Source organism: Streptomyces sp. NPDC018947 (assembly GCF_044390505.1).
In the GTDB taxonomy this organism is placed as follows: domain Bacteria; phylum Actinomycetota; class Actinomycetes; order Streptomycetales; family Streptomycetaceae; genus Streptomyces.
The window spans coordinates 436,992-548,977 of the sequence record NZ_JBIRZD010000001.1; the positions used below are offsets into that span (position 1 = coordinate 436,992).

The 111,986-nt window shown below is 73.4% G+C and carries 103 protein-coding genes, 1 other RNA gene and 1 pseudogene (2 of these 105 cut by a window edge); 58 read left to right on the plus strand and 47 right to left on the minus strand.

The genetic code is table 11. The annotated features are described in order from the left end of the window. Both ACH499_RS01980 and ACH499_RS01985 read right to left on the minus strand, forming a co-directional pair. Positions 1-489, minus strand: the 5' portion of a protein-coding gene (locus ACH499_RS01980; RefSeq protein ID WP_399013257.1) for a peptidoglycan recognition protein. 270 nt of this gene lie to the left of the window's left edge; only the first 489 of its 759 coding nucleotides appear in the window; its start codon is at positions 487-489; its stop codon lies beyond the left edge, outside the window. Positions 490-622: 133 nt separating this feature from the next. Then, entirely contained in the window at positions 623-1,120 is a 498-nt protein-coding gene (locus ACH499_RS01985) for a GNAT family N-acetyltransferase (RefSeq protein ID WP_356197382.1), read from the minus strand. 63 nt (positions 1,121-1,183) lie between these two features. Here ACH499_RS01985 and ACH499_RS01990 point away from each other — a divergent pair, with 63 nt between their 5' ends. Then, positions 1,184-2,095 carry a TIGR01777 family oxidoreductase gene (locus ACH499_RS01990; RefSeq protein ID WP_399013259.1) on the plus strand — a complete coding sequence of 304 codons (912 nt, stop codon included), beginning with the start codon at positions 1,184-1,186 and terminating at the stop codon, positions 2,093-2,095. 194 nt (positions 2,096-2,289) lie between these two features. Continuing rightward, complete coding sequence (locus ACH499_RS01995) at positions 2,290-3,702, plus strand: NAD(P)/FAD-dependent oxidoreductase (RefSeq protein ID WP_399013262.1); 1,413 nt, start codon at positions 2,290-2,292, stop codon at positions 3,700-3,702. A 13-nt stretch (positions 3,703-3,715) separates the two neighbouring features. Here the strand turns inward: ACH499_RS01995 and ACH499_RS02000 are convergent, their stop codons facing one another. Next, positions 3,716-5,176, minus strand: coding sequence for a regulator (locus tag ACH499_RS02000; protein ID WP_399013264.1), 1,461 nt, complete (start codon positions 5,174-5,176; stop codon positions 3,716-3,718). 219 nt (positions 5,177-5,395) lie between these two features. On the opposite strand from ACH499_RS02000, the gene lipB reads away from it, so the two are divergent. From lipB to ACH499_RS02020, 4 genes are all read left to right on the plus strand, one after another. Then, entirely contained in the window at positions 5,396-6,229 is an 834-nt protein-coding gene (lipB, locus tag ACH499_RS02005; protein WP_356197469.1) for a lipoyl(octanoyl) transferase LipB, read from the plus strand. 86 nt (positions 6,230-6,315) lie between these two features. Continuing rightward, complete coding sequence (lipA, locus tag ACH499_RS02010; protein ID WP_356197376.1) at positions 6,316-7,281, plus strand: lipoyl synthase; 966 nt, start codon at positions 6,316-6,318, stop codon at positions 7,279-7,281. Between the two features lie 272 nt (positions 7,282-7,553). Beyond that, positions 7,554-7,757, plus strand: coding sequence for a hypothetical protein (locus tag ACH499_RS02015; RefSeq protein ID WP_356197375.1), 204 nt, complete (start codon positions 7,554-7,556; stop codon positions 7,755-7,757). A 68-nt stretch (positions 7,758-7,825) separates the two neighbouring features. Next, complete coding sequence (locus ACH499_RS02020) at positions 7,826-8,527, plus strand: DUF4191 domain-containing protein (RefSeq protein ID WP_356197373.1); 702 nt, start codon at positions 7,826-7,828, stop codon at positions 8,525-8,527. A 96-nt stretch (positions 8,528-8,623) separates the two neighbouring features. Here the strand turns inward: ACH499_RS02020 and ACH499_RS02025 are convergent, their stop codons facing one another. Continuing rightward, positions 8,624-9,091, minus strand: coding sequence for an RDD family protein (locus ACH499_RS02025; RefSeq protein WP_356197370.1), 468 nt, complete (start codon positions 9,089-9,091; stop codon positions 8,624-8,626). A 235-nt stretch (positions 9,092-9,326) separates the two neighbouring features. Here ACH499_RS02025 and glnA (ACH499_RS02030) point away from each other — a divergent pair, with 235 nt between their 5' ends. From glnA (ACH499_RS02030) to ACH499_RS02050, 5 genes are all read left to right on the plus strand, one after another. After that, positions 9,327-10,736 (plus strand): type I glutamate--ammonia ligase, encoded by a 1,410-nt coding sequence (gene glnA, locus ACH499_RS02030; RefSeq protein WP_356197369.1) that lies wholly within the window; start codon positions 9,327-9,329, stop codon positions 10,734-10,736. 148 nt (positions 10,737-10,884) lie between these two features. Then, positions 10,885-11,145 (plus strand): hypothetical protein, encoded by a 261-nt coding sequence (locus tag ACH499_RS02035; RefSeq protein WP_356197367.1) that lies wholly within the window; start codon positions 10,885-10,887, stop codon positions 11,143-11,145. Between the two features lie 81 nt (positions 11,146-11,226). Next, complete coding sequence (htpX, locus tag ACH499_RS02040; RefSeq protein ID WP_399013803.1) at positions 11,227-12,144, plus strand: zinc metalloprotease HtpX; 918 nt, start codon at positions 11,227-11,229, stop codon at positions 12,142-12,144. Between the two features lie 4 nt (positions 12,145-12,148). After that, on the plus strand, positions 12,149-12,727 hold the full coding sequence (locus tag ACH499_RS02045) for a hypothetical protein (RefSeq protein WP_356197365.1): 579 nt from the start codon (positions 12,149-12,151) through the stop codon (positions 12,725-12,727). Between the two features lie 76 nt (positions 12,728-12,803). Then, positions 12,804-13,988, plus strand: a complete 1,185-nt coding sequence (locus ACH499_RS02050) for a winged helix DNA-binding domain-containing protein (RefSeq protein ID WP_399013269.1) — start codon at positions 12,804-12,806, stop codon at positions 13,986-13,988. Between the two features lie 135 nt (positions 13,989-14,123). Here the strand turns inward: ACH499_RS02050 and ACH499_RS02055 are convergent, their stop codons facing one another. After that, positions 14,124-14,438, minus strand: a complete 315-nt coding sequence (locus ACH499_RS02055; protein ID WP_356197360.1) for a hypothetical protein — start codon at positions 14,436-14,438, stop codon at positions 14,124-14,126. A gap of 174 nt (positions 14,439-14,612) precedes the next feature. Between ACH499_RS02055 and ACH499_RS02060 the strand changes: the two genes are divergently transcribed. The 12 genes from ACH499_RS02060 (at position 14,613) to ACH499_RS02115 (ending at position 26,467) form a co-directional block, all read left to right on the plus strand. Further along, positions 14,613-14,972, plus strand: a complete 360-nt coding sequence (locus tag ACH499_RS02060; RefSeq protein WP_399013271.1) for an arsenate reductase family protein — start codon at positions 14,613-14,615, stop codon at positions 14,970-14,972. Between the two features lie 58 nt (positions 14,973-15,030). Further along, positions 15,031-15,867: a hypothetical protein gene (locus ACH499_RS02065; protein WP_399013273.1), complete on the plus strand. Its 837-nt coding sequence runs from the start codon at positions 15,031-15,033 to the stop codon at positions 15,865-15,867. 255 nt (positions 15,868-16,122) lie between these two features. Further along, positions 16,123-17,154 carry a glutamine synthetase gene (gene glnII, locus ACH499_RS02070; RefSeq protein ID WP_356197353.1) on the plus strand — a complete coding sequence of 344 codons (1,032 nt, stop codon included), beginning with the start codon at positions 16,123-16,125 and terminating at the stop codon, positions 17,152-17,154. 402 nt (positions 17,155-17,556) lie between these two features. Then, on the plus strand, positions 17,557-18,144 hold the full coding sequence (locus tag ACH499_RS02075) for a winged helix-turn-helix domain-containing protein (protein WP_356197351.1): 588 nt from the start codon (positions 17,557-17,559) through the stop codon (positions 18,142-18,144). 60 nt (positions 18,145-18,204) lie between these two features. Beyond that, positions 18,205-19,218 (plus strand): SDR family oxidoreductase, encoded by a 1,014-nt coding sequence (locus ACH499_RS02080; protein ID WP_399013275.1) that lies wholly within the window; start codon positions 18,205-18,207, stop codon positions 19,216-19,218. Positions 19,219-19,512: 294 nt separating this feature from the next. Then, positions 19,513-20,778: a sensor histidine kinase gene (locus tag ACH499_RS02085; protein WP_399013277.1), complete on the plus strand. Its 1,266-nt coding sequence runs from the start codon at positions 19,513-19,515 to the stop codon at positions 20,776-20,778. Next, complete coding sequence (locus ACH499_RS02090; protein ID WP_356197345.1) at positions 20,763-21,416, plus strand: response regulator transcription factor; 654 nt, start codon at positions 20,763-20,765, stop codon at positions 21,414-21,416. The genes ACH499_RS02085 and ACH499_RS02090 overlap by 16 nt, the downstream gene beginning before the upstream one ends. 148 nt (positions 21,417-21,564) lie before the next feature. Then, positions 21,565-22,074 carry a tetratricopeptide repeat protein gene (locus ACH499_RS02095; protein WP_399013280.1) on the plus strand — a complete coding sequence of 170 codons (510 nt, stop codon included), beginning with the start codon at positions 21,565-21,567 and terminating at the stop codon, positions 22,072-22,074. Between the two features lie 50 nt (positions 22,075-22,124). Next, positions 22,125-24,044, plus strand: coding sequence for a hypothetical protein (locus tag ACH499_RS02100; RefSeq protein WP_399013282.1), 1,920 nt, complete (start codon positions 22,125-22,127; stop codon positions 24,042-24,044). A 97-nt stretch (positions 24,045-24,141) separates the two neighbouring features. Further along, positions 24,142-25,212, plus strand: a complete 1,071-nt coding sequence (locus ACH499_RS02105; protein ID WP_399013283.1) for a PDR/VanB family oxidoreductase — start codon at positions 24,142-24,144, stop codon at positions 25,210-25,212. A gap of 68 nt (positions 25,213-25,280) precedes the next feature. Beyond that, positions 25,281-26,033 carry a TetR/AcrR family transcriptional regulator gene (locus ACH499_RS02110; RefSeq protein WP_399013285.1) on the plus strand — a complete coding sequence of 251 codons (753 nt, stop codon included), beginning with the start codon at positions 25,281-25,283 and terminating at the stop codon, positions 26,031-26,033. Between the two features lie 11 nt (positions 26,034-26,044). After that, positions 26,045-26,467, plus strand: a complete 423-nt coding sequence (locus tag ACH499_RS02115; RefSeq protein ID WP_356197336.1) for a hypothetical protein — start codon at positions 26,045-26,047, stop codon at positions 26,465-26,467. Between the two features lie 3 nt (positions 26,468-26,470). On the opposite strand, the gene ACH499_RS02120 is transcribed toward ACH499_RS02115, so the two are convergent. The 6 genes from ACH499_RS02120 to ACH499_RS02145 form a co-directional block, all read right to left on the minus strand. Further along, on the minus strand, positions 26,471-26,830 hold the full coding sequence (locus tag ACH499_RS02120; protein WP_399013287.1) for a 5-carboxymethyl-2-hydroxymuconate Delta-isomerase: 360 nt from the start codon (positions 26,828-26,830) through the stop codon (positions 26,471-26,473). A 55-nt stretch (positions 26,831-26,885) separates the two neighbouring features. Beyond that, the gene (gene pulA, locus ACH499_RS02125) at positions 26,886-32,294 is read right to left on the minus strand and encodes a pullulanase-type alpha-1,6-glucosidase (RefSeq protein ID WP_399013289.1); all 5,409 of its coding nucleotides are present in this window, start codon (positions 32,292-32,294) and stop codon (positions 26,886-26,888) included. A gap of 244 nt (positions 32,295-32,538) precedes the next feature. Then, positions 32,539-34,221: a glycoside hydrolase family 13 protein gene (locus ACH499_RS02130; RefSeq protein ID WP_399013290.1), complete on the minus strand. Its 1,683-nt coding sequence runs from the start codon at positions 34,219-34,221 to the stop codon at positions 32,539-32,541. 145 nt (positions 34,222-34,366) lie between these two features. Beyond that, positions 34,367-35,278: a sugar ABC transporter permease gene (locus tag ACH499_RS02135; protein WP_399013292.1), complete on the minus strand. Its 912-nt coding sequence runs from the start codon at positions 35,276-35,278 to the stop codon at positions 34,367-34,369. A 13-nt stretch (positions 35,279-35,291) separates the two neighbouring features. Then, a complete protein-coding gene (locus tag ACH499_RS02140) occupies positions 35,292-36,296 on the minus strand; it encodes a sugar ABC transporter permease (protein ID WP_356197328.1) in 1,005 nt (334 codons plus the stop codon). A gap of 100 nt (positions 36,297-36,396) precedes the next feature. Further along, on the minus strand, positions 36,397-37,668 hold the full coding sequence (locus ACH499_RS02145; protein WP_356197326.1) for an extracellular solute-binding protein: 1,272 nt from the start codon (positions 37,666-37,668) through the stop codon (positions 36,397-36,399). A 379-nt stretch (positions 37,669-38,047) separates the two neighbouring features. Here ACH499_RS02145 and ACH499_RS02150 point away from each other — a divergent pair, with 379 nt between their 5' ends. Both ACH499_RS02150 and ACH499_RS02155 read left to right on the plus strand, forming a co-directional pair. Beyond that, the gene (locus ACH499_RS02150; RefSeq protein WP_356197323.1) at positions 38,048-39,082 is read left to right on the plus strand and encodes a LacI family DNA-binding transcriptional regulator; all 1,035 of its coding nucleotides are present in this window, start codon (positions 38,048-38,050) and stop codon (positions 39,080-39,082) included. A 98-nt stretch (positions 39,083-39,180) separates the two neighbouring features. Further along, positions 39,181-40,041 carry a phosphatase PAP2 family protein gene (locus ACH499_RS02155; protein ID WP_399013294.1) on the plus strand — a complete coding sequence of 287 codons (861 nt, stop codon included), beginning with the start codon at positions 39,181-39,183 and terminating at the stop codon, positions 40,039-40,041. Between the two features lie 30 nt (positions 40,042-40,071). Here ACH499_RS02155 and ACH499_RS02160 read toward each other — a convergent pair whose 3' ends face one another. Both ACH499_RS02160 and ACH499_RS02165 read right to left on the minus strand, forming a co-directional pair. Continuing rightward, positions 40,072-43,077 carry a bifunctional [glutamine synthetase] adenylyltransferase/[glutamine synthetase]-adenylyl-L-tyrosine phosphorylase gene (locus tag ACH499_RS02160; RefSeq protein WP_399013296.1) on the minus strand — a complete coding sequence of 1,002 codons (3,006 nt, stop codon included), beginning with the start codon at positions 43,075-43,077 and terminating at the stop codon, positions 40,072-40,074. A gap of 134 nt (positions 43,078-43,211) precedes the next feature. Then, the gene (locus ACH499_RS02165) at positions 43,212-44,420 is read right to left on the minus strand and encodes a PucR family transcriptional regulator (protein ID WP_399013297.1); all 1,209 of its coding nucleotides are present in this window, start codon (positions 44,418-44,420) and stop codon (positions 43,212-43,214) included. 125 nt (positions 44,421-44,545) lie between these two features. Between ACH499_RS02165 and ACH499_RS02170 the strand changes: the two genes are divergently transcribed. The 5 genes from ACH499_RS02170 (at position 44,546) to ACH499_RS02190 (ending at position 50,440) form a co-directional block, all read left to right on the plus strand. After that, positions 44,546-45,124 (plus strand): urease subunit gamma, encoded by a 579-nt coding sequence (locus ACH499_RS02170; RefSeq protein ID WP_356197313.1) that lies wholly within the window; start codon positions 44,546-44,548, stop codon positions 45,122-45,124. Beyond that, the gene (locus tag ACH499_RS02175; protein WP_399013298.1) at positions 45,121-46,809 is read left to right on the plus strand and encodes an urease subunit alpha; all 1,689 of its coding nucleotides are present in this window, start codon (positions 45,121-45,123) and stop codon (positions 46,807-46,809) included. The genes ACH499_RS02170 and ACH499_RS02175 overlap by 4 nt, the downstream gene beginning before the upstream one ends. A 40-nt stretch (positions 46,810-46,849) precedes the next feature. Next, positions 46,850-48,550 carry an amidohydrolase gene (locus ACH499_RS02180; RefSeq protein WP_399013300.1) on the plus strand — a complete coding sequence of 567 codons (1,701 nt, stop codon included), beginning with the start codon at positions 46,850-46,852 and terminating at the stop codon, positions 48,548-48,550. Next, on the plus strand, positions 48,547-49,878 hold the full coding sequence (locus tag ACH499_RS02185; RefSeq protein ID WP_399013302.1) for an MFS transporter: 1,332 nt from the start codon (positions 48,547-48,549) through the stop codon (positions 49,876-49,878). The genes ACH499_RS02180 and ACH499_RS02185 overlap by 4 nt, the downstream gene beginning before the upstream one ends. Before the next feature lie 112 nt (positions 49,879-49,990). After that, a complete protein-coding gene (locus tag ACH499_RS02190) occupies positions 49,991-50,440 on the plus strand; it encodes a VOC family protein (RefSeq protein ID WP_356197304.1) in 450 nt (149 codons plus the stop codon). Between the two features lie 46 nt (positions 50,441-50,486). Here ACH499_RS02190 and ACH499_RS02195 read toward each other — a convergent pair whose 3' ends face one another. The 3 genes from ACH499_RS02195 to ACH499_RS02205 form a co-directional block, all read right to left on the minus strand. Further along, positions 50,487-52,241, minus strand: coding sequence for an NAD+ synthase (locus ACH499_RS02195; RefSeq protein ID WP_399013304.1), 1,755 nt, complete (start codon positions 52,239-52,241; stop codon positions 50,487-50,489). Between the two features lie 115 nt (positions 52,242-52,356). Then, positions 52,357-52,983: a DUF305 domain-containing protein gene (locus tag ACH499_RS02200; RefSeq protein ID WP_399013305.1), complete on the minus strand. Its 627-nt coding sequence runs from the start codon at positions 52,981-52,983 to the stop codon at positions 52,357-52,359. Next, a complete protein-coding gene (locus tag ACH499_RS02205; RefSeq protein ID WP_399013307.1) occupies positions 52,980-53,648 on the minus strand; it encodes a DUF3105 domain-containing protein in 669 nt (222 codons plus the stop codon). Before ACH499_RS02205 ends, ACH499_RS02200 begins: the two co-directional genes overlap by 4 nt. A gap of 311 nt (positions 53,649-53,959) precedes the next feature. On the opposite strand from ACH499_RS02205, the gene glnA (ACH499_RS02210) reads away from it, so the two are divergent. Next, positions 53,960-55,321, plus strand: coding sequence for a type I glutamate--ammonia ligase (gene glnA / locus ACH499_RS02210; protein ID WP_356197296.1), 1,362 nt, complete (start codon positions 53,960-53,962; stop codon positions 55,319-55,321). A gap of 36 nt (positions 55,322-55,357) precedes the next feature. Here the strand turns inward: glnA (ACH499_RS02210) and ACH499_RS02215 are convergent, their stop codons facing one another. Next, positions 55,358-55,681: a hypothetical protein gene (locus tag ACH499_RS02215; protein WP_399013308.1), complete on the minus strand. Its 324-nt coding sequence runs from the start codon at positions 55,679-55,681 to the stop codon at positions 55,358-55,360. Further along, positions 55,678-56,271, minus strand: a complete 594-nt coding sequence (locus tag ACH499_RS02220; RefSeq protein WP_399013309.1) for an RNA polymerase sigma factor — start codon at positions 56,269-56,271, stop codon at positions 55,678-55,680. The genes ACH499_RS02215 and ACH499_RS02220 overlap by 4 nt, the downstream gene beginning before the upstream one ends. 586 nt (positions 56,272-56,857) lie before the next feature. Here ACH499_RS02220 and ACH499_RS02225 point away from each other — a divergent pair. Further along, positions 56,858-57,091, plus strand: coding sequence for a hypothetical protein (locus ACH499_RS02225; RefSeq protein ID WP_356197285.1), 234 nt, complete (start codon positions 56,858-56,860; stop codon positions 57,089-57,091). Positions 57,092-57,232: 141 nt separating this feature from the next. Here ACH499_RS02225 and ACH499_RS02230 read toward each other — a convergent pair whose 3' ends face one another. The 5 genes from ACH499_RS02230 to ACH499_RS02250 form a co-directional block, all read right to left on the minus strand. Further along, positions 57,233-58,102: an alpha/beta fold hydrolase gene (locus ACH499_RS02230; RefSeq protein WP_399013311.1), complete on the minus strand. Its 870-nt coding sequence runs from the start codon at positions 58,100-58,102 to the stop codon at positions 57,233-57,235. 158 nt (positions 58,103-58,260) lie between these two features. Next, positions 58,261-59,481, minus strand: coding sequence for an MFS transporter (locus tag ACH499_RS02235; RefSeq protein ID WP_399013312.1), 1,221 nt, complete (start codon positions 59,479-59,481; stop codon positions 58,261-58,263). A gap of 104 nt (positions 59,482-59,585) precedes the next feature. Beyond that, positions 59,586-60,638 carry an endonuclease/exonuclease/phosphatase family protein gene (locus ACH499_RS02240; protein ID WP_356197277.1) on the minus strand — a complete coding sequence of 351 codons (1,053 nt, stop codon included), beginning with the start codon at positions 60,636-60,638 and terminating at the stop codon, positions 59,586-59,588. Positions 60,639-60,824: 186 nt separating this feature from the next. Beyond that, on the minus strand, positions 60,825-61,448 hold the full coding sequence (locus ACH499_RS02245; protein ID WP_399013314.1) for a TetR/AcrR family transcriptional regulator: 624 nt from the start codon (positions 61,446-61,448) through the stop codon (positions 60,825-60,827). Between the two features lie 50 nt (positions 61,449-61,498). Further along, on the minus strand, positions 61,499-63,094 hold the full coding sequence (locus ACH499_RS02250) for an MFS transporter (RefSeq protein ID WP_356197274.1): 1,596 nt from the start codon (positions 63,092-63,094) through the stop codon (positions 61,499-61,501). A gap of 202 nt (positions 63,095-63,296) precedes the next feature. On the opposite strand from ACH499_RS02250, the gene panB reads away from it, so the two are divergent. The 3 genes from panB to ACH499_RS02265 all read left to right on the plus strand — a co-directional run bounded on the left by panB (position 63,297) and on the right by ACH499_RS02265 (position 66,206). After that, positions 63,297-64,172, plus strand: coding sequence for a 3-methyl-2-oxobutanoate hydroxymethyltransferase (gene panB / locus ACH499_RS02255; protein ID WP_356197273.1), 876 nt, complete (start codon positions 63,297-63,299; stop codon positions 64,170-64,172). Between the two features lie 196 nt (positions 64,173-64,368). Continuing rightward, complete coding sequence (locus ACH499_RS02260) at positions 64,369-65,397, plus strand: ATP-binding cassette domain-containing protein (RefSeq protein WP_356197270.1); 1,029 nt, start codon at positions 64,369-64,371, stop codon at positions 65,395-65,397. Then, a complete protein-coding gene (locus tag ACH499_RS02265) occupies positions 65,394-66,206 on the plus strand; it encodes an ABC transporter permease (RefSeq protein ID WP_356197268.1) in 813 nt (270 codons plus the stop codon). The genes ACH499_RS02260 and ACH499_RS02265 overlap by 4 nt, the downstream gene beginning before the upstream one ends. Positions 66,207-66,215: 9 nt before the next feature. Here the strand turns inward: ACH499_RS02265 and ACH499_RS02270 are convergent, their stop codons facing one another. Further along, positions 66,216-69,656 carry an AfsR/SARP family transcriptional regulator gene (locus tag ACH499_RS02270; protein ID WP_399013317.1) on the minus strand — a complete coding sequence of 1,147 codons (3,441 nt, stop codon included), beginning with the start codon at positions 69,654-69,656 and terminating at the stop codon, positions 66,216-66,218. Between the two features lie 154 nt (positions 69,657-69,810). Between ACH499_RS02270 and ACH499_RS02275 the strand changes: the two genes are divergently transcribed. Then, positions 69,811-70,608 carry a site-2 protease family protein gene (locus tag ACH499_RS02275; protein WP_399013319.1) on the plus strand — a complete coding sequence of 266 codons (798 nt, stop codon included), beginning with the start codon at positions 69,811-69,813 and terminating at the stop codon, positions 70,606-70,608. Here ACH499_RS02275 and ACH499_RS02280 read toward each other — a convergent pair. Continuing rightward, positions 70,598-70,783 carry a hypothetical protein gene (locus tag ACH499_RS02280; protein ID WP_356197260.1) on the minus strand — a complete coding sequence of 62 codons (186 nt, stop codon included), beginning with the start codon at positions 70,781-70,783 and terminating at the stop codon, positions 70,598-70,600. The two genes, ACH499_RS02275 and ACH499_RS02280, sit on opposite strands and share 11 nt — an antisense overlap. A 91-nt stretch (positions 70,784-70,874) precedes the next feature. Continuing rightward, positions 70,875-71,582 (minus strand): NADPH-dependent F420 reductase, encoded by a 708-nt coding sequence (gene npdG / locus ACH499_RS02285; RefSeq protein WP_356197257.1) that lies wholly within the window; start codon positions 71,580-71,582, stop codon positions 70,875-70,877. 130 nt (positions 71,583-71,712) lie between these two features. On the opposite strand from npdG, the gene ACH499_RS02290 reads away from it, so the two are divergent. Together ACH499_RS02290 and ACH499_RS02295 are read left to right on the plus strand one after the other, a co-directional pair. Beyond that, a complete protein-coding gene (locus tag ACH499_RS02290; RefSeq protein WP_365591687.1) occupies positions 71,713-72,327 on the plus strand; it encodes a hypothetical protein in 615 nt (204 codons plus the stop codon). Between the two features lie 113 nt (positions 72,328-72,440). Further along, positions 72,441-73,742 carry an MFS transporter gene (locus ACH499_RS02295; protein ID WP_356197252.1) on the plus strand — a complete coding sequence of 434 codons (1,302 nt, stop codon included), beginning with the start codon at positions 72,441-72,443 and terminating at the stop codon, positions 73,740-73,742. Here the strand turns inward: ACH499_RS02295 and ACH499_RS02300 are convergent, their stop codons facing one another. Further along, positions 73,743-73,973, minus strand: coding sequence for a hypothetical protein (locus ACH499_RS02300; RefSeq protein ID WP_356197251.1), 231 nt, complete (start codon positions 73,971-73,973; stop codon positions 73,743-73,745). Positions 73,974-74,030: 57 nt separating this feature from the next. Between ACH499_RS02300 and map the strand changes: the two genes are divergently transcribed. Both map and ACH499_RS02310 read left to right on the plus strand, forming a co-directional pair. Next, on the plus strand, positions 74,031-74,888 hold the full coding sequence (gene map, locus ACH499_RS02305) for a type I methionyl aminopeptidase (protein WP_356197249.1): 858 nt from the start codon (positions 74,031-74,033) through the stop codon (positions 74,886-74,888). 162 nt (positions 74,889-75,050) lie between these two features. Next, positions 75,051-75,698 carry a heme oxygenase (biliverdin-producing) gene (locus tag ACH499_RS02310; protein ID WP_399013324.1) on the plus strand — a complete coding sequence of 216 codons (648 nt, stop codon included), beginning with the start codon at positions 75,051-75,053 and terminating at the stop codon, positions 75,696-75,698. Positions 75,699-75,710: 12 nt separating this feature from the next. On the opposite strand, the gene ACH499_RS02315 is transcribed toward ACH499_RS02310, so the two are convergent. Together ACH499_RS02315 and ACH499_RS02320 are read right to left on the minus strand one after the other, a co-directional pair. After that, positions 75,711-76,355 (minus strand): PhzF family phenazine biosynthesis protein, encoded by a 645-nt coding sequence (locus ACH499_RS02315; protein WP_356197244.1) that lies wholly within the window; start codon positions 76,353-76,355, stop codon positions 75,711-75,713. Between the two features lie 8 nt (positions 76,356-76,363). After that, complete coding sequence (locus ACH499_RS02320; protein WP_399013326.1) at positions 76,364-77,221, minus strand: hypothetical protein; 858 nt, start codon at positions 77,219-77,221, stop codon at positions 76,364-76,366. 199 nt (positions 77,222-77,420) lie between these two features. On the opposite strand from ACH499_RS02320, the gene efeO reads away from it, so the two are divergent. The 4 genes from efeO to ACH499_RS02340 are packed head-to-tail and all read left to right on the plus strand — an operon-like array spanning position 77,421 to position 81,671. Then, positions 77,421-78,575, plus strand: coding sequence for an iron uptake system protein EfeO (gene efeO / locus ACH499_RS02325; RefSeq protein WP_399013328.1), 1,155 nt, complete (start codon positions 77,421-77,423; stop codon positions 78,573-78,575). A 15-nt stretch (positions 78,576-78,590) separates the two neighbouring features. Continuing rightward, positions 78,591-79,844: an iron uptake transporter deferrochelatase/peroxidase subunit gene (gene efeB, locus ACH499_RS02330; protein WP_356197237.1), complete on the plus strand. Its 1,254-nt coding sequence runs from the start codon at positions 78,591-78,593 to the stop codon at positions 79,842-79,844. Between the two features lie 2 nt (positions 79,845-79,846). Further along, positions 79,847-80,719, plus strand: coding sequence for an iron uptake transporter permease EfeU (gene efeU / locus ACH499_RS02335; protein WP_356197234.1), 873 nt, complete (start codon positions 79,847-79,849; stop codon positions 80,717-80,719). Beyond that, positions 80,679-81,671: a hypothetical protein gene (locus ACH499_RS02340; protein ID WP_399013331.1), complete on the plus strand. Its 993-nt coding sequence runs from the start codon at positions 80,679-80,681 to the stop codon at positions 81,669-81,671. Before efeU ends, ACH499_RS02340 begins: the two co-directional genes overlap by 41 nt. Positions 81,672-81,693: 22 nt before the next feature. Here the strand turns inward: ACH499_RS02340 and ACH499_RS02345 are convergent, their stop codons facing one another. The 5 genes from ACH499_RS02345 to ACH499_RS02365 all read right to left on the minus strand — a co-directional run bounded on the left by ACH499_RS02345 (position 81,694) and on the right by ACH499_RS02365 (position 86,812). Beyond that, the gene (locus ACH499_RS02345) at positions 81,694-82,425 is read right to left on the minus strand and encodes a bifunctional DNA primase/polymerase (protein WP_356197230.1); all 732 of its coding nucleotides are present in this window, start codon (positions 82,423-82,425) and stop codon (positions 81,694-81,696) included. A gap of 91 nt (positions 82,426-82,516) precedes the next feature. Further along, the gene (locus tag ACH499_RS02350; RefSeq protein WP_399013333.1) at positions 82,517-83,167 is read right to left on the minus strand and encodes a TetR/AcrR family transcriptional regulator; all 651 of its coding nucleotides are present in this window, start codon (positions 83,165-83,167) and stop codon (positions 82,517-82,519) included. A 78-nt stretch (positions 83,168-83,245) separates the two neighbouring features. Beyond that, positions 83,246-84,238: a small ribosomal subunit Rsm22 family protein gene (locus tag ACH499_RS02355; protein WP_399013335.1), complete on the minus strand. Its 993-nt coding sequence runs from the start codon at positions 84,236-84,238 to the stop codon at positions 83,246-83,248. Positions 84,239-84,299: 61 nt separating this feature from the next. Next, positions 84,300-85,487 (minus strand): serine hydrolase domain-containing protein, encoded by a 1,188-nt coding sequence (locus tag ACH499_RS02360; protein ID WP_399013337.1) that lies wholly within the window; start codon positions 85,485-85,487, stop codon positions 84,300-84,302. Next, a complete protein-coding gene (locus ACH499_RS02365) occupies positions 85,439-86,812 on the minus strand; it encodes a multidrug effflux MFS transporter (RefSeq protein WP_399013339.1) in 1,374 nt (457 codons plus the stop codon). Before ACH499_RS02365 ends, ACH499_RS02360 begins: the two co-directional genes overlap by 49 nt. Before the next feature lie 84 nt (positions 86,813-86,896). On the opposite strand from ACH499_RS02365, the gene ACH499_RS02370 reads away from it, so the two are divergent. Continuing rightward, positions 86,897-87,934: a Gfo/Idh/MocA family protein gene (locus ACH499_RS02370; RefSeq protein WP_399013340.1), complete on the plus strand. Its 1,038-nt coding sequence runs from the start codon at positions 86,897-86,899 to the stop codon at positions 87,932-87,934. On the opposite strand, the gene ACH499_RS02375 is transcribed toward ACH499_RS02370, so the two are convergent. Further along, on the minus strand, positions 87,921-89,579 hold the full coding sequence (locus ACH499_RS02375; protein ID WP_399013342.1) for an alkaline phosphatase D family protein: 1,659 nt from the start codon (positions 89,577-89,579) through the stop codon (positions 87,921-87,923). The genes ACH499_RS02370 and ACH499_RS02375 overlap by 14 nt on opposite strands. Positions 89,580-89,752: 173 nt before the next feature. Between ACH499_RS02375 and ACH499_RS02380 the strand changes: the two genes are divergently transcribed. Continuing rightward, positions 89,753-90,517 (plus strand): SDR family oxidoreductase, encoded by a 765-nt coding sequence (locus ACH499_RS02380; RefSeq protein ID WP_399013804.1) that lies wholly within the window; start codon positions 89,753-89,755, stop codon positions 90,515-90,517. A 270-nt stretch (positions 90,518-90,787) separates the two neighbouring features. On the opposite strand, the gene ACH499_RS02385 is transcribed toward ACH499_RS02380, so the two are convergent. Beyond that, positions 90,788-91,114: a nuclear transport factor 2 family protein gene (locus ACH499_RS02385; RefSeq protein WP_356197216.1), complete on the minus strand. Its 327-nt coding sequence runs from the start codon at positions 91,112-91,114 to the stop codon at positions 90,788-90,790. A gap of 132 nt (positions 91,115-91,246) precedes the next feature. Between ACH499_RS02385 and ACH499_RS02390 the strand changes: the two genes are divergently transcribed. After that, the gene (locus tag ACH499_RS02390; protein WP_356197214.1) at positions 91,247-91,789 is read left to right on the plus strand and encodes a DoxX family protein; all 543 of its coding nucleotides are present in this window, start codon (positions 91,247-91,249) and stop codon (positions 91,787-91,789) included. Between the two features lie 16 nt (positions 91,790-91,805). On the opposite strand, the gene ACH499_RS02395 is transcribed toward ACH499_RS02390, so the two are convergent. Beyond that, positions 91,806-93,296, minus strand: a complete 1,491-nt coding sequence (locus ACH499_RS02395; protein WP_399013805.1) for a SulP family inorganic anion transporter — start codon at positions 93,294-93,296, stop codon at positions 91,806-91,808. Between the two features lie 132 nt (positions 93,297-93,428). Between ACH499_RS02395 and ACH499_RS02400 the strand changes: the two genes are divergently transcribed. From ACH499_RS02400 to ACH499_RS02410, 3 genes are all read left to right on the plus strand, one after another. Continuing rightward, the gene (locus ACH499_RS02400; RefSeq protein ID WP_399013346.1) at positions 93,429-93,833 is read left to right on the plus strand and encodes a MerR family transcriptional regulator; all 405 of its coding nucleotides are present in this window, start codon (positions 93,429-93,431) and stop codon (positions 93,831-93,833) included. Between the two features lie 67 nt (positions 93,834-93,900). Next, positions 93,901-94,305 (plus strand): MazG-like family protein, encoded by a 405-nt coding sequence (locus tag ACH499_RS02405; RefSeq protein WP_399013348.1) that lies wholly within the window; start codon positions 93,901-93,903, stop codon positions 94,303-94,305. Between the two features lie 97 nt (positions 94,306-94,402). Continuing rightward, a complete protein-coding gene (locus ACH499_RS02410; RefSeq protein ID WP_399013350.1) occupies positions 94,403-95,455 on the plus strand; it encodes a PASTA domain-containing protein in 1,053 nt (350 codons plus the stop codon). Between the two features lie 422 nt (positions 95,456-95,877). On the opposite strand, the gene ACH499_RS02415 is transcribed toward ACH499_RS02410, so the two are convergent. The 6 genes and pseudogenes from ACH499_RS02415 to ACH499_RS02440 all read right to left on the minus strand — a co-directional run bounded on the left by ACH499_RS02415 (position 95,878) and on the right by ACH499_RS02440 (position 100,910). Next, complete coding sequence (locus ACH499_RS02415; RefSeq protein WP_365591741.1) at positions 95,878-96,609, minus strand: hypothetical protein; 732 nt, start codon at positions 96,607-96,609, stop codon at positions 95,878-95,880. 92 nt (positions 96,610-96,701) lie between these two features. Further along, positions 96,702-98,255 (minus strand): hypothetical protein, encoded by a 1,554-nt coding sequence (locus ACH499_RS02420; RefSeq protein WP_399013352.1) that lies wholly within the window; start codon positions 98,253-98,255, stop codon positions 96,702-96,704. A gap of 114 nt (positions 98,256-98,369) precedes the next feature. Next, positions 98,370-98,771: RNase P RNA component class A (gene rnpB / locus ACH499_RS02425), an RNA gene on the minus strand. A 70-nt stretch (positions 98,772-98,841) separates the two neighbouring features. Further along, positions 98,842-99,669: pseudogene (locus ACH499_RS02430) on the minus strand (DMT family transporter); the annotation flags it as partial. Between the two features lie 21 nt (positions 99,670-99,690). After that, positions 99,691-100,515: an AraC family transcriptional regulator gene (locus tag ACH499_RS02435; RefSeq protein ID WP_399013353.1), complete on the minus strand. Its 825-nt coding sequence runs from the start codon at positions 100,513-100,515 to the stop codon at positions 99,691-99,693. Positions 100,516-100,550: 35 nt separating this feature from the next. Continuing rightward, positions 100,551-100,910: a hypothetical protein gene (locus tag ACH499_RS02440; RefSeq protein ID WP_399013354.1), complete on the minus strand. Its 360-nt coding sequence runs from the start codon at positions 100,908-100,910 to the stop codon at positions 100,551-100,553. 100 nt (positions 100,911-101,010) lie between these two features. Here ACH499_RS02440 and yaaA point away from each other — a divergent pair, with 100 nt between their 5' ends. Together yaaA and eda are read left to right on the plus strand one after the other, a co-directional pair. Continuing rightward, positions 101,011-101,793: a peroxide stress protein YaaA gene (gene yaaA, locus ACH499_RS02445; protein ID WP_399013356.1), complete on the plus strand. Its 783-nt coding sequence runs from the start codon at positions 101,011-101,013 to the stop codon at positions 101,791-101,793. Between the two features lie 61 nt (positions 101,794-101,854). Next, complete coding sequence (eda, locus tag ACH499_RS02450) at positions 101,855-102,514, plus strand: bifunctional 4-hydroxy-2-oxoglutarate aldolase/2-dehydro-3-deoxy-phosphogluconate aldolase (protein WP_356197196.1); 660 nt, start codon at positions 101,855-101,857, stop codon at positions 102,512-102,514. Here the strand turns inward: eda and ACH499_RS02455 are convergent. Genes ACH499_RS02455 through ACH499_RS02465 form a run of 3 tightly spaced genes read right to left on the minus strand, consistent with a single transcriptional unit; the run spans position 102,489 to position 105,514 of the window. Then, positions 102,489-103,898: a bifunctional RNase H/acid phosphatase gene (locus ACH499_RS02455; RefSeq protein ID WP_399013359.1), complete on the minus strand. Its 1,410-nt coding sequence runs from the start codon at positions 103,896-103,898 to the stop codon at positions 102,489-102,491. The two genes, eda and ACH499_RS02455, sit on opposite strands and share 26 nt — an antisense overlap. A gap of 12 nt (positions 103,899-103,910) precedes the next feature. Continuing rightward, positions 103,911-104,654, minus strand: coding sequence for a C4-type zinc ribbon domain-containing protein (locus tag ACH499_RS02460; protein WP_365593054.1), 744 nt, complete (start codon positions 104,652-104,654; stop codon positions 103,911-103,913). Continuing rightward, positions 104,651-105,514, minus strand: a complete 864-nt coding sequence (locus ACH499_RS02465; RefSeq protein ID WP_399013360.1) for a Nif3-like dinuclear metal center hexameric protein — start codon at positions 105,512-105,514, stop codon at positions 104,651-104,653. The genes ACH499_RS02460 and ACH499_RS02465 overlap by 4 nt, the downstream gene beginning before the upstream one ends. 198 nt (positions 105,515-105,712) lie before the next feature. Between ACH499_RS02465 and ACH499_RS02470 the strand changes: the two genes are divergently transcribed. Then, positions 105,713-106,954 carry a hypothetical protein gene (locus ACH499_RS02470; protein WP_399013361.1) on the plus strand — a complete coding sequence of 414 codons (1,242 nt, stop codon included), beginning with the start codon at positions 105,713-105,715 and terminating at the stop codon, positions 106,952-106,954. A gap of 97 nt (positions 106,955-107,051) precedes the next feature. Continuing rightward, positions 107,052-107,216: a hypothetical protein gene (locus ACH499_RS02475; RefSeq protein ID WP_356197185.1), complete on the plus strand. Its 165-nt coding sequence runs from the start codon at positions 107,052-107,054 to the stop codon at positions 107,214-107,216. 104 nt (positions 107,217-107,320) lie between these two features. On the opposite strand, the gene ACH499_RS02480 is transcribed toward ACH499_RS02475, so the two are convergent. Further along, a complete protein-coding gene (locus ACH499_RS02480) occupies positions 107,321-108,193 on the minus strand; it encodes a MaoC/PaaZ C-terminal domain-containing protein (RefSeq protein WP_399013362.1) in 873 nt (290 codons plus the stop codon). A 227-nt stretch (positions 108,194-108,420) separates the two neighbouring features. On the opposite strand from ACH499_RS02480, the gene ACH499_RS02485 reads away from it, so the two are divergent. From ACH499_RS02485 to ACH499_RS02500, 4 genes are all read left to right on the plus strand, one after another. Further along, positions 108,421-110,160: an MFS transporter gene (locus ACH499_RS02485; RefSeq protein ID WP_399013363.1), complete on the plus strand. Its 1,740-nt coding sequence runs from the start codon at positions 108,421-108,423 to the stop codon at positions 110,158-110,160. Positions 110,161-110,249: 89 nt separating this feature from the next. Next, positions 110,250-110,900: a class I SAM-dependent methyltransferase gene (locus tag ACH499_RS02490; protein ID WP_399013365.1), complete on the plus strand. Its 651-nt coding sequence runs from the start codon at positions 110,250-110,252 to the stop codon at positions 110,898-110,900. Between the two features lie 36 nt (positions 110,901-110,936). Continuing rightward, positions 110,937-111,197 (plus strand): hypothetical protein, encoded by a 261-nt coding sequence (locus ACH499_RS02495; RefSeq protein ID WP_356197178.1) that lies wholly within the window; start codon positions 110,937-110,939, stop codon positions 111,195-111,197. 83 nt (positions 111,198-111,280) lie between these two features. Further along, on the plus strand, positions 111,281-111,986 hold the 5' portion of the coding sequence (locus ACH499_RS02500) for an N-acetylmuramoyl-L-alanine amidase (RefSeq protein WP_399013368.1). 290 nt of this gene lie beyond the right edge of the window; 706 of the gene's 996 nt are visible here — the first part of the coding sequence; it begins with the start codon at positions 111,281-111,283; its stop codon lies beyond the right edge, outside the window.

Here is a 111,986-nt window from a genome sequence, read left to right on the forward strand (position 1 = left end):
CCCGGCGGTGTAGGTGCCGAGGGCGGCGATGCCGGTGGTGCGGTGGTTGAAGCCCTGGGTGTGGGCGCCCGTGACGGGGCGGTCGATGCCGCCGGCGCGGCCCTCGTAGATGGTGCCGCAGCGGTCGACGACGAAGTTGTAGCCGATGTCGTCCCAGTCCCGGGCGCCGGTCTGGCCCAGGTAGACCCCGCGCAGGATGGCCGGGACGTCGGCGCAGTCGTAGCCGTTCGGGGTGTCGGTGTGGTGGACGAAGACGGCGGTGACCTCGTCGTCGTAGCGCGGCGCGGGCTGCGGGCGGGCCTCGTCGCCCAGCCAGGCCGTACGGGGCACGATGTCCGGCCGCGGGGCGGTGTACCGGGCGGCTGCGGGGGCGGCCACCCGGGCGTTCGCCTCGACGGCCCGCTCCACGCCGCTCGCGCACAGCGGCAGCGCGGCGACGGCGGCGAGGCCGGGCAGGCAGCCGAGCAGCACCCGGACGCCGCGTGGCATGCGCTCCGCAGGCCGGCCCCGGGCGCCGCGCGTTCCTCGGAAGACACGCATGGACCCACTGTCCGCCGGATCCGGTCCGGCCGCGACGTGTGCGCTGCCGGCCGGTGGAACCGCGCCGGGCCCTTCCCCGCGCTCAGGCCGGCCCGGTCAGCGGCCGTCCCATCATCACGTCGTCGACGTATTGGCCGTCGAGGCAGAACTCCTCCGGCTGCACGCCCTCGACGGTGAAGCCCTCGGACTCGTAGAGCTTGCGGGCGGCCGTGTTGTGGCCGAGCACGCGCAGCGTGATGCGCCGGGCGCCCAGGCGGCGGGCCTCCTCGACGGCGGCGCGGACCAGGGCGCGGCCGGCACCGGCCCCGCGTGCCGCCTCGGCGACGGCGAGGCCGCGGATCTGGCGCACGTGGCGGTTGGAGGCCAGGGGCGTCGGGAAGCCGAGGCGGACGTAGCCGACGACGGCGCCGTCGAGTTCGGCGACGAGGTGGTCCTCGGGGCCCGCGCGCTCGGTGAAGAAGGGGTCGTCCGGGCCCGGGCGGGGCGAAACGGCGTGCTGGTAGGACCAGGTCTCCCGGTCGAGGCGGCGCAGCGGCTCCTCGTCCTCGGGTCCGGCGGGGCGTATGTGCGCGACAGGCATGGCGGTCACTGTACGACGCGACCGCGCGGCGCGAGCAGTGGTTTTTCCCCGGCACCGGGCAGGATGGGGCGCATGGACAGGCAACGTTCCCGCGTGGCGGTGGCCGGCGCGTCCGGGCTGATCGGCGCGGCACTGGTGCGGTCGCTGACCGCGGACGGGCACGAGGTGGTGCGTCTGGTGCGGCACGCGCCGCGGGGCGCGGACGAGATCCGGTGGGATCCGGAGGCCGGGCGCGTGGACGCGGCTGGCCTCGAGGGATGCGACGCCGTGGTCAACCTGGCCGGCGCGGGGGTGGGCGACCACCGCTGGACGGACGCGTACAAGGCCCGGATCCGCGGCAGCCGGGTGCACGGCACGGCGGCGCTCGCCGGGGCCGTCGCCTCGCTGGAGCGCCCGCCGCGGGTCTTCGTCAACGGCAGCGCGATCGGCTTCTACGGCGAGACCGGCACGAGGGCGGTGGACGAGAGCGCGCCCGCGGGCGAGGGATTCCTGCCGTCGGTGTGCGTGGAGTGGGAGGCCGCGGCGGAGCCGGCGCGGGAGGCGGGGGTGCGGACGGTGTTCGCCCGCACCGGGCTGGTCGTCGCGTCGGGCGGCGGTGCCTGGGGGCGGTTGTTCCCGCTGTTCCGGGCGGGTCTCGGCGGACGGCTGGGCGACGGGTCGCAGTACTGGTCGTTCGTGGCGCTGCACGACGAGGTCGCCGCGATCCGGCACCTGATGGAACGCCAGGACCTGTCCGGCCCGTTCAACCTCACCGCCCCGCACCCGGTGACGAACCGTGAGGTCACCGCGGCCATGGGGCGGGTGCTGCGCCGGCCGACGCCGTTCGCGGTGCCGGCGCCGGTGCTGCGGGCCGCGCTGGGCGAGATGGCCGGTGACGTCCTGGGCAGTGCCCGGGTGCTGCCGGCGCGGCTGCTGGAGTCGGGGTTCGCCTTCGCGTTCCCGGAGATCGACGGGGCGATCCGAGCGGCTCTGTGAGACCGGGCCGGCGCCCCGTGTGACCGTTTGACCGCCGTACTCCAGCGAAATGCGACCGCCGTGCGACCGTGCCCTGCCTCCGTGCGACTCCCGTCGACCGTTCCTGGCCCTAACCTCGATGCGAACCCGGGTATCCCTCAAGCGGGTTGGGGGCATGACGTCTCCAGCGGCCGCGCAACCCTGAGGAGGGGCACGTGCTTGAGCCCGCGTACCAGGCGGACGTCGTCGTCGTGGGGGCCGGGGTCGCCGGCCTGGCCGCGGCGCATCGGCTGACCAGCCAAGGAGTGACGACCACGGTCCTGGAGGCCGCCCATGGCGTGGGCGGCCGGATGGCGACCGAGAAGGTCGACGGTTTCCGGCTCGACCGTATCGGGCGGCTTCTGTCCGCGGCGTATCCCGGACCTCACCTCGCCCCGGGGCTGGACGGCCCGGTGCTGCTGCCGTACGCGCCCGGGGTGCTGCTGCACAGCGAGGGGCGCCGCCATCGCGCGGGCGTCCCGGCGGGCACCCGGGGCGCGAGGAGCGCACGGGGCGCACTCCATGCCGTACGCGCCCTGGCGAGCGCCCCCCGCGCGGTTCCCGCGCCCCGGCGTACGGTTCCCGCTCCACTGGCGCCCGGCGGGACCGTGGCCGTCGCCCGGCCCCGGACGGGCGCCCCGCTCGGCACCGCCGTGGACCAGGCCCGGCTCGGCGCGGCGCTGACCCGCCTCGCGCACACGCCCGTGGAGCGGCTGCTGGCCCGCCCGGAGCTGCCCGCCGCCGAGGCGCTGGCGGCCCGCGGGCTGCCGCCGCGCACGATCGACGGCTTCCTGCGCCCGCTGCTGGCCGCGCTGCTGTGCGATCCGGACCTCACGACCTCCAGCCGGTGCGCCGACCTCGCGCTGCGCGCCTTCGCCGGCGGGCGGCCGGTGCTGCCCGCGGGGGGCGCCGAGGCGGTGCCGGAGATGCTGGCCCGGTCGCTGCCCCCGGGCACCGTGCACACCGGCGTCCGGGTCACCTCGGTCGCCACCAACTCCGTGACCACCGCCGAGCACGGCGTGATCCGCTGCCGGGCCGTCCTGGTGGCGACCGACGCCCGCGCCGCCGCCGAGCTGCTGCCCGGCCTGCGGGTGCCCGACTTCCATCCGGTGACGGTCGTGCACCACACGACCGACGATCCGCCGGCGACCGGCGCGTCCCTGCTGCTCGACGCGGACCGCGGCGGTCCGGTCGCCCACACCGCGGTGGTCAGCCGGGTGGACCCGTCGCGCGCGCCGGCCGGGCGGGCCCTGGTCTCGTCGACGGTCCTCGGGCCGGTGCCGTCCGACGTCGACGCGGCCGTACGCATCCACCTGTCCCGCCTCTACGGCACGTCGACCGCCCGCTGGGAGACGCTCGCCGTGCACCACGCGGCCGAGGCGGTGCCCGCGATGCGCCCGCCGCACGATCCCCACCGCCCGGTGCGGCTGCTGGCCGGCCTGTACGTGTGCGGCGACCACCGGGACACCAGCACCGTCCAGGGCGCGCTGCACTCGGCCGAGCGGGCCTCGGCGGCGATCCTGGCGGACCTGGGGGCGGGGCGGCCGATGCACACGGCCGAGCCGCTCCCGGCCGCGAGCGCCGCCTAGGGCCTGCCTGCGCTCAGCCCAGGGCCGCCACCTTGTCCCGGTAGCCGCGCACCGGGGCCGCGTCGCGGTACGGCTCCAGGCGACGCTCGAAGTCGCGGACGTACTCCGCCGCCCGCACCGACCGCATCTCGGCCGCCTGCCCGGCCGCCTCGGCGGCGAGCCGGCACGCCTGGTCGAGCTCGCCGAGCCCGAGGCGGGCGGTGGCGAGCACGACTCGGCAGAACAGGCGGCTGCGGGCGTAGGCGGGGGCGCGCAGTTGCAGCGAGCGTTCGGCGTGCTGGGCGGCGGCGCGGAACTGCTGGAGGTCGCGGTGGCAGTGCCCGAACTCGTCGGCGAGCTGCGCCTCGTCGAAGAAGCGCGCCCAGTGCGGCACCTCGTCGCCCGGCCGGGCGGACTCCAGGCTGCGCTCGGCCCGCACCAGGGCGGCGGTGCAGGCCCGCACCTCGCCGAGCAGGGCGTGCGCCCGCGCCTCGGCGGCGTGCAGCAGCGTCTGCACGACCGGTGGCACGGAGGTACCGGCGCCCTGCTGGGCGACGCGGGCGAGCTGCACGGCCTCGCGCCCGTGCCCGAGGTAGACGGCTTGGCGGCTCATCGTGACCAGCACGTACGCGCCGTAGGCCCGGTCGCCGGCCGCCTGCGCGAGCCGCAGCGCCTGCACGAAGTAGCGCTGGGCGAGGCCGTGCGCGCCGATGTCGTACGACGTCCAGCCGGCGAGCCGGGTGAGGTCGGCCGCGGCGGCGAAGAGCCGGCGGCCGGTCTGCTCGTCGTAGGTGCCGCGCAGCATCGGCTCCAGCTCGTGCTCCAGGTAGCGCACGAGGGCCTGGCGGGCATGGCCGCCGCCGTACCGGTCGTCCAGGCTGCGGAACAGCTCGCCGACCGAGCGGAGCGCGGCGAGGTCGCCGCCGGTGACCTTCTGGCCCGGCCCGCGCTCGGCCGGCACCCGCCGGCGCACGGGGGCGGGCGGCACCGGGCGGGGCGAGGCGGGGCGCCCCTGGGCGGGGATGCGGACGGGCACCTCGGCGCGGGCCACCTTCTCGTCGGCGCGGCCGATCAGCCAGTCCCGGCTGGGCACGACGAGGCCGGCCGGGGTGAAGGCGATCTTGCGCAGCTCGGCGTGGCTGCCGGAGTCCTTGCGCCACAGCCCGCCCACGATGTCGACGGCCTCCTCCGGGGTGGCGGCGAACTCCAGGCCCGCGTAGACCGGCGCGCAGGCGTCCAGGCCGAGGTCCTGGGCGGTGAGGCGGCGGCCCAGGCGCCGGGTGAACACCTCGGCGATCAGGGCGGGGGTGGTGCCGCGGGGCTGCTGGCCGCGCAGCCAGCGGGTGACGGACGTCTTGTCGTATCTCAGGTCGAGGCCGTGTTCGAGTCCGAGCTGGTCGACGCGACGTGCGAGACCCGCGTTGGAGAACCCCGCTTCGGCGATGAGTGCGGCGAGCTGACGGTTGGGGGTGCGCTGCGCGGGTCGTTCCGTCATGGTGCGGTGCGGTCTCCTGCCTTCCGGGCGATCGATGTCCCGGAGCGCCTGTGAGCAGCCCTTATGGCCTCGTGGACGGCGCGAATGTAGCGCTGAGTAAGCAGTCGGTCGCACACTTCGACAGGCATTCATCCGATCGTGTGAGGATTGCTTGTCGAGCTGACGGGAACGGCCCCCCGGCCGCGGTCCCGAGGCCGGTCGTACAGTGGCGTGGGCACGTTGCGTGCCTTACGACGTTCCAGGGAGGCACTTGCCGTGAGTGAGCTGCGGTTCATCCGAATGGGGTTCGGTGCCGAGCGCGTCGAGTACCAGGAGGCGTGGGACGAGCAGCGCCGGGTACACGCCGCTCGGTTCGCCGACGAGGTGCCCGACACCGTGCTGCTCCTCGAGCACCCGCCGGTCTACACCGCGGGCCGGCGCACCGCCGACGACGAGCGGCCCCTCGACGGCACGCCGGTCATCGACGTGGACCGCGGCGGCAAGATCACCTGGCACGGTCCGGGCCAGCTCGTGGGCTACCCGATCCAGAAGCTCCCGCGCCCGGTCGACGTCGTCGCCCATGTGCGCCGCCTGGAGGAGGCCCTGATCCGCACCTGCGCGGAGTTCGGCGTCGAGACCACCCGGGTCGAGGGCCGCAGCGGGGTCTGGGTGCTGGGCGACCCGGTGGAGCGGCGCCCCGCGCTCGGCGGGCTCTCCCTGGACTTCGACCCGCGGCTGACCGACGAGGAGTTCGACCCGCGGCTGAACGGACCCGAGTACGCCCCGTCCAACGCGGGCCAGCGCCGCGAGGACCGCAAGATCGCGGCCATCGGCATCCGCGTCGCCAAGGGCGTCACGATGCACGGCTTCTCCCTGAACGTGAACCCCGACAACAAGTGGTTCGACCGCATCATCCCGTGCGGCATCCGCGACGCGGGCGTCTCCTCCCTCGCGGGCGAACTCGGCCGTGACGTCACCATCGACGAGGTCCTGCCCGTGGTGGAGCGCCATCTGCGGGACGTCCTCGGGAACGCCGAGCCGAAGCCGAGGGTGATCGAGAAGACGCCGGCCTGAGCCCGGCCCGTCCGGCGCTCGCCGGGCATCAAATCCACGGGCGTACCCTGAAGGTCGCCGAAGAATCAATTGCTAGGGAGCCGGTCGTGTCCGCAGTCGCACCCGACGGACGCAAGATGCTGCGCCTGGAGGTCCGCAACAGCCAGACCCCCATCGAGCGCAAGCCCGAGTGGATCAAGACCCGGGCGAAAATGGGCCCCGAGTACACGAAGATGCAGAACCTCGTGAAGAGCGAGGGCCTGCACACCGTCTGCCAGGAAGCCGGCTGCCCGAACATCTACGAGTGCTGGGAGGACCGCGAGGCGACCTTCCTCATCGGCGGCGACCAGTGCACCCGGCGCTGCGACTTCTGCCAGATCGACACGGGCAAGCCCGAGGCGCTGGACCGCGACGAGCCGCGCCGGGTGGGCGAGTCCGTGGTCACCATGGACCTGAACTACGCCACCATCACCGGCGTGGCCCGCGACGACCTGCCCGACGGCGGCGCCTGGCTGTACGCCGAGACGGTGCGACAGATCCACCAGCAGACGGCCGGGCGGGCCGAGGGCCGCACCAAGGTCGAGTTGCTGGCCCCCGACTTCAACGCGGTGCCGGAGCTGCTGCGCGAGGTCTTCGACTCCCGCCCCGAGGTCTTCGCGCACAACGTCGAGACGGTCCCGCGGATCTTCAAGCGGATCCGCCCCGGCTTCCGCTACGAGCGCTCCCTGAAGGTCATCACCGACGCCCGCGACTACGGTCTGGTCACGAAGTCGAACCTGATCCTCGGCATGGGCGAGACCCGTGAGGAGGTCAGCGAGGCGCTGAAGCAGCTCCACGAGGCGGGCTGCGAGCTGATCACCATCACGCAGTACCTGCGCCCGTCCGTGCGCCACCACCCGGTGGAGCGCTGGGTCAAGCCGCAGGAGTTCGTGGAGCTGAAGGAGGAGGCCGAGCAGATCGGCTTCTCCGGCGTGATGTCCGGCCCGCTGGTGCGCTCCTCGTACCGCGCCGGGCGGCTTTACCGGATGGCCGTCGAGAAGCGCGACACGGTCGTCGCCGGCCAGGCCGTCTGACGCTCCGTCCGCCGCCGCGCCCCGGCGGGCGGCGGGCAGCGTGTGAATTCGCGCACAAGACACTACTCGGCAGTAGTGGCCGGTGAACCGCGGCCCCGACCGTCCTCGCAGATGAGGACACCGGTCGGGGCCGCGGTGCTGTTCCGGGCCGCCGCGCCACCGGTTCATGTGCGTTTGACCGGCGGGTCACGCCCTGGTAACACCAATCAGTGACCCTGGAATCACGCCACGTACACCCGTACCCGGCTCCGTACCGAGGGGGGACCTCCACGATGCAGGCCGCGCCCGTCCGCGCCACCGCCATCCCGTCGTTCACCACGGCCCTGCGGGCCGTCGAGTCGCTGCTGATGGGCAGCGGCCAGCGCACCGCCCGGCGCAACGCCTGGACCTCCGTCCTGGAGGACCGCCGCAGGGCCGAGGAACGGATCGAGACCGAGCGGCTCTGGCAGCAGCAGGCCGTCGCCGGACACCGCTGACCTCCCCCGTCCGGCGGCGCCGGGCACTGCCGTCGTCCGCGCCCCGCGGGGCACGTAGACTTCACGGCATGGCGAGGAAGGAACCTGCAGCGGACGCTGCGAACCCCGGGCGACTGAAGCAGATCGCTCTGACCTACAAGATGACCCGCAAGGCCGACAAGAAGATCGGTCTTGTGCTCGCGGGTGTCGGCATCGTCGTCTTCGGTGTCCTCCTCGCGATCGGTTTCCTGGTCGGTCACCCCATCTATCTCGGCATCCTGGGCCTGCTGCTCGCCTTCCTCGCGACGGCGATCGTCTTCGGGCGCCGGGCCGAGCGGGCGGCCTTCGGGCAGATGGAGGGCCAGCCGGGCGCCGCCGCTGCGGTGCTGGACAACGTCGGCCGGGGCTGGACGACGACGCCCGCGGTGGCGATGAACCGCAGCCAGGACGTGGTGCACCGCGCGGTCGGCAAGGCCGGCATCGTGCTGGTCGCCGAGGGCAACCCGAACCGGGTGAAGTCCCTGCTCGCGGCCGAGAAGAAGAAGATGAACCGGATCGTCGCCGACGTCCCCGTCCACGACCTGATCGTGGGCACCGGCGAGGGCCAGGTCGAGCTGAAGAAGCTGCGCACCACGATGCTCAAGCTGCCGCGCGTCCTGACCGGCCCGCAGGTCACCGCGACCAACGACCGGCTGCGCGCCCTGGGCGACCTGATGAGCAACATGCCGCTCCCCAAGGGCCCGATGCCCAAGGGCATGCGGATGCCGAAGGGCGGCAACCCGCGGCGCTGAGCCGCAACGACTCCACGACGCCGGTACGGCGATGGGGGCGCCCGGATCACTCCGGGCGCCCCCATCGCCGTACCGGTCCGGAAACCGCCTCGGCGCCTAGATGCGGACCTCCACGGTGCGCGCCAGCCGGTCGTGCAGTCCGCGGCCGTCGCGGTCCCAGATCAGCGCCGGGAGCGCGAGGCAGAGCAGGACCGAGCGCAGCAGGGCGCGCGCCGGGCTGACGCGGCCGGTGGACAGCTCGACCACCCGCAGGCCGAACAGGCGCTTGCCGGGAGTGAAGCCGACGGTGCCGACGGTCAGGACGCTGAGCACGAAGAAGATCAGCAGCGCCCAGTTGCCGACCGACTGGCCGTAGCTGCCCGTGATCAGGCCGTAGGCGATCAGGGAGCACAGGGCCCAGTCGACGGCCAGTGCGCCGAGCCGCCGGCCCGGGCGGGCGATGGAGCCCGGCCCCTGCTCGGGCAGACCGAGTTGTTCACCCCGGTAGCCGAGGTCCCCGCCGGCGCCCTCGATGGCCGCGCGCGGCCCGGAGAGCCACGATCCGATTGCTTCCCTGTTGTCCACCCGTCCACGGTACTGCGCCCCTCTTTGTCCCAGGGACACAGGGGTGCGCGGCAGGGGGTGTGACGGGTCCGGATGAGGCATAGGCTGGAACAAAGCCGGTTAACTTCTGCGAAACACATGGGTCACGCCCGAGAAATCCCGCGTCCCTAGGGTCGGGGAAGCGCGTGTGCCACCCGCACTGGCCGCACGAACGATCTACCACCCCGGCGGGACGGTCGGGAGTAGGAGGAGCTGGATGTTCCAGAACGCCGACGAGGCCAAGAAGTACATCGCGGACGAGGACGTCAAGTTCGTCGACGTCCGGTTCTGCGACCTTCCCGGCGTCATGCAGCACTTCACGTTGCCCGCCGAGGCGTTCGACCCCGACGACGAGCAGGCCTTCGACGGGTCCTCCATCCGCGGTTTCCAGGCCATCCACGAGTCGGACATGGCCCTGCGCCCCGACCTGTCCACCGCGCGCATCGACCCCTTCCGCCGGGACAAGACGCTCAACATCAACTTCTTCATCCACGACCCGATCACGGGCGAGCAGTACTCCCGTGACCCGCGCAACGTGGCGAAGAAGGCCGAGGCCTACCTCGCCTCCACCGGCATCGCCGACACGGCGTACTTCGGCCCCGAGGCGGAGTTCTACGTCTTCGACTCGGTGCGCTTCGCCACCCGCGAGAACGAGGCCTTCTACCACATCGACTCCGAGGCCGGCGCCTGGAACACCGGTGCCCTGGAGGACAACCGCGGCTACAAGGTCCGCTACAAGGGCGGCTACTTCCCGGTCCCGCCGGTCGACCACTTCGCCGACCTGCGCGCCGAGATGTCCCTGGAGCTGCAGCGGTCCGGCCTCCAGCTCGAGCGCCTGCACCACGAGGTGGGCACCGCCGGCCAGGCCGAGATCAACTACAAGTTCAACACGCTGCTGGCCGCGGCCGACGACCTCATGCTCTTCAAGTACATCGTGAAGAACGTGGCCTGGCGGAACGGCAAGACGGCGACCTTCATGCCGAAGCCGATCTTCGGCGACAACGGTTCGGGCATGCACGTCCACCAGTCGCTGTGGGCGGGCGGCGAGCCGCTGTTCTACGACGAGCAGGGCTACGCGGGCCTGTCGGACACCGCCCGTTACTACATCGGCGGCATCCTCAAGCACGCCCCGTCGCTGCTGGCCTTCACCAACCCGACGGTGAACTCGTACCACCGCCTGGTTCCGGGTTTCGAGGCTCCGGTGAACCTGGTGTACTCGCAGCGCAACCGCTCCGCCGCGATGCGCATCCCGATCACGGGCTCCAACCCGAAGGCCAAGCGCGTCGAGTTCCGCGCCCCGGACGCCTCCGGCAACCCGTACCTGGCCTTCTCCGCGCTGCTGCTGGCCGGCCTCGACGGCATCAAGAACAAGATCGAGCCGGCCGAGCCGATCGACAAGGACCTCTACGAGCTGGCCCCCGAGGAGCACGCGAACGTCGCGCAGGTCCCGACCTCGCTCGGCGCCGTCCTCGACCGCCTGGAGGCCGACCACGAGTTCCTGCTCCAGGGCGACGTGTTCACCCCGGACCTGATCGAGACGTGGATCGACTTCAAGCGCGCGAACGAGATCGCCCCGCTGCAGCTCCGTCCGCACCCGCACGAGTTCGAGATGTACTTCGACGTGTGATCCGTGCCAGTCCGTGCAGCGCCCCCGTCCCCTGTCCGCAGGGGGCGGGGGCGCTGCCGTTGGCCGGAAAGCTTCACAGCGCGGCGCCGGGGCGGGATCATGGGGTACCTAGACAGGTGTTCGAGTCGGGGACGGGGAGCGTACGGGGATGTCCGAGCGGGACGACGAGGAGCGCGAGTTCGATCTGAAGTGGGCGGACGGTGCCGCGCACAAGGAGCCCTCGGCGCGGGCCCGGATGCTCGCCGCGCGCTGGAAGGAGAACCCTCCCGGACCGGTCCCCTTCCGCGCCGATCCCGAGCACACCGGCTCCCGGCGCCGGTCGTCGTGGGTGTCCACGGCGGTGGTCCTCGGCTGCGTGGCCGCGGTGGTCGTCCTGCTCGGATACATCAACTTCCGGGCGCCCTACTAGAGGGTTTCCGCAGCGTTCCGTTCGCCGTCCGCGGGTGCACACTGGACATCGGGACGGGTGCGCGACTGCGGGGTGATGGAGATGCAGAGCCGCTTCCGGAGCGACCGGCGGCTGACCTTCCGCATGGGGATCACGCTCTTCCTGCTCGGTCTGCTGTACGTGGGGTTCGTCGCGGCCCTGGTCGCGCTGCTGAAGTCGTGGATCCTGGTCGTGGTGATCGTGGCCCTGATCTTCGGGGCGCAGTACTGGTTCTCCGACCGGGTCGCGCTGTTCGCGATGCGCGGGCGGGTCGTGGAGCCGGACGAGTACCCGGGGCTGCACGGGGTGGTCGACCGGCTGTCGGCGATGGCCGACATGCCGAAGCCGGTGGTCGCGGTGTCGGACATGGAGATGCCGAACGCGTTCGCCACCGGGCGGAATCCGGACCACGCGGTCGTCTGCGTGACCACCGGGCTGCTGCGGCGGCTGGAGCCCGCCGAGCTGGAGGGCGTGCTCGCGCACGAGCTGTCGCACGTAGCCCACAAGGACGTCGCGGTCATCACGGTCGCGTCGTTCCTCGGGGTGATCGCGGGCCTGATCGTGCGGTTCGCCTTCTACTCGGAGCTCTTCGGCGGCGGACGGCGCGACCAGAACACCCTGATCGTGTTCGCGGCCGTGATGGGCGTCTCGGCGGCGGTGTACACGCTGAGCTTCCTGCTGATCCGGGCGCTGTCCCGGTACCGGGAGCTGGCCGCCGACCGCGCCGCCGCGCTGCTCACCGGCCGTCCCTCGGCGCTGGCGGCGGCGCTGACCAAGGTGACCGGCGACATCGCCCGCATCCCGACCAAGGACCTGCGCACGGCCCAGGCCTTCAACGCCTTCTACTTCACCCCCGCCTTCGGCGCCGAGCCCGGTCTCAGCCGGTTCTTCGCCACGCACCCCAGCCTGGAGGAGCGGGTCGCCCAGCTCGGCCGGATCTCCGCGGAGCTGGGTGAGGCGGCGACGCCCGGGAAGATCTGAGCCCATGGGTCTGCTGGACATCCTGCTCGGCCGCACGAAGCCCGTCGCGCCCGACCTGGACCGGCTCTTCGCGCTCCCCTCGGCGGCGGTGGGCCTCCAGGCGGCGGCCGGTTTCACGCCGACCGGGCAGGGGGCGGTGTGCTTCGCCACGGTGGAGGGCGCGGCCTTCGAGCAGACGCACCGCGAGGTCAGGGCCCTGCTCGACGCGGACGCCGGCCGGATCCCGGTGGAGCTGAGCCATGACGCGTACGGCTATTCCTGGCTCGTCTCGCACCGCTCCCCCGACCAGTTGCCGCAGCTCGTGAACGATCTGCACGCGGTGAACAGCTCGATGGAGGTCAACGGCTTCGGGCCGCAGCTTCTGTGCTCCCTGGCCGGTTTCCGTGACGACGAGGAACGGCGGCTCGCGCTCGTCTACCTCTACAAGCGGGGCACCTTCTACCCGTTCGCCCCGCTGCCCGGTGACCGGCAGCGGCGGGACAACGCGCTGGAGCTGCGGATCCGGGCGGTGCTCGCCGACGAGCTGCCCGTCGAGGGCGACCTGGGGCGCTGGTTCCCCGTGTGGGGCGCGCCGGGACTGTGACCGGCGCGGGCGCGCGCTGTCAGTGGCCTCGGGCAGGATGGCCGTACCGAGACGCGACGGGCGGGCGGAGGCCGGTATGGGTGACGGACGGCGGCACATCGGGGTGGCGGAGCGGCGGGCCCGGCTGGCGCTGCGGCAGCGGCTGGCGGGAGGGGCGCGGGCGGGGAGCCCCGAGGAGGTCGCCTCGTCGCTGGTCGCGCTGCACGGCACGGACCCCTCGACGGTGTTCCTGGCCGTCGGCGCGCGGCTCGCGGACCCGGCGAAGACGGTGGGCGTGACGGAGCGGGCGCTGTACGAGGACGGGTCGCTGGTGCGGATGCACGGGATGCGGCACACCGTGTTCGTGTTCCCGGCGGAGCTGACGGCCGTGGTGCACGCGTCGACCGGAGTCGTGGTCGCCGCCCGGGAGCGGGCCGCGCTGCTCAGGGACATGGCGGCGGCGGGGGCGCCGGACGCGGCATGGCTGGCGGAGGTCGAGGAGTCGGCGCTGGCGGCGCTGGCCCGGCGCGGTCAGGCGACGGCGGCCGAACTGGCCCGTGACGAGCCGCGGCTGAAGGAGCGGTTCGTGTACGCGGCCGGGAAGAGCTACGAGGGCGTGCACACCGTCTCCACCCGGCTGCTGAAGGTGCTGGGGACGGAGGGCAGGGTCGTACGGGGCAGACCGCTGGGGTCGTGGACGTCCGGGCAGTTCCGCTGGGCACCGGCGCCCGCGCATCCCGAGCTGGACCCGGCCGGGGCGCAGGCGGAGCTGCTGGGCCGGTGGTTGGCGGCGTGCGGGCCGGCCACCGAGGAGGACCTGAAGTGGTGGACGGGGTGGCGGGTGACGGAGGTGCGCCGGGCGCTGGCCGCGGTCGGCGCGCAGGAGGTGTCGCTGGACGAGGGCACGGGGTACGTGGCCGCCGGTGACGCCGGTCCGGTGGCGGCGCCCGCCGAGCCGTGGGCCGCGCTGCTGCCCGCCCTGGATCCGACGGCGATGGGCTGGCGGCAGAGGGACTGGCATCTCTCCCCCGGGCTGCGACCGCTGCTGTTCGACCGCAGCGGCAACGTCGGGCCGACGGTGTGGTGGGACGGCCGCGTCGTCGGCGGCTGGGCCCAGCGGCCCGACGGGGAGATCGTCTGGCGGGTGCCGCCCGGCGAGGGGACCGGGCGCGACGCGGAGGCCGCGATCGCGGCGGAGGCGGAGCGGCTGGCCTCCTGGGTGGGCTCGACCCGGATCACTCCGCGCTTCCGGACGCCGCTGGAGAGGGAGTTGTCGGCGTGAGCCGCGCCGGGCGGCGAACCCGGCGCGGCGCGTGCGCCTGAGACCCTCGGGCCGGAGCAGAGGGTCCGGGGCGTCACCCCGAAGGACGGCACCGCAGGCGCCGGGCACCGACGAGAGACGGCACCCGGCGCCCCGTCACCGTGTGTAGCGCATCAGCGCCCGCACCATGTGGCAGGTCGTGTCCGACGGCGGGTGGACGCCGATCGTCTCAGCGGCGCCGCGTATCGTCTCGTTGCGGGCCTGGTTCGGCAGGTAGACGCCGGAGTCGAGAAGGGCGATGGCGAGCCGCATCGCCTTGAGCCGGCGGTTGTGCGAGACGTACCACTCGCGGGGGCGGCCCGCCGGCAGCGGACGCTTCTCCACGGGCTGGTACGGAAGGTCGAGCAGGACGGGGCGCTTTGCGGTCGACTGGGTGGGCAACGGCTTCTGCTTCAGTGCGGCAGCGGGCACGGACATCCTCCTGTCGTGGTGAGGGCGCCGTCCGGACACCCCGGCGACACCCTCGAACACTGCTTCTATTTTACCGCCCACCACTGACAAAAGCCCCTGGCCACAAGGGCTTTCGGGGTTGCTGGGGCGCACGGGGAGAACGGGTTCTCACCCCCTCGGGCTACCGTGTGCGGCATGGAGATCTGGATCAACCCGGCCTGTTCCAAGTGCCGCAGCGCCGTGAGCCTGCTCGACGCCGAGGGCGCCGACTACACCGTCCGCCGCTATCTGGAGGACGTGCCGAGCGAGGAGGAGATCCGCGAGGTCCTCACCCGCCTCGGCCTCGAACCGTGGGACATCACCCGCACCGGCGAGGCCGAGGCGAAGGAACTCGGGGTCCAGGACTGGCCCCGTGACGAGGCGTCACGCGACCGCTGGATCGGCGCGCTCGCCGGGCACCCGAAGCTGATCCAGCGGCCGATCATCACGGCGGACGACGGGACGGCCGTCGTGGGCCGCTCCGAGGAGGCGGTCCGGGACGCTCTGTCCCGCTGAGCACCGTATTGTCGCGCGCCGCGACTCGGGGCGGCCCCGGCTGTTACCCTGCGCCGCCATGACTCCTGATGATCAAGGGATGCGGTACGGGGCGTACGACCCCCACGCCGCGGCGGCGGCCTGGGCGGCCGAGCAGGACCGCATACGCCGGCGCCGCCGCACCCGCCTCGCGGTGGCCGCGACGACCGGCGCGGTACTCGTCGCGGCGGTGGCCGCCGGTGCCGTGATGTACACCGGCGGCGGCGAGGAGGACACGGCGGCGCCGGCCCCCGGGACGAGTGCCTCGGCCGTCACCGCCCCCTCCGTCTCCGTGACGCTCCCCTCCGACGCGCCCTCCGCGCTGCCCTCGCTGCTCGCCCGCCCGGTGATCCGCCCCGAGCAGGCCTTCCCGACGGCCCGGGTGCGACTGGCCGACGGGTCCCGGTACGAGCGCGTGGACCTGGCGACGACCACCGAGTGCGCCCGGGGCACCTCGGCTGAGCTGGCGGCCCTGGTCGAGCAGGGCGAGGGGTGCCTGCGCCTCACCGCCGCCCTGTTCACGGATGCCGAGCGGCGTTCGCAGGTGACGGTGACGGTGATGAGCTTCGCGCGTGTGGAGGACGCCGCCTCCGTGTTCGGGATGGCGTCGATGGACCCGGTGACGTACCAGGTCGTCTCGCTCGACCCGCCGCCCCGGGCGGGGCTGCCGACGGTGCCGCCCGGCTCGCCCGGCGTCTTCCGGCGGCTGATGACCGTGCGCTCGGTGGTCTTCGCGAACGGCCAGTGGGGCGACGGCGCGCAGACCGGGGAGGCCGCGCTCACCCGGCAGACGGAGGGGCTGCTCCAGTACGTCAACGACGAGGTGGTGGCGTACGAGGACGGAGGGGACGCCGGGGACGGGTCCGGCACGGGCTGACCCACCGCCGGCGGGCTGTGACACGGGTCCGCGGCCACGGTCCTGCCGTTCCCGGCGGGAGCGGCAGGACCCGGCACTACCGGGACACGCGGGGTGATCCTTCCCACATCGCACCCAGGTAACACGGGGTTCACATACGGGCAACGGACGGGAAATCGCCGGTTGCCAGGCTGCACGGCAGTAGACGCGGCGTCCAGTGCCGCAGCGCCGCAGCACCCGCAAGTGCGCCGAGAACCACCCGAAGGATGTGGCCCCGTGACCTTCAAGGCTGAGTACATCTGGATCGACGGCACCGAGCCGACGGCCAAGCTCCGTTCCAAGACGAAGGTCATGACGGGCGCCCCGGCCGGTCTGGACGCCCTTCCCCTGTGGGGCTTCGACGGCTCCTCCACCAACCAGGCCGAGGGCCGCTCCTCGGACTGCGTGCTCCGGCCGGTCTTCTCCTGCCCCGACCCGATCCGCGGCGGCGACGACGTCCTGGTGCTGTGCGAGGTCCTGGACACGGACCTGACGCCGCACCCCTCCAACACCCGTGCGGAACTGGCCGGACTGGCCGAGCGGTTCGCCGCGCAGGAGCCGATCTTCGGCATCGAGCAGGAGTACACCTTCTTCAAGGGCTCCCGCCCCCTCGGCTTCCCCGAGGGCGGTTTCCCGGCCGCGCAGGGCGGCTACTACTGCGGTGTCGGCTCGGACGAGATCTTCGGCCGCGAGGTCGTCGAGGCCCACCTGGAGAACTGCCTGAAGGCCGGCCTCGGCATCTCCGGCATCAACGCCGAGGTCATGCCCGGCCAGTGGGAGTTCCAGGTCGGCCCGCTCTCCCCGCTGGAGGTCTCCGACCAGCTCTGGGTGGCCCGCTGGCTGCTCTACCGCACCGCCGAGGACTTCGACATCTCCGCCACCCTCGACCCCAAGCCGGTCAAGGGCGACTGGAACGGCGCGGGCGCGCACACCAACTTCTCCACCAGGGCGATGCGCGAGGGCTACGAAGCGATCATCACCGCCTGCGAGTCGCTCGGCGAGGGCTCCAAGCCGATGGACCACGTCAAGAACTACGGCGCCGGCATCGACGACCGCCTCACCGGCCTGCACGAGACCGCGCCGTGGAACGAGTACTCGTACGGCGTGGCCGACCGCGGCGCCTCGGTCCGCATCCCGTGGCAGGTCGAGAAGGACGGCAAGGGCTACATCGAGGACCGCCGTCCCAACGCCAACGTCGACCCGTACGTGGTGACCCGCCTGCTGATGGACACCTGCTGCAGCGCGCTGGAGAAGGCCGGGCAGGTCTGATCTGCCTCCTCGCGAACGAAGGGCGCCCCCCTCCCGGCGGGCGCCCTTCGGCGTCCGTCGCGCCCCGACGAGGCGTCAACAGGCGCCAGGATACGGACATGTTGTCCGCACAGCGAGATGGGCCTCCCTGAGCCGGGGAACCGTCTGCTTCAATGGGCTCATGGCCAGCTTCCGGAAGTACGCAGCGACGGGTCGCCACGACCTCGAGCCCTTCTGGCCTTCACGTCAGCACCACGACTTCGACCGGGTGTGTTGCCGCGCGACGAACGCGCCGGCCCGCTGAAGCCGTAATCCCCGGCTCTCCCCGCCGACGCGCACGACGTACGTCCCCCGACGGGCCGGGCACGAGTCCGCGGCCGTCGCCCTCCCGACGAACTCCTCGCGCGAAAGAGCTGACCTCTCATGGCGACCTCTCGTACCCTCTCCCCCGCTCCCCTCACCGCCCCCGCCCCCACCCCGTCCGCCGCGGCCCGGCACCGGCTGCGGGCCGTGGACCGGGACGAGGTGGTGGACGTCAGGGACTTCCTGCCGCCGGGCGCCACCTGGCTGCCCGCCCCCCAGCACACCCTGCCCGCCCTGCCCGGCCGGCCGCCGATGGTCGGATACCTGGTGCTCGTGCCCGCCGACCGTCAGCCGCCCCTCGGCCCCGTGGCCGTACCCGGCGCCGCGCCCCGGGGTGCGGAGGACACCGGCGGCGACCCGCTCGTCCGCATCGACACCGCGCGCCGCGTCGCCTCCGTGGACGGGCGCGAACTCGACCTGACCTACCTGGAGTTCGAGCTGCTGGCCCACCTCGTCGCGCACCCGCACCGGGTGCACTCCCGTGACCACCTGGTCACCACGGTGTGGGGCTACGGGCACGTGGGCGACGGCCGCACCGTGGACGTGCACGTCGCCCGGCTGCGCCGCAAGATGGGCGCCGAGCACCGGCGGGCGATCCAGACCGTACGGCGCGTCGGCTACAAGTACACGCCCCCCACCGGGCGCTGACGCTCTGCTGTCGGCAGAGAGCCGTTCCCCGGGGCCGCCGCGCCGGGCACAGTGGGCCGCATGAGGCTACTGGTGCTGGGCGGTACGGAGTTCGTGGGGCGGGCCGTGGTGGAGGCGGCGCTCGGGCGGGGCTGGGAGGTGACCGTCTTCCACCGGGGACTGCACGCGCCCGTGCCGGGCGTACGGTCCCTGCACGGCGACCGCACCGCGCCCGACGGGCTCGCCGCCCTGGCCGAGGGCACCTGGGACGCCGTCGTCGACACCTGGTCGGCGGCACCCCGCGCGGTACGGGACACGGCGCGGCTGCTGGCCGGCCGCGCCGGGCGGTACGTGTACGTGTCGAGCTGCTCTGTGTACGACTGGGCCCCGCCCGCCGGGTACGCCGAGGACGCCCCGCTGGTCGAGGGGGCCGCGCCGGACGCCGGGCAGACCGACTACGCGCGGGACAAGCGGGGCGGCGAGCTGGCCGTCGTGGACGCCTTCGGCGAGGACCGCTCGGTGCTCGTACGGTGCGGGCTGATCCTCGGCCCGTACGAGAACATCGGGCGGCTGCCGTGGTGGCTGACGCGGACCGCGCGCGGCGGCCCGGTCCTCGCGCCCGGGCCGCGAGAGCTGCCGTTGCAGTACATCGACGTCCGCGATCTCGCCGAGTGGACGCTCGGCGCCGTCGAGCGGGGGCTTCGCGGGCCGTTCAACCTGGCGTCGGCGCCGGGGCACTGCACCATGGGCGAGCTGCTCGACGCCTGCGTCCGGGCCACGGGCGGCGCGGCCGAGCTGCGCTGGACCGCTCCCGGGACCGTCCTCGCCGCCGGCGTGCAGCCGTGGACCGAGCTGCCGGTGTGGGTGCCGCCCGGCACCGACCTGCACGACGCGCTGCACACGTCCGACGTCTCCCGCGCGCTGGCGACGGGCCTCGCCTGCCGTCCGGTCGCCGAGACCGTCGCCGACACGTGGAGGTGGCTGCGGGACATCGGCGGCACGGCCCCCCCGCGCCCGGACCGGCCGCCGGTGGGGCTGGACCCGGAGACGGAGGCGAAGATCCTCGCGGGGGCGGGGGGCGGGCCCGGCGCGTAGTCGGCCGGGGCGCGGCGCGAGCGGGCCCGACGCGAAGCGGGCCCCGACCGACGGCTTACGGCATCGGAGCCGACGAGCGGACCTGGCAGGCGGCCGGGCCCGGGTCAGTGGCCGGTGAGCGGGCTGCGGCTCCTGCTGAGGCTGAGGCCGGCGGTCGACGGCCTCCGCCACCGGCTCCACGGAGGACCTTGCCCACCGGCTCCGGGCGGGAGCCGGTGGGGTGTACGTAGCACCACCCCGCGGTCGGGGTCCCGGCCCCGTGAAGCGGGGCGGGGGCTCCTTGAGAATGGGCGCATGACCATTGAGAAGACGATCGACGGCGACGGCGCGCGGGGGCGGAGCGTGGCTCTCGCGGCCGTACGGGGACTCGCGCTGGCGCTGATATGCCTGCCCGGCTCGGTGCTGTTCCTCTGCCTGACGATGGTGTCCCTCGCCCTCGTCCCGATCGGGGTCGGCATCGTCACCACCCCGTACGTCCTGGAGGGACTGCGGGCGTTCGCGGACCGGCGCCGGCTGCTGGCCGCCGAGTGGGGCGGGGTGCGGATCCGGCGGGCGTACCGGCCGCTGCCCGAGGACGCCAATCCGTGGGCCCGCACCTTCAGCATGCTCCGCGACCCGGCGACGTGGCGGGACATCCGCTGGCTGCCGGTCGACATGACCGCCGGCTTCACCACCGCCATCTTCGCCTTCGGGCTGTTCCTGTACCCCCTGGAGGGGTTCGTGATCGCGGCCGGGCTGTGGCGGGTGCTGCCCGACGTCTACTGGTACGGATTCGTGCCCGTCTCCGACCAGACCACCGCCCTCTACGCCGCCGCGCTCGGCGTCGTCCTCCTGGTCGCCGCCTTCTGGCTCACCCCGCGCCTGCTGGGCGCCCACTTCCGGCTCACGGCCGCCTTCCTGGACGCCGGTGACATCGAGCTGGCCGAGCGGGTGCGGGTGCTGACCGAGACGCGGCGCGACGCCGTGGACACCTCCGCCGCCGAACTGCGCCGCATCGAGCGGGACCTGCACGACGGCGCGCAGGCCCGGCTGGTCGCCATGGGCATGGACCTCGGCACGATCGAGGCGCTCCTCGAGAAGGACCCCGCGAAGGCCCGCCAATTGCTGGCGCAGGCCCGGCAGTCCTCCGCCGAGGCGCTGACCGAACTGCGCGAACTGGTGCGCGGCATCCACCCGCCGGTCCTCGCCGAACGCGGACTCGGGGACGCCGTACGGGCGCTGGCGCTGCGGCTGCCCGTCCGCGTCGAGGTCGACGTGGACCTGCCCGGCCGCGCGGACGCGCCCGTGGAGTCTGCCGCGTACTTCGCGGTCAGCGAGATCCTCACCAACGCCGTGAAGCACTCCGGCGCCGACCGGATCTGGGTCGACGTGCACCACGCCGAGGGGCTGTTGCGCGTCTCCGTCACCGACGACGGCAAGGGCGGTGCCGTCGTCGGCGCGGGGTCCGGGCTGACCGGGGTGGAACGGCGGCTGGGTACATTCGACGGCGTCCTGGCCGTCAGCTCCCCCGCGGGCGGCCCCACCATGGTCACCATGGAGATCCCTTGCGCGTTGTCCTAGCCGAAGACCTGTTCCTGCTGCGCGACGGACTGGTCCGGCTCCTGGAGGCCCACGACTTCGAGATGGCGGCGGCCGTCGAGTCCGGCCCCGAGCTGTCCCGGGCGCTGGCCGAACTGGAGCCGGACGTCGCCGTGGTCGACGTCCGGCTGCCTCCCACGCACACCGACGAGGGGCTGCAGTGCGCGCTCGCCGCCCGCCGGGAGCGGCCCGGGCTGCCGGTGCTGGTGCTGTCCCAGCACGTGGAGCAGCTCTACGCGCGTGAGCTGCTCGCCGACGGCACCGGCGGGGTGGGGTACCTGCTCAAGGACCGGGTGTTCGACGCGGAGCAGTTCGTGGACGCCGTACGGCGGGTGGCCGCGGGCGGTACGGTGATGGACCCGCAGGTCATCCAGCAGTTGCTCAGCCGGCGTGCGGCGGAGGACCGGCCGCTGGAACGGCTGACGCCCCGGGAACGGGAGGTGCTGGAACTGATGGCTCAGGGGCGGACCAACGCGGGGATCGCGTCCCGACTCGTCGTCACCGAGCGCGCGATCGCCAAGCACACGGCGAACATCTTCGCCAAGCTGAGCCTCGAGGTCTCGGACGACGACAACCGGCGTGTGCTGGCGGTTCTGGCCTATCTCGACCACGGCCGCTGAGCCCGCACCGGCCCCGTGCGTCCCGGCGGTCACGGGACGGATGAACGCCTCCGGGGCGGCCTGGGCAGGTCGCCGGTACGGCCGTACGCCCCGGGCCGCTCGGGAAAATGCCGGGCCGGCGGGGGCACGGACGTGCGAAGGTGGCTCGGTGGACCAGGACTGGGAAGACCGCGTGACGGCCCTGTGGGCGAGGTTCGAGGGCGGCGCCGAGGAGGACGCGGACCGCTTCCGCGCGGCGGTCGACGCGCTCGTCGCCGAACTGCCCGGGGGAAGCCCGCTCGGCGCCTTCGAGCGGGCCTGCGCCTGGGACTCGACCGGCCACTCGGACCGGGCCGTGCCGCTGTACCGCGAGGCGCTGGCGAACGGCCTCGGCGACCACAGCCGCTACAAGGAGCGCCGGGCCAGGATCCAGCTCGCCAGTTCCCTGCGCAATACCGGCCGCCCGGAGGAGGGCGTCGCCCTGCTGACCCCCGAACTGGACGCTGAATCCGACGAGTTGGACGACGCGGTTCGGGCAACGCTCGCCCTGTGCCTGTCCGGCCTCGGGCGCGACCGGGAGGGCCTCGCCCTGGTGCTGGGCGCGCTCGCCGGCCATCTGCCGCGCTACCGGCGGTCGATGGCCGCCTACGCCCGGGAGCTGGCCCCGTCGCGGCACTGAGCCCGCCCGGACGGCGGTGACCAACGACCGGTTCGCTCGTTCTGCTGAACGTGCAGTCACAGGATGTCGCTTCGCACCGCGCACCGTCCGCCACCGACCCGGTCGTCGACGTCGAGCAGGCCGAGGCCGCACTCGTCGAGCACTACCCGCGGCTGGTCCGCCTCGCCTATCTGGTGCTGCCGCCGGACCTCGGGCGCGGCCGCCGGGTGCTGACCGCGCACGCCCTGGTCCAGCGCGCGCTGCCGAGGAACCGGACGGCGGCACCCCTGATCCCCACCCAGTCGGCCGGACGCGGGAGCGATCCCGGCTACGCCCTGGTCCGCCTGCGGATCGTGCGGACGGCGCTGGACGCGTCCCGGCCCCTCGGGCGCCGGGCGTGGCCCCGGCGGGCCCAGTTGCCGCCGCTGCTGCCCCAGGTGTGGGGGCTCAAGCTCTTCCCGCGCCCGGGCGGCGCCGGCGAACTCGCCCTGGACCGGCGGCTGGCCGGCCTCTCCGGCCCCGCCCGCGCCGCCTACGCGCTGCGCGGCCTCGACCGGCTTCCCGACCCCGACGTACGGCGGCTGCTCAAGGCCGCCGGGGTCGCCGACGCCGGCGCCGCGCTGCGCGAGGCCGACGAGGTGGGCGGCCCGTACGCGCTGCTCGGCTCCCCCGAGTTCGACCCCTGCTCGCTGCAGGCCCGGCCCACCGATCTGATGCGGCGGCGCCGGCACACGCGGGCCGCGCTGGTCGCCGGGGCCTCGCTGGTGGTGTGCGGTGCGCTGCTGGGGCTGCCCGGGGACGGCTGGGGGCCGGACGGCGCCGCCGCCCCGGCGTACGCGCGCAACCCCGCGGCCGAGGCCGCCCTCGACCCCGGCAGGCTCGTGCGCGTCGGCCCCGCCGCGTGGAGGACGTCCGCGCGGACGGACTTCTCGGTGTGGCCGGCGCGCGGAGACCTCACCGGCGACGAGGAACTGCTGCGCCGTGCCCTCGCCGTCTGGGCCCGCCCCGGCGGCACGGTGCGGGTCTCGGCGACGCCGGGCACCCCGACCGGCGCCCCGGCCGGGCCGCCGCAGCTCCTGTACGCCGGGGACGTCGACAACGCGCGCGTGGTGGTGCTCAACGACGGTCTGCGCCTCGTGCGGTACGCCGAGCCGAGGGACGGCGCGGCCGGTGCCGCCCTCGACCTGGCGCGGGCCGACGGGGCCGGGAGGGCCGGGGCGAACGCGGTGGTCCTCGGCCGGACCGACGGCAACGTGCGCTATCTGACGGCGCCCTGGGTGACGAAGGCCGCCGAACGGGACCTGGCGAAGCCGGGGTCCGGCACGACGGACCTGGACCTGACCGACGGCGTCACCTCACCGCTGGCCAGCCCGGTCGAGCGCGCCGGGGCCTGCACGTCGTGGAACGTGCTCCAGCTCACCGACGGATCCCGCACCCGGCTGATGAGCGACCTCGGGGAGCTGGTCCCGGCCCGCCTCACCACGGGGCGCCCCGGCGGGGCCGAGGACGTCTCCGGGGCCGGGGCCCTGCGCGTCTGGGCGCCGTACGCCTGCTCGCTGGGTGCCGTGCGCGGACAGGGGGTGCGGTCGGTGAACGCATGGGAGTTCGCGGCGCAGCCCCTGCCCGACGGGAGCGGCTCGGGTGCGTGGGTGTGCACCCGAGCCGAGACCTGGCGCGGTGCCGGGGCCCGGGTGATGGCCCAGTTCCGGACGCCGGGCGGCGAGCGGGGCGTGGTGACCGCGAGGGCGCAGGACGTGCCGGCGTGCGGGGAACGGGACCCCCACGTGCTGGCCGGGGTGCTGTGGAAGTCGAAGGGCGGCCACTGGTACCTGCTGGCCGCCGGCAGCCGTGACACGCGGTCCGTCGAGGCGACGGGCGGCATCAGCGGTTTCGCCGACGGCAACCTGCTGACGGCCGTGGGCGAGCGGGGCGCGCAGGCCGAGCTGAAGGGCACGCTGGAGAACGGACGGACGATCAGCGGGCTGCGCTAATCCCCTCCCTCCGATCGGCCCACCGTTGCTGACACTGATGTCAACAAGTACCTGCGCAAGGGTTCCGGACGGAGCTACCCGTCAGTACATTGACGCCATGTCCAACAAGCATGTGCCCACGCTGAAGACCCTGCTGGTGGTGGCCGGTGCCGCGCTGGCCGTCCGGCGGGCGATGCGGAGCCGGACCCCGGCCCCGGCGCCGCGGACCACGAGCGCCCTCCAGCGGCCGGGCCCGGGGCCGTCCGGGACCCGGGACCGGCGGCTGCTGGTCACCGCGCACGAGCGGGTGGCCGACGGGGTGGTCCGCATCCGGCTGGAGGGGCACGACCTGCCGCGCTGGGAGCCGGGGGCCCATCTGGACCTCGTGCTGCCGTCGGGGCTGGTCCGGCAGTACTCGCTGTGCGGCGACCCGGAGGACACCTCGTCGTACACCGTCGCCGCGCGGCTGGTCGAGGACGGGCGGGGCGGCTCGCGCGAGGTCCACGAGCAGGTGCAGGAGGGCACGGAGCTGGAGGTGCGCGGGCCGCGCAACCGGTTCCCGCTGGTCGAGGCCCCCTCCTACGTGTTCGTCGCCGGGGGCATCGGCATCACCCCCGTCCTGCCGATGCTGCGGGCGCTGCCGCGGGACGCCGACTGGCGGCTGCTGTACGGCGGGCGGAGCCGGGACTCGATGCCGTTCCTGGAGGAGGTCGAGAAGCTGGACGCGGACGGGGGGCGGGTCACCGTCGTCGCCGAGGACGAGGACGGGCTGCCGGACCTGGACGCCTTCCTCACCGGCCTGCCCGGGGACGCGGCCGTCTACTGCTGCGGCCCGGAGGGCCTGATGGAGGCCGTCGGGGAACGGCTCCCCGAGGGCACCGCCCTGCACCTGGAGCGGTTCGCGCCGCGCACGACGGCGGACGGCGACGGGGAGTTCGAGGTCGAACTGCACCGCAGCGGACGCACGCTGACCGTGGCGCCCGGCTCGTCGGTGCTGGCCGCCGTGCGCACCGAGCTGCCCAACACCCCGTACTCCTGCGAGCAGGGCTGGTGCGGGACCTGCCAACAGCGGGTGCTGGAGGGCGAGATAGACCACCGGGACGAGCTGCTGACCGACTCCGAGCGCGGCGACTCCATGCTCATCTGCGTCTCCCGCGCCAAGGGGACGCGGCTCGTCCTCGACCTGTGAGAACAGGCGGAACCCCGGGGCCCGGTCCGGCCCGTCCCGAGGCCGGATCCGATCGGTAAGGTGTTCGTATGACTACCGGGGTCCGCCGCCGCATGGGCGTCGAGGAGCGGCGGCAGCAGTTGATCGGCGTCGCGCTCGATCTGTTCAGCCGCCGCTCGCCCGACCAGGTCTCCATCGACGAGATAGCGTCGGCCGCGGGCATCTCGCGCCCGCTGGTCTACCACTACTTCCCCGGCAAACTCAGCCTGTACGAGGCCGCGTTGCAGCGTGCCTCGGAGGATCTGGCGGCCCGCTTCGTGGAGCCGCGGCAGGGCCCGCTGGGCGCGCGGCTGCTGCGGGTGATGGGCCGCTACTTCGACTTCGTCGACGAGCACGGCCCCGGTTTCGCCGCCCTGATGCGCGGCGGGCCGGCCGTCTCCGCGGGCGGGTCCTGCTCCCTGAGCACGGTGTCCGCCGCGGACGCCCTCGTGGACTCCGTACGGCAGGCCGCGTACGACCAGGTCCTCGCGCACCTGGGCGTCCCTGATCCGCCCGCCCGCCTGGACCTCGTCGTCCGCTCCTGGATCTCGCTCGCCGAGTCGACCGCCCTGATCTGGCTGGACGGCAGGCGCATTCCGCGCGGCGAGCTGGAGGTCCAGCTCGTGCAGGACCTCGCCGCGCTGCTGGCGGTGGGCGCCGCCCACGACCCGCAGACGGCGGCCCTGCTGAGCCGCGTCGTCGAGGACGAGCCCGCCGACGGGCCGTTCGCGGACCTGGTCGCCCGGCTGATCGCACTGGGGGCCGACGACCGCCCGGCCCCATCCGGTACCGAAGCGGGCTGAGGGGGCGCGGGGTGGAGAACGCGACGACGTGGGGTCTGGTCGTGGAGACGACCGTGGGGACCGGGGAGCGCAAGCACACCGAGACACATGTGGCGGCGCACGTCACCGGTACCCGGCAGGAAGCGCTCGCCGAACTGGAGCGGCGGGCGCGGAGCTACGTGCCCGCGCATCCCCTTTCGCACAAGCGCCGCCGCCTGCTGCGGGCGCAGGACGGCGCGATCCTGCTCGTCGTCGACGGGGCGTGGCGGTCCTATCTGACCCGGTTCACGGTGGCGGAGCTGCTGGAGGACTCCGACGCGCCCGCCCCGGAGCCGGTGGTGGCCGGGGAACCGGCCGCGCCCGCCGCCGAGCCGCCGGTGGACCGGCCGGCCGAGCTGGACCCGGACGGGGTCCCGGTGCGGCCGGCCTGGCTGGGGCGATCCGACCTGCCCTGAGGGCTACGCGCCGTCGAACTTGCGGTACGACGGGTCCAGGTCCCGCACCTCGGCGGAGGCGTGCAGCACCGTCCCCCCGCCCGGCCGGGCGTACTGGCGCAGCAGCTCCAGAACGCGCTCGCTGAGCCGCGCCTTGGTCTCCTCGGTGCGGCCCGCGAGCAGCCCCACGGTGACGTGCACGACGGCGTGCCCCTCGGTGTCGGGGCCGACCGCGGTGTCCTCGGCGCGGCGGAACTGCGTCATGCACGCGGGCGGCCGGGCGGCCGCGATGTCGACCACCGCGGCGTGCAGGGCCCGCGCGAGGGCGGGGCGGTCGAAGCCGTCCGCGAGCTGCGCGGAGTAGTCGACGGTGATCTGCGGCATGAGCCCTCCCGTTGCGTGAACAGCAGGGCTCACCCTAACCGCGGTGCCGGGACCGTCAGCCGGCCCGGGTGAACACGGCGACGGTACGCCCCGGCACGGTGAAGGTGCCGGTCTTCGCCGCGTACGCGGACTCCTTCACCACGGGGTCCGCGCCCGCCGCCTGCACCGGGTGCAGCCGGTAACCGGTACCGGCGGCCGCCTCGATCCGCTGCTCCCGGCTCTCGGGCGTGGCGTTGAAGACCACGACCAGGTCGCCGAGGCGCATGGTGATCACGCCGGGCGTCTCGTCCTTCCCGGAGAGCGGGAAGGAGAGCCAGGACTGCACCTGCCCCGCCGTGGCGAGGGAGAAGTCCCGCTCGCCGGTGCGGATCCTCAGCAGGTCCCGGTACGCGGCCGAGGCGCCCTGGATCTGCGGGCAGCCGACCTCCACCGAGCCCAGCAGTGGCTTGGCGTAGGACCACTTGTCCTGGTTGTCGGCGGCCGGCGGCAGCCCGCGGCCGAAGCCGTTGCCGGCGGCGCAGTTCCAGTGGATCGCGTTGAACCAGTCGCCGCTGTCGTAGGAGTTGCGGTCCAGCGACTTGGAACGCAGCAGGTCCGTGCCGGCCTGGGAGAGCGCCGGGCCCTGGGAGAGGGCGGCGGTGGCCATGGCGAGGACCTGCATCCGGGCCCGGTCGCCCGCCGGGGTGTCCTTCGGCAGCTTGAAGGCGAGCGCGTCGAACAGGGACTCGTTGTCGTGGGCGTCGGCGTAGGCGAGGGCGTCGCCCGGAGCCTCGGCGTATCCGGCGGGGGCGCCGTTGTAGTCGACCTCGGAGCCCTTGACCTCCTTGCCGGCGGTGTCCGTGAAGCGGTAGCCGGCGAGGTTGCCGCTCAGGCCGACCTTGATCAGGTCCTGGTAGTGCAGCAGGCGGGCCTTCTGCTCGGCCTCGGTGCCGTTCTCCTTCGAGGAGTTGGGGTCGGTGTAGAGACCGGAGGCGAAGCCCTGGACGCCGGGGTCGGCGTCGAAGGGGCCGCCGCCGCGCACGGCGTCGCGGGCGCGGTCGGAGAAGGTGGCGATGCCGGTGCCGGCCATGTTCTTCTGCGTGGCCTGCGTGAAGCGGGCGTCGTCGGCGACCTCGCCGAAGTTCCAGCCCTCGCCGTACAGGATGATCTTCTTGCCGTCGACGCCGTCCTTGTCGACGGTCAGCGCGTCGAGGGCCTTGCGGACGGCGAGGATGTTGGCCTTCGGGTGGTGGCCCATGAGGTCGAAGCGGAAGCCGTCGACCTTGTACTCCTTGGCCCAGGTGACGACCGAGTCGACGACGAGCTTGCCCATCATGGCGTTCTCGGGGGCCGTGTTCGAGCAGCAGGTGCTGTTGGCCACCGAGCCGTCGGCCAGGAGCCGCTGGTAGTAGCCGGGGACGATCCGGTCCAGGACGCTGGTGCGCGCCTGGCCGCTCGCGGCCGTGTGGTTGTAGACCACGTCCATGACGACGCGCAGGCCGTCCTCGTTGAGCGCCTTGACCATCTCGCGGAACTCGACGGTGCGGGCGGTGCCGTCCGGGTCGGTGGCGTAGGAGCCCTCGGGGACCGTGTAGTGGTACGGGTCGTAGCCCCAGTTGTAGGCGTCCCGGGCGGCGGTCTTCGCCACGCACTCCTGCTGCTCGGCGGAGTCGGCGGGGAGCGCGGCGAGGTCGCAGCCGACGATGGCCTGGTCGGACTTCCGCTCGGGGATCGTGGCGATGTCGAACACGGGCAGCAGGTGGACGTACGACGTGCCCGCCTCGGCCAGTTCGCGCAGGTGCCGGGAGCCGTCGCTCTCCTTGTCGGTGAAGGCGAGGTAGGTGCCCGGGTGGCGGGCCGTCCGGTCCGCGACGGAGAAGTCGCGGACGTGCAGCTCCTGGATCTGGGCGTCCCGCAGCGGCACGGCCTCGGGCTTGGTGTAGTCCTGCCAGCCGCGCGGGGCGAGCGAGCGGTCGCCGAGGTCGACGACGAGGCTGCGCTCGGAGTCGGTGGTCAGCGCGACCGAGTAGGGGTCGGTGACCTTGTTGGTGACGATCCCGCCGGCGCCGGGCGCCCAGACCTCGACGGCGTACCGGTACGGCTTGCCCTTCCAGGACGCCGGGCCGGTGACGGACCAGACGCCGGTGGCGTCGTCGCGGCGCATCGGCACGGTGCGGTCGCCGATCTCCAGCGCCACGTCCCGCGCGGTCGGCGCCCACACGGAGAGGGTGGGCCGGCCGTCGCGGAACACCGGGCCGAGCTTCGCCTTCGTGGCGCCCGCGGCGTAGAGGTCGTCGAGGACGCCGGCGGTCTGCACGCCGGTGGCCGCGAGCACGGCGCCGTTGGCGGCGCGCTGGGAGGCGACGACCTGGCCGCGCAGGGCCTCGCGGACCCGGTCGCGGTCGCGCGGGTCGACGGACCAGGCGGTGTGCTCCTTCAGGTGCGGGAACCCGGCCTTCTGGGCGTCGGTGAGGGTCGTCCTGGTCAGGCGCAGCCACCGCGCGTCGTCACCGGTCAGGGTGCCGTTCACGGCCTTGACGGAGCCGGTGCGGGAGGCGAGCAACTGGGTGGAGGCGGCCCCTTCGGAGCCGTTCCAGGCGACGGTGTCCCGGTCGATCCAGACGGCCTTGGAGGTGGCCGGGTCGACGGCCCCGGCCGAGCCGGCGGGCTGCGGCAGCAGGTGCTTCTCCTGGCCGCTCAGCAGCCACACCTCGTGCCCCGCGGTCCTCAGGTCCAGGGCCTGGTCGGTGGGCAGGTCCTTCTCGTCGCCCTTGTGCAGGATGTAGCTGAGGCTGGTGGCACCCGCGGTGAGCGGCACCTCGAAGACGGCGCCGAAGGGGTCGGTCCCGACCGGCCGGAGCGGCTTCGCCCAGTCGGTGGGGTTCGCGGCGCCGCTCCAGACGTGCAGGCCCCAGCCGTCGTAGTCGCCGTCGGCTCGGTGGTAGTGCAGGACGGCCTTGCCGGTGTCCTGGGCCGGGTACTCGGGCCGCTCGGTGAGGACCCGCTCCTTGCCCTGCTCGATCCACACCTCTCCGGTGCGGGTGACGTCGATGGTGCGGTCCGCGGCGACGTCCTTGTCGCCGTCCTCGTCGATGACGAGGAAGCCGACGCTGGAGGCTCCGGGCTTCAGCTTGACGTAGGCGAAGGCGCCGTAGGCGTCCCGCCCGGTGAAGGGGTGGCTGTCCGGCCAGGTGGTGGCCTCGCCGTCGGCCAGGTCGCCCCAGGCGTACAGGCCCCAGTCCTGGTAGTTCCCGTCCTCGCGCTTGTAGTGGACGATCGCGTGGTCGCGGGAGGCGGCGGTGGGTACCTCGGGGGCGGGCGGGGTGCCGGTCGTGGAGGCGGCGGTGGCGCTCGCGGTGCGGCCCGCCGAGTCCACGACGACGGCCTTGTAGCGCAGGGCGGTGCCGGCCGGGGTGGTCCGGGCGATGGTGTCCGTGACCTTGTAGGGGGCGTGGTCGGCGGAGCCGAGGGTGCGCCAGGTGCCGTCGCCGGTCTGGGCGGCGAAGACGACCCGGTTGAGCTGTCCGCCGGTGACGTCGGCCGTCAGCTCGACGGTTCCGGTGGCGCCGGGCTCGGGAGCCCGGAGGGTGATCGACGGCTCGGTGGCGGGCGCGTCGAGCCTGCCCGCGGCCTTCAGGACGATCGCCGACCCGGCGGGGACGGTGACGGTGACCTTCCGGTCCGCGCCGGAGGTGACGGTGGCGTCGGTGCCGTAGAGGCCGCGGAAGGCCATGTCCGCCGAGCCGGTGGCGAAGGTCGCGGTCTTCGCCTCGCCGGCGTTGTTGAAGGCGACGAGGTACTCGGTGCCGCTGCGGGCGTCGGTGCGGGAGAAGGCGTAGACGCCGGCGCCGTCGGCCGCGTACCGCTCGGTCTGGACGCCGTCGGCGAGGGCCGGGTGGGCCTTGCGGAGCTGGGCGAGGGCCGCGATCTGCCGGTACAGGGGCGCCCGGGTGTCGTAGGCGTCCTCGGCGTGGGTGCGGTCGGTGCCGAGCTGGTCGTCGTCGAGGTAGTCGGCGGTGCGGGAGGCGAACATCGGCTGGCGGGCGTCCTTGTCGCCGCCGGCGCCGGTGAAGCCCTGCTCGTCGCCGTAGTAGATCACCGGGTTGCCGCGGCTGAGGAACATCAGCTCGTTGGCGAGGCGGTCCTTCTTCAGCAGTTCGGCGTCGGTCGCCTCCGGGTCGTCCTGCTTCAGGAAGGTGCCGATGCGGCCCATGTCGTGGTTGCCGAGGAAGGTGACCTGCTCGTAGGCGTTGGCCTTGTCGGTCGTGTACTTCCAGTCGTCGCCGAAGACCGCCGCGAGCTTCTTCGCGCTGCCGCCCTGGGAGGCGTACGCGCGGGCCGCGTCCTGGAAGGGGAAGTCCAGCGTGGAGTCCAGGCGGCCCTGGGTGACGTACGGGGAGGTGACGGAGGTGTCGGCGGAGTAGACCTCGCCGAACATGAAGAAGTCCTCACGGCCCCGCTTCGCCGCGTAGGCGTCCAGCGCGGTCGCCCACTGGGTCCAGAACTCCATGTTGACGTGCTTCACGGTGTCGATCCGGAAGCCGTCGATGGCGAAGTCCTTCACCCACCGCTGGTAGATCTTCTCCATGCCGCTGACGACCTCGGGCCGTTCGGTCCACAGGTCGTCCAGGCCGGAGAAGTCGCCGTAGGTGGTCGACTCGCCGGCCCAGGTGGAGTCGCCCCGGTTGTGGTACATCGCCGGGTCGTTGAGCCAGGACGGCACCTTGAGGTCCTTCTTGGCGTCCGGGACCGTCGGGGTGCGCGGGAAGGAGCCGGCGTCGACGCGGGGGAAGCGGCGGGTGCCGTCCGCGTAGTCGGCGTCGTCGAACGGCTCGCCGTCCTTCGTCAGGTAGGGGAAGGCGCCCTTGGAGAGGTAGTCGTAGGACTTCTCCTCGTAGTCGACGACGTCGGCGGTGTGGTTGGTGATGACGTCGAAGAAGACCTTCATGCCCTTGGCGTGCGCCTTGGAGACGAGGTTCTTCAGGTCTGCGTTGGTGCCGAAGTGCGGGTCGACCTGGGTGAAGTCGGTGATCCAGTAACCGTGGTAGCCGGCCGAGGCGTTGGCGCCGGTGCCCTGGACGGGCTGGTTCTTGAAGATGGGCGCCATCCAGATCGCGGTGGTGCCCAGGCCCTTGATGTAGTCGAGCCGGTCGGTGAGGCCCTTGAGGTCACCGCCCTGGTAGAAGCCCTTGTCGGTGGGGTCGTAGCCGGTGGTCAGCCGGGTGCCGGTCAGGCCGCCCCGGTCGTTGCGGGCGTCGCCGTTGGCGAAGCGGTCCGGCAGGACGAAGTAGAACTGCTCGCGGGTGAGGTCGTGGCGGGCTGCGGTCTTCGCCAGCTTCGCGTCCGACGGGGGCGCGGGCGGGGCGCCGGCCCGCGCGGCCAGGGGTGTCAGGAGTGTCGCCGCGAGCGCGGCGACGGTGACGGCCGCGACCCGTGGGACAGCGGCGGTGCGGCGCTTCACAGGCGCCGGCCATCTCGGTATCACCGGTGTGAACTCCTTGCGATTACGGCTCGTTCGGGTCCGACCCCGGCGTGACCGTAGCGTTGATGCAAGAGTTGCGGCAAGGGTCGTGAAAATATCCGCAAGGATTTTCACGGCCCTTGCCGCAGGCGGGTGTTCACCAGGGGTTCCGTGCTGACGGGCGGCGCAAACACGCGGCGGCCCGCCGCCCCGGAGGGCGACGGGCCGTGCGCAGTGCGGCGCGGGGCCGGGCGTCAGCCGTCCGCCGTCACGCGGTCGTCCACCACACCGTCGTGTCCGCCGGCACCTTCGCCTCGCCGTCGGCCTCGGTCACCTCGCCGCTGGCGAGCAGGACCCGCCCGTACGCGGGCACCGCCACCGACTCGCCGGTGGTGTTGGCCACGCAGACGAACTCCCCGCGCCGGAAGGAGAGGACGCCCTCGGGTGCCCGCAGCCACTCCACGGCGTCACCGGCGCCCAGGTCGGGGTGCTCGCGACGGACGGCCAGCGCGCTGCGGTACAGCTCCAGCGTCGAGCCGGGCTCGCCGGTCTGCGCCTCGACGCTCAGCTCGCCCCAGCCCGCCGGCTGCGGCAGCCAGCTCCCGCCGTCGCCGAAGCCGTACGACGAGCCCGTGCGCGTCCACGGGATCGGCACCCGGCAGCCGTCGCGGAAGCCGTCCTGGCCGGCGCCCCGGAAGTACGCCGGGTCCTGGCGCACCTCGTCGGGCAGGTCCACGACGTCCGGCAGGCCCAGCTCCTCGCCCTGGTAGACGTAGGCCGAGCCGGGCAGCGCCAGCATCAGCAGCGTGGCCGCGCGGGCCCGGCGCAGGCCCAGTTCGCGGTCGCCGGCCAGGCGGATCTGGGTGCCGAGGCCGGGCGGGTTGGCGAAGCGGGTGGCGTGCCGGGTGACGTCGTGGTTGGACAGCACCCAGGTGGCCGGGGCGCCGACGGGGCGCATCGCGTCCAGGGTGCGGTCGATGACCGTGCGCAGCTCCTCGGCGTCCCAGTGGGTGCCGAGGTACTGGAAGTTGAACGCCTGGTGCAGTTCGTCGGGGCGCACGTAGTTGGCGGTGCGCTCGACGGTCGGGGTCCACGCCTCGGCGACGAAGATGCGCTCGCCGGAGTACTCGTCGAGGATCAGGCGCCACTGCCGGTAGATGTCGTGGACGCCGTCCTGGTCGAAGAACGGCATGACATCGTTGCCCAGCAGCTTGAGCTGTTCGTGGGATCCGAGGTCGGGCAGGCCCTCGGCCTTCACCATGCCGTGGGCGACGTCGATGCGGAAGCCGTCCACGCCCATGTCCAGCCAGAAGCGCAGGATGGAGCGGAACTCGTCGCCGACGGCCGGGTGCTCCCAGTTGAAGTCGGGCTGCTCGGGCGCGAACAGGTGCAGGTACCACTCGCCCGGTGTGCCGTCGGGCTCGGTGACCCGGGTCCAGGCGGGTCCGCCGAAGATGGACTCCCAGTCGTTGGGGGGCAGCTCGCCCTTCGCGCCCTTGCCGGGGCGGAAGTGGTAGCGGTCCCGCAGCGGGGAGCCGGGGCCCTCGGCGAGGGCGCGCTTGAACCACTCGTGCTGGTCCGAGGAGTGGTTGGGGACCAGGTCGACGATGATGCGCAGGCCGAGCGCGTGGGCGTCGCGGATCAGCGCGTCGGCGTCCAGCAGGTTGCCGAACATGGGGTCGACGGCCCGGTAGTCGGCGACGTCGTAGCCGGCGTCGGCCTGCGGGGAGGCGTAGAAGGGGCTGAGCCACACGGCGTCCACGCCGAGGTCGCGCAGGTACGGCAGGCGGCTGCGGACACCTTCCAGGTCGCCCATGCCGTCGCCGTCGCTGTCGGCGAAGCTGCGCGGATAGACCTGGTAGATGACCGCGTCCCGCCACCAGTCGCGACGCCCCGCGACGGTGGCGGTGGCGGAGGTGGGGGCCGGTGCGGCGGAGTGCTGCTGGCTCATGGCGTCCTTGATACGTGAGGCGCGGTTCGGGACATGGGGTCGTGGTGCTGCGACGGCCGGTGAGGGGCGGCCGCGGTGCCTGCGGGGTCGGACGGGCACCGCGGCCGCCTCCCGCCCGCGCGCCGGGCGCGGGAACCGGTGGGCGTCAGCCCTTGGTGCCGCCGGCGGTGAGGCCGGTCACCAGGTTCTTCTGCACCAGGTAGAAGAAGGCGGAGACGGGTATCGCCACCAGCACGGCGGTGGCCGCCATCAGGTTGCGCTGCGCGTCGTGCTCGCTGACGAAGCTCTGCAGTCCGACGGCGAAGGTGTACTTCGTGTCGCTCAGCATGAACGTCGAGGCGAAGGCGACCTCGCCGAAGGCGGTGATGAAGCTGTAGAAGCCGGCGACGGCGAGGCCCGGCTTGGCCAACGGCAGGATCAGCCGGAAGAAGGTGCCGAAGGGGCTCAGTCCGTCCACCCGCCCGGCCTCGTCGATCTCGAACGGGATGGTGTCGAAGTAGCCCTTGAGCAGCCAGGCGCAGTACGGCACCGCGGTCGAGCAGTAGACGAGGACCAGGCCGAGGTAGTTGTCGATGAGCTGGAGCCGGGACAGGATCTGGTACATCGGCACGATGAGCACGGCGATGGGGAACATCTGGGTGACCAGCAGGACCCACATCAGCTTCCGGTAGCCGGGAAAGCGCATCCGGGACACGGCGTAGCCGGTGGTGGCGGCGACCAGGACGCCGATGACCGTGGTGCCGAGCGAGACGATCAGCGAGCTCTTCAGCCAGTGGAAGAAGTTCGTGTGCTGGAGCACGAAGGCGTAGTTGTCGAAGGTCATCTTCGACCAGATGCGCCCGGGGTGCAGGTAGTCGTCCTTGTCCGGGCCGAGGGACAGGAAGACCAGCCAGGCGATCGGGAAGAGCGCGACCAGGCTCGCGACGGTCAGGATGCCGTGGGAGGCCAGCGACGCGGCGCGGCTGCGCTCGCCGCGGCCGCGGGTCCGGCGCGGCGCCGCGGTGGAGGCGGTGGCCCGCTCCTCGGGAGCCTCGGTCGGCACGGTGGTGGTACTCATGGCGGCTCCTGCCTCAGATCGCGAGCTGCTGCTCATTGCGGTTCAGCCAGCGGCGGTAGAAGGAGGTGAAGACGATCAGGATGGCCAGCAGCAGGATGCCGTAGGCGGCGGACTGCGCGAAGTCGCGCGGCTGCTGTCCGAAGCCGAGCTGGTACGCCCAGGTGACGAGGATCTGCGCCTCGGGCGCGGTGTTGCCGAAGAGCAGGAAGATCACGGCGAACTGGTTGAAGGTCCAGATGATGCCGAGCAGCACGACGGTGGAGCTGACGGCCCTCAGCCCGGGCAGGGTGACGTGCCGGAAGCGCTGCCAGGCGTTGGCTCCGTCCATCTCCGCGGCCTCGTACAGGCTCGCGTCGATGGACTGGAGGCCGCCGAGGAGCGAGACCATCATGAAGGGCACGCCGCACCAGGTGTTGACCATGATCGCGGCGAACCGCTGCCAGAAGACGTCCTCCAGCCACAGCGGCGTCGGCAGGTGCAGCCAGTCCAGTCCGGCGTTGATGACGCCGCCGTCGGCGAGCATGAAGCGCCAGCCGAAGACGGTGACGAAGGTCGGCACGGCCCAGGGCAGGACCAGGACCAGCCGGTAGAGGGTGCGTCCGCGCAGCTTCTGGTTGAGCAGCAGGGCGAGGCCCAGCCCGATGAAGTAGTGCAGGGAGACGCAGAGCGCCGTCCACACGATCGTCCAGATGAAGTGCGACCAGAAGCGGTCGTACGCCGTCGGCCCCCAGAGGATGTCGGCGTAGTTGTCCAGGCCGATGAACTCGTAGGTGGCCTCGATGTGGTTGACGCCGATGGTGCGCGCGGAGTTGAGGCTGTTGGCGTCGGTGAGCGTGAGGTAGAGGCCGTACACCAGCGGGTACAGCACGAGGACGCCGAGCACGACGGCCACCGGCGCGATCATCGCGTAGGCGTACCAGTGCTTCTGGTATCCGTCTTTCAGACGCCGGCCGAGGCCGGGCCGCGGGGTGCGGTCACCGCGGCGCTTGCCGGTCGCGCGGTCGATGGCGACTGTCATGGTTCGACACCTTCGGGAGCAGCAGGAGGATCGAGGAGTACGGCGCGCGGGCCGGTGGCCGCCGGCTCCCCGTGGCAGGGGGTCCGGCGGCCACACGGGCTCACTTGCCGAAGTCCGGCACCAGCTTGGTCATCGCGGTCTCGACGTCGCTCAGGCCCTCGTCGAGGGACTTCTTGCCGCCGGCGATCTGGGGCAGCTCGTCGTCGAGGGGGCCCCACAGGGAGCTGTACTCGGGCAGCGCCGGGCGCGGCTGGGCGGCGGGCAGGACCGTCTGGTAGCCGGCGATGCCCGGGTCGGCCTTGACCTGCGCGGTGTAGGCGTCGTCGCGGGTCGGCAGGGTGGAGTTCTTCAGCGCGACGGTCTCCTGGGACTTCGCCGAGGTCATGAAGTTCACGAACTTCAGCGCGGCCTCCTGGTGCGCCTTGTCCGAACCGGCGTACACGGACAGGTTGTGGCCGCCGGTCGGGGCGCCCGCCTTGCCGGTGGAGCCGGCCGGGACGGTGGCGATGCCGAGGTTGTTCTTGTCCTTGAACGCCGAGCCCTTGTAGAAGTTGGTGATCTCCCACGGGCCCTGGATGGTCGAGGCGACCTTGCCGCTGACGAAGGCGTCCTGGATGTGGGCGTAGGCGTCGGCGGTGGTGTCCGCCTTGTGCAGGCCCTTGCCGTTGAACAGGCTCTGCCAGGTGCCGTAGGCCTTCTTGGCGGCCGGCGACTTGACGGTGATCTTCTTGGCGTCGGCGTCGACCGTGTCGGTGCCCTCGCCGTAGAGGAACGGCTGCGCGTAGTAGCCCGCGGTGGAGCCCCAGAAGCCGTCCACGCCGGTCTTGTCCTTGATGGTGGCGGCGGCCTTCTTCAGGTCGTCCCAGGTCTTGGGGGCCTCGACGCCGGCCTTCGCGAACAGTTCCTTGTTGTAGACGAAGGCGAGGGTGTCGGTGACCAGCGGGACGCCGTAGGTCTTGCCCTCGTACTTGGCCTGCTCGATCAGGTTGGGCTGGAACTTGTCCTGCTCGGCGAGGGCCTCGGTGCCGTCCAGCGGCAGGAAGAAGCCCTTCTTGGCGAAGGCCGGGGTCCAGCCGACCTCGGAGCGCAGCACGTCGGGGGCGCCCTTGGAGCCGGCGGCGGTGTCGAACTTGTTCTGCGCCTGGTCGAAGGGGACGTTGACGAAGTTGACCTTGATGCCCTTGTTGGCGGCCTCGAACTCCTTGACCAGGGCCTTGTAGGTCGGCGCCTCGTTGGTCGCGTTGGAGGTGTCCCAGTAAGTGATGGTGACCGGTCCGCCGGACTCGCTGTCGCTGCCGCTGTCCCCGCCGCACGCCGTCGCCGCGAGGGCGAGGGACGCCACCAGAGCGGTGGCCGCTATGCCACGCCGCATGAGTTCTCCTTGAGGGTGAAAGCCCGTGTGGTGCAGGGTGCGGGCCCGTCCGCCGCTCCTGCCGACACCGACCGCGTCATTGCCGCCGTCGGGCGACGTGAACGTAACAGCGATGCAAGCAGGGCGAAAGGTCTTGCAGAAAAAATGTGCAAGAGATCTCCGAAGTTATGCGTGCGTGACCTCCTGGCGACCATCATGAGACGCTTGTTTACGGGGCCCGGAGCGGTATCGGGTCGCTTGTGCAAGACTCTGCAAGCTCTTGCCGCCACTTTCTCGAGGGAGCGCGATGACGCAGCAGCCGGCGCCGGGCCGTCCAACAGGCCGCCCACGGCGCCCGATCGGTGGGCAAGGCGGTGGCCGACAGGTACAGTCCACCCCTGTGACCACACGGCTTGCCGACATCGCCGCCCAGGCGGGGGTGAGCGAAGCGACGGTCAGCCGCGTCCTCAACGGGAAGCCGGGCGTCGCCGCCACCACCCGACAGTCCGTACTCGCCGCTCTCGACGTCCTGGGCTACGAGCGTCCCGTGCGGCTGCGGCAGCGCAGCGAGGGCCTGGTCGGGCTGATCACGCCCGAGCTGGAGAACCCGATATTCCCGGCCCTGGCCCAGGTCATCGGCCAGGCGCTGACCCGCCAGGGCTACACGCCGGTCCTCGCCACCCAGACCCCGGGCGGCTCCACGGAGGACGAGCTGACGGAGATGCTGGTCGACCGGGGCGTCGCCGGCATCATCTACGTCTCCGGTCTGCACGCCGACACCACCGCCGACATGGAGCGCTACGAGCGGCTGCGCGCGCAGGGCGTGCCGTTCGTCCTGGTCGACGGCTTCTCGCCGAAGGTGCAGGCACCGTTCATCTCCCCCGACGACCGTGCCGCGATGAGCCTCGCGGTCACCCACCTCGTCTCGCTGGGCCACAGCCGCATCGGGCTGGCCCTCGGCCCGAAGCGGTTCGTGCCGGTGCAGCGCAAGATCGAGGGTTTCGTCCGCGCGGTCCAGGAGCAACTGGGGCTCGACGCGCGCACCGTGGAGTCGGAACTCGTCCAGCACTCCCTCTACACGCTGGAGGGCGGCCAGGCGGCGGCCAACGCGCTGATGGACCGCGACTGCACGGCGGTGGTGTGCGCCAGCGACATGATGGCGCTGGGCGCGATACGGGCGGCGCGGCAGCGCGGGCTGGACGTGCCCAAGGACGTCTCGGTCGTCGGCTTCGACGACTCCCCGCTGATCGCCTTCACCGACCCGCCGCTGACGACCGTCCGCAAGCCGGTGCCGGCGATGGGCCAGGCCGCGGTGCGCACGCTGCTCGAGGAGATCGGCGGGACGCCCGCGCCGCACAGCGAGTTCGTGTTCATGCCGGAGCTGGTGGTGCGCGGCTCGACCGCCTCGGCGCCGGGCGAGCGCGGCCGCGCCTGAACGATTCGTCCGGCGCGGCCGTCCGGCCTGCGGGTGCGGGCCGCGAGCGGCAGGGGGATGATCGGTGTCAGAAGGCTTTTCTGGCAGACTTCATGCCTATGGGTGACGCGACCGTGAGGACTCCGGAACGCCTGGAAGAAGGCGTTCCGCACCCCGTCACTGAGGTGACGGGGCGGGGTCTCGTGCGCCGTCTGCGCACTCCGCGCCGGCCCCGCCTCTGGTTCGAGATCCTGCTGATCGGGGTCAGTTACTGGACGTACTCGCTCGTCCGCAACGCCGTGCCGGAGCAGCGGGGGCAGGCCCTGCGCAACGCCGACTGGATCTGGCGGCTGGAGCACCAGCTCGGCATCGCGGTCGAGGAGTCCGTCAACCATGCCGTCAACTCGGTGACTTGGCTGATCATCGGGATGAACTACTACTACGCCACGTTGCACTTCGTGGTGACGCTGGGTGTGCTGGTGTGGCTGTACCGCAGCCATCCCGGCCGCTACGCGGCGACCCGGATGGTCCTCTTCGCCACGACGGGTGTGGCCCTGCTCGGTTACTACCTGTATCCGCTCGCGCCCCCGCGGTTGATGACCGGGGAGCGGTTCATCGACACGGTGACGGTCCACGAGACCTGGGGCTCGATGGCGTCCGGCGACCTGAAGAACATGTCCAACCAGTACGCGGCGATGCCCTCGATGCACATCGGGTGGTCGGTGTGGTGCGGGCTGACCATCTTCGCGCTGGCGTCGGTGCCGTGGGTGCGGGTGCTGGGGCTGGTGTACCCGGCGCTGACGCTGGTGGTCATCGTGGCCACGGCGAACCACTTCTGGCTGGACGCGGTGGGCGGTCTGCTGTGCCTGGCCTTCGGTTACGCGGTCGCCCGCGCCTGGTACGGCACCCTGCCGCACGCGCTGCCCCGTACCGTCCCTCCGAGAGCGGCCCGCCGGCCCGTCCGATCGCCCTCGCGGTAGGACCCGGGCGCGGCTCAGTCGCCGCGGAACTCAGTCGCTGTAGAACAGCGCCTCCATCGTGGCGCGGGCCCTGCGCGTCGTACGCCGGTACGCGTCCAGCATGTCGCCCGCGTGCCCCGGCCCGTGACCGAGGTAGCGCCCCACCGCCGCCAGCTCCCGCGGATCCGTCGGGAACGTGTCCCCGGCCCGCCCCCGCACGAGCATCACCGCGTTGCGCACCCGCGACGCCAGCACCCACGCCTCGTCCAGCGTCGCCGCGTCCTCCTCGGAGACGAGCCGCGCCTCGACGGCCGCCGCGAGGGCCTGCCGGGTCCTGGTCGTGCGCAGGCCCGGCACGGCGTGCCCGTGCCGCAACTGCATGAGCTGCACGGTCCACTCCACGTCGGACAGCCCGCCCGGCCCCAGCTTGGCGTGCAGCCTGGGGTCGGCGCCGCGCGGCAGCCGCTCGGACTCCATGCGGGCCTTGAGCCTCCGGATCTCCCGCACCGCCTCCTCGCTCAGCCCGCGCGCCGGATACCGCAGGGGATCGACCAGCTCGGTGAACCGCCGCCCGAGGTCCTCGTCCCCGGCGACGAACTCGGCCCGCAGCAGCGCGTGCGACTCCCAGGCGTGCGACCAGCGCCGGTAGTAGGCCTCGTAGGACTTGAGCGTGCGCACCAGGGGCCCGTTCTTGCCCTCCGGCCGCAGGCCGGCGTCGATGATCAGCGGCGGGTCGGCGCTCGGCACCTGGAGCAGCCGGCGCATCTCGGCGACCACCTTGTTCGCGGCGTCCGCGGCCTCCCGCTCGTCGACCCCCTCGCGCGGCTCGTGCACGAACAGCACGTCGGCGTCCGAGCCGTAGCCCAGCTCGTGCCCGCCGAAGCGGCCCATGCCGATGACCGCGAACCGGGTGGGCAGCGTGTCGCCCCAGCCGTCGCGCACCACGGCCCGCAGGGTGCCCGCCAGCGTCGCCGCCGTCAGGTCCGACACCGCGCCGCCGACCCGGTCCACGAGGGCGCCCTCGTCCGCCTCGACCGGCTGCGCCTCGGTGCCGTAGGAGCCGACGATGTCGGCGGCGGCCGTACGGAACAGCTCGCGGCGCCGCACGCCGCGGGCGGCCGTCACCGCCTGGACCGCGTCGTCGGCGCGCCGGACGGCGGCGAGCATCTCCTGCTCCAGCTGGGCCCGCCCCCTCGGCGCCAGTCCCCCGGCGTCGCCGTCCCCGAGCAGGGCGACGGCCTCGGGTGCCCGCATCAGCAGGTCGGGCGCGAGGCGTCCGGCGGACAGCACCCGGGCGAGGTTCTCGGCCGCCGCGCCCTCGTCCCGCAGCAGCCGCAGGTACCAGGGCGTCTTGCCGAGCGCGTCCGAGACCTTGCGGAAGTTGAGCAGGCCCGCGTCCGGGTCGGCGGAGTCGGCGAACCAGCCCAGCAGCACGGGCAGCAGGGTCCGCTGGATGGCGGCCTTGCGGGTGACGCCGGAGGCCAGGGCCTCAAGGTGCCGCAGGGCGGCGGCCGGGTCGGCGTAGCCGAGGGCGACCAGGCGCTCCCTGGCCGCGTCGGGGCGCAGCCGGGTCTCGCCGGGGCCGAGCTGGGCGACCGCGTCGAGCAGGGGCCGGTAGAACAGCTTCTCGTGCAGCCGGCGTACGACGGCCGCGTGCCGCTTCCACTCGCGCAGCAGGGCGGTGACCGGGTCGTTGCGCAGGCCGAGGGAGCGGCCGAGACGCCGCAGGTCGGCCTCGTCCTCGGGCACGAGGTGGGTGCGGCGCAGCCGGTGGAGCTGGATGCGGTGCTCCATGGAGCGCAGGAAGCGGTACGCCTCGTCGAGCTGGGCGGCGTCCACCCGGCCGACGTAGCCGCCCGCGGCGAGGGCCTTCAGCGCGTCCAGCGTCGTGCCGCTGTGCAGCGACGTGTCGGCACGCCCGTGCACGAGCTGGAGGAGCTGCACGGCGAACTCCACGTCGCGCAGCCCGCCCGGGCCCAGCTTGAGCTGGCGGTCTATCTCGGCGGCGGGGATGTTCTCCACGACCCGGCGGCGCATCTTCTGCACGTCGGCGACGAAGTTCTCGCGCTCGGAGGCCTGCCACACCAGGGGCTGGAGGGCGGCGACGTACGCGCCGCCGAGGGCGGGGTCGCCGGCCACCGGGCGGGCCTTCAGCAACGCCTGGAACTCCCAGGTCTTGGCCCAGCGCTGGTAGTAGGCGAGGTGACTGCTGAGCGTGCGCACCAGGGGGCCGTTGCGGCCCTCGGGGCGCAGGTTGGCGTCGACCGGCCAGATGGAGCCCTCGACGGTCGTCTCCGAGCAGATCCGCATCATCTGGGAGGCGAGCGAGGTCGCCGACCGCAGCGCCTTCGCCTCGTCGGCCGGGTCGGTGCCCTCCGCGGGCTCGGCGACGAAGATGACGTCGACGTCGGAGACGTAGTTCAGCTCGTGTCCGCCGCACTTGCCCATCGCGATCACCGCCAGCCGGCACCGTGCGGCGTCCTCGGGCGCGGCGGCCTCGGCGAGGGCCAGGGCGGCGCGGAGGGTGGCGGTGGCGAGGTCGGCCAGTTCGGCGGCGGTCTCGGCGACGTCGATGGTGCCGCAGACGTCGCGGGCCGCGATGGACAGCAGGCAGCGCCGGTAGGCGACGCGCAGGGAGACGGGGTCGGCCGCCCGGGCGAGGCCGCTCTCGAACTCCTCGACGCCGCGGTGCAGGTCACGGGGTTCGTAGGTGACGAGGGCCTGCCAGTCGCCGCTGTGCCGGGCGAGGTGGTCGGCGAGCGCCTCGGAGGCGCCGAGCACCCCGAGGAGGCGGTCGCGCAGCGGCTTGGCCGCTATCACGGTGTCGAGCAGTTCCCGGCGGGCGGTGGGGTCGGGCTGGGCCTCCAGCAGCCGGACGAGGCCGTGCAGGGCGAGGTCCGGGTCGGCGGTGGCGCCGAGCGCCTCCAGCAGGACCGGGTCGTCGCGGACCGGGGCCAGCTCCACGGCGTCGAGGAGCCGCTCGGCGGCGGAGGGGTCGGTGAAACCGTGCCGCAGCAGCCGCGTGAAGGTACTGCTCCTGCGCCCCGGCGCCGTCATGTCGGCCTCCTGTGGCCCTGTCGGATCGGCTCGTACGGCATGAGCGTAGCCGGGCGGGTAGCGGGCGGCTCCGTCAGGCGCCACGACCTGGCGCGGCGGCCCGCACCGCCGACGGACCGCACCGGGGGACGCGTCTAGCCGGTCCGGAGCCGGGCGCACTGGAGGGCGAACAGGACGGTGGCCGCCTCGGCCGGTCTGGTCGGGTGCAGTCCGGTCAGCTCGGTGAACCGGCTCAGGCGGTTGAGCACCGTGTTGCGGTGGCAGTACAGCTCGCGGCTGACCGCCGCCACCGATCCGGACTCGCAGTAGGCCACCACGGTCTCCAGCAGGCGCCGGTGCTCGTGGGGTGCCAGCCCGTCCAGTCCCCCCAGCACGGAGTCGGCCAGCATGCCCGCGATCGGGCCCAGGCGGGACGCGGCCACGGGCATCCACGCCTCGACCAGGGTCACCGGCCCGCGCGCCGTCGCGGCGTCCATCGTCATGGCGATCGCCTCGGTCACCCGGGCGGTGTCCGGGACACGGGCCAGTCCCCGCGCCACGGGGCCGAGGGCGCAGGCCACACCGTCCAGCCAGGCGGGCGGGGGTGCCACGGCGCCGGGCGGCAGCCGGACCACGAGGACCAGCATGCCGTTGTGCTGCTGGAGGTGCGGGGACTGGCCCGCCAGCCGCGTCGCCACGGCCCGGCGCAGGTCCTGCTGGGACTCGGGGGGCGCCACGGCCACGGCGAAGTCGGACTGCGCGTTGACCTGGAGGAGCGTGGCGGCCTGGGCGACCAGTCGCTGGTCCCGGCCGTCCGAGGAGAGCAGTCTGCCCATCAGCGCGGTCCGCTCGCGCTCGCGTTCGCGTGCCAGCACGGCGACCTGGTCCAGGTAGGCGGCGTGCACGTGCACCGTGTGGAACTCCACGGCCTCCCAGACCCGTACCGCCCCGCGGGTGAGCGGCGGCAGGTCCTCCGGACGGGTCCGTTCCAGGAACGCGGTCCACAGCACCCGGAAGTCCAGGCGCACCGCCTGGAGCAGCGGCTCCAGCGGCACGCCCTGGCGGGCCCTGCGCCGGCCCAGCCGGTCGGGGACGGCCCGCAGGTCCTCCGGGACCGGCAGGCCGCCGATGAGGCGCAGCAGCAGTTCGAAGCAGGACCGGGCGGTGTCGCGCAGTTCCTCGGGCGGGACCACGGCGCGGTAGTCGTCGAACGCGGACACCTCGGGTACGTAGCGCCCGACCAGGTCGTCGAGGTCGTCCAGGCAGTCGCGCACCAGCGTGCGCAGTTCAGGGGGAACGGGCGCGCTGCCGTCGCCGCCGGCGGGCGGGGTGCGGGCGGGCTCGGTGTTCGGTGCATTGTGCATATGCACATCATCGCCGGGTCAGCACGGAGCGTTTCAGCATTGTTCACACCCTTCTGGCAGGGCATTGTGCTGTGCGTGCCCCGACGCGTGGCCAACGGGCCCGCACCGTCCCGAGGGGGAATCCCATGCATCTGACTCCACGTGAGCAGGAACGGCTGACGCTGTTCTCGGCCGCCGAGCTGGCCCGGCGGCGCCTCGCCCGCGGCTCCCGGCTCGGCGCGACCGAGGCGGTGGCGCTGGTGTGCGACGAGATCCTGGAGATGGCCTGGGACGGGATCCCGCTGGAGACCGTGATCGAGCGGGCCCGGGAGGTCGTTCCGCGCGGGGCGCTGCTGCCGGGGGTCGCCGGCACGGTGCCCGCTCTCCAGGTGGAGGCGCTGTTCCCGCACGGTTCCACGCTGGTCCACGTCGACGCACCGTTCGGGTGCGCCGGTCCCGGGGATCCGGGCGCCGTGCTGGCCGCCGAGGGCGTACGGGAGCTGGCGCCCGGCCGTCCGCGCAAGGAGCTGGAGATCACCAACCGGGGCGCCAGGGCGGTGTGGGTCTCCTCCCACTTCCCGCTGGAGGAGGCCAACGCCGCACTGGACTTCGACCGCGAAGCCGCCCGCGGGCACCGGCTGGACCTGCCCGCGGGCATCTCGGAGCGGTTCGAGCCCGGTACGACCCGCACCGTGACCGTGGTGACCCGAGGAGGAGAGCGATGAGCCGCCTGTCCCGTCGCGAGTACGCGTCCCTGTACGGCCCGACCGCCGGCGACCGCGTCCGGCTGGCCGACACCGATCTGTGGGTGCGGGTCGAGGGCGACGACACCGAGCCCGGCGAGGAGATGCTCGGCGGCTGCGGCAAGACCGCCCGCGACGGCCTGCTGGTGACCGGCCGCGCCCCGCGCGAGAGCGCCCTGGACATGGTGATCCTCGGGGTGGTCGTCCTGGACCCCGTGATCGGCGTCCGCAAGACGAACATCGGCATCAAGGAGGGCCGGATCGTCGGTGTCGGGCGGGCCGGCAACCCGGACCACAACGACGGCGTCGAGCTCGTCGTCGACTCCCACACCGCGATGATCAACGGCCAGGGCATGCTCGCCACGGCCGGGGTCGTCGACTCCCACGTCCACCTCTCCAGCCCCGAGGTGGTGCCCGCGGCGCTCTCCGCCGGCGTCACCACCATGGTCGGCATGGGCATCGGCGGCGTGTGGGACGTGGGCGCCAACCCCGCCCACAACCTGCACAGCCTGATCGAGGGCTGGCGCGACGCCCCCGTCAACGTGGCGTTCCTCGCCCGGGGGTCGTCCTCCTCGCGGGAGCTGCTGGAGCGCGCGGTCCTCGCCGGCTCGGGCGGCTTCAAGATCCACGAGGACTGGGGGGCCACGCCCCGCATCGTCGACACCTGCCTCGGAGTGGCGGACCAGGCCGACCTGCCGGTCGCCCTGCACACCGACACGCTCAACGAGTCCGGCTACCTCGCCGACACCCTCTCGGCCACCCGCGGGCGCACCGTGCACGCCTACCACGTCGAGGGCGGCGGCGGTCATCCCGACCTGCTGGAGATCGTCTCCCAGCCGCACGTGCTGACCTCCTCGACCACCCCCACGCTGCCGCTGACCCCGGCCACCGTGGCCGAACTGCTGCCGATGACGATGACGGTCCACGGCGGCCACCACGGGGTGGAGAGCGACCTGTCGATCGCCGCGAGCCGGGTGCGCGAGCACGCCATCGCCGCCGAGAACGCCCTGCACGACCTCGGCGCGATCAGCATCGTCAACTCCGACTCGATGGGCATGGGCCGCATCGCCGAGACCGCGCGCCGCACCTGGCAGCTCGCGCACGTCCAGGCCCACCTGGCCGGGGAGACCGGCCCCGACTTCGTCAACAACGAACGGGTCCTGCGCTACCTGGCCAAGATCACGCTGAACCCGGCGATCGCCCACGGCATGGCCGCCGACGTCGGGTCCCTGCGGCCCGGCCGCATCGCCGACGTCGTGCTGTGGCGACCCGCCACCTTCGGTGCGCAGCCGGAGCTGGTGCTCAAGTCGGGCTTCGTCGCGTGGGGAGTGTCGGGCTCGGGCTCCGGTTCCACCCGGCTGACCCAGCCGCGGGTGATGAAGCCCTACTTCGGCGGACTGGGCGGGGCCCCGCGCCGGCTGTCCACGGTCTTCGTCTCCCAGGCGTGCCTGGACGACCGCGCCGCCTCCGGTGCCCTGCCCCGCGGGGTGCGCTACACCCCCCTGCGCGACAGCCGGGGCCTGACCCGCGCCGACATGGTCGCCAACACGGCCGTGCCGACGGTGCGGGTGCCCACCACACCGGACGCGGTCCTCGTGGACGGCCGCCCCGTCGACGTCCACCACGCCGCCGAACTGCCGCTGACCCGGCTGCAGAACATGGCCTGAAGCGGCCCGTCCCCGTCCGCCCCCTCCCGAAAGCCGCCCCATGCTCGATCTCAAACTGTGCAACGCCCGTATCCGCACAGTGGACGACCACCATCCTCACGCACGCACCCTCGGAGTCCTGGCGGGCCGGATCGTCGGCCTCGACGCCGCGGTCGAGGACCTGCCCGCGCGCACCGTGCTGGACTGCGGGGGCGCGGCCGTCGTCCCCGGGTTCGGCGACGCCCACAACCACATGGCCTGGTTCGGGCAGTCCCTCGGCGAACTCGACCTGAGTTCAGCGACCACGCTGTCCCAGGTCTACGACGCCGTCGCCCGCCGCGCGGCCGGTCTGCCCGCCGACGCCTGGATCGTGGGCGCCGGCTACGACGACACCGTGATGGGCGGGCACCCGCACCGCACGGAACTTGACCGGGCCGCCGGCGGACGGCCCGTGTGGCTCAAGCACCGCTCCGGTCACATGTGCGTGGCCGGCAGCGAGGTGCTGCGGCGCGCCGGGGTCCTCGACGGCGGCGTCGGCGCGCCCGAGGGCGGGGTCGTGGTGCGCGACGACGACGGCACCCCGACCGGCCTGCTCCAGGAGCGCGCCCAGTCCCTGGTCACCGGCCTGGTCCTGCCCTACCCGGTGACCGAGCTGGCCGACGCCCTCGGCCGTGCGAGCGAGGTGTACGCGGCCGAGGGCCTGACCCATGTGACGGAGGCCGGGATCGGGCTCGGGCTGATCGGCCGCAGTCCCGTGGAGGCCGCCGCCTACCAACTGGCCCGCGAACGCGGCACGCTGCGCACCCGGGTCGAGCTGATGGTGGCCGCCGACAACCTGCACGCCCTGGGCGCGCACGCCGACGACGGCATCGACACCGGGATCGACCTGGGGCTGCGCACCGGCTTCGGCGACGACCGGCTGCGCCTGGGCCCGATGAAGATCTGGCTGGACGGCTCGCTGATCGGCCGCACGGCCGCGGTGTCCGAGCCGTTCTGCGGGCACGACCACGCGAGCGGCGTGTACCAGAACAGCCCCGAGGAGATGCGCCGGCTCGTCGTCGACGCCCACCGGGCCGGCTGGCGGGTGGCGGCCCACGCCATCGGCGACAGCGCCGTCGACCTCGCCCTCGACGCCTTCGCCGAGGCGCAGCGGGTGCGGCCCCGGCCGGACGTGCGCCACCGCATCGAGCACTCCGCGGTGGTCCGCCCCGACCAGCTCGGCCGCTACGCGGAGCTGGGCGTGGTCCCGGTGCCGCAGGCGCGCTTCCTGTACGAGGTGGGCGACAGCATGGCCGCGGGGCTCGGCCCGAAACGCACGCGGTGGATGTACCGGCACCGCTCCTTCCTCGACCGGGGGATCCGGGTGCCGGGCAGCTCGGACCGGCCGGTGGCCCCGGGAGCCCCGCTCCTCGGTATGCAGTCCATGGTGGAGCGCCTCAGCCGCGCGGGCACGGTTCTCGCGCCGGACGAGCGGGTGAGCGCCGAGCAGGCCCTGCGGGCGTACACCCTCGACGCGGCGTGGGCCAGCCACGACGAGGACCGCCGGGGCAGCCTCACCCCCGGCAAATACGCCGACTTTGTCATACTTTCCGATGACCCTGTCCTCGCCGGCAGTGATCGGATGGGCGCCATCGACGTCCTGGCCACCTTCGTGGCCGGGGAGTGCGTGCACGGCGCCGACGCACTCGGGGACCTCGCGCCGACGCACGGTCCCCTCCCCACGGCCACATCCTCCCGGCCGCACGCAAGGAGTCACGCATGAGCACAGTCGGTCAGGTCACCCCAGGGGCGCCGCCCGGAACGACGGGCGCGGTGAGCGGCAAGGACGCCGGGCGGGTCGCCTTCGCGTCGTTCGTCGGCACCGCGCTGGAGTGGTACGACTACTTCCTCTTCGGCACCGCCTCGGCCATCGTCTTCAACCGGCTGTACTTCACCAGCCTCAACCCGACGGCGGCCACCCTGGCGGCCTTCGCCACCTTCGGCGTCGGTTTCGCCGCCCGTCCGATCGGCGCCCTCGTCTTCGGATGGCTGGGCGACCGCATGGGCCGCAAGCCCGCGCTGCTGATCACCGTGATGATGATCGGCATCGCCACCGGTCTGATCGGCCTGCTGCCCGGCTACGCCACCATCGGCATCGCCGCGCCGGTACTGCTGGTCCTGCTGCGCCTGGTCCAGGGCATAGCCGTCGGCGGTGAGTGGGGCGGCGCCATCACCCTGGCCGTGGAGCACGCGCCGCCGGAGAAGCGCGGCTGGTACGCGGCGCTGCCCCAGGTCGGCTCCCCGGTGGGCACCCTGCTCTCGTCCGGCACCTTCGCCCTGGTGCTGCTCCTGCCGTCCGGGTCCTTCGACTCCTGGGGCTGGCGCCTGCCGTTCCTGCTCGCCTTCCCGCTCATGGGCATCGCGGTCTACATCCGCCGCAAGGTGGAGGAGTCCCCGCTCTTCGGCGAGATGATGGAGCAGAACGAGCAGGCCAAGGTGCCCGCGCTCGACATCTTCCGCCAGGCCTGGGGCCGGCTGCTGGTGGCGATGGCCTCGGCGACCCTGGGGGTCGGCGGGTTCTACATCCTGACCACGTTCATGATCAGCTACGGGGCCGACACCCTGGGCCTTCCGCGGTCCCTCATGGTCAACGGCACGCTGGTGGCGGCCGTGGTCGAGATCGGTGTGATCATCGTCGTGGGGCGGATGGCGGACCGCCTCGGTCCCGGCCGGGTCACCGTGTGGGGCGGCCTGCTCAGCGCCGCCTTCGCCTTCCCGCTCTTCTGGCTGGTCGAGACCGAGAACCCGCTGGTGGTCGTGGTGGCCATGGCGATCGGCGTGGCCGTGCTGTCCATCGCCTACGCGGTGTCCGGGGCGCTGCTCGCGGAGCTGTTCCCGGCCCGGCTGCGGTACACGGGCGTGGCGCTGTCCTACAACCTGGCCGGCGCACTCACGGGCTTCCTGCCCTTCCTCGCCACCGCGCTCCTCGCGGCCGGCGGCGGGGCGTCCTGGCCGGCCGCCCTGCTGCTGGTGGCGCTGTCCCTGATCACCGCCCTCGGCGGCTTCCTGGGCGGGCGGATGCGGGTGCGGGACACGTCCGCCGCCGCCTGAACCGGCCGCGCACCCGGGACCGTGCGGTCCGCTGCCCTCGGGCGGCGGGCCGCACGGCGCGTCTTCCGCCCTTTCGGTGGCGAGGCGGGCGCGCATCGGCTTCTGTGAGCGCATGGACTTCACGCTCGAAGTGATCCCGCTGCCCGTGACCGACATCGACCGCGCCCGGGACTTCTACCGGGACAAGGTCGGCTTCCACGTCGACATCGACCAGGAGGTGATGCCGGGGATGCGGATCGTCCAGCTCACGCCGCCGGGCTCCGGGTGCTCGATCGCCCTGGGCGGCGACGCGATCTGGGACATGGCGCGGGGGCAGACCCGGCCGGAGCCCGGTTCGTACCAGGGGCTCCAGCTCTGCGTCGCCGACATCGAGGCGGCCCACGCGGAGCTGGTGGAACGCGGTCTGGAGGTCTCCGAGCCGGTGCGGTACGCGCCGGACGACGGTGCCACCTTCATGTACTTCAAGGACCCGGACGGCAACGGCTGGGCGGTCCAGGAGTACCGGCGCCGGGCGGCGGAGCCGCTGCACAAGGTGCTCGCGGACATGAAGCGGGAGGCGTAGCGGCGGCGGGGCCGGCCCGGTCGCGCGGGCCGGCCCGCGGGTGCCGTCAGCCGGTCTCCCGCCAGCGGTTGGTGATCGGCAGCCGGCGGTCCTTGCCGAAGCCCTTCGGCGAGATCTTGGTGCCCGGCGGGTACTGGCGGCGCTTGTACTCGGCGGTGTCGACCATCCGCAGCGTCCTGGTCACCAGCTCCGGGTCGTACCCGGCGGCGACGATCTCGTCCGCGCCCCGGTCCCGGTCGACGTACAGCTCCAGGATCCCGTCGAGCACGGGGTAGTCCGGCAGGGAGTCCGTGTCGATCTGGCCCGGGCGCAGTTCGGCGCTCGGGGGCTTGGTGATGGAGTTCTCCGGGATGGGCGGGGTCTCGCCGCGGGCCTCGGCGGCACGGTTGCGCCACTCGGCGAGGCGGAAGACCGACGTCTTGTAGACGTCCTTGATCGGCCCGTAGGCACCGACGGAGTCGCCATACAGGGTCGAGTAGCCCACCGCCAGCTCCGACTTGTTGCCGGGAGCGAGGACCAGGTGGCCCTCCTGGTTGGAGATCGCCATGAGCATGGTGCCGCGCAGGCGCGACTGGAGGTTCTCCTCCGCGAGCCCGGTCAGGCCCAGCGAGCCCATGTACGCGTCGAACATCGGCTCGATCGGCACGGTGCGGTAGTGCAGGCCGGTGCGGCGGGCCATCTCCGCCGCGTCGTCCTTGGAGTGCTCGGAGGAGTACTTGGACGGCATCGAGACGCCGAACACGTTCTCCGGGCCGACCGCGTCGCAGGCGATCGCCGCGACGAGGGAGGAGTCGATGCCGCCGGACAGGCCGATGAGCACCGAGCGGAAGCCGTTCTTCGTGACGTAGGCGCGCAGTCCGGTGACGAGGGCGGAGTAGACCTCCTCGTCGTCGTCCAGCCGCTCGGCGTATCCGCCGGCCGCCTCGGGCGCGTAGGCCGGTACGGGGTCCTCGGACAGGACGGCCCGGTCGATGCGCAGCCCGTCGTCGACCACGCCGGTGGGCGCGTCGGCGGCCGCGGCCGGCAGGTCGAGGTCCAGCACGAAGCAGCACTCGGAGAACTGCGGGGCCCGCGCGACGACCTCGCCGTCGGCGCCGACCACGATCGAGTCGCCGTCGAAGACCAGCTCGTCCTGGCCGCCGGTCATGGCGAGGTAGGCGGTGGTGCAGCCGGCCTCCTGGGCGCGCTTGCGCACCAGTTCCAGCCGGGTGTCGTCCTTGTCGCGCTCGTACGGGGAGGCGTTGACGGACAGCAGCAGTCCGGCCCGTGCGGAGCGGGCCGCCGGTACCCGGCCGCCGTCCTGCCACAGGTCCTCGCAGATGGCGAGGGCCACGTCGATGCCGCGCACACGCAGGACGGGCATGGTGTCGCCGGGGACGAAGTAGCGGAACTCGTCGAAGACGCCGTAGTTCGGCAGGTGGTGCTTGGCGAAGCTCAGGACGACCTCGCCGCCGTGCAGCACGGCCGCCGCGTTCTGCGGGGCGCCGGCGGGCTGGCCGTACCGGGGCTGGGCACGCGCCGAGCGGTCGAGGTAGCCGACGACCACGGGCAGCTCGCCGAGGCCCTCGTCGGCGAGGCGTGCGGCGAGGGAGCGCAGGGCGGTGCGGGAGGCCTCCACGAAGGACGACCTGAGGGCCAGGTCCTCGACGGGATACCCGGTCAGCGCCATCTCGGGGAACGCCACGAGGTGCGCCCCCTGCCCGGCGGAGTGCCGGGTCCAGCGGACGATCGCCTCCGTGTTCGCGGCGAGGTCACCCACGGTCGAGTCGATCTGGTTCAGGGCGAGACGTAGTTGAGGCACGCGGCCAGTGTAATCGTCAGACCGACGCGATGGGGGTCGGCGGGGGCCTGCCGACGGCGGGGCCGGGGCCCCCGATGCGCGGGACCGCGCTCCGGGGCCTGGCCCCGGACCCCTGTCACGGCCGGGGCTTCGCGCCGCGCTTCGCCAGGAGGTCCGTCATCAGGCGGATCTCCGACTCCTGCGACTCCGCCATCCCCTGGGCCAGCCGCTTCTCCACGCCCACCGTGCACCTCCGTGCGCACCCCTCGGCCATGTGGACGCCGCCCTTGTGGTGGTCGGTCATGAGCTGGAGGTAGTAGACCTCGGCCTGCCTGCCGCCGAGACCGGCGAGCCTCGTCATCTCGGCGTCGGTGGCCATGCCGGGCATCAGCGAGCCCTCCCCCGCCGACGGCACCTCCCCCATGCCCATCCACGTCATGGGCGGGTCGGAGGACACCTTCGGCAGCCCCCACAGGTCGAGCCAGCCGATCAGCATGCCCCGCTGGTTGGCCTGGGTCTGGGCGATGTCGTAGGCGAGGCGCCGCACCTCCTCGTCGTCGGTGCGGTCGCGCACGAGGTACGACATCTCCACGGCCTGCTGGTGGTGCACCGCCATGTCCCGCGCGAACCCGGCGTCCGCGGAGCCGGCCGACGGGACGCGGCCGCCGCCGTCGTCCCCGGCGCCCGCGTAGGTGATGGCGCCGGCCGCGACGAGCGCCGCCGCGGCCGCCCCGGCGATCCAGCCGGCCCGTCCGGGTGTCACCGGGAGAGCCCGTTGGTGCACGCGGCTCCCGGCTCGGGGGTCTGCGCGCCCTGGACGAACTTCTCGAAGAACGCGTCCACGGCCGGGTCGCTCGCCCCCGTCACCGTGCGCTGGTGGCCCCACGCCGTCAGCATGATCGGGTCCTTCTGCTCGTCGTCGGGGCTCATCAGCGAGTACGGCGTCTTCTTCACCTTCTCTGCCAGCGCCTCGACGTCGGCCTTCGGGGCCTTGTCGGTGTAGGTCACCCAGACCGCGCCGTGCTCCAGCGAGTGCACGGCGTTCTCGTTGTCCAGCGGCTCGGTGTAGACGTCGCCGTCGCAGTTCATCCACGCCTGGTTGTGGTCGCCGCCGACCGGGGGCTCGGCGGGATACGCCACCTTCTTGGTGACGTGGTCGCGCGACAGGGTGCCCTTCCAGGTCCGCACCCCGTCGTCGCCCGTGACGAACGACCCCGACGTCCTGTCGGCGGTGGCCGCCGTGTCGTCGGAGTCGCCGGACTGGGAGCGCACGAGCACGACGCCGCCGACGACGAGGCCGGCCGCGACGGCCGCGCCGACCGCGACGGTGAGGATCCGGTTCCGGCGTTCGCGTGCCTCGTCGGCGCGGCGCATCTCCGCTATGCGTGTCTGCCGCGCCGTGTTGCTGCTCTTCTTGGCGGAACCCATGGGGTGTGCCCTTCTGGGGAGGAGGGGGGCGCTGAGTGCGCTGATCGTAAGGGTGAGGGAGAGGTGTTTCGTAGGGGTGGCCGCACGATCTGACGCGGCGGGGCCCAGGAATGGCCCGATCGAACACGCGGCCTCTACGCTGCGGGATAAGCGGTACACACGGTCCGGACGTGTCCGGGCGGGGGGCCGGCCGGCCGACCGAGGTCCGCAACGCGTACGAAATGGCGCCGTGGTGTGATGCTCAGGTGCCCGACCGCCTTCCGCCGAACCGGAGACAGGCGGCCTGACCAGCAAGGATGGGGAAGCGGAAGATGGACAAGCAGCAGGAGTTCGTGATCCGGACGCTGGAGGAGCGCGACATCCGGTTCGTACGCCTGTGGTTCACGGACGTGCTGGGCTTCCTCAAGTCCGTGGCCGTGGCGCCGGCCGAGCTGGAGCAGGCCTTCGACGAGGGCATCGGCTTCGACGGCTCGGCGATCGAGGGCTTCGCCCGGGTCTACGAGTCCGACATGATCGCCAAGCCGGACCCGTCGACGTTCCAGATCCTGCCCTGGCGTGCGGAGGCCCCCGGCACGGCCCGCATGTTCTGCGACATCCTGATGCCGGACGGCTCGCCGTCCTTCGCGGACCCGCGCTACGTCCTCAAGCGCGCCCTGGCCCGCACCTCCGACCTGGGCTTCACGTTCTACACGCACCCGGAGATCGAGTTCTTCCTGCTGAAGGACAAGCCGGTCGACGGCTCGGTGCCGACGCCCGCCGACAACTCGGGGTACTTCGACCACACCCCGCAGAACATCGGCATGGACTTCCGCCGCCAGGCCATCACCCAGTTGGAGTCGATGGGCATCTCGGTGGAGTTCTCCCACCACGAGGGCGCGCCGGGCCAGCAGGAGATCGACCTGCGCTACGCGGACGCGCTGTCCACGGCCGACAACATCATGACGTTCCGGCTGGTCATGAAGCAGGTCGCGCTGGAGCAGGGCCTCCAGGCCACGTTCATGCCGAAGCCGTTCTCGGAGTACCCCGGCTCGGGCATGCACTCGCACCTGTCCCTCTTCGAGGGCGACCGCAACGCCTTCTACGAGTCGGGGGCGGAGTACCAGCTCTCCAAAGTGGGCCGCTCCTTCATCGCGGGCCTGCTGCGGCACGCCGGGGAGATCTCGGCGGTCACCAACCAGTGGGTGAACTCCTACAAGCGCATCTGGGGCGGCTCGGAGCGCACGGCGGGCGCCGGCGGCGAGGCCCCGTCCTACATCTGCTGGGGCCACAACAACCGCTCGGCGCTGGTCCGCGTGCCGATGTACAAGCCCGGCAAGACCGGCTCGGCCCGCGTCGAGGTCCGCTCCATCGACTCGGGCGCCAACCCGTACCTGACGTACGCCGTCCTGCTGGCCGCCGGCCTGAAGGGCATCGAGGAGAGCTACGAGCTGCCGCCGGGCGCCGAGGACGACGTCTGGGCCCTGTCCAACGCCGAACGCCGCGCCCTGGGCATCGAGCCCCTCCCCCAGAACCTGGGCGAGGCCCTGGCCCTGATGGAACACAGCGACCTGGTCGCCGAGACCCTCGGCGAACACGTCTTCGACTTCTTCCTCCGCAACAAGCGGCAGGAGTGGGAGGAGTACCGCTCCCAGGTGACGGCGTTCGAGCTGCGGAAGTCGCTGCCGGTGCTGTAGGGGCGGGGTGGCCGGCCCCTGATTCCCTCGGAGGGGTCAGGGGCCGTCGGGTGTGTGGGCCTTGGTGAGGGTGCAGACGCCGTCTGTGCACTGGCGTTCCAGGCGGCCGCGGGAGATGGTCTGGGCCAGGCCGACCATCCAGCAGGTGGGGCAGCCCCGGAAGGCGATCAGGGCCAGCGGGGCCGCCAGCAGGGTGGCCGGGCCGGCGACGGGTACCAGGGCGATCGAGCCGGTGATCAGCCCGAAGCCGATGGCGCCGCGGGCCAGGTGGCGCGGGACGGACTTGCTGGCGAAGTTCTTCCCGGGCGCCGCGGACGGCGTGGTGGGCAGGGTCTTACCCTGCGCCGTTTTGGCGGTCATGATTCTCCTCCGGCTGGCGGGTCGACGGTCGGCCCGGCGGCTTGATCGGTCGTGGCCAGTGAGTGACGCAGTGCCGCGCGGGCCCTGTGCAGCCGCGACTTCATCGCGGCGGTGCTCAGGCCCAGCGCGTGGGCGACGGTCCTGCCGGGCAGGCCCTGGACGTCCCGCATGATCAGGACCTGCCGCTGGTCGCGGGGAAGGGCGCCGACCGCGGCCGCGATCCGCTCCCCCTCCAGCCTGTGCAGCACCGCCTCCTCGGCGGACGGCTGCGCGGACGCCTCCGGTTCGGCCGCGGCCTCGCCGTTCCGCGCGACGAGCAGACGGACCTGCCGGAGGCATTCGTTGCGCACGATCCGGAACATCCACGAGGCGAGCGCGCCGGTGGCCCGCAACGTGCCGATCTTCCGGTAGAGGATGATCAGCGCCTCCTGCGCCGCGTCCTCCGCGTCCTGCGGCGAGGCGCACAGCGACAGGGCGAACTTGCGCACATGGGGCTGCGACTCCATGACGACGGTGGTGAGTGACGTGACGTCGCCGTCCTGAGCGGCCTTGATCAGGCGCTCGTCCGGCCAGCGGAAGCGCTGGTTCATCTGCTCCTCGTTCGCTCCGGTCCAGGAAGGCGTCCCGCGCGGGGGACGCCGGTCAGCTTCCGCTCCTGTAGCGCCGCACCAGGTGCCAGCTGCACGCGCCCACGAGCAGGACTCCGACGACGACGAGGCCGGTGATCATCACGAGTGTTCCTCCAGGTTCCGCCCGGCCCCAGCGGCCGGTGCAAGGACAAGAGGCGGCGAGGCACGAAAAGGATTCGGCGTTCGGCCGGCACTTCCCGCTCCGCCCCGAAAATCCCGCGGACCTGCACACCGTCCATCGCACGGTCACGCGGACGGGGCGCGGCGGCGCCGGACCGGGCCGGCTGCGCGCATCGCGGCCCCGGGGAAGCCTCCCCACCGGCGGATAGCGTGAAGAAGCGGGCTGTTTCCCCGACCGCATGCCCACACTGGTGAACGCGGCGACGCCGGGAGACGACCCCCAACAGCGCGCGGATGGTGGGCCGTTCACCAGCGTGCTTTGATCGGTGCGCGGCACGCCGGTGATCGATTCCGGACTCCCCGATCCGGACCCCGGGCGTGCGCACTTCACCGCTCCGGCTTCATTCCCACGGAAGGCAGACCTGCCATGAACCACGTCCCCCAGGTCGAAACGGCTGAGATCTCCGACGCGGACCTGGACCAGGTGTCCGGCGGCCACGTCGGCATCGACGCCGGCGCGACCGTCGTCACCCCCGCCGGCGCCGTCGCCGCGGGCCTCCACGCGGAGGCCGGCCCCGGCGCCGTCTGCGCCGGTCTCGGTGCCTCGGCGGCGCTCGGCGGTGTCGCGGCGTACGGCCAGGCGCACGTCACGAGCGTCTGAGTCGCGTAGGACTCCTGGGCCCCGGACCGTTGTGTCCGGGGCCCGTTCAGCACCGGCTCCGCGTGCCCACCGCCGTACGCGTCGTGCCTCACGGTAGGTGCGCGGGTGAGGCCCGGCGGGGGAACGGCCCCCGCGCAACGCCTACGGGTGATGGGCCAGCAGCGCCCTCAGCACCGGCTCCGCGTGCGTCCACAGCAGGGCTCCGCCCGCGCCGGGGACGACGTGGCGGCGGGCGTCGGGGAGGCGGGTCGTGAGCAGGGTGCCCCGGTCCGGGGAGTGGGTCGTGTCCTGGTCGCCGTACCAGATGTCCACCGGGACGGTGATCCGGCGGAGGTCGAACGGCCAGCGGCCCATGGCGAGGACCGTGTCGCGGGCGTACCCGGCCGCGGCGCCCCGGGCGAAGCCCTCGGCCAGGGCGCGGCGGTAGGCGGTCGTGAAGTCCGGGTCCCGGTACACGGCGAGGTCGCACGCGGGGCTGCCCGCCATCACCAGGTCCCACATCGCGTCCGCGTCGAAGGAGGCGAAGAACTCCTCGGCGGCGGACGGTTCCCGCACGGCGCGGTCGGTCAGCGCCCGCAGCTCCGCGGGCAGGTCGGGGGCGAACTCGGGTGCGGCGATCTCGTCGGCCGCCGAGACCAGCGCGAGTGCCGAGGCGACGCCCGCCTCGGCGCAGGCGAGGGCGAACGGCGCGCCCTGGGAGTTGCCGACGACGTACGGGCGTCCCAGGTCCCGCGCGGCGCACAGCAGGCGCATGTCGGCGGCGGAGTCGGCGAAGGTGCGGCCGGGCGCGGGCGTGGACGCGCCGAGTCCGGGGCGGTCCACGGAGATCAGGCGGACGCCGAGCGTGTCGACGACGCCCGCTCCGAAACCGAGCCGGCGGCTGGTGGCCGCGCCGGGGCAGAGCAGGACCGGCACCCCGTCCGGCGGGCCCCACTCGGCCCAGCCGAGCAGGCGTCCGTCCGGCAGACGTGTCTCACCGAGCCGAGCGGGAGCGCAGACAAGGTCGTTCATGCCCGCATCCTGACCGCCCCCGCCCCCAACCGGCACCCGCTTTTCCCGCGCCACCCCCGACACCCGCCGGGGATACGAGCGTTCGTCCCGGCGAAACGCAGTCGACGGGCCCTTCCGGCGGGACGAACGCTCCCATCCCCTTCCGGCCCCGGACCCGGTCAGCGCCGTACCGTTTGCGTTTCCTCCGGGAGATGGCCTGTGACGACGCGCTCCCGGTGGGGGGTGGGGGTCGCGCGGCGGCGGTCCACGGTGTGGGCCGCGGCCGCGACCGCCACGCCGAGCACCGCGAGGGCCGCCCCCGCGAGCGCCGGCGAGGTCGCGCCGAGGCCCGCCGCCAGGGCGAGGCCGCCGATCCAGGCGCCGCCCGCGTTGGCGAGGTTGAAGGCGGCCTGGTTGGCCGAGGAGGCGAGCGAGGGGGCCGCCGAGGCCTTCTCCATGACCATGAGCTGGAGCGGCGAGCCGGTGACGAACGCGGCCGTGCCGAGCAGCGCCACCGCGAGGGCCGCCGTGCCCTGCGTGCGCATCAGGAACGGGAAGAGGGCGAGGACGAGCGCGAGGGAGGCGAGGCCGCCGAAGAGGGTGCCGCGCAGGGAGTGGTCGGCGAGGCGGCCGCCCAGCAGGTTGCCCGCGGTCGCGCCGACGCCGAACAGGGCCAGCAGCAGCGTCACGCTGGAGCCGGCGTAACCGGCGGCGTCCGTGAGCATCGGCGTGATGTAGCTGTACGCGGAGAAGAGCGCGCCGAAGCCCGCGACGGTCGTGCCGAGGGCCAGCCAGACGGGGAGCGAGCGCAGGGCGGCCAGTTCGCCGCGCAGGCCCGTCGTGGGCGCGGGGGCGTTCTCGCGCGGGATCAGCGCGACGAGCGACGCGATCGCCGCGACGCCGATCGCGCTGACGCCGAGGAACGTGGCCCGCCAGCCCAGTTGCTGCCCCATGGCGGTGGCCGCGGGGACGCCGACGACGTTGGCGACGGTCAGGCCGAGGAACATCAGGGAGACGGAGCGCGCCTTGCGTTCCGGCGCGACCATGCCGGTGGCGACCACGGCGCCGACGCCGAAGAAGGCGCCGTGCGGCAGTCCGCTGACGAAGCGGGCGGCGAGCAGGGTGCCCTCGCCGGGGGCGACGGCCGACAGGGCGTTGCCGGTCACGAACAGCGCCATCAGGCCGATCAGGACGGTGCGGCGGGGTATCCGCGCGGTGGCCGCCGCGAGCAGCGGGGCGCCGACGACGACGCCGAGGGCGTACGCCGAGACCAGGTGCCCGGCACGGGGGATCGAGATGTTCAGGTCGTCCGCGACGTCGGGCAGCAGGCCCATCATCACGAACTCGGTCGTGCCGATGCCGAAGGCGCCCACGGCGAGGGCGAGCAGGGCCAGGGGCATGAAGGGTCTCGCCTTTCGAGAGCGGGGGTGTGCGTACGGGCGGAGCATCTGTATGTTCCCGTACGGAACAAAGACTCTCAGGGCGAGTATTCCGGCGGCGAATCTCAGGAAGCCGTTGTGTCGACCTTCACACGCGCGGCGATGGGCAGATGGTCGCTGCCGGTCTCGGGGAGGGTCCAGCTCGTCTCCGGTTCGACGCCCGTGACGAGGATCTGGTCGATGCGGGCCATCGGGAAGGACGCCGGCCAGCTGAAGCCGAAGCCGTCGCCCGCGGCGCCCTGCGTGGAGCGCATCTGGGAGGTGATCGCGGTGAGGGCGCGGTCGTTCATGGTGCCGTTGAGGTCACCGAGCAGGATCTTGCGCGGCAGCCTCTCGTCGGCGATGGCCTCGCCGAGGGCGTCGGCGCTCTTGTCGCGCTGCCGGGCGGTGAACCCGGCCTCCAGCTTCACCCGGACGGACGGCAGGTGGGCGACGTAGACGGCGACCGGGCCGGACGGGGTGGCCACGGTGGCGCGCATCGCGCGCTTCCAGCCCAGTCGGATGTCGACGGCCTTCACGTCGTTCATCGGGTACTTGCTCCACAGCCCGACGGTGCCGACGACCGCGTGATGCGGGTACGTCCTCTCCAGCGCCTTCTCGTACGTGGGCACCGCGGACGCCTTCAGTTCCTCCAGGGCCAGTACGTCCGCGCCGGCGGCGGCCACCGCGCGGGCGGTGCCGGCCGGGTCGGCGTTGTCGGCGTTGACGTTGTGCGTGGCCACCGTAAGGTCGCCGCCGGAGCCGGTCTTGTCGAAGAGCAGGCCCCCGAAGAGGTTCAGCCACACGCTCACCGGCAGCACGAGCGCGATCAGCGCCGTCGCCGACTTGCGGACGAGGGCGATCACCAGCAGCACCGGGAGCATCAGGCCGAACCACGGCAGGAAGGTTTCGGTGAGGCTGCCGAGGTTGCCGACGGCGTTCGGGATGTGCGAGTGCGCGGCCATGACGACGGCGAGCAGCACGGCCACCGCCGCCGTGACCAGTCCCCGGCGCCAGATCCGCCGGTCGCCGCGCCAGCCGGCGGTCACCCGGTCCAGCAGGCGCCGAAGCCGGTGTGCCCGGCGCTCGGGCCCCGAGCCGCCGCTGTCCGTCTCCGCCATGTACGCCTGCTGCGCCATACCGCCGCCTCACTGCCTGCCGTGCACACCGTCGCCCCCCGTGCCTCAGCACCCTAGGGGATGATCGGTTCCGTTCCCGCCGTCCCATGACGGCCGTACGGGCACAGGGACGTCCGGGGCGGCGTCGGGAGTTCCGGTCACGGGTGGGGCGGGGGGTGTCTGTGACACAACGCGCACATTCGGGCGCTACGTTCCCGCCGGACGGAGGGGGCGCAGCCCGCCGAGCAGGGTGTCGACGATCTGGACCGCGAGGTCCTCGGGGAGTTCGGCCTCCGGGCGCAGCATCGCGCGGACCAGCATGGGGCCGACGACGATGTCGTTGAGCAGCTCCAGGTCGACGTCGTCGCGCAGTTCGCCGTTCTCGCGGCCGCGGCGCAGGATCTCGATGCCGAGTCTGCGCCGCGGGACGACGACGGTGTTGTGGTAGGCCGCCCAGATCTTGGGGCTGGACTTCATCTGGGCGTACACGCTGTGCAGGATCGCCGACCGGATGGCCAGACCGCGCCGGCGCAGCGACTCCAGGACGACGATCAGGTCGTCGCGCATCGAGGTGCCCGGCAGTTCGGGATCGTCCGGCTCCACGGCGCGCACGACGTCGACGAACAGCTCCTCCTTGCCCCTCCAGCGCCGGTAGATGGTGGCCTTGCCGACCCCGGCGGTGCGCGCGATGCGCTCGACGGAGAGTTCGGCGAGCGGAACTCCCTGTTCCAGGAGGTTCATCACGCCCTCGATGATGGCGCGCTCGGCGGCTTCGCTGCGGGGGCGTCCCCTCGGGGTGCCCTCGCTCGGCGAGCTGCTGTCGAGGCTCACGTGCCGGTCCTTTCGCTGGGCGGGGGTCGATTCTCCCCCGGTGCGGCGGGCTACTCCAAGGTGACCGCCGGCGCGGGCTCTTCGTGTTCCGCCGCCCCGGGCTGCGGCGTCCGGCCGGGCAGGAACAGGGCCACGACGACCGTGCCGATCACGGCGACGCCCGCTCCCCACAGGGCGGTGACGTGCATGGCGTGCAGGAAGGCGTCGTGGGCGGGCCCGATCAGGGCCTTGCCCTCGGGGCCGAGCCTCGCGGCGACGCCGAGGGTGGCCTCGATGGACTCGCCGGCGGTGTGCCGCAGATCCGCCGGGACGCGGCCGAGGTCGCCCTCGACGGAGGTGCGGTACGCGGTGGACAGCACGGAGCCGAGGACGGCGATGCCGAGGGCGCCGCCGACCTGGCGGAAGGTGTTGCTGAGCGCGGAGGCGGAGCCGGCCTTCTCGCGGGGCAGGGCCTGCATGATGACGACGCTGGTCGGCGTCATGATGTGGGCCATGCCGGTGCCCATGAGGAAGAAGTAGACCTCCAGGAGCCAGACCGGCGTGTCCGCGTCCAGGGTGGCGAAGGCGGCGAGCATCGCGGCGACGAGCAGCATCCCGGCGGTGGTCGTGGCGCGGTTGCCGAACCGGTCGACGAGGAGGCGCGCCCGGGGGGCGAAAACGAGCTGCGCGACGGCGAGCGGCAGCATCAGCAGACCGGTCTGCAGCGGCGAGTAGCCGAGGACGCTCTGGGTGTAGAAGACGGAGAAGAACGTCACGCCCATCAGCGCGAAGAAGACCAGGGCGATGGCGGCGATGGCGGCCGAGAAGACCTTGTTCCGGAAATAGGTGACGTCGATGGACGGGTGGTCGCTGCGCTTCTCGTGGACGACGAAGACGACGAGGACGGCGAGGCCCGCGCCGATGGTGGCCAGCACGGTCGCGTCCGTGAAGTCGGCGAGCTGGCCGCCCTTGATGATGCCGTAGACGAGCAGGACGAGGCCGACCACGGACAGGACGACGCCGGCGGGGTCGACGCGGCCCGGGGCCGGGTCGCGGGAGTCGGGAACCAGCCACAGCATCAGGGCGACGGCGAGGACGACGATCGGCACGTTGACGAGGAAGACCGAGCCCCACCAGAAGTGGTCCAGGAGCACCCCGCCGGTGATCGGGCCGATGGCGATGGCAAGGCCCACGCCGCCGGCCCAGATGCCGATGGCCTTGGGCTGCTCGTCGCGCTCGAAGACGTTCATGAGGACGGCGAGGGTGGCGGGCATGACGAAGGCCGCGCCGAGGCCCATCACGGCCCGGAAGCCGATGAGTTCGCCGGGCGAGCCGGAGAAGGCGGCCAGCGCGGAGCCGATGCCGAACACGGCGAGGCCGCCGAGCAGGACCTTCTTGCGGCCGAGCCGGTCGCCGAGCAGGCCGGCGGTGAACAGCAGGCCGGCGAAGACCAGGGTGTAGGCGTTGATCGCCCACTCCAGCTCGCCCTGGGTGGCGCCCAGGCCGGTAGGCGCGGGGGTGGAGATGGTCTTGATGGCGACGTTCAGGATCGAGTTGTCGAGCACCACGATCAGCAGGCTCAGCATGAGCACGCCGAGAATGGCCCAGCGGCGCCGGTGCACTTCGTCCGGTATCCGCCGGGAGGCCGGGGTGGCGGGAGTTGTCATACGGCCGACCCTAGAAGGGCTTCGATACGAGACCGTACCGTTTCGTATTTCTCTTACCGGGCTCTTACGCCAGTGGCCGGAAATCGTCGTGTGCGGCGCGTGGCGGGGTCCCCCTAGCCGTCCGGCGGGGAGGGGTGCCACCATGGGAGGGATCCGGGGACGCCGTTAGGGCGCCTCGAGATGACATGAAGGAGCCGTTGCCATGACGCAGCTTTCGGCTGCCCAGACGCCTCAGGCCAAGCCCGCCGACGGCGGCAGGGCGCTGTACGGGGGCAAGAGCACCCGCCGCATCACCGTCCGCGACATCGCCGCCGCCAAGGAGCGCGGCGAGAAGTGGCCCATGCTCACCGCCTACGACGCGATGACCGCGTCCGTCTTCGACGAGGCCGGCATCCCGGTCATGCTCGTCGGCGACTCCGCGGGCAACTGCCACCTCGGCTACGAGACCACCGTGCCCGTCACGCTGGACGAGATGACCATGCTCTCGGCCGCGGTCGTCCGGGGCACCGGCCGCGCCCTGATCGTGGCCGACCTGCCCTTCGGTTCCTACCAGGAGGGCCCGGTGCAGGCGCTGCGCTCGGCGACCCGGCTGGTCAAGGAGGCCGGGGTGGGCGCGGTCAAGCTGGAGGGCGGCGAGCGCTCGCACCGGCAGATCGAGCTGCTGGTGGAGTCCGGCATCCCGGTGATGGCCCACATCGGGCTCACCCCGCAGTCCGTCAACGCCATGGGCTACCGCGTGCAGGGCCGCGGCGAGGAGGCGGCCCAGCAACTGCTGCGCGACGCCAAGGCCGTGCAGGACGCGGGTGCCTTCGCGGTCGTCCTGGAGCTGGTGCCGGCCGAGCTGGCCGCCGAGGTCACGCGCAGCCTGCACATCCCGACCGTCGGCATCGGCGCCGGTCCGGAGACCGACGCCCAGGTGCTGGTGTGGACCGACATGCTCGGGCTGACCGGCGGACGGGTGCCGAAGTTCGTGAAGAAGTACGCCGACCTGCGCCAGGTCATGGGCGACGCGGCGAAGGCGTTCGCCGAGGACGTCGTCGGCGGGACGTTCCCCCAGGAGGAGCACTCCGTCCACTGAGCCATCGCGGTGCACCCGCGACCCCGCCGATCTTCCCCCGTCGGCGGGGTCGCGCCTTTTCCGCGCCTTTCCCACGCCCTTTTCCGGGGCCCTGCCGGGGCGTCCGTCGGCGGGATGTCGGTGAGGTGTCGGCGCCGTGAGGGCCTGTCGGCGCACTGTCGGTGGTTTGTCGGCGGGCTCCGGCACCGTCGTGGTCATGACGCGAATCGACACACACCCCGGGGCCGCCGGCAGCGCGGTCACCGTGCGGGGACTGGTCAAGCACTACGGCGAGACCAAGGCGCTGGACGGCGTCGACCTGGATGTGCGTGAGGGCACCGTGATGGGCGTCCTCGGGCCGAACGGCGCCGGCAAGACCACCCTCGTGCGCGTCCTGTCGACCCTCATCACCCCCGACTCCGGACAGGCGTACGTCGCCGGCTACGACGTCGTGCGCCAGCCCCGGCAACTGCGGCGCGCGATCGGGCTCACCGGGCAGTACGCCTCCGTGGACGAGAAGCTCCCCGGCTGGGAGAACCTCTACCTGATCGGCCGGCTGCTCGACCTCTCCCGCCGCGACGCCCGCGCGCGGGCCGACGAACTGCTGGAGCGGTTCTCGCTCACCGAGGCCGCCAGGCGGCCCGCGGCCACCTACTCGGGCGGCATGAGGCGCCGCCTCGACCTGGCCGCGTCCATGATCGGCCGTCCGGCCGTGCTCTACCTGGACGAGCCCACCACGGGCCTCGACCCGCGCACCCGCAACGAGGTGTGGGACGAGGTCGAGCGCATGGTCGGCGACGGCGTCACCGTGCTGCTCACCACCCAGTACATGGAGGAGGCCGAGCAGCTCGCCTCCGAGCTGACCGTCGTCGACCGAGGCAAGGTCATCGCGCACGGCGGCATCGAGGAGCTGAAGGCGAGGGTCGGCGGGCGCACCCTGCGCGTCCGCCCGGTCGACCCTCTGCACCTGCGCCCGCTCGCCGCCTTCCTGGACGAGATGGGGATCACCGGACTCGCCAGTGCCGCCGTGGACAGCCAGCGCGGTGACGTCCTGGTGCCGATCCTCAGCGACGAGCAGTTGACGGCCGTGGTCGGCGCGGTCACCGCGCGCGGCATCACCATCGCCTCCATCGGCACCGAACTCCCCAGCCTGGACGAGGTCTTCCTGTCCCTCACCGGCCACCGCGCCGGTGCCCCCCAGGACGCCGCGCCCGCCACCGACGCACGCCAGGAGGTCGCCGTATGAGCGCCGCCACCCATCCCCCGGTCTCCGACGCCCGCATCTCGGTGCGCGGTCATCTGCGGCACACCAGCGCGCTGCTCCGCCGCAACCTGCTGTGGATCCGCCAGGACCCGGAGTCGATGTTCGACGCCATCCTGTTCCCGGTCGTCTTCACGCTGCTGTTCGTGTACGTCTTCGGCGGCTCCATCGGGCAGTCGCTGGGCGGCGGTCAGGAGGCGTACGTGCAGTACGTCGTGCCCGGCCTGATGGCCATGATGGGCATGAACATGGCCCAGGGCGTGGGCACCGGCTTCAACCAGGACTTCAACTCCGGTGTCATGGACCGCTTCCGGTCCCTGCCGATCGGGCGCGGCTCGGTGCTGTTCGCCAAGATCGCGGTGGAGCTGATGCGGATGCTGTTCGCCACGGTCGTGCTGCTGGTCGTCGGCGTCCTCGTCGGCTTCGACATCACCGACTGGGGCGGTCTGCTGGCCGCGGTGGGCCTGTCGGTGATGTTCGGCTCCGCCCTGATGTGGATCTTCCTGACGCTGGGCGTGACGATGAAGAACGCGCAGTCCGTGCAGGCGATGGGCTTCCTGGTGCTGATGCCGCTCCAGTTCGGCTCGTCCATCTTCGCCCCGACCGGGTCCATGCCCAACTGGCTGCGGGCGTTCACCGACCTCAACCCGCTGTCCAGCCTCGCCGACGCGGCGCGCGGCCTCATGGTGGGCGGACCCGTCGCGCACGACCTGTGGATGACGGTGGCCTGGTCGGCGGGGATCACCGCGGTGATGGCACCGGTCGCCATCCACAAGTTCCGTACGAAGAGCTGAGCCGCGTGCTCAGATCAGGGCGGCGGCCTCCCGCGGGGAGAGGCCGCCGCCCTCGGCGTACGCGGCGTCGTAGGCGTCGGGGGTCAGGGCGGCGCGGGTCCACTCGACGGCACACTCCCGCGCGGCCCGCTCCATCACGTTCTCGACGTGCTCGGCCGGCAGCGCCGCGGCGGCGGCGCCCAGGCAGCGGGCGGCGTCCTCGGCCCGGTGCCCGCCGTCGACGCGGGACAGCGGCAGCGCGGCGATCACCAGACAGCCCGCACGCGTGTACGGCGCGATCGTCGCCGCCAGCGGGTGGTCGGCCTGGGACAGCGCTTGCCGGACCCGGTCCAGCGCGCTGTCGTACCGCTCCTCCAGCGCGTCGATCCACGCCTCCGCGCCCAGGATGAAGGCATCGAAGACGACGAACCGGGCGATGCTGAAGTCTTCGCGCAGCCGCTCCAGTTGCTCGCGTGCCTGGGCCGTGCGGCCGGACGCGCCGAGCCGGCCCGCGAGGAACAGCCGGGCGGCGGGCATGGCGCCGTTGTGCACGGCGCCGGCGGAGCGCTCGATGACCTCGTGCAGCAGCCGCTCGCCCTGCTCGTACTCCCCGATCTCCAGCAGGACGCCGCCGCGGCGGGCGTCGAGGACGTCCACCTGGGCGGGCGCGCCGAGCCTCTCGGCGTACCGGGCGGCGGCCTCGTAGTCGGGGGCGGCGCCCGCGAAGTCGCCCTTGCGCTCCCTGGCCTCGGCCCGGGCGGAGAGCGCCTCGGCGATGCCCCAGGTGTCGCCGAGGCGCCGGTAGATCTCCAGTGACTCGTCGGCGTCGCGGGCCGCGTCGCCGGCCCAGCCGACGCGGTTGGCGAGGAGGTTGGCGCGCATCTGGAGGGCGCCGGCCAGTTCCCACTCCAGGGACGGGTTCTCCCGGCAGGTGGCCACGGAGGCGTCCAGGATCCGGCGCAGCCGGTCGAGGTCGCCGGTGAGCAGCACGGCGTAGAACCAGATCAGGCCGGGGCTGCGGCAGGTCTGGGGCAGGCCCGGTTCGTAGGTGCGCGCGATGGCCTCGAGTTTGCGCTTGGCCTCGGGGCTCTGCCAGGCGTCCAGTTCGGTGTCCATGCAGGCGAGGTGGGCGAGGTGCACTCCCCGCCGGGCCTCCCGGAGGACCTCGCCGGTCATGGGCGGCGGGTGCTCGGTGCACCGCTGCCACACGGGCTCGGCGGGCCGGACCGGGTCGGTGAACGGGTCCGGGCCGAGGGACATGACCTCGCGGCACCAGGTGCGGGCCTCGATCCGCAGGTCGCGGACCTGCCAGTACCAGACCAGCGACAGGGCCAGGCAGAGCCCTTCCTGCTCGTCGCGTTCGGCGACGGCGTGCCGCAGGGCGGTGCGGATGTTCTCGTACTCCCGCTCCATGCGTGCCACGGCGGCGAGCTGGCCGTGTCCGCGCAGCAACGGGTCTGTGGTGCGGGCGAGTTCGCGGTAGTGGGTGAGGTGGGCGCGTTCGGCGGCGGCGCGTGCGCCGGTCTCGTCCAGCCGTTCGGCCGCGTACTCGGCGACGGTCTCCAGCAGTCGGTAGCGCATCTCGCCGTCGCCGGCGGGGGCGGCCACGACGAGGGACTTGTCGACCAGTGAGCCGAGGGCCTGGAGGGCGGCGGGCCCGCACACGGCCTCGGCGGCGTCCAGGTCGCAGCCGCCCGCGAACACCGACAGGCGCCGCAGCACCTCCCGTTCGTCCTCGTCGAGCAGGTCCCAGGACCAGTCGACGACCGCGCGCAGCGTCTGCTGGCGGGGCAGGACGGTGCGGCTGCCGGAGGTGAGCAGGCGGAAGCGGTCGTCCAGGCGTTCGGCGATCTGGCGGGCCGTGAGCATGCGCAGGCGGGCCGCGGCCAGTTCGATGGCGAGCGGCAGCCCGTCGAGGCGGCGGCAGATCTCGGCGCACGCCGCGGCGGTCTCGTCGTCGGCGTCGGTCCGGAAGCCGGGGCGGGCGGCGGCGCCCCGGTCGGCGAGGAGTTGCAGCGCGGCCGGTTCGGGCAGCGGCTCGACGGGGCGGAGCAGTTCGCCGGGGACGCCGAGGGGCTCCCGGCTGGTGGCGAGGACGGTCAGGTGCGGGCAGCGCGCGAGGAGTTCCTCGGTGAGCAGGGCGGCGGCGTCGACCAGGTGCTCGCAGTTGTCGAGGACGATCAGCATGCGGCGCCGGCCGCAGTGCTCGACCAGGCGGTCGACGGCGGTGCCCGGGCGCTCGGTGACGGCCCGCATCTCCTCGGCGCCCGCTCCGTACAGCACGGTCTCGCGGGCGCCGAGGGCGGTCAGCACGGCCTCGGGCACCGCGGCCGGGTCGTCCACGGGAGCCAGCTCGACCAGCCAGGCACCGTCGCGGGCCACGTCCCCGGCGCCCTCGGCGGCCTCCTGCGACAACCGCGTCTTGCCGGACCCGCCCGGCCCGAGCAGGGTGACGAGCCGGGTACCGGCCAGATCGGCGCGCAGCGTACGGATGTCGGCGTCCCGCCCGACGAAGGAGGTGAGCCGCGCCCGGAGGTTGCCCCGGGGCCGGTGCGGGGCCCCTCCGGGGACAGACGCCACGGGGTGCCCGGCGTCCGACGGGTACGGCTCCGGCGCGTGCCCGTCCCGGTACGGCTCAGGCACGGCAGGGCCGCCCGGCCGGGTGTCGTGCGGGGCCGGCGCCGGGCGGGACGGGGAGCGGCCGTGCGGAGGACGTACGGGGGTCCGCTGTGCCGTGGCCGGTTCCGGGTGGAGGAGCCGGGTGTGCAGGGCGCGCAGTTCGGGACCCGGGTCGGTGCCGAGGCGGTCGGCGAGGAGGCGGCGCACCTCGTCGTAGGCGGCCAGCGCCTCGGCGGTGCGGCCGGTGTCGCGCAGGGCGCGCAGGCGCAGCGCCTGGAGGGGCTCGTCCAGGGGGTGGCCGTCGCACAGGGCGGTCAGCTCGGGCAGGGACCGCTCGGCGTCGCCGAGGTCGAGGGCGGCGGTGTGCCGGGCGCGCAGGACGTCCAGGTGCCGGGTCTCCCAGCGGGCCGCCTCGGCGGTGCGGTCGGGCAGGTCGGCGAGGACGGGTCCGTGCCACAGGGCGAGCGCGTCGTCGAGGAGTTCGGCGGCCTTGGCCGGGTCCCCCTCGGCGAGGGCGCGGGTGCCCTCGCCGGCGAGCCGGTCGAAGCGGTGCAGGTCGACCTGGTCCGGGGCGGCGGCGAGCCGGTAGCCGCCGTCGGCGGAGGCGACCGCGCCCGCGCCGAGCGCCCGGCGCAGCCGTCCGACCAGCGCCTGCAGCGCACCCGGGGCGTCGGCGGGAGGGTCGGCGCCCCACACCTCCTCCACCAGCAGCCCCGCGGGCACGGCGCGGCCGGGCCTGAGGGCGAGCACGGTCAGGAGGGCGCGCAGCCGCGCCCCGCCGACCGGGACGGCGGTGCCGTCGGGGCGGAGTACCTGCGTGGTGCCGAGGATGCGATAGCGCACGGACCCCATTGTCCCCGCTGCCGTCGACGCCGGTCGCGGGGTTCGTCCGGCGTGGTGCGGTGCCCCCGGGCCTCGCAGAACACGCGCCGCGCCGGGTACGGTCGGCAGTCCCCGTGATCCCCCGCGGGCCGGCCGCGCGTACGCACGTCAGTCAGGGAGCCGAATGACCGCCGCCACCACCCGCCCCGGCGACCGCCGGATCAGTCCCGTCTTCCTCGGGATCCTGGCCGTCATGGCGGTCACGGGGTGGGCCACCTGGACCGGGTTCGCCGAGCAGCCGGGCGTGGCCGTGTTCCTGTTCGTGACGGCCGCGTGGGTCGTCTCCCTGTGCCTGCACGAGTACGCGCACGCCCGTACGGCGCTGCACGGCGGGGACATCTCGGTCGGCGCCAAGGGCTACCTCACCCTGAACCCGCTGAAGTACACGCACGCGCTGCTGAGCGTCGTGCTGCCCGTGCTGTTCGTGATCATGGGCGGGATCGGTCTGCCCGGCGGCGCCGTGTTCATCGAGCGGGGGCGGATCCGGGGCCGCCTGCGGCACAGTCTGATCTCGGCCGCCGGCCCGCTGACGAACGTGCTGTTCGCCGTGGTGTGCACGGCGCCGTTCTGGCTGGGCGCGCTGGACGGCGTGCCGCGCGACTTCCGGCTCGCGCTGGCGTTCCTCGCGCTGCTCCAGGTGACGGCCGCGATCCTGAACTTCCTGCCGGTGCCGGGCCTGGACGGCTACGGCGTGATCGAGCCGTGGCTGTCGCACCGTGTGCGGCGCCAGGTGGAGCCGTTCGCGCAGTTCGGGCTGCTGTTCGTGTTCGCGCTGCTGTGGCTGCCGGCGGTCAACGGCGTGTTCTTCGACGCGGTCGACGCGATCCTGCGCGGGCTCGGGATCGGCGACGTCGACGCGTACTGCGGGTTCGAGCTGTACCGGTTCTGGCAGACCGACCCGTACTGCTCGGTCAGTTCGTGACCGGTCCGCGCGGGGTGCGGCCGCGCTTGAGGTAGTACCAGCACATGTTGGACGACACACCCGTCAGCAGCACCCAGACGACGCCGATGACGACGCTGCCCTGCACGAAGGAGACGACGGCGGCGACCACGGCGAGCACGCAGACGATCAGGGCGTAGACGGCGAGGCGGGGCATGGGCGGAGCTCCTGTCGGGGGACACGTGCGGGTACTGCGTCTGGTGCCGGCGCGCGCGGGCCCGCCGGCACCCCCAGTGTCCCCCATCGCCTCACACGTCGGTGACGCGGAGCCCGGCGTGTGCCTTGTAGCGGCGGTTGACGGAGATCAGGTTGGCGACGAGCGACTCGACCTGGTGGGCGTTGCGCAGCCGGCCGGCGAAGACGCCGCGCATCCCGGCGATGCGGCCGGCGAGGGCCTGAACGGTCTCCACGTCGGCGCGCTCCTCGCCGAGGACCATCACGTCGGTGTCGATCTCGTCGATCTCCGGGTCCTGGAGCAGGACCGCCGACAGGTGGTGGAAGGCGGCGGTGACGCGGCTGCCGGGCAGCAGGGCGGCGGCCTGCTCGGCGGCGCTGCCCTCCTCGGGCTTGAGCGCGTAGGCGCCCTTCTTGTCGAAGCCGAGGGGGTTGACGCAGTCGACGACGAGCTTGCCGGTCAGCTCCTCGCGCAGGGACTCGAGCGTCTTGGCGTGTCCCTCCCACGGCACGGCGACGATGACGATGTCGCTGCGGCGGGCGGTCTCGGCGTTGTCGGCGCCCTCGATGCCGTGTCCCAGTTCCTCGGCGGCGGCGCGGGCGCGCTCGGCGGCGCGGGAGCCGACGATCACCTTCTGGCCGGCCTTGGCGAGGCGGTAGGCGAGGCCCTTGCCCTGGGGGCCGGTCCCGCCGAGCACGCCGACGACGAGTCCGGAGACGTCGGGCAGGTCCCAGGGGTCCTTGGCGGGGGCCTTCTGTGCGGCACTGTCGGTAGAGGTCATGGGCCGACCCTACGTCCGCCGCGGCCGGGTCGCCGATCAGGGTGCCGCCCGCCGCGACGCCGTCCCCGGCTCGGGGGAATTCGGGGCGAACTGCGGTGCGGGCGGGCGGGGTTGCGGCAGGATGCGGCGCATGGACGCCGTACGGGTCGCGCTGCTGCGGGACGTGCTCGCCGGGACCGAGTGGCTGGGGGCCACGCGGCGCTTCGCGGGGGCGCTGCGGGGATCGGTGGTGCCGCACGGGGGCGGGCTGCTGCTGGTGGGTACGGCGGAGTACGAGCCGTGGCATCTGGCGGCGCACCTGGTGGACGAGGCCGCCTGGTCGGGTACGCCGGAGCTGGCGCCGACCCTGGTGCGGCACGGCGCGCGGCCGTCGGACCCGGCGCATCTGGCGGTGGGACTGGGCCGGCTGGCGGCGGCGCGGCGCGGGGAGACGCTGCTGGTGGTGACGCCGGACGAGCCGGGGGCCGGGCTGCTGGAACGGGTGCACGACGCGCGGCGGGCCGGGGCGACGGTGCTGTCGCTGGGCGCCGGCGCGGCACCGGGCGAGCGGGAGCTGACGGCGATGGCGCACGAGGTGCTGACCGTGCCGGACGGGGCGGAGCTGGATCTGGACACCGTGCAGCATCTGGTGAGCGCGGCGGCCGGGGAGAACGCGGTGCCGGCGCCGCGCAACCGGCGCCGCTTCCGTGACCGGCTGTCGCGGCTGGCCGATCAGTTGACGGCCGCTCCGCCGCCGCGTTGGTGAGGCTGCCGTGGAGGTTGCCGGGTCCTGTGCGCGGTGGCCCGGCGTCGCGGGGTGCCTCCCCCAGCGGGAAAATCGGTTGCCCCCGGTCTCCTGCCTGCCGAGCATGGCCCCTCGTGACCGTAGACTCCCCCGCCCCTTCCGGGCTGCGTGCGTTGTTGCCCGATCTGGCCCCCTGGCGGGCCTCCGCCGAGTTCCGGCGGCTGTGGGTCGCGGGACTGATCACCAACTTCGGCAGCTTCCTGACGCTGGTCGCCCTGCCCGTCCAGATCAAGGATCTGACGGACTCCGCGGCGGCCGTCGGCGCGATCGGCGCCGTGGAGCTGGTACCGCTGGTGGTCTTCGGGCTGTACGGCGGCGCGCTCGCCGACGCCCTGGACAAGCGGAAGCTGATCCTGTGGACGGAGGCCGGACAGGGCCTGCTGTGCGCGGCACTGCTGGCCAACGCCCTGCTGCCGAGCCCCGCCGTGTGGCCGCTGTACGTCGTCGCGGCCCTCTCCTCGGCGCTCGGCGCGGTCCAGCGGCCCGCGCTGGACTCGCTGCTGCCCCGGATCGTGGCGCACGAGCACCTGCCGGCCGCCGCGGCGCTGAACGCGCTGCGCTGGCAGGTGGGCGGGATCGCCGGCCCCGCGCTGGCCGGTGTCGTGGTGGCGTTCGCCGGGCTGGGCTGGGCGTACGCGGTGGACCTCGTGACCTTCGCCCTGTCGGTCGTCCTGGTCGCCGGCATCGCCGCGTCCCCCGCCGCGCACGAGGCGGCGAAGCCGTCCTGGGCGGCGATCGCGGAGGGCGCCCGGTACGCGTGGAACCGCAAGGAGCTGCTGGGCACGTACGTGATCGACCTCGCGGCGATGTTCCTGGCGATGCCCCTCGCGCTGCTGCCGTTCCTGGCGGACGAGCTGGACGCCGAGTGGTCGCTCGGCCTGATGTACGCGGCGATCCCGGCCGGTTCGCTGCTGGTCGGCCTGAGCAGCGGCTGGACCTCGCGGGTGCACCGGCACGGGCGGATGGTGGTGCTGGCCGCCGTCGGCTGGGGCGTGGCGATAGCCGCCGCGGGCGTCGCCGGGAACGTGTGGCTGGTGCTGCTGTGCCTGGCGCTCGGCGGCGCCTGCGACATGGTCAGCGGCATCTTCCGCGCGGCGATGTGGAACCAGACGATCCCGGACGAGCTGCGCGGCCGGCTCGCCGGGATCGAGCTGCTGTCGTACTCGGTGGGCCCGCAGCTCGGTCAGGTCCGGGCGGGCGGCACGGCCGCGCTCATCGGGGTGCGGGCGTCGGTGTGGTCGGGCGGGCTGCTGTGCGCGGGCGCGGTGGCGCTGCTGGCTCTGTGCCTGCCGACGATGATGACGTACGACGCGCGGACGAACGAGCACGCGGTGCGGCTGCGCGCCTCGCGCGCGGCCGCGGCGCCGGGTGCCTGATCAGTCCTCGTCCGCGCGTGCGGCCGGGGCGTCGTGCCACTTGGGGTCGTTCTCCCACTCCAGGTTGCGTTCGCGCGCCGTCTGCATCGCGTGCTCGGCCTCCGTCCGCGAGGCGTACGGCCCGAACCGGTCCTTGGCCGGGCACTCCGGGCCTTCCTCGACCTTCTTGTGCTCCAGGCAGTAGTACCACTCGCCCGGCTTTCCGACCGTGCGCTTCTTGAACAGGGCCATGACCAGCTCCTCTCGCCACCGACATGTTCCCCCATGACCGCTGGTTAGACTCGCGGCATGTCTGGCCAGTCGCTGCTCGTCCCAGGGGAGCTGTCCCCCACCCGTTCCGTGCCCGGAAACATCCGCCGGCCCGAGTACGTCGGCAAGCCCGCGCCGGCGCCGTACACCGGCCCGGAGGTGCAGACGCCCGAGACGATCGAGGCGATGCGCGTGGCCGGCCGGATCGCCGCCCGGGCCATGGCCGAGGCCGCCAAGCTGATCGCGCCCGGCGTGACCACGGACGAACTGGACCGGGTGGCGCACGAGTACATGTGCGACCACGGGGCCTACCCCTCGACGCTCGGCTACCGCGGCTTCCCGAAGTCGCTGTGCACCAGCGTCAACGAGGTCATCTGCCACGGCATCCCGGACTCGACGGTGCTGCGCGACGGGGACATCGTCAACCTGGACGTGACGGCGTACATCGGCGGTGTGCACGGCGACAACAACGCGACGTACCTGGTCGGCGACGTGGACGAGGAGAGCCGGCTGCTCGTCGAGCGGACCCGGGAGTCCCTGAACCGGGCGATCAAGGCGGTCAAGCCCGGCCGGCAGATCAACATCATCGGCCGGGTCATCGAGTCGTACGCCAAGCGCTTCGGGTACGGGGTGGTGCGGGACTTCACGGGGCACGGGATCAACTCGTCGTTCCACTCCGGACTGATCGTCCCGCACTACGACAGCCCGCACGCGACGACCGTGATCCAGCCGGGGATGACCTTCACGATCGAGCCGATGCTGACGCTCGGGACGCACGAGTACGACCTGTGGGACGACGGCTGGACGGTCGTGACGAAGGACCGCCGGCGGACCGCCCAGTTCGAGCACACGCTGGTGGTGACCGACTCGGGCGCGGAGATCCTCACGCTGCCCTGACCCGCCCGCCCCTCGGATCACAGAGCCCGCCCTCCGTCACGGAGGGCGGGCTTCTTCGTGTCACATCCGGGCACTCTTTTCCCGACAGACTGTCGGAAACTTTACCGACGGCTTGTCGGCAAGCCATTGACTCGGGTGAGCCCCACCCAGAGGATCGGGCCCATGGACTCCTTCTCGACCCTCATCCGCACGGCCTCCCACGAGCAGCACGTGGAAGCGGAGACCTCGACGTTCATGAGCGATCTGCTCGGCGGCCGGCTCGGCGTCGACGCGTACGCGCGCTACACCGAGCAGCTCTGGTTCGTCTACGAGGCCCTGGAGACCCACGCCGGGCGTCTGGCGTCGGACCCGGTGGCCGGGCCCTTCGTGCGGCCGGAGCTGATGCGGCTGTCCTCGCTGGAGCGGGACCTGGCGCATCTGCGCGGTCCCCACTGGCGCACGGGACTGGCCCCCCTGCCCGCGACCGAGGCCTACGCGGCCCGGGTGCGCGAGTGCGCCGAGCGCTGGCCCGCCGGGTACGTGGCGCACCACTACACGCGCTACCTCGGCGACCTGTCCGGCGGCCAGATCATCCGCGACCGGGCGGAACGGGCCTGGGGCTTCGCCAGGAAGGGCGACGGGGTCCGTTTCTACGTCTTCGAGGAGATCACCAACCCGGCCGCGTTCAAGCGCGAGTACCGCGAGCTGCTGGACGGCATCCGCGCCGACGACCTGGAGAAGCAGCGGGTGGTCGCGGAGTGCAGGCGGGCCTTCGCCCTGAACACGGCGGTGTTCCGGGCGCTGGGCGAGGAGTTCCCCCTGTCCGCCTGACCGGGGGCGCCGTCAGCGCTCCAGGCGCACCCGCCCGCCGATCTCGACCCAGCCGCCGGGCTGCGGCGCGGTGAGGATCTGGGAACCCGTGCCCTGCGTGATGTTGAGGGCGCGGCCCAGCCGATCGGTCAGCAGCAGCGCCGCCGCCCCGGTCGCCTCGTCCTCGTCGACGCCGTCGCCCCGGCCGGGGAAGGCCCGGGCACGGACGCGGCCCGCCGCCTCGTCCTCCCAGGCCCAGGCGTAGATCCACTCCCCCGGCGGCGGCACCGGCAGTTCGTCGACCTCGGCGACGCCGGCGTACTGACGCAGGGTGCGCGGCGGGGCCCACTCGGGGCGGGCCTCGATCCAGGTGAACTCGCCGTCCAGCCGGGCGCCCACCACCCCGGCGGGGGTGACGAGTTCGGGCACGTCGAGCAGCCAGGCCGTGCCGACGCAGGGGTGGCCGGCGAACGGCAGGCGCAGGGTGGGCGTGTAGATGTCGATGACGCCGCGCTCGGGGTCGTCGACGAACACGGTCTCGCTGAAACCGAGTTCGGCGGCGAGCTTCTGCCGCATACCGGGGTCCGGCAGTACGGAACCGTCCCGGACGACGCCCAGTTCGTTGCCGTATCCGCCGTTCGGCGCGCAGAAGACGCGCAGTACGTCGTAGTCAGTCACCCGGGCATTCAAGCATCGCCGGGCCACGGCCAGACCGGCGTGGGGGCCTCGTCGTGGGGGAGGCCGGCCAGCGCGTCGGCGTACCCGCGTTCCAGGGCGGCGCGTTGGCGTTCGGCGTCGGGTCCGGCGGGGCGGGCCGACAGCCGGGCCATGCGTTCCCGGTGCCCCTCGGCGACCGCGTCGGCGGTGCGCCGCCACTCGGCCTCGTCCGGCAGGCGGGTCAGCACCACGCAGCCCGGCTCACGGCCCTCCGCCAGCGCGGCCACGGCCCGGTCGTGGCCGTCCAGGAGCAGCCAGCCGTCGAGGAACGACACCCACCACAGCAGGACCGGGGCGAGGGTGCCGTCCCGGGCGTGCTTGCGGTACGCCTTCACGCGCGGCGCGTCGGGCGCGGACAGGGGGCGCAGCGGCAGAACGCCGTGCCAGCCCCCGGCGCAGTACACCTGGAGGACGGCATCCGGCCACGCGCGCACCAGGTCCTCGGTCCAGATGCCGGGCGCGAAGACGGCACGCGCGGTGAGCGCCCAACGCCCGTCGTGCAGCGGGCCGTACGGGGTGTCCTCCAGCCACCGGGCGTACCGGTGGCGCCAGTCGGCCGGTGCGCGCATCGACGCGGCGGTCGGCGGGGGCAGCGGGGAGCGGTGGCCGGGCAGGCGGCGCAGGCGCAGGTCCCGGCAGCAGCCGTCGCCCTCCCACCGGGCCAGGAACAGCGGGCGGTCGCCCTGACGGAGTGCCGGTGCGCCGTCCCGCGCGCGCACGAAACGCAGCGGCGGCGGCCCCGGCCGGCCGCGGACGTCCAGGACCAGTGGTCCGGCCGCCCGCTCCCTCGTCGCCCGTTTCACGGTGCCGGTATCGGCGGCGCGCATCGACCCTTGACGCTCCTTTGACCTTCCCATGAGGGCACCTTTGAGTCATTGTGACCGACCCGTGCTCATACACCGTCCATGAGATTCGGATCACCGTATCAACGGGAGTCACCGGGGAAAAGCTTCGATACGTTAGGCGAGCCTCACCTTCCTTATGAGGTCCGTCACGCGTATTTTCGGCCATCCCTTGGAGCCCCGCATGCGAGCCGCCAGACTCTCCGTCGTCACCGCTGTCGCCACCGCGGCGGCCCTGACCGCCGTCACGGGATGCACGGAGAAGAGCGCGGCGAAGGACGGCGACCACGTCGTCTCCGTCACGGCGACGGACGACTCCTGCGAGGTGTCGGCGAAGGAGTTCCCCGCCGGGCACGTCGAACTCGCCATCGAGAACAAGGGGTCCAAGGTCACGGAGGTCTACCTCCTCTTCCCCGACGACCGCGTGGTCACCGAGCGGGAGAACATCGGCCCCGGCACCAAGCAGCGGGTCACCGCCGAGGTGAAGGCCGGCGACTACCGGATCGCCTGCAAGCCCGGCATGAAGGGCAAGGGCATCCGCCAGGACGTCAAGGCCACCGGCGGCACGGCCGCCGCGCGCGACCCGCGGCTGGACGCGGCCGTGGCCGCCTACCGGCAGTACGTGCAGCAGCAGGCCGACGAGACGCTGCCGAAGGCCGAGGCGTTCGCCGCGGCCGTCCGGGCCGGTGACCTGGAGGCCGCGAAGAAGGCGTACGCGCCCTCCCGCATCGGCTGGGAGCGCACCGAGCCGGTCGCGGAGTCCTTCGGCGACATCGACCCCAAGGTCGACGTCCGCGAGGACGGCCTGGAGGAGGGCCAGGACCCGGCGACCGACTGGACCGGCTGGCACCGCCTGGAGAAGGCGCTGTGGCAGGACAAGAAGATCGGCGACCGCGAGAAGCAGCTCGCGGCCACGCTGGTCACCGACCTCAAGGACTGGCAGAAGCGCGTCGGCACCGCCGACATCACCCCGACCTCCATGGCCAACGGCGCCAAGGAGCTCCTCGACGAGGTCGCCACCGGCAAGGTCACCGGTGAGGAGGAGCGCTACTCGCACACCGACCTGGTCGACTTCAAGGCCAACGTCGAGGGCGCCGAGAAGTCGTACGAGCTGCTGAAGCCGGTCGCGAAGGAGAACGACGCGGCGCTGGCCAAGGAGCTGGACAAGCAGTTCGCCGCCCTGGACGAGCTGCTCGACCGGTACCGGCCCAACCCGTCCTCGTACGAGTTCACCTCCTACGACAAGGTCGGCGACGGCGACCGCAAGGAGCTGTCGGACGCGGTCAACGCGCTCGCGGAGCCGCTGTCCAAGCTCGCCGCCGCCGTGGTCGGCAAGTAACACCGGGAGACGACGATGACGGACACGGACGGCACGGCTCCCGCCCCCTCCCGCCGGGCGCTGCTCGGCTGGGGCGGCGCGGGGCTCGCCCTCGGTGCCGCGGCGGCCGGCGGGGCGCTGGCGGTGGCCCGCGCGGGCGACGACGACGCTCCGGCCGGCGCCGGGGCGGGCGGCGCGGTCGCCTTCCACGGCGCGCACCAGGCGGGCATCGCCACTCCGGTGCAGGACCGGCTGCACTTCGCCGCGTTCGACGTGACCACCGACGACCGCGCCGAGTTCGTCCAACTGCTCAAGGACTGGACGGCCGCCGCCCGCAGGATGGCGGCCGGACAGCCCGTCGGCGAGGGCGCCTTCGGCGGACTGGCCGAGGCCCCGCCGGACGACACCGGCGAGGCACTGGGCCTCGACCCCTCGCGGCTCACCCTCACCCTCGGCTTCGGGCCGTCCCTGTTCGGGAAGTTCGGGCTCTCCGGCCGCCGCCCGGAGGCGCTCGTCGACCTGCCGAAGTTCCCCGGCGACAACCTCGACGCGAACCGCAGCGGCGGCGACCTGTGCGTCCAGGCCTGCGCGGACGACCCGCAGGTCGCCGTGCACGCCGTCCGCCAGCTCGCCCGCATCGGCTTCGGCAAGGTCGTCGTGCGCTGGTCCCAGCTCGGCTTCGGCAAGACGTCCTCGACGACACCCGACGCGCAGACGCCGCGCAACCTGTTCGGATTCAAGGACGGCACCCGCAACATCTCGGGCACCGAGACCGACCGCCTCGACCGGCACGTGTGGGTCGGCGAGAAGGACGGGCCCGCCTGGATGACCGGCGGCTCGTACCTGGTCGCGCGCCGCATCCGCATGCACATCGAGACCTGGGACCGCACCTCCCTCCAGGAGCAGGAGGACGTCTTCGGCCGCGACAAGGGCGAGGGCGCCCCGGTCGGCAAGGCCAAGGAGCACGACGAGCCGTTCCTGAAGGCGATGAAGCCGGACGCGCACGTGCGGCTCGCCCACCCCGACGCCAACGGCGGGGCGACGATCCTGCGACGCGGCTACTCCTTCACCGACGGCACCGACGGCCTGGGCCGCCTGGACGCCGGCCTGTTCTTCCTCGCCTACCAGCGCGACGTGCGCGAAGGCTTCATCCGCGTCCAGCGCAATCTGGCGACGGACGCGCTCAACGAATACATCCAGCACGTGGGTTCGGCGGTCTTCGCGGTCCCGCCCGGCGTCCGCGACGCGGACGACTGGTGGGGCAGCACGCTGTTCGCCAAGGAGGCGTAACCGTGTTCTCCAACTACCTGATCGGACTGCGGGAGGGCCTCGAGGCCTCGCTCGTCGTCTGCATCCTCATCGCCTACCTGGTCAAGACCGGCCGCCGGGACGCCCTGAAGCCCATCTGGGCCGGCATCGGCGTCGCGGTCGCCATCGCGCTCGCTTTCGGCTGCGTCCTCGAGTTCGGCTCGCAGGAGCTGACGTTCAAGGCGCAGGAGGCGCTCGGCGGCTCGCTGTCGATCGTCGCGGTGGTCCTGGTGACGTGGATGGTCTTCTGGATGCGGCGCACCGCCCGCCACCTGAAGTCGGAGCTGCACGGCAAGCTGGACGCCGCCCTGAAGATGGGCACGGGCGCGCTGGTGGCGACCGCGTTCCTCGCGGTGGGCCGCGAGGGCCTCGAAACGGCCCTGTTCGTCTGGGCGTCGGTGCACGCGGCGAGCGACGGCACCCCTCGCCCGCTGATCGGCGTGGCGCTCGGTCTCGCCACGGCCGTGCTGCTCGGCTGGCTGTTCTACAAGGGCGCGCTGCGCATCAACCTGGCGAAGTTCTTCACCTGGACCGGCGGCATGCTGGTCGTCGTGGCCGCGGGCGTGCTGGCGTACGGGGTGCACGACCTGCAGGAGGCCGACCTGCTGCCGGGCCTGACGAACCTGGCCTTCGACATCAGCTCCACCATCGACCCCGCGAGCTGGTACGGCACCCTGCTCAAGGGCGTGTTCAACTTCCAGCCCGACCCGACCGTCCTCCAGGTCACGGTGTGGCTGCTGTACCTGGTCCCCGCGCTCGCGCTGTTCCTCGCCCCGGTAGGGTTCGCCTCCGGGAAGGGGAAGGTGAAGGGACCTGATGAGCAGGGATCACGGCCCTCGAAGGCCACGCGGGCTTGACCGGAGCGCACTGATGGCGGCCTCGCTGACCGCTTTGTCGTTGACGGCGAGCGGCTGCGTGGTGGTGCACGGCGAGCGCGAGGTGCTCCCGGCGACCACCCGGGCCGAGGCCGAGAAGGCGCTCGCCGCGTTCACCGACGCGTACAACAAGGCCGACAAGGCGTACGACGGTTCCCTGGACGCCGCGTACACGACCGGCGCCCTCGCCGCCATCGACGCGGCGCGGCTGAAGGCGGGCCGGGCCAACCATCCCGGGGGCAACCCGAAGCACGTGCCGCTGGAGCTGACGGACGCCGAGTTCACGATCCCGAAGAAGGCGGGCTGGCCGCGCTGGTTCGTCGCGGACACCCGGGCCAACAAGGGCGGCGAAACGCGCTGGCTGCTGGTGTTCACCCGCCACGGCCTGGAGGAGACCTGGCAGGTGGCGTACCTGACGCTGGTCGCCCCCGACGACGTCCCCGAGTTCAAGACCGACGAGGACGGCTGGGCCGAGGCCGTCCCCGCCAACTCCACGGACCTGGCCGTCGCACCCGCGAGCCTGAGCGACGACTACACGGCGTATCTCGAGAAGGGCGGGAAGGGCTTCGCGGACGGCCGGTACACCAGCTCCTTGCGGACGTCGCGCGAGAAGCGGGCGGTCAGGCCCGGCCTGGTCACCCAGTACATCGACGAGCCGCTGACCGACCGCGACTACGCCCCGCTGGCGCTGCGGACGAAGGACGGCGGCGCGATGGTGTTCTTCACGACCCGCCACTTCGAGAAGCAGACGGCCGCGCAGGGCGCCTCGGTGCCCACCCCCAACAAGGACGTGCTGGCACTGACGGACGGCGAGATCAAGCAGTCGCTGACGATGGAGTTCGTCTCGAACCAGATCGCCCTGGACCCGGCGGGAAGCGGTCAGGTGTCCGTGCTGGGCCGGGTCCAGGGGATGACGTCGGCGAAGGGCGAGTAGCGCCGCCGCGGGCCGTGCGCGCTCAGTGGCGCAGGGGCCAGGCCGTGCCGGCGGGGTCGGACTCCTCGCCGGCGTGCCGGGCGCAGGCGTCGGTGAGGGTCTCCAGCAGGGTCAGCGGGTCGGGCAGCGGGTGCTCGGGGCCGCGCACCCAGTGCACCGTCTGGTGCTCGCCGGGCAGCCGGGCGGGCGGGACGAGCACGTAGGAGCCGCGGCAGTGCCAGCGCAGGCCGGGGTGTTCGTCCATCGTCTCGGGGTGGCAGTCCAGCTCGCAGGGCCACCACTCGTCCTCTTCCTCGGGCGTGCCGCGGGTGAGGGTGAAGAAGAGCATGCGGCCGTCGTCGCTCTCGGCGACGGGCCCGACTTCGACGCCCGCGTCGAGCAGCCGCCGCAGCGTCTCCCGGCCGGCCTCCAGGGGCACGTCGAGGACGTCGTGCACCATGCCGGTCGCGGTGATGAAGTTGGCCTGCGGCTGGTGCCGGGCCCAGCGCTCGACCTGTGCCCGGTCGGTGGTGGACTGGGTCTGCCAGGCGAAGGACACCGGGTGCCGGGCGGGGGTGGGACAGCCGACGCGGTCGCAGGAGCACCGGTAGCCGACCGGGTGCGCGGCGGGCGCCAGGGGCAGTCCCGCGCCGGCGGCGGCGAGCAGCAGGTTCTCCCTGCCGCCGTCTCCGGCGGCTTCCTTCGGGCGGCCTCCACGCAGCCACTGGGAGAGTTTGTCCCGCAGGCCCGTCCGGCCGCCGAAGTCCGCGCTCATCTATCCCCTCGCCTCGCCGTCGTGCGCAACAGCATGCCCCATGGTCCCACCATTCCGCGCTTCGGGGTCGGGAAGGGACAAACTTCCCTGGTCAGCGAGGAAGCAGGCCGTACAGCGCGTAGTCCACGAGCGTGTCGGTGTACTCGTGGGAGAACGGGGCCGTGCGCTGGAGCCAGCGTTGGGCGAGCGGGGAGACGAAGAGCTCCAGGGCGATGCGCGGGTCGATGTCCGGCCGGATCTGGCCGGCGTCCTGGGCGGCGCGCAGCCGGTCGACGTAGAGCCGCAGGGACGGTTCGAGGAGCTTGGCCACGAACTCCCGGCCGAGCTGCTCGTTGACGACGCCCTCCGCGGCGAGTGCCCGGGAGGGCGCCTCGAACCTCGGGTCCTTCAGCTCGTCGACGGTGGCGCGCAGGACGGCCTTGAGGTCGGCGGCGAGGTCGCCGGTGTCCGGGATGGTGTACGGCTCCTGCCCCGCCGCCTGCGCGGCCTGTTCGCCGAGGTCGAGGAAGGCCTCCAGCAGGACGTCGGCCTTCGAGTTCCACCAGCGGTAGATGGTCTGCTTGCCGACTCCGGCGCGGGCGGCGATGCCCTCGATGGTCGTCCGGGGGTAGCCGGCCTCGGCGACGAGCGCGAGGGCCGCCTCGTAGATGGCCCGGCGGGAGCGGGCGCTGCGGCGGCTGACGTCGGGGTGGGGCTTTCCGGGCGGCGGGGTCGGGTTCCGTGTCGGTTTCTGGACGGCCATGGCGTGAACGTACCAGACCGACAAGACGTCGCGTCTCGCCTCCTGGGCGGGGGCGCCGGGACGAGGCGCCGTGCGGGCTCAGTCCTCCGCCGCCGGGGGCCAGGGGTCGCCCCAGTCGGCGTCGCGGGCCGCCCGGTACCGGTCGCCGTGGCGCTTGGTGACCGTCCGGCGGCGGATCCGCTCGTCGCTCTCGCACAGGTCGAGCAGGACCTGGCCCTTGCGGATCTGCGGACGCCGGATCACGCGGGAGGGCGCGGGGGCGACGGGCAGGCGGGTGGCGGCGACGTAGCTGAACTTCTCGTCCTCGTAGGCGAGGGAGCCGCCCTTGACCTGCCGGTGCAGGGAGGAGCGGCTGACGCGGGCGGAGAAGTGGCACCAGTCGGTGCCGGGCGCGATGGGGCAGGCGGCGCTGTGCGGGCAGGGGGCGGCGATGTGGAATCCGGCGTCGGTCAGCCGCCGCCGGGCCTCGATGACGCGGGCGTAGCCGTCGGGGGTGCCGGCCTCGACGATCACGACGGCCCGTGCCGCGCCGGCGGCGGCGTCGACGAGGGCGGCGCGGTCGGTCCCGGTCAGCTCGTTGAGCACGTAGGAGACGGTGACGAGATCAGTGCTCTCGACGGTGAGCGCCGCTCCGATCCGTGAGCGCTGCCAGCGCACGTCGCTCAGGCCGGGGCTTGCGGCGGCGATCTCCCGGCCGAGCGCGAGCGCGGGCTCGGCCCAGTCGACCACGGTCACCGGGCGCCTGCCGCCCCAGGTGTCACTGACGGCCCAGGTCGCGGCGCCCGTCCCGCCGCCGAGGTCCACATGGCTCGCGGGCTCCCACCCGGGCACGGCGGCCGCGAACGCGGCCAGCGCCGAGCGCACCGCGGCGAAGGTCGCCGGCATCCGGTACGCGGCGTAGGCGACGACGTCCGCGCGGTCCCGCAGGATCGGGGCGCCGGTCGGGGTGGCCCCGCGGTAGTGGGAGATCAGCCGCTCCACGGCCGGCCCGGCCTGCCGGGGCGGCAGCCCGTCGACCAGCTCGGCGAGGGTGGCACGGAGGATGTCGGCGGGGGCGGCGGGGGCGTTCACCCCGGGATTCTACGGGGGTCGCCAGGGCACCGAGAACGCCGCTCACGGGCGTGAGCGGCGCTCACCCCGCTCCGGGCGCCGCCCGTACCGCCCGTGCCAGCCGGGTGCACAGCGTCGCGCGGGGCCCGTTGTCCGGGGGACGGCGGCGGGGGTGGACGGTGTTGGCGAGGAGCACCGCGAAGGTGTCCGTCGCCCGGTCCAGGACCAGCATCGTGCCCGTGAAGCCGGTGTGCCCGGCCGCGCCGCGCCCCGCCAGCTCGCCCATGAACCACGGCTGGTCCAGGGCGAAGCCGAGCCCCGGCTCGGCCAGGAGCAGTTCCACGAAGTCCGGGCCGAGGATGCGCGCCGGCCCGTACGAGCCGCCCGCGAGCAGCGCGCGGCAGAAGACGGCGAGGTCCCGGGCGGTGGAGAACAGTCCCGCGTGACCGGCCACCCCGCCCAGCGCCCAGGCGTTCTCGTCGTGGACGACGCCCCGCACCATCCCCCGGTCCGCCTTGGCCCAGGGCCGGCGCTGGTCCTCCGTCGCGGCCGCGTCCGGGCACGGCCCGAAGCGGGTCGCGGTCATGCCGAGCGGACGGGTGATCCCGTCGCGCACGAGGACGTCGAGGGTGCGGCCCGTGACGCGTTCCAGGACCTGCTGGAGGAGCAGCATGTTCAGGTCGGAGTAGCGGTACGCGCCGGCCGGGCCCGACGGCTGCTCCGCGCGCAGCAGCGCGAGGCGTTCCTCGCGGCCGGGCCGGTCGTACAGGGGGAGTTCGGGACGCAGCCCGGAGGTGTGGGTGAGCAGGTGCCGCACGGTGACGCGGTGCGCTGCGGCGCCGCGGAAGTCGGGCAGGTACGCGCCGACCTCCGCGTCGATGCCGAGGGTGCCCCGCTCGATCTGCTGCACGGCGGCGACCGCGGTGAACAGCTTGGTCAGGGACGCCAGGTCGAAGGGCGTGCCCACGGTGGCCGGGACCCGGTCCCCGGCGGGCAGCTCCACCCCGGTGCCGGTGCGCGGGTCGCAGGACGCGTACCGCACGGCCCAGCCCGCCGCCTCCTCGACGGCGAGCACGGCTCCGCGCCCCACGGCCACGACGGCGCCGGCCGCCCAGGGGTGTTCACCGGCGGTGAGGGCGTGCGTGTCCGCGACGGCACGGGCGAGCTGCGCGGGGTCGAGCCCGGCCCGTTCGGGGGTGTCGCGGCGCAGTCTCGGGGTGCTCAGTTCTCCGCCTCCTCCGCGGTCGTCCGGCCGGCCGCCGGGCGGCACATGGCCAGGAAGCAGACCAGGGCCACCGTGGCCGCGGTGAGCTGGACGACCGCCATCGGCCAGGCGGTGTCCTTCCCCGCGATCCCGACGAGGGGGGAGGCGACGGCGCCGATCAGGAAGGAGGACGTGCCGAGCAGCGCGGACGCGGACCCGGCGGAGTGCTTCACCCGCATCAGCGCGAGGGCCTGGGTGTTGGGCAGGCTGAGGCCCATCGCGGACATCAGCACGAACAGCGCGGCGGCGACGGGCCCGAGCCCGGCCTCGCCGAAGACGCCGAGGGTCATCAGCAGCAGGGCGGCCGCGGCGGCGACGACGAGGAGGAGGCCGACGGCCAGCACCCGGTCGAGGCGGACGCGGCCGACGAGGAGCTTGCCGTTGATCTGGCCGACGACGACCAGTCCCACCGAGTTGAGGCCGAACAGCAGGCTGAACGTCTGCGGGGAGGCGCCGTAGATCTCCTGGACGACGAACGGGGACGCGGAGATGTAGGCGAACAGCGCGGCGAAGGCGAAGCCTCCGGCGAGCATGTACCCGGTGAAGGCCCGGTCGACGAGCAGGCCGCGCATCGAGCGGAGGGTGTCGCCGATTCCGCCGGCGTGCCGTTCCGCGGACGGCAGCGTCTCGGGCAGCCTCGCCCACACGAGGGCGCCCAGCGCCGCGCCGAGCACGGTGAGCACGACGAACACACCCCGCCAGTCCGTCACCCGCAGGACCTGCCCGCCGATGAGGGGGGCGACGACCGGGGCGACGCCGGAGATGAGCATGAGGGTGGAGAAGAAGCGGGCCATGGCGTCGCCGTCGTACAGGTCGCGGACGACGGCCCGGGCGATGACGATCGCGGCGGCGCCCGCGAGGCCCTGCGCCAGCCGGAAGGCGACGAGCGTCTCGACGGTGGGCGCGAGCGCGCACAGGGCGGTGGCGAGGACGTAGAGGGCGAGGCCGGCCAGCAGCGGGCGGCGGCGGCCCCACTTGTCGCTCATCGGGCCGACGACGAGCTGGCCGAGGGCCATGCCGGCCAGGCAGGCGGTGAGCGTGAGCTGCACGGTCGCGGCGGGTGCGCCCAGGGACTCGGTGACCTCCGGCAGCGCGGGGAGGTACATGTCCATCGCCAGCGGCGGGGTGGCGGTCAGACCGCCGAGGACGAGTGTGACGAGCAGTCCGGTGCGGCGGGTGCCGCGCGAGGGGTCCGGGGTGCTCGGCCCCGGGGTGTCCGCGGTCCTCGGCCGCGGGATGTCCTCGGTGACCGGCCGCGAGGTGTCCGCGGTGTTCGGTTGCGGTGTGCCGGACGGTGACGCCTGCGGTATGGACGGCCCGCGCTCGGGCATGTGCCCCTCCCTCTTCGACAGATCCCGCACCTATGCTCTCAGCTCGTACGGACTTGTCTGGACGCGAGCGAGGGTGGGGCAACCGTGGCCGAACAGCGGGTGCGCTGGGGGATCCTGTCGACCGGCGCGATGGCGGCGACGTTCACGGCGGATCTGGTCGATCTGCCGGACGCGGAGGTCGTGGCGGTCGCCTCGCGGACGAAGGCGTCGGCGAAGGAGTTCGCGGAGCGGTTCGGGATACCGCGGGCTTACGGCGACTGGGAGTCGCTGGCCCGGGACGAGGACGTCGACGTGGTGTACGTCGCCACGCCGCACGCGGCGCACCGGGCCGCCGCCGGCCTGTGTCTCGCGGCGGGCCGCAACGTGCTGTGCGAGAAGCCGTTCACGCTGAACGCGCGCGAGGCGGGCGAGCTCGTCGCGCTGGCGCGGGAACGCGGGAGCTTCCTGATGGAGGCGATGTGGATGTACTGCAATCCGCTGGTGCGGCGGATGAGGGCCCTGGTGGAGGACGGCGCGATCGGCGAGGTCCGCAGCGTCCAGGCGGACTTCGGGCTGGCGGGGCCCTTCCCTCCCGCGCACCGGCTCCGGGACCCGGCGCAGGGCGGCGGGGCGCTGCTGGACCTGGGCGTGTACCCGGTGTCGTTCGCGCAGTTGCTGCTCGGTGAGCCGTCGGACGTGACGGCGCGAGCGGTGCTCTCCGACGAGGGCGTCGATCTCCAGACGGGTGCACTGCTCTCCTACGAGAGCGGCGCTCTCGCCTCGGTGCACTGCTCCATCATCGGCGGCACGCCCAACTCCGCCTCCGTGACGGGTTCCAGGGGCCGCATCGACGTCCCGGACGGCTTCTTCTCCCCGGACCGCTTCGTGCTGCACCGGGAGGGCGCGGCCCCGGAGGAGTTCCTGGCCGACCCGGCCGACGGTCCCCGGGCCAGCCTCAGGCACGAGGCCCGCGAGGTGATGCGCGCGCTGCGGGCCGGGGAGAGCGGGTCGCCACTGGTCCCGCTGGACGGCACCCTCGCCGTGATGCGGACGCTCGACGCGATCCGGGACCGCGTCGGCGTCCGCTACCCGGGCGAGGAGCCCGGCGAGGTGGCCGCCGGCCGTCAGGTCACGCCGGCTTGAGCCCCTGCTCCCCCGCCTCCGTCACGAAGGAGGCGGCGGTGGTGAGCGGCGCCCCCTCGGTGGTCACGTGGGACACCGTCTTGAAGTCGGCGCGCGCCAGCTCCCGGCCGAGCGTCACCGTCGTGTAGCCGCGCAGCCCGTTGTAGAACCTCATGTGCGGGTTGGCGGCCAGGTAGGTGGCCCAGTTGGACGGCTTCTCGGAGCCGTTGCCGCCACTGGTGATCGAGGACGTGACGATCTCCGTGCCCACGGTCCGCGAGTCGGGGTCGGCGAAGTCGCGCTTGATGTCGAAGCCGTAGTGCACGTGCACGTCGCCGGTGAGGACCATCAGGTTCTCGACACCGGCGGCCTGCGCGCCGGCGAGGACGCGTTCGCGGGAGGCCGGGTAGCCGTCCCAGGAGTCCATGGAGACCTTGGACGGCGTGCTGGTGGTGTTGTACCGGCGGGAGAAGGTGACCTGCTGGGGCACCACGTTCCACACGGCGTCCGAGCGGTGCCAGCCGTCGATCAGCCAGCGTTCCTGGGCGTCGCCGGTGAGGGTGCGGCGCGGGTCCTCGGACTCGGGGCCGGGGTACTGCCAGCCGTCGCCGTAGGCCTGGTCGGAGCGGTACTGGCGGGTGTCGAGCACGTCGAACTGGGCCAGCCGGCCCCAGTGCAGGCGGCGGTGCAGCCGCAGGGCGGGCCCGTCGGGCAACTGGGGGCGGCGCAGCGGCATGTTCTCCCAGTACGCCCGGTAGGCGGCGGCCCGGCGCAGCAGGAACTCCTCGGGCGGGACGCTGTTCTCGGGGGTGTCGCCCGCGTAGTTGTTCTCGGTCTCGTGGTCGTCCCAGGTGACGACGAAGGGGTGCGCGGCGTGCGCGGCCCGCAGGTCGGGGTCGGACTTGTAGAGGGCGTACCGCAGGCGGTAGTCCTCCAGGGTCACCGTCTCGTGGCCGAAGTGGTCCGGCAGGGTGCCCGGGGGGTGGGCGCGGGAGCCGCCGGTGGAGTTGACGGCGTACTCGTAGAGGTAGTCGCCGAGGTGGAAGACGACGTCCACGTCCTCCGCGGCGAGGTGCCGGTAGGCGGTGTAGTAACCCTGGTCGTAGCGCTGGCAGGAGACCACACCGAAGGTGAGGTCCGCGCCCCGGCTGCCGACGGGCGGCGCGGTGCGGGTGCGGCCGACGGGGCTGACGAAGCGTCCGGCGCGGAAGCGGTAGTAGTAGACGTGGCCGGGGGCGAGGTGGCCGGCCTCGACGTGCACGGTGTGGTGGAACTCGGGGTGGGCGGTGGCCGTGCCCCTTCTGACGACGCGCCGGAAGCGTTCGTCGAGGGCGATCTCCCAGCCGACGTCCACGCGTCTGGCGGGCAGTCCGCCGTCGGCCTGGTACGGGGCGGGGGCCAGGCGCGTCCACAGCAGGACGGAGCCGGGCAGCGGGTCGCCGGAGGCGACGCCGAGCGTGAAGGGGTCGCCGGTGAGCTGCGCCGGGTCGAGTTCGGCGGCGCTCGCGGTGCCGGCGGCCGGCAGGTTGACGGAGAAGGCGAGCGCGGCGGCGGCGCCGGTGACGGTCAGGAAGCGGCGGCGGCCCAGACCGCGGGCGGCGGCGCGCAGTTCGGGGGCGTGGGCGGGCCGGGGACGGTTGCCGGCCTGGTGGTTCGGGGGTGTCATCCGTTCCTCCCCTTGCGATGGATGCAAGGGGCATTCGAATGGCCGGGGACAACGCCGGCTTGGCGCGGACATGGCGCATCCGTGGCGGACGGATGAGTTCCGCATGATCGCCGGACGGGGCCCCACGCGTACGCTGCCGCCTTGTGAACACCGCGAGAACCACCGACGAGGGGATGTACGAGATGACCGGCAGTCAGCGCATCGGAGTGGTCACGGGGGCCGGTTCCGGCATCGGCCGCGCGGTCGCCGTGGAACTGCTGCGCGCAGGCTGGACGCTGGCCCTGGCCGGCCGCCGCACCGGGCCGCTGGAGGAGACGGCGGCGCTCGTGCCGGGAAGCACCGCGCTCGCCGTCGCCACCGACGTCTCACAGCCCGGGGACGTGGACGCCCTGTTCGCCGCCGTGCGCGACCGCTTCGGGCGGCTGGACCTGCTGTTCAACAACGCGGGGACGTTCGGTCCGGGAGGCGTGCCGGTCGAGGACCTGTCCTACGACGCGTGGCGGCACGTGGTGGACACCAACCTCAACGGGGCGTTCCTGTGCGCGCGGGCGGCGTACCGGCAGATGAAGGAGCAGGATCCGCAGGGCGGACGGATCATCAACAACGGCTCGATCTCGGCGCACACGCCGCGTCCGCACTCGGTGGCGTACACGGCGACCAAGCACGCGCTCACCGGCCTGACCAAGGCGCTGTCGCTGGACGGGCGGCCCTATCGCATCGCGGTCGGCCAGATCGACATCGGCAACGCGGCGACCGACATGACGGCCGGTATGCAGACCGGCGCGCTCCAGGCCAACGGGGAGGTGGCGCCCGAGCCCGTGATGGACGTCGCCGACGTGGCGCGCACGGTGCGGCACATGGCGGAGCTGCCGTTGGAGGCGAACGTGCAGTTCGCGACGGTGCTGGCGACGACGATGCCGTACGTGGGACGGGGCTGAACGGGCCGCGTCCGCGGGGCACTTGGTGATCCACACAAACGGAATTCGTCAGTCCGCACCATTGCGGCGGGTGGCGGACTTATGCTCAACTCTCCTTCACCGAAGCTTCACACTCGGAGGGTCGGCCTTCCGCGACCTCCGCGAGCCACACCGAAGGGGGGAGGGCGGCAGCCGTTCCGGCCACCGGATGGGGGTGGATCCCGCGTGGGACCGCGGGATGCGCACCGATGGGCGGAACGGCTGCCGCGCACACGCGGCACGGCGCGGGCGCTACGCCTGCCCGGTCTCGAAACGCGCGATCCTGCCGTCCTCGTCCACGGTGAAGCTCCACCGGGTGCGCATCTCGCCCCAGGTGTCGTTGCGGTAGCGGGCGATGAGGGCGCGCCCGCCGTTCGACTCGTTGTCGACCTCCATGTGGCCGTTGGAGGAGAAGATCTCCTGGTCGATCCACTCGGCGAGGTCCCGGTCGTCGCCGTCGTCGGCCATGGTGGCGTCCGGCGCGAGCAGCGCGAGGAAGGCCTCGCGGTCGTGGGCGTTGACGGCGGCGACGAAGGCGCGGACGGCCGGGTCGCTGAGTCGGGTGGTCTGAATCGTCATGCCGGTCAGCGTCACACCGGCCCCGGCACCCCGCCACCCGAACGGCACCCGCGACGGGCCGGGCGGGTGCGGACGGTGCGACGGTGGGAACCCGGGAGGGGCACCACCGCACGCTCAGCCGAAGGAGCCGACATGACCTGCTACGACCGACGCGACATCGGACTGCTGCTGCTGCGTCTGGGGACGGGCGGCGTACTGGCCGCGCACGGGGCGCAGAAGCTGCTCGGCTGGTTCGGCGGCGGGGGCATCGCGGGGACCGGCCAGGCCATGGAGGCCATGGGCTACACGCCCGGACGGGCCAGCGCGACCGCGGCGGGCCTGTCGGAGGCGGGCGGCGGCGTCCTGCTGGCGCTGGGCCTGGCCACCCCGGCCGCGGGCGCGGCGGCGGCCGGCGCGATGGCGGGCGCCGCCGCGGTGCACGCCCCGAGCGGCTTCTTCGCCCAGGAGGGCGGCTACGAGTACGCGGCCTCGCTGGGCCTGACCGCGGCGGGCCTCGCCGTCACCGGCCCCGGCCGCCTCTCCCTGGACCACGCCCTCGGCCACGCGGTCAACCGGAGCTGGATGGTCCCGGCGGCGTTCGCGGTGACGGCCGCGGCCACGACGCTGGTCGTGGGGGCGCGGAACAGGCGGGTGCGGAGGGCGGCCGAGGGCGAGCAGGAACCGCTGTTCGACTGACGCGCCGCCCGCGGCGTCAGTGGCCTCCGGCGAGTTCGCCGGTGAGCCTGCCGTGGAGGTCGGCGCTCGGGTCGTTCAGGCCGGTGATCTCGACGCTCTTGCCGCGCTGGGCGTACTTCGCCGCGACCGCGTCCAGGGCCGCCACGGAGGAGGCGTCCCAGATGTGGGCGGCGGACAGGTCGATGACGACGTTCTCCGGATCGCCCGCGTAGTCGAACCGTCCGACGAGGTCGTTGGACGAGGCGAAGAACAGCTCGCCCGTGACGCGGTAGACGACGGTGCCTCCCTCCGGGTCGGTGACGGCGGTGACCTCGGCTAGGTGGGCGACCCGCCGGGCGAAGACGACCAGGGCGGTCAGGGAGCCGACGACGACGCCGATGGCGAGGTTGTGGGTGGCGACCACCACGACCACGGTGACGGCCATGACGGCGATCTCACCGGCCGGCATCCGCCTGAGGGTGCGCAGGGCAACGGAGTGCCAGTCGAAGGTGGCGAACGACACCATGACCATGACGGCGACGAGGGCCGCCATGGGGATGTCGGAGACGACCGGGCCGAAGGCGATGCACAGCACCATCAGGAACACGCCCGCGAGGAACGTGGACAGCCGGGTGCGGGCGCCGGACACCTTCACGTTGATCATCGTCTGGCCGATCATCGCGCAGCCGCCCATGCCGCCGAAGAAGCCGGTGACGATGTTGGCGACGCCCTGGCCGACGGACTCACGGGTCTTGGAGGAGGGCGTGTCAGTGATGTCGTCGACCAGCTTGGCGGTCATCAGGGACTCCATCAGGCCGACCAGCGCCATGGCGAAGGCGTAGGGCGCGACCGTCGTCAGCGTGTCCAGGGTGAACGGCACGTCGGGAAGGCCCGGGACGGGCAGGGACGACGGCAGGGCGCCCTTGCCGCCGACGGTCGGCACGGCGATCCCGGCCGCCACCGTGAGGGCGGTGAGGACGGCGATGGACACGAGCGGGGCCGGGACCGCCCTGGTGACCTTCGGGAACAGCACCAGCAGCGCCAGCCCGCCGGCGAGGAGCGGGTACACGGCCCACGGCACGTCGCGCATCTCGGGAACCTGGACCAGGAAGATCAGGACCGCCAGGGAGTTGACGAAGCCGACCATCACCGAGCGCGGCACGAACCGCATCAGCTTCGCCACGCCCAGCGCGCCCAGTACGACCTGGATGACGCCGGCCAGGATGACGGCGGCGACCAGGTGACCGAGGCCGTGCTCGCGGTTCAGGGGAGCGATGACCAGGGCGACGGCGCCGGTGGCGGCGGAGATCATCGCCCGGCGGCCGCCGACCATCGAGATGACCACGGCCATGGTGAACGAGCTGAACAGGCCGACCGCCGGATCGACACCGGCGATGATCGAGAACGAGATCGCCTCGGGGATCAGCGCGAGGGCGACGACCAGCCCGGCCAGGACCTCGGTGCGCCACACCCTCGGGTCGGTCAGCCAGTCGGGCCTGAGGCCGCGCGGACGCGTGGCGGGTGACACTGCGGAAGACACGGGATGCGTACCTGTCGTGCTCGGGAACACGCCTCGGACGGCCGGGGCGTACGGGAAAGGGCGCGCGGCGGTGGGCAGCCCTGGTCGCCCGAACTCTACCTTAACGTTAGAGTAGGGATCGTGGACGACAGGCACATGCAGATCGGCGAGGTCGCCGCGCGGACGGAGCTGTCCCTGCGCACCATCCGCCACTACGAGGAGACCGGGCTGGTCATCCCCTCGGCGCGTTCCCAGGGCGGTTTCCGCCTCTACACCGAGGGGGACGTCGCCCGGCTCATGGTCGTCCGCCGGATGAAGCCGCTCGGCTTCACGCTGGAGCAGATGCGCGACCTGCTGGACGCCACCGACCGGCTCGACGGGGACGGCGTGCTCGACGCCGACGAGCGCGAGGCCCTGCTGGAGCGCGTACGGATCTACGAGCGGGCCGCCGCCGAGCAGGTCGACAGGCTCCGGATCCAGCTCGCCCGCGCCGAGGAGTTCGCCGCCACCCTGGGCGCCCGCCTGGAGCGGAACACCCCCGCGTGACTCCGGGCCCCGTACGGCCCTCCGGTCGCGGCCGGGTACCGGACGGGGCCGTGGCAGGCTGCTGCGCATGAGTGACGACCGCGGCGGCACGCCCACCGGCCTGTGGACCACCGTCGACGCCCTGTGGGAGAGGCTGGAGGCGGACCAGCCCGTCGGCGGCCGGGAGGGCCTCCTGCTGGGCGTGCTGAAGCTGTCGGAGGAGGTCGGCGAGGTCGCCGAGGCGGTGATCGGCGCGACCGGCCAGAACCCCCGCAAGGGCCTCTCGCACACCTGGGACGACGTCGAGGCGGAGCTGTGCGACGTGGCGATCACGGCGATGGTGGCCCTGCGGATGCTGACGCCCGAGGCGCGGGAGGTGTTCGACCGGCATCTGGCCCGGGTGGCGGCACGGTCGCCGAGCAAGGTCTCCGAGGTTCCCGCACCCGGCGTGACCGGCGTGGACGGGCGGTCGGCGGACGCCGGTCCCGTGTGAGGGGCCGCGTGCGCGCTCTGTACGATGCGGTCGCTCGACAGACGTCCGAGAGCACCTCACGGACCGTCACGCCCCTGTACGAGAAAAGTCGCCGCCCATGCACCGCCCGCCCGCTCCTCCCCCTCAGCCGCCCGGCCCGGCGGCGCCCCGTCGGTGGCTGACCACCCCGGCCCGCGTCGGCTTCGTCCTCGCCGTCCCGGTACTGGGACTGGTCAGCCCGTACCTGGGGTTCGCGGCGCTGGTCGTCGCGGTCGTCATGGTCTGGAGGGACAGCCCCTGGACCAAGGGCGCGAAGGTGGCCGCCACGGTCTCGGCGCTCGGCCTGCTCGGCGCGGTCGCGCCGGACCCACCCGAGGACGCGACGCCGGCCACGGTGGCGCGGGCGGACGGCAGGGACGCGGGTACGGCGGGCATCACCGCCCCGGCGTCGCCGTCACCCTCGCCGTCACCGTCCCCCAGGCCCCGCCCGGCGGCGGCGGACTACCGGGGGATGTCCCTGGACGACGCGCGGGAGGCCGCGGAGGCCGCCGGGTTCGGCGTGGACGAGCACGACGCGTCGGACGAGGACAAGAGCATCATGATGCGGCTCAACTGGACCGTCTGCTTCCAGCGGACCGGCTGGACCTCGTCCGGCACGAGGACGATCGACTTCGGCGCGGTGAAGAAGGGCGCCCCCTGCCCCGCGGCGGACGGCGGGGCCGTCCCGTGGCCGACGATGCCGGACCTGGTCTGGAAGACGTGGAGGACGGCGCACAAGGAGGTCGCGGCCCTCGGCACCGTCCCGGCCGACCACGTCGTGGCGTCCACCGCGTACGTCAACGACCAGCTCCCCGACGAGGGCGAGTACGACGACTGGCGGGTGTGCGCGACCGACCCGGCCGAGGGCGGTGACGTCACCGTCGACCTGTGGGTGACGCTCGAACTCACCCACCCGGACAACGGCTGCCCCGACCCCGACCGTGAGGACGGCGACCGGCCGCGCCTGTCGGACCGGGACGACGACGGCGACCCGGACTACCACGACCCGTTCCCCGGCGACCGGAACCGCAACAGCGCCTTCCCGAACGGCCTGCCGGGCGGCTCGGGCGACTCGTCGGACGGCGGGGGCGGGGGCGGGGGCTGGAACTGCCCGCGTACGCGCTGGTGCTGACGCGGCGCGGCGGGCTCGCGCGCGGGCGCGGAACGTGGCGGAGCCCGGGAGTCGTATCCAGCTCCCGGGCCCCTGGGGATGCCACCCTGTTGCGCACGCCGGCGCGGTCAGAGGGACGGATCAGTCGTCAGGCCGTCGCGTTCTTCCTTTGAACTACCGCACCGTGCAGAGGTGCAGGCGAGAGTCGAACTCGCATCCGACGGCGTTCGTCCGTCCCCGGTCGGCCGGCGATCGGCGGCGATGCTGAAGCTGGAGCGAGAGTCTGAGATTGACGGCGCGGGGGTTCTCCCGCGCCTCTTCAGGCTGAACGTCAGTTTCAGCTTGCGCTCCTCACGCGGACCGGTCCTCAATCCGGCCCGCGCCTGTCGCGCACCCCCGCGCTCGCACGCGGGGGCGATCGTGGAGGCTACCCGTGACCGGCCTCAGCCGAACAGGTAGCCGAACACCGCGTCGCCGACCCGCTGGTCGGTGACTTCGGCGCCGTTGGCCTCCTCCCGGGCGAACTTCACGGCCTGCTGGAGCTTCTCCACCCGCTCCACCAGCTCGTTCACCCGCCGCGCCGGCAGCGCCCCGGAGAACTTCACCGTCGTCCAGTACCCGATCGGCACGTCCTCGTAGTACACCTCGACCTGCGCCGGGTGCTTGTCCGTCGCCTCCGCCTTGACGTGGTTGCGCGGGACCTTCTTCGTCCGGATCGTGCGGACGGGGTCCGTCTTCCACCAGTCCGTGGACGGGTCGAGGGACCAGGACTCGGCGGCGTCCAGCGTGGGCAGCTTCTTGACGAAGGCGTGCAGTTCGGCGAGCTGCTTCTCCAGGAAGAGCAGGTGGCCGACCGGGACGTCGGCGACGACCGTCCGCCCGTCCACCGTGACGTCCGCGCGGGCCGTGCAGTTCGCCCAGTCCTTGGTCGCCGTCACGTCGAACAGCCGGGTCAGCGACGCGGACATCTCGCGCAGCACGTCCTCGGCCTGCACCTGCACCCGCGTCGACTCGGGCGGCAACTGCTCGCCCTCCTCGTCCTTCGGCTGGTACGTACGCGAGATCCCGGCCAGCAGCGCGGGCTTCTGCACCTTGTGCTGCGCGGCGTTGATGTCCTGGAGCGCCTTGCTCTTGACACCCTTCTCGACAGCGATGATCTGGTTCAGCTTCGTCATGTCGGTTCCCCCTCGAACAGGCAGGAACGTATCCCGGGCTCGCCGGCACGCGCACCTCCTTTTGCGTCCGGCCGGGGTCGGAGGAGACGCCTCTACGAGCGTTTCGACGGGCCGGGTGCGGACGGGCACGCGGCCTTGCCCGAGGTGGCCGGCCCCAGCCACACCTGGTTCGCCGGCAGCTTCACCGGTTCGCGGGTGGCCGGGTCCCACAGGACCGCCGTCTCTCCCGCTACACCGAAGGAGAGATAGGGCCTGCGCGGCTTCAACGGCGGTCCTTCTCCCGCGAGTTCGCCGGCGGGTACGGCGAGCCGCACGCAGGTCCACTCCGGTTCGACGCCAAAGTACGACGGCGGGTCCTCGCCGCGCGCTGCCGCCGCGACGGTCCGGTCGACGGCCGTCCCGGCGGAGTTCCACGCCTGCAGCCCCGCGCCGGCGAGCATCGCCACGAACAGGCACACGTTGAGGATGATGTTCGTGCCGTCACCGGGGGTGGCGTACCGATGGTGCCGGTGCTTGGCGAACCCCCACCAGGCCGGGACGATCATGGCGAGGCTCAGCATCACCAGCAGCTTCACCGCGGCCGCGAACTGCCAGACAGGAGGCACGTCGAGGTCCGACGGGCTGAGCGAGAGACCGTCGGCGTACAGGGCGTGGAGGACGGAACCGGCGGCCACGAACGCGGAGACGGTCAGTGTCACCGCCAGCGGAACCGCCCAGGCGACCCACTCGCCCCACGTCCACTGCCGCACCAGGAGCCACAGCCCCGCGAGCACGGCGACCACCACCGCTGTCGTGAGGGTCCGCAGCGGAGACCACGCCGTGCCGTCGCCGCTGAGGAGGCCCGTCCCGAAGGCGGCGAGGACCAGCAGGCAGATCACGGCGACGACGACGCCCTCGTACCTCTTGCCCTCCCCGCTCATGTCCCAGCCGGACCAGACGGCCCCGCACGCCCCGAAGAGCGCCACGGCGCCCAGGATCCACCGCGGCGCCCCGGGGACCGCCGCCGTGGCCAGTGTGAGCGCACCCGCAGCCAGCAGGGTCCACAGGACCAGCCTGTACACCGAGCGCTCCAGCTGCTCCTCCCGCCGGTACGGAGCGGGTTCACGTCGGCGCCCGTCCAGCGGTCTGACGGCCACGGCGGGGCGCGAGGCTGCGGCGGGAGCGTCCGCGCGGGCCAGCAGCAGCGCCTGGCGCGGTCCGCCCGCGACGAACCCGCCGGTGTCGTGTCTGCCGAGGCGCGTGGCGGCGCGGGCGAGGTGCCGTCGCCAGGCCGGCTGCCCGCCCGGGCGCCGGTGGGCGGTGCTGACGATCCTCCAGTGGGGGAACAACTCCCGGTCCCGCTCCAGGGGTTCGGCCCGGCGGACGTAGCCTTCGAGGCGGGCGCCGCGCAGCACCTTGCGCACCCGGTCGGCCGCGCCCCGGTCGCTGCCCTTGGCCGCGCCGAAGAGGCGGACCTCTATCTCGTACACGCGGGACCCCGGATCGGGTTCCAGCGCCGCGCCCAGCGGTCCCCGGCCCGCGGGGTGCCCGTCGCGCACCGGCCAGCCGTGCGCCTCGAAACGCGCCTCCGCCTCCCGCCAGTCGTGCTCACCACCGCAGACCTGGACGAACACCCGGACCCGTTGGTCGTATCGCGTGGGGGCCATGCGGTCTGCTTCCTCCTGCACCGGGTGTCGCGCGAAACAGCCAGGAGACTACGGAACGTCATGCGCGGGAAGAGACCCGGCCAGGCCGTCGGAACCATCTCGGCGTGCGGGCGGCAGACGAGTCGGGCTGTACGCCGGGTTCTGTTCCCGGGGTTCCTCGCGGAGCCCCGGGCGACGGCCATCCATCTAGGGCCGGCGTTGCCGCCGGCCTCCAGCGGTCTACCCGCGGACTCGGGCGGGCAGCCCTCGAACGTCCGCGCAGAGACACCTGGGCGTCTCCTCTTGACCTTGCTCCGGGTGGGGTTTACCTAGCTGTCCAGGTCGCCCTGGACACTGGTGGTCTCTTACACCACCGTTTCACCCTTACCCGGGACCGAGGTCCCGGGCGGTCTGCTTTCTGTGGCACTGTCCCGCGGGTCACCCCGGGTGGCCGTTAGCCATCACCCTGCCCTGTGGAGCCCGGACGTTCCTCGGGGAGCCCCGCAAGGGACTCCACGCGGCCGCCCGCCCGGCTCGTCTGCCGTGCCGACCATGGTACCCGGCGGACCTCCCGCCTCGGACCGGCGGCGGACGTCGCGAGGACCGAGCCGGCCAGGATCAGGGTGAAGGCGACGCCGATGCCGAGGGTCAGGTCCTCGCCGAGGAAGAGGGCGCCCGCGGCGACGGCGACCGCCGGGTTGACGTAGGTGATCACGCCGGCCCGGGTCGGTCCGACCTCCTTGATCAGCTCGAGGAAGGCCACGAAAGCGATCGCGGTGCAGACGACTCCGAGGCCGGCGAGGGCGGCCAGGACCTCGCCCGAGGGGACGGCGGCGGGCCGGGTCAGGAAGGCGGCGGGCGCGTAGACGACCGCGGCCAGGGTGAGGCAGGGGGTGATGAGCTGGAGGGTGGGGACGTCCTTCAGGTGGCGCGCGGCTATCAGCGGGGCCGTGGCGTAACCCACGACCGTCACCAGCACCTCCGCCAGCGAGCGGGCGTCGCCACCCGTCAGGTGCGGCACGGTGAGGACGGCGACGCCGCCGAGTCCGAGGGCGAGCCCGGTGATCCGGCGGGCGCCGACCCGTTCCTCGGCGCCGAGGAAGCGGGCCAGCAGCACGGCGACGACGGGGACGCCCGCGATGAGCAGGCCGGCGGTGGAGCTGGACAGGTGGCGTTCGGCGTCGGTGAGCGTCCACCAGGGGCCGATGATCTCCACGACCGCGAAGGCCAGCATCGGCTTCCAGTGCGCCCGGACGGTCCGGGCGAGGCCGCCCTGGCGCAGGGCGAACGGGAGCAGGAGGGCGGCGCCGAGCGCGCACCGGGTGAACACGACCACGGACGGGGAGAGGTCCTCCACCGCCACCTTGATCATCAGATAGGGGATGCCCCAGACCACTCCCATCAGGGAGAACAGGGCCCAGCCGCGTGCAGTCATGGCGGCAGTCTGCGCGCCGCCTCACCCGCGGTCTTGAACGCTGTTGCGGTACGCCGCCGGGGTCACCCCCAGCACCCGCCGGAACCACCGCGTCAGGTGCGCCTGGTCGGCGAAGCCCACCAGCGCCGCCGCCTCGGCCGGCCGCAGCCCCGCCTCCAGCAGCCCGCGCGCCCTGGCCACCCGGTGCTGGGCGAGCCAGGCGTACGGGGGTATGCCCATGGCCGTGCGGAAGGCGCGCAGGAGCTGGTAGCGGGACAGGCCCAGGTCGGTGGCGAGGGCGGCCAGGGAGGGCGGGGCGAGGAGTTCGTCGGCGAGGCGGTCGCGGACGACGCGGGCGACGCGGTCGGCGCCGGGGACGGCGCGGTCGACGGCGCGGGCCGTGGAGTGGCGGTGGGCGAGGGCCGTGAGCAGCCAGGGGATGCGGGACTCGGCCTCCAGCGGGTCGGGGCAGCCGGACACGTCCGTGTGCGCGGCGCGCAGGGCGCGGGCGAGTTCGGGGTCGTGGAGGACGGGTTCGCGGAAGTGCGGGAGGCCGCCGCGGGTGCCGTCGGCGAGGAGGGACGGCGCCGCGTACAGGGCACGGTACGAGTAGCCGTCCGGGGCCGCCGGGCCGCCGGTGTGCATCTCGCCGGGTTCCAGGACGACGAGGGAACCCGGGCCGGAGTGGATGTGCCCGCCCCGGTAGTCGATGACCTCCAGGCCGCCGACGGTGACCCCCACGGTGAACTCGTCGTGCGCGTGGGGGGCGTAGACGTGGCGGTCGAAGCAGGCGGTGAGCAGGTCGAGGGGCGGGCCGCAGCGGCCCAGGCGTGCCCTGGTCCAGCGGGCCTGTTCGCGTGTGGCCATGGTGTCTCCCCCGCCGGGAACCCCCCGGTCCCCGCTCAGTGGACCATCGTCTCGAATCCGGCGTCCGAGCAGTAGCGGGCGACGCGGCCTTCGGCGTCGGGGTCGCCGTCGACCGCCAGGGCGGTGTCGTCGAGGACGTGGCTGCCCGCCCGGTCGAGTCCTTCCTTGTCGATCCGCTTCGCGGCGGCGACGGCCGCGTAGCCCGCGATGCCGGCGTCCTCGGCGCGGGCCTTCATGTCCTGCCAGGTCCCGAGCCGGGAGCAGTAGTGCTGCCGCGTCTCGTCGTCCCGCCCGTCGTCGCCGGACGAGCAGCCGCTCAGCAGGCAGGCGCCCGCGAGCAGGACGGCCGTCGCCCAGCGTGCGCCGGCCCGGCCGCGTGTGCACGTGTGCCGCATGAGAAGGCCCCTCCCCGTGATCATCTCCCGTGAGTATGGGACAAGGGCCCCTCGGAAGGCACCCCGTACCCTGGCCGGGAGCTCGAGTGAAGGAGTACGTGTGCTTGTCCTGCTGCCCCCGTCGGAGGGGAAGGCCGCGTCCGGCCGGGGCGCCCCGCTGAAGACCGAGTCGCTGTCCCTGCCCGGGCTCACCGCGGCCCGTGAGGCCGTGCTCGGCGAGCTGGTCGAGCTGTGCGCCGCCGACGAGGAGAAGGCGCGCGAGGTGCTGGGGCTGAGCGAGGGCCTGCGCGGCGAGGTCGCCAAGAACGCGGAGCTGCGCACGGCCGGGGCCCGGCCCGCCGGGGAGATCTACACCGGTGTGCTCTACGACGCCCTGGACCTGGCCTCTCTCGACGCGGACGCCCGGAAGCGGGCGGCGCGGTCCCTGCTGGTGTTCTCGGGGCTGTGGGGCGCGGTGCGCGTGAGTGACCGGATCCCCTCCTACCGGTGCTCGATGGGCTTGAAGCTGCCCGGCCTCGGGGCGCTGGGCGCGTACTGGCGGGCGCCGATGGCCGAGGTGCTGCCCGCGGTCGCCGGCAACGGGCCGGTACTGGACCTGCGGTCTGCGGCGTACGCGACGGCGTGGAAGCCCAAGGGCGAGGTGGCCGGGCGGACGGCCACCGTACGGGTGCTGCACGCGCCGACCCGGAAGGTGGTCAGCCACTTCAACAAGGCGACGAAGGGGCGGATCGTCCGGAGCCTGCTCACGTCGGGCAGCGCGCCCGAGGGTCCGGCGCAGCTGGTGGAGGCGCTGCGCGACCTCGGGTACACGGTGGAGGCGGAGGAGCCCGCGAAGGCGGGGAAGCCGTGGTCGCTGGACGTGCTGGTGGAGGAGATCCACTGAGCGTGTTGCATATATTGCAACGCTAATTGCAGAGAATGCTCACCGAGGGCACGATGAGGCCATGACCTCACCGCTGCCCTCCTCCCCGTCCGCCTCGGTACTGGATCTCGCGCCCGTCGTCCCCGTCGTCGTGGTCGAGGACCTCGCCGACGCCGTGCCGCTCGCCCGGGCCCTGGTGGCCGGCGGGCTGCCCGCGATCGAGGTCACGCTGCGGACGCCGGCCGCCGTCGACGCGATCCGGGCCATCGCCGCCGAGGTGCCGGACGCGGTGGTCGGCGCGGGCACGGTCATCACGCCGGAACAGGTCGGCGAGGTGGTGGCGGCGGGGGCGCGGTTCCTGGTGAGCCCCGGGTGGACGGACGCGCTGCTGGAGGCGATGCGGGGGTCGGGGGTGCCGTTCCTGCCGGGGGTGTCGACCACGTCCGAGGTGGTGGCGCTGCTGGAGCGCGGGGTGCGGGAGATGAAGTTCTTCCCGGCCGAGGCCGCCGGCGGCACCGCCTACCTGAGGGCGCTCGCCGCCCCGCTGCCCCAGGCCCGTTTCTGCCCGACGGGAGGCATCGGCCCGGACTCCGCGCCCCGGTACCTGGCCCTGCCCAACGTGGGCTGCGTCGGGGGGAGCTGGATGCTGCCCGGGGACGCCGTCGCCGGGCGGGACTGGGGGCGGGTGGAGGAGCTGGCCCGCGCGGCGGCGGGGCTCAGCGCAGGTGGGACGTCTCGTTGAACAGCCGCAGGCTGGCGCCGCCGTCCGCGTAGTACGCCACCGCCGACAGCGACGCCGCCGACAGCTCCATGCGGAACAGCGACTCGGGCGGGGCGCCGAGGGCGAGGCGTATGAACGTCTTGATCGGCGTCACGTGCGACACCAGCAGCACCGTGCGGCCCGCGTACGCGGCGACCAGCTTGTCGCGGGCCGCGGCCACACGGGCGCCGGTCGCCGCGAAGCTCTCGCCGCCGCCGGTCGGCCGGGCGTCCGGGGAGGCCAGCCAGGCGTTCAGGTCGTCCGGGTAGCGCTCGCGCACCTCGGCGAAGGTGAGGCCCTCCCAGGCGCCGAAGTCCGTCTCGCGCAGGCCGTCCTCGATCTCGACCTCCAGGCCGAGGCGGGCGGCGACGACGGCGGCGGTCTCGCGGGTGCGTGCCAGCGGCGACGCCACGACGGCCTGGATCGTGCCGCGCCGGGCGAGGCCCTCGGCCACCTTCTCGGCCTGCTCCCGTCCGACGGCCGACAACGAGGGGTCGCTGCCGCCGCTGCCCGAGAACCGCTTCTGCGGGGTCAGCGGGGTCTCCCCGTGCCTGAGCAGGACGAAGGTGGCGGGCGCGCCCATGTCGGGGGGTCCCCAGCCGGGCGCGGCCGTCTTCCCGGCGGCCCTCGTGCCACTGCCCGGCGCCGCCGTCACGCCCCCGGCACGGGGGGCCGGCGCCGCCTCGGCAACCTGCCCGCCGGACGCCTGGGCAGCCTCGGCGACCCGCTTGCCAGGAGCCCTCGCCACCTCGGCGTCCCGCTCACCGCGGGCCTGCGCCGGCTCGGCGGACCGTGGGCGGGGCGACTCGGCCGCTCCCGCTCCGGACGACGCCGCCGACCTGGCGGCCCGCACGTCGGCCTCGGCGGCCCCCGCGGCTCCGGTCTCCCGGGCCGGCGAGGCGGGCGGAGACCACTGCTCCCCGCGGGCCCCCGCGTCCATCGCCTCGTTGGCCAGGCGGTCGGCGTGCTTGTTGCTCGCGCGGGGGATCCACTCGTACGTGACCCGGCCGGGCGGGAAGACCCCCGCCGCCTGTGCCGCCAGCGGCTTCATGTCGGGGTGCTTGATCTTCCAGCGGCCCGACATCTGCTCGACCACGAGCTTGGAGTCCATGCGGACGTGCACCGTCGCCGACGGGTCCAGTGCGTACGCGGCCCGCAGACCGGCCAGCAGGCCCCGGTACTCGGCCACGTTGTTGGTCACGACGCCCAGGTACTCGGCGGTCTCGGCCAGCAGCTCCCCCGTCGCCGCGTCCAGCACCACCGCGCCGTAGCCCGCGGGCCCCGGGTTGCCCCGCGACCCGCCGTCGGCCTCGACCACGAACTCCCGCGCCGCACCCGTCACCGGACCGGTCCCCGCACTCGCCACGGAACCGGCTCCCTACAGCCCGGAGTCGGCCGTGCGCACCAGGATGCGGCGGCAGTTCTCGCAGCGGACCACCGTGTCGGGCGCGGCCGCGCGGATCTCGCTCAGCTCGGTGATGGCCAGCTCCTGGCGGCAGCCCTGGCAGGTCCGCTGGTACAGCTTGGCCGCGCCGACGCCGCCCTGCTGCTCGCGCAGCTTGTCGTAGAGCTTCAGCAGGTCCGCCGGGATCGCGCCGGCGATGACCTCGCGGTCCTTGGCGACCGAGGCCGCCTCGCGGTCCAGCTCGCCCACGGCCGCGTCCCGGCGCCCGGTGGCGTCGTCGATCCGGGCCTGGAGGGAGGCGACGCGCTCGGTCAGCTCGCCGACCCGCTCCTGGGCGGACTCGCGGCGCTCCATGACCTCCAGGACGACGTCCTCCAGGTCGCCCTGGCGCTTGGCGAGGGAGGCGATCTCGCGCTGGAGGTTCTCCAGGTCCTTCGGGGAGGAGACGGCACCGGAGTCCAGGCGCTGCTGGTCGCGGGCGGCGCGCTGGCGCACCTGGTCCACGTCCTGCTCGGCCTTGGTCTGCTCGCGGGCGCAGTCGCTCTCCTCGGTCTGCGCGGCCACGAGCAGGTCGCGGAGCTGGGTGAGGTCCTTGGTCAGCGACTCGATCTCGGCGTGCTCGGGCAGCGACCGCTTCTTGTGCGCGAGCTGCTGGAGGCGGATGTCGAGGCCCTGGACGTCGAGGAGTCGGATCTGGTCGGCGGGCGCGGCGTTCAGTTGGGGGCTCCTGGGGTGTCGGCTGTCGTGGACGCCGCGTGGGCGGTCCAGGGGTCGGTGACCGTCTTGGAGACGTGGACCCGCAGGTCCCATCCGTTGCGGTCGGAGATCTCGTCGAGCTGGGCTGCGGCCAGCTCGCACCAGGGCCACTCGGTGGCCCAGTGCGCCGCGTCGAGCAGCGCGAGAGGACGGGGGGCGTGGTCCGCCATGAACTCGGACGCCGGGTGGTGGCGGAGGTCCGCGGTGAGGAACGCGTCGACGCCGGCCGCCCGTACGTGGTCGAAGAGGCTGTCGCCGGAGCCGCCGCTGACGGCGATCGTGCGGACGGTGGCCTCCGGGTCGCCGGCCACGCGGATGCCCTGCGCGGTGGCGGGCAGCCGTTCGGCGGCGCGGGCGGCGAGTTCGCGGACGGTGAGCGGGTGCTCCAGTTCGCAGACCCTGCCCAGGCCCCGGCGGCCCTCGGGGTCGTCCGTGTCCGGCACCAGGGGGCGTACGACGCGCAGGTCGAGCGCGCCGGCCAGCGCGTCGGAGACGCCCGGGTCGGCGGTGTCGGCGTTGGTGTGGGCGACGTGCAGCGCGATGTCGTTCTTGATGAGCGTGTGCACCACGCGGCCCTTGAAGGTGGAGGCCGCCACCGTCGTCGTCCCGCGCAGATAGAGCGGGTGGTGGGTGACGAGCAGGTCGGCGCCCAGCTTCACCGCCTCGTCGGCGATCTCCTGGACGGGGTCGACGGCGAACAGCACCCGCGCGACCTCCTGACCGGGGTCGCCCACGACGGTGCCGACCGCGTCCCAGGACTCGGCCCGCTCGGCGGGCCACAGGCTCTCCAGCGCGGCGATGACTTCTGACAGACGGGGCACGCACGCAAGGCTACCTGGAGGTTCTGGGCCGCTGTACCCGCCGCGTACCGTCGCGGGCGTACCGGTCCCGCACAGCACACTTCTCGCCGTCGTCTCAGGCGAACCGTTCCTGTGCCACACATACGTGTGATGGGACCTGGCCCCGGTGCCCCGGCCGTGCGTACGAAAACTACCTTCGTCGCCGGAGGTGACCGAACCATGACGGTTTGTGCTGTCGAGCCCACGGCGGACCGGCCCCCGGCCGGCCGGAAGGACGGCGGTCCGCACGGCGCCGGGGCACCGCGCGCGGCCTGCGCCATCACCGCGGACGGAGCCTACGCCGCGCGCCTCGCCCCGGCCGGCGACTGCTGGTACCCGGAGCGCTGGACCCTGGACGGTCCGGAGCCGTACGCGGTGCCCCTGCCCGGCCATCAGCCGGAGGAGCCCGGCACCGAACTCCAGCCGATGGGCGACGGCCGGGTGCTGGTGCACCGTGTCGCGGCCGGGCGCCACCTCTTCGCGCTGCTGTACCCGACCGGTCCCGGAACCGGCGAGCAGCACCTCGGCGCGGTCGGGTGCCCGCAGGACGCCCTGCGGCTGCTGCCGCCGGTGCCGGGCGGCGAGCGGGCGTACGCCCTGGCCGTCGGCCCGCGTACGACGGCGCTGTGGCAGGTGGCGGGCGGTGCGCAGGGGCCCGTGCGCGTCGCCGAGATCCCGGGCCGCTGCTCGGGCGGGGCGTGGCTGGACCGGGCGGGCCGGATGCTGGCCGTGGACCGGGAGACCGGCGGGCGCACGAAGGCGGTCGTGGTGGACCTGGGGTGCGGCGGCGAGGTGTCGCCGCTGCTGCAGATCGCGGCGGACAGCGACGACCGGATACTGCTGGCCGACCCGGACAGCGGGCTGGTGCTCATCCACTCCGACGCGCCCTCGCCGGGGCAGGCCCGGCTGGGCTGGGGCGTGTTGGGCAGCACCCTGCCGGTGCGCTTCCCGCGGTGCCTGCGGATCCCGGAGTGCACGGTGACGCCGTTCGCGGTGCAGCCCGGTCAGGTGCTGACGCCGGAGCGGTGCGCGGTGGCGCTGCGGGTGGACGGCGCGCTGGGGAGCTGGGTCGCGGTGTGGCGGCCCGCCGAACGCGCGGTGCGTCATCTCGCGGCGCCCGAGGGGTGGTTGGCGGGGGCCGGGGTGTGGACGGCCGACGGTGAGCTGCGACTGCCGTACGCGACCCGGGAGTCGCCGTGCGGGGTGGCGCGGGTGACGGTACCCGGCGCCGACGTCGACGCCGACACCTGCGCCGGGCAGGGGGAAGGGGCCGGGAAGGCGGGGCGGTCCGGGGAGCCCGAGGGCGCGGACGCGGAGCGCGAGGGTCCGGACGAGGCGGCCGGGGACGGGCCCGCGACGCCCGGCCCGCAGCGTCCCGTTCCGCTGCAACAGGCCCCTCTGGCCCGGCTTGTAACGAACTAGTGCCGGTTGGCGTGGCCGTCTGGATTCGGGTCGTGGTGTGCCGGTTACACTCGCCCGGCTGCAGGAAAGATCATGTCGACGGGGTGAATTCCTTCTGATGAACGACGCCAGCACGACCCAGCCCATGCAGGCCGATGCCGACGTTCACGAGACCGAGAGCGGCCACGGCCGGCATCGAGGTCCGGTCTCCAGCCAGGACGGCGCGGCCACGCCGCGCGGCCGCCACCGCAAGCCGGTGGAGGAGTCGGGGACGGCGGCCTGACGGTACGCCGGTAGTACAGGGACACACGGCCACGGCCCCGCCCGTCGGATGCGACGGGTGGGGCCGTGGCCGTCCTCGTCCGTACGCCGTACGAGCCGGCGGGCCTACGTGGCGGGCCCGTACCGTACGACGGTGTCGGCGAGGACCGGCGCGTCGTCGCGCTCCACGGCGCCGACCGCCACCCGCACCAGGCCCTCGTCCGCCCGCCACACGCGCACCCGCAGCGTCTCCCCCGGGTACGCGACCCCGGCGAAGCGCGTGCGGTACTCGCGCACCCGGGTCACGTCGCCGTCGAGCACCGTGTCGACGACCGTCTTGAGCGTGCTTCCGTAGGTGCACAGGCCGTGCAGCACGGGCCTCGCGAAACCGGCGCGTGCCGCGAACTCCGGTTCGGCGTGCAGGGGGTTGAGGTCGCCGGACAGCCGGTACAGCAGGGCCTGGTCCTCGCGCAGGGGGCGCTCCACGACCAGGTCGGGCTCCTCGGCGGGCGGCGGCGCCGGGCGTCCGGACGGGCCCCGCTCCCCGCCCCAGCCGCCCTCGCCGCGGACGAAGACCTCGGCCTCCTCGGTCCACAGCGGGCCCTCGGCGCCCGTGACCTCGGTACGCAGCACGAGGACGGCCGCGGTGCCCTTGTCGTACACGGCGGCCAGACGCGAGGCCGCCGTCGCGCGGCCGGCCGACGGCAGGGGCCGGTGGACGCGCAGGCTCTGTCCGCCGTGCAGGACGCGGGCGAGGTCGACGTCGACGCCGGGCACGGACAGGGCGCGGATCACGCCGGGGGCGCCGCCGCCCGCGACGGTGGCGAAGGCGGGCAGGACGCGCAGCCGGGACTCCAGGGTGTAGCGCAGCTCCAGCGGGTCGGTGGCGGGGGTTCCGGCGCCGATGCCGAGGTGGTAGAGCTGGACGTCCTTGTGGTCCCAGGCGATCTCGCGGACGGGGGGTGCGGCGGCGAGCGCCCGGGCTGCGTCGATCGGCATGGCTTTCCCGCTCTCTTCCCTCGGTCCGGTCACCGCCGGCGTGGACGGCACCGACCGTACGGGACGTCCGGCCGCCACGGGTCGAGAGGTACCGGCCGGTGCCAAGAGAAGGTCAAGAAATCGTTAGGGGCTCGAAGCAACGGAATAGTTGCCCGGGCGCACGAGGTTCAGCCTGCACACATCACGTACCGCGCACCGCCGACCACCCGGCCAGGAGGCATCGCTCAATGTTCCACACGACGACCGACGAACCCGCCCGGAGAGCGAGCGGGGCCACCGTCCCGGTGCTCGCCTTCGCGGGCATCGTCGTCGCGGTGATGCAGACCCTGCTCGTCCCCGTCATCAAGGACCTGCCCGAACTCCTGGCGACGACGCCCAGCAACGCCACCTGGGTCATGACCTCCACGCTCCTGTCCGGAGCCGTCGCCACGCCGATCATGGGACGCCTCGGCGACCTCTACGGCAAGCGGCGCATGCTGATCGCCAGCCTGTCCGTGATGGTGGCCGGCGCGCTGGTCAGCGCCTTCACCGACGCCCTGCTGCCCATGATCGTCGGTCGTACGCTCCAGGGCTTCGCCATGGGCGCCATCCCCCTCGGCATCGGCCTGATGCGGGACATGCTGCCCCGCGAGCGGCTCGGCTCGTCGATGGCCCTCATGAGCTCCTCCATCGGCGTCGGCGGCGGTCTCGCGCTGCCCGCCGCCGCGCTGGTCGCCCAGCACACCGACTGGCACGCCCTGTTCTACGGCGCCGCCGGCCTCGGCGTCCTCTCCATCGGCCTGACCCTCCTCGTCGTGCCCGAGTCCCCGCTGCGCGCGAAGGGCTCCTTCGACCTGCCGGGCGCCCTCGGCCTCTCCCTCGGCCTGGTCCTCTTCCTCCTGCCGATCACCAAGGGCGGCGACTGGGGCTGGGGGTCGCCCACCACGCTGGGCCTGCTCGGCGGCTCCGTCGTGGTGCTGCTGCTGTGGGGCCTGATGGAGCTGCGCGTCGCGGCGCCGCTGGTCGACCTGCGCACCACGGCCCGCCGCGAGGTGCTGCTCACCAACCTCGCCTCGACCATGGTCGGCGTCGCCTTCTACGTCGTCTCCCTGGTCCTGCCCCAGCTCCTCCAGCTCCCCGCCTCCACCGGTCACGGACTCGGCCAGTCGATGGTGGTCGCGGGGCTGTGCGTGGCCCCGCTGGGCCTGACGATGATGTTCACCGCGCCGGTGTACGCGCGGCTGTCCGCCCGCTACGGCCCGCGCACCACCCTCATCCTCGGCCTGCTGGTCATCGCGGTCGGCTACGCCGGCGGGCTCGGCCTGATGAGCGCCGCCTGGCAGACCGTCGTGACCTCGGTGCTGCTCGGCGCGGGTATCGGGCTCGCCTACTCCTCGCTGCCCGCGCTGATCGTGGGCGCGGTGCCGGCCTCGGAGACGGGCGCGGCCAACGGCCTCAACACCCTGATGCGGTCCATCGGCACGTCGGTGTCGAGCGCCGTCATCGGCATGGTGCTCGCGGACACCTCGACCACCGTCGGGGGCGTGGCGATCCCGACCATGCACGGCTTCCGGATCTCCTTCCTCATCGCGACAGTGGCGGTCGCGGGCGGTCTCGTGCTCGCCTTCTTCCTGCCCCGCAGGCGCCCGGCAATGACCACGCAACTGCGGGCGAGCAGCGAGGAGGACGCGAACCTGGCCCGCGCCGAACAGGCCCTGCGGGGCTTTCGCGGAAGGGTGCTGGGCGCCGACGGCGCGCCCGTCGCGCGGGCCAGGGTCACGCTGATCGACCGGCACGGCCGCCGGGCCGGGGCGACGCTGTCCGCCGGGGACGGCAGCTACGCCCTCGCGGTGCCCGCCGAGGGCCCGTACGTGCTGGCCGCCCGTGCCACGGGCCACGGTCCGCTCGCCCACGCGGCGACCCACGCGGGCGACGAGCGCCCGGTCGACCTGGACCTGTCCCTGCCGGGCGACACGGTCTCCGCCTGACCCGCTCTTCGCGCACCCCCTGTCGCGGCGCGCGGCGGGGGGTGCGGCAGCATGGGGCGCCGGCACGCACGCACCACCGGGAGGACCCCATGCCCGCGGCACCCACGCCGGAGATCCTGGCCGCCTTCGAGACCGCGAAGGGGTTCATGCCCGCGCACGAGGGACTGGCGCTGTACGAGGCGGCGGTGGAGGCGGGCGGGCTCGGACTGCCGCTGCTGGAGGTCGGCACCTACTGCGGGCGCTCCACCGTGCTGCTCGCCGACGCGGCCCGCCGGGCCGGGGTCACCGCGCTCACCGTCGACCACCACCGGGGCAGCGAGGAGCAGCAGCCGGGCTGGGACTACCACGACCCGGACACGGTCGACCCCGAACTCGGCCTGATGGACACCCTGCCCGCCTTCCGGCGCACCCTGCACCGGGCGGGGCTGGAGGAGCACGTGGTGGCCCTCGTCGGACGCTCGCCCCAGGTCGCGGCGGTCTGGAACGCACCGCTCGGCCTGGTCTTCGTCGACGGCGGCCACACCGACGAGCACGCGAACGCCGACTACGAGGGCTGGGCCCCGCACGTGGCGGACGGCGGCCTGCTGGTCATCCACGACGTCTTCCCGGACCCGGCCGACGAGTTCACCGGCCAGGCCCCCTACCGCGTCTACCTCAGGGCCCTCGCCTCCGGCGCGTTCACCGAGGTCTCCGCGACGGACTCGCTCCGCGTCCTGCGGCGCGAGGGGCCGGGGATCTGAGCCCTCCCCGCCGCGTCCGTGTGCCATCGTTCGGTCATGAGCAGCGACTACGACCGGGTCCGCACCGGCATCGAGTTCATGACCGCCTACGTGTCCGGGGACGACCTGCTGGCCGAGTACGTCGCCGAGCGGCGCCGCGAGGATCCTCTGGCGACGGAGGCGCTGATGGACGGCGCGGCCGCCCTCTGCGCCCAGTTGCTGCGCACCATGGCCCGGGTGACGGGCAAGACCGAGCACGAGCTGCTGCAGGAGCTGGCGCGCGGCACCCACCGGCACGAGCAGCAGTCCGGCGACTGACCCCGTGCCCGGCCCCCGCGCCGGAGCCGTCCGCCGCCGGCGGCCCCTGCGGAGCGCACGCCGCTGCCCGTAAGGTGGCTGGCGTGTCGTACACAGGCCCGGACTTCGATCCTCCCCAGCCCCGCCGGTCGCCGCTGCGTCGGCCGTTGACGGTGGCGGTCGCCGCGCTCGTGGCCGGCGCGCTGCTCGGGTGGGGGGTGTACGCCGCCGTCGGCGCATCGGGGGACGGGGGCGGTGCCGAGCCGGCCACCGGTGCGCCCGCCTCGTCGGCGCCGGTCTCCGGCGGGCCCTCCTCCCCCACCGCCACGTCGCCCACCGCCAAGTCGCCCACGGGCGGCTCCCCTTCGGCCGGCGAGGGCAAGCCCTCCGCGTCCGCCTCGAAGTCCGCGCCGGCCTCCGCGAGCGGCCCGCTCGAGGGGAAGGTCGTCGTCATCGACCCCGGGCACAATCCGCGCAACTTCCAGCACACGTCCGAGATCAACCGCAAGGTGGACATCGGAACGAACCGCAAGGAGTGCGACACGACCGGCACGTCCACCAACGACGGGTGGCCCGAGGCGAAGTTCACCCTCGACGTGGCCCACCGGCTGCGCGCGCTGCTGGAGGCGCAGGGCGCCACGGTGAGGCTGACCCAGGACGGCGACCGGCCCTACGGGCCCTGCGTGGACGAGCGGGCACGGATCGGCAACGAGGCGCGTGCGGACGCCGCCGTCTCGATCCACGCCGACGGTTCGGGCGCCGGCAACCGCGGCTTCCACGTCATCCTGCCCGGCGCGGTGCACGCCGGCG

What these genes read in the sequence shown, in the direction of transcription:
- map (WP_356197249.1), top strand. Translation starts at nt 74,031, where the DNA reads ATGTCTGGCCAGTCGCTGCTCGTCCCAGGGGAGCTGTCCCCCACCCGT.
- ACH499_RS02230 (WP_399013311.1), bottom strand. Translation starts at nt 58,102, where the DNA reads ATGAACGACCTTGTCTGCGCTCCCGCTCGGCTCGGTGAGACACGTCTG.
- ACH499_RS02385 (WP_356197216.1), bottom strand. Translation starts at nt 91,114, where the DNA reads ATGACGATTCAGACCACCCGACTCAGCGACCCGGCCGTCCGCGCCTTC.
- ACH499_RS02250 (WP_356197274.1), bottom strand. Translation starts at nt 63,094, where the DNA reads ATGACAACTCCCGCCACCCCGGCCTCCCGGCGGATACCGGACGAAGTG.
- ACH499_RS02320 (WP_399013326.1), bottom strand. Translation starts at nt 77,221, where the DNA reads ATGCGCGCCGCCGATACCGGCACCGTGAAACGGGCGACGAGGGAGCGG.
- ACH499_RS02435 (WP_399013353.1), bottom strand. Translation starts at nt 100,515, where the DNA reads ATGGCCACACGCGAACAGGCCCGCTGGACCAGGGCACGCCTGGGCCGC.
- ACH499_RS02035 (WP_356197367.1), top strand. Translation starts at nt 10,885, where the DNA reads ATGTCCGAGCGGGACGACGAGGAGCGCGAGTTCGATCTGAAGTGGGCG.
- ACH499_RS02380 (WP_399013804.1), top strand. Translation starts at nt 89,753, where the DNA reads ATGTACGAGATGACCGGCAGTCAGCGCATCGGAGTGGTCACGGGGGCC.
- ACH499_RS02290 (WP_365591687.1), top strand. Translation starts at nt 71,713, where the DNA reads ATGGACGCCGTACGGGTCGCGCTGCTGCGGGACGTGCTCGCCGGGACC.
- ACH499_RS02130 (WP_399013290.1), bottom strand. Translation starts at nt 34,221, where the DNA reads ATGAGCCAGCAGCACTCCGCCGCACCGGCCCCCACCTCCGCCACCGCC.
- ACH499_RS02265 (WP_356197268.1), top strand. Translation starts at nt 65,394, where the DNA reads ATGAGCGCCGCCACCCATCCCCCGGTCTCCGACGCCCGCATCTCGGTG.
- efeB (WP_356197237.1), top strand. Translation starts at nt 78,591, where the DNA reads ATGACGGACACGGACGGCACGGCTCCCGCCCCCTCCCGCCGGGCGCTG.
- ACH499_RS02470 (WP_399013361.1), top strand. Translation starts at nt 105,713, where the DNA reads ATGACGGTTTGTGCTGTCGAGCCCACGGCGGACCGGCCCCCGGCCGGC.
- ACH499_RS02420 (WP_399013352.1), bottom strand. Translation starts at nt 98,255, where the DNA reads ATGGCCCCCACGCGATACGACCAACGGGTCCGGGTGTTCGTCCAGGTC.
- ACH499_RS02185 (WP_399013302.1), top strand. Translation starts at nt 48,547, where the DNA reads ATGAGCACAGTCGGTCAGGTCACCCCAGGGGCGCCGCCCGGAACGACG.
- ACH499_RS02410 (WP_399013350.1), top strand. Translation starts at nt 94,403, where the DNA reads ATGCACCGCCCGCCCGCTCCTCCCCCTCAGCCGCCCGGCCCGGCGGCG.
- ACH499_RS02015 (WP_356197375.1), top strand. Translation starts at nt 7,554, where the DNA reads ATGCAGGCCGCGCCCGTCCGCGCCACCGCCATCCCGTCGTTCACCACG.
- ACH499_RS02350 (WP_399013333.1), bottom strand. Translation starts at nt 83,167, where the DNA reads ATGGCCGTCCAGAAACCGACACGGAACCCGACCCCGCCGCCCGGAAAG.
- ACH499_RS01990 (WP_399013259.1), top strand. Translation starts at nt 1,184, where the DNA reads ATGGGGCGCATGGACAGGCAACGTTCCCGCGTGGCGGTGGCCGGCGCG.
- panB (WP_356197273.1), top strand. Translation starts at nt 63,297, where the DNA reads ATGACGCAGCTTTCGGCTGCCCAGACGCCTCAGGCCAAGCCCGCCGAC.
- ACH499_RS02075 (WP_356197351.1), top strand. Translation starts at nt 17,557, where the DNA reads ATGGCGACCTCTCGTACCCTCTCCCCCGCTCCCCTCACCGCCCCCGCC.
- ACH499_RS02135 (WP_399013292.1), bottom strand. Translation starts at nt 35,278, where the DNA reads ATGAGTACCACCACCGTGCCGACCGAGGCTCCCGAGGAGCGGGCCACC.
- ACH499_RS02145 (WP_356197326.1), bottom strand. Translation starts at nt 37,668, where the DNA reads ATGCGGCGTGGCATAGCGGCCACCGCTCTGGTGGCGTCCCTCGCCCTC.
- ACH499_RS02490 (WP_399013365.1), top strand. Translation starts at nt 110,250, where the DNA reads ATGCCCGCGGCACCCACGCCGGAGATCCTGGCCGCCTTCGAGACCGCG.
- ACH499_RS02300 (WP_356197251.1), bottom strand. Translation starts at nt 73,973, where the DNA reads ATGGCCCTGTTCAAGAAGCGCACGGTCGGAAAGCCGGGCGAGTGGTAC.
- ACH499_RS02045 (WP_356197365.1), top strand. Translation starts at nt 12,149, where the DNA reads ATGGGTCTGCTGGACATCCTGCTCGGCCGCACGAAGCCCGTCGCGCCC.
- ACH499_RS02240 (WP_356197277.1), bottom strand. Translation starts at nt 60,638, where the DNA reads ATGGCGCAGCAGGCGTACATGGCGGAGACGGACAGCGGCGGCTCGGGG.
- ACH499_RS02155 (WP_399013294.1), top strand. Translation starts at nt 39,181, where the DNA reads ATGGGTGACGCGACCGTGAGGACTCCGGAACGCCTGGAAGAAGGCGTT.
- npdG (WP_356197257.1), bottom strand. Translation starts at nt 71,582, where the DNA reads ATGACCTCTACCGACAGTGCCGCACAGAAGGCCCCCGCCAAGGACCCC.
- ACH499_RS02205 (WP_399013307.1), bottom strand. Translation starts at nt 53,648, where the DNA reads ATGGGTTCCGCCAAGAAGAGCAGCAACACGGCGCGGCAGACACGCATA.
- ACH499_RS02405 (WP_399013348.1), top strand. Translation starts at nt 93,901, where the DNA reads ATGAGTGACGACCGCGGCGGCACGCCCACCGGCCTGTGGACCACCGTC.
- ACH499_RS02415 (WP_365591741.1), bottom strand. Translation starts at nt 96,609, where the DNA reads ATGACGAAGCTGAACCAGATCATCGCTGTCGAGAAGGGTGTCAAGAGC.
- ACH499_RS02480 (WP_399013362.1), bottom strand. Translation starts at nt 108,193, where the DNA reads ATGCCGATCGACGCAGCCCGGGCGCTCGCCGCCGCACCCCCCGTCCGC.
- ACH499_RS02085 (WP_399013277.1), top strand. Translation starts at nt 19,513, where the DNA reads ATGACCATTGAGAAGACGATCGACGGCGACGGCGCGCGGGGGCGGAGC.
- ACH499_RS01985 (WP_356197382.1), bottom strand. Translation starts at nt 1,120, where the DNA reads ATGCCTGTCGCGCACATACGCCCCGCCGGACCCGAGGACGAGGAGCCG.
- efeO (WP_399013328.1), top strand. Translation starts at nt 77,421, where the DNA reads ATGCGAGCCGCCAGACTCTCCGTCGTCACCGCTGTCGCCACCGCGGCG.
- ACH499_RS02495 (WP_356197178.1), top strand. Translation starts at nt 110,937, where the DNA reads ATGAGCAGCGACTACGACCGGGTCCGCACCGGCATCGAGTTCATGACC.
- ACH499_RS02375 (WP_399013342.1), bottom strand. Translation starts at nt 89,579, where the DNA reads ATGACACCCCCGAACCACCAGGCCGGCAACCGTCCCCGGCCCGCCCAC.
- ACH499_RS02215 (WP_399013308.1), bottom strand. Translation starts at nt 55,681, where the DNA reads ATGACCGCCAAAACGGCGCAGGGTAAGACCCTGCCCACCACGCCGTCC.
- htpX (WP_399013803.1), top strand. Translation starts at nt 11,227, where the DNA reads ATGCAGAGCCGCTTCCGGAGCGACCGGCGGCTGACCTTCCGCATGGGG.
- ACH499_RS02000 (WP_399013264.1), bottom strand. Translation starts at nt 5,176, where the DNA reads ATGACGGAACGACCCGCGCAGCGCACCCCCAACCGTCAGCTCGCCGCA.
- ACH499_RS02345 (WP_356197230.1), bottom strand. Translation starts at nt 82,425, where the DNA reads ATGAGCGCGGACTTCGGCGGCCGGACGGGCCTGCGGGACAAACTCTCC.
- ACH499_RS02175 (WP_399013298.1), top strand. Translation starts at nt 45,121, where the DNA reads ATGAGCCGCCTGTCCCGTCGCGAGTACGCGTCCCTGTACGGCCCGACC.
- ACH499_RS02060 (WP_399013271.1), top strand. Translation starts at nt 14,613, where the DNA reads ATGGAGATCTGGATCAACCCGGCCTGTTCCAAGTGCCGCAGCGCCGTG.
- ACH499_RS02170 (WP_356197313.1), top strand. Translation starts at nt 44,546, where the DNA reads ATGCATCTGACTCCACGTGAGCAGGAACGGCTGACGCTGTTCTCGGCC.
- ACH499_RS02140 (WP_356197328.1), bottom strand. Translation starts at nt 36,296, where the DNA reads ATGACAGTCGCCATCGACCGCGCGACCGGCAAGCGCCGCGGTGACCGC.
- ACH499_RS02485 (WP_399013363.1), top strand. Translation starts at nt 108,421, where the DNA reads ATGTTCCACACGACGACCGACGAACCCGCCCGGAGAGCGAGCGGGGCC.
- ACH499_RS02235 (WP_399013312.1), bottom strand. Translation starts at nt 59,481, where the DNA reads ATGCCCCTGGCCCTGCTCGCCCTCGCCGTGGGCGCCTTCGGCATCGGC.
- ACH499_RS02080 (WP_399013275.1), top strand. Translation starts at nt 18,205, where the DNA reads ATGAGGCTACTGGTGCTGGGCGGTACGGAGTTCGTGGGGCGGGCCGTG.
- ACH499_RS02270 (WP_399013317.1), bottom strand. Translation starts at nt 69,656, where the DNA reads ATGGGGTCCGTGCGCTATCGCATCCTCGGCACCACGCAGGTACTCCGC.
- eda (WP_356197196.1), top strand. Translation starts at nt 101,855, where the DNA reads ATGACCTCACCGCTGCCCTCCTCCCCGTCCGCCTCGGTACTGGATCTC.
- ACH499_RS02160 (WP_399013296.1), bottom strand. Translation starts at nt 43,077, where the DNA reads ATGACGGCGCCGGGGCGCAGGAGCAGTACCTTCACGCGGCTGCTGCGG.
- ACH499_RS02280 (WP_356197260.1), bottom strand. Translation starts at nt 70,783, where the DNA reads ATGCCCCGCCTCGCCGTCTACGCCCTGATCGTCTGCGTGCTCGCCGTG.
- ACH499_RS02020 (WP_356197373.1), top strand. Translation starts at nt 7,826, where the DNA reads ATGGCGAGGAAGGAACCTGCAGCGGACGCTGCGAACCCCGGGCGACTG.
- ACH499_RS02365 (WP_399013339.1), bottom strand. Translation starts at nt 86,812, where the DNA reads ATGCCCGAGCGCGGGCCGTCCATACCGCAGGCGTCACCGTCCGGCACA.
- ACH499_RS02340 (WP_399013331.1), top strand. Translation starts at nt 80,679, where the DNA reads ATGAGCAGGGATCACGGCCCTCGAAGGCCACGCGGGCTTGACCGGAGC.
- ACH499_RS02180 (WP_399013300.1), top strand. Translation starts at nt 46,850, where the DNA reads ATGCTCGATCTCAAACTGTGCAACGCCCGTATCCGCACAGTGGACGAC.
- ACH499_RS02190 (WP_356197304.1), top strand. Translation starts at nt 49,991, where the DNA reads ATGGACTTCACGCTCGAAGTGATCCCGCTGCCCGTGACCGACATCGAC.
- ACH499_RS02390 (WP_356197214.1), top strand. Translation starts at nt 91,247, where the DNA reads ATGACCTGCTACGACCGACGCGACATCGGACTGCTGCTGCTGCGTCTG.
- ACH499_RS02220 (WP_399013309.1), bottom strand. Translation starts at nt 56,271, where the DNA reads ATGAACCAGCGCTTCCGCTGGCCGGACGAGCGCCTGATCAAGGCCGCT.
- ACH499_RS02275 (WP_399013319.1), top strand. Translation starts at nt 69,811, where the DNA reads ATGACCGCCGCCACCACCCGCCCCGGCGACCGCCGGATCAGTCCCGTC.
- ACH499_RS02260 (WP_356197270.1), top strand. Translation starts at nt 64,369, where the DNA reads ATGACGCGAATCGACACACACCCCGGGGCCGCCGGCAGCGCGGTCACC.
- ACH499_RS02065 (WP_399013273.1), top strand. Translation starts at nt 15,031, where the DNA reads ATGACTCCTGATGATCAAGGGATGCGGTACGGGGCGTACGACCCCCAC.
- glnA (WP_356197369.1), top strand. Translation starts at nt 9,327, where the DNA reads ATGTTCCAGAACGCCGACGAGGCCAAGAAGTACATCGCGGACGAGGAC.
- ACH499_RS02050 (WP_399013269.1), top strand. Translation starts at nt 12,804, where the DNA reads ATGGGTGACGGACGGCGGCACATCGGGGTGGCGGAGCGGCGGGCCCGG.
- ACH499_RS02310 (WP_399013324.1), top strand. Translation starts at nt 75,051, where the DNA reads ATGGACTCCTTCTCGACCCTCATCCGCACGGCCTCCCACGAGCAGCAC.
- ACH499_RS02225 (WP_356197285.1), top strand. Translation starts at nt 56,858, where the DNA reads ATGAACCACGTCCCCCAGGTCGAAACGGCTGAGATCTCCGACGCGGAC.
- ACH499_RS02440 (WP_399013354.1), bottom strand. Translation starts at nt 100,910, where the DNA reads ATGCGGCACACGTGCACACGCGGCCGGGCCGGCGCACGCTGGGCGACG.
- ACH499_RS02110 (WP_399013285.1), top strand. Translation starts at nt 25,281, where the DNA reads ATGACTACCGGGGTCCGCCGCCGCATGGGCGTCGAGGAGCGGCGGCAG.
- ACH499_RS02475 (WP_356197185.1), top strand. Translation starts at nt 107,052, where the DNA reads ATGAACGACGCCAGCACGACCCAGCCCATGCAGGCCGATGCCGACGTT.
- glnA (WP_356197296.1), top strand. Translation starts at nt 53,960, where the DNA reads ATGGACAAGCAGCAGGAGTTCGTGATCCGGACGCTGGAGGAGCGCGAC.
- ACH499_RS02165 (WP_399013297.1), bottom strand. Translation starts at nt 44,420, where the DNA reads ATGCACAATGCACCGAACACCGAGCCCGCCCGCACCCCGCCCGCCGGC.
- ACH499_RS02120 (WP_399013287.1), bottom strand. Translation starts at nt 26,830, where the DNA reads ATGCCGCAGATCACCGTCGACTACTCCGCGCAGCTCGCGGACGGCTTC.
- ACH499_RS02105 (WP_399013283.1), top strand. Translation starts at nt 24,142, where the DNA reads ATGTCCAACAAGCATGTGCCCACGCTGAAGACCCTGCTGGTGGTGGCC.